95 protein-coding genes and 1 other RNA gene (1 of these 96 cut by a window edge) are annotated in these 110,557 nt (G+C 64.1%); 35 read left to right on the top strand and 61 right to left on the bottom strand.

Translation table 11 applies throughout. The features are described 5' to 3' along the window. Positions 1–319: 319 nt before the first annotated feature. From DOM33_RS10255 to DOM33_RS10240, 4 genes are all read right to left on the bottom strand, one after another. Complete coding sequence (locus DOM33_RS10255) at positions 320–1,807, bottom strand: bifunctional 2-methylcitrate dehydratase/aconitate hydratase (protein ID WP_110668589.1); 1,488 nt, start codon at positions 1,805–1,807, stop codon at positions 320–322. A gap of 69 nt (positions 1,808–1,876) precedes the next feature. Further along, complete coding sequence (gene prpC / locus DOM33_RS10250; protein ID WP_110668587.1) at positions 1,877–2,998, bottom strand: bifunctional 2-methylcitrate synthase/citrate synthase; 1,122 nt, start codon at positions 2,996–2,998, stop codon at positions 1,877–1,879. Between the two features lie 95 nt (positions 2,999–3,093). After that, positions 3,094–3,978 carry a methylisocitrate lyase gene (gene prpB, locus DOM33_RS10245; protein WP_110668585.1) on the bottom strand — a complete coding sequence of 295 codons (885 nt, stop codon included), beginning with the start codon at positions 3,976–3,978 and terminating at the stop codon, positions 3,094–3,096. Further along, a complete protein-coding gene (locus DOM33_RS10240; RefSeq protein ID WP_239495319.1) occupies positions 3,975–4,769 on the bottom strand; it encodes a GntR family transcriptional regulator in 795 nt (264 codons plus the stop codon). The genes prpB and DOM33_RS10240 overlap by 4 nt, the downstream gene beginning before the upstream one ends. Positions 4,770–5,050: 281 nt before the next feature. Here DOM33_RS10240 and pabB point away from each other — a divergent pair, with 281 nt between their 5' ends. Next, positions 5,051–6,445: an aminodeoxychorismate synthase component I gene (gene pabB, locus DOM33_RS10235; RefSeq protein WP_110668583.1), complete on the top strand. Its 1,395-nt coding sequence runs from the start codon at positions 5,051–5,053 to the stop codon at positions 6,443–6,445. A 183-nt stretch (positions 6,446–6,628) separates the two neighbouring features. After that, complete coding sequence (locus tag DOM33_RS10230; RefSeq protein ID WP_110668581.1) at positions 6,629–7,249, top strand: phosphoadenosine phosphosulfate reductase domain-containing protein; 621 nt, start codon at positions 6,629–6,631, stop codon at positions 7,247–7,249. Between the two features lie 87 nt (positions 7,250–7,336). Here the strand turns inward: DOM33_RS10230 and cysB are convergent, their stop codons facing one another. Continuing rightward, positions 7,337–8,305: an HTH-type transcriptional regulator CysB gene (gene cysB / locus DOM33_RS10225; protein WP_110668579.1), complete on the bottom strand. Its 969-nt coding sequence runs from the start codon at positions 8,303–8,305 to the stop codon at positions 7,337–7,339. A 235-nt stretch (positions 8,306–8,540) separates the two neighbouring features. On the opposite strand from cysB, the gene trxA reads away from it, so the two are divergent. Continuing rightward, positions 8,541–8,864: a thioredoxin gene (gene trxA, locus DOM33_RS10220; protein WP_110668577.1), complete on the top strand. Its 324-nt coding sequence runs from the start codon at positions 8,541–8,543 to the stop codon at positions 8,862–8,864. Between the two features lie 116 nt (positions 8,865–8,980). Here the strand turns inward: trxA and DOM33_RS10215 are convergent, their stop codons facing one another. From DOM33_RS10215 to DOM33_RS10130, 18 genes are all read right to left on the bottom strand, one after another. After that, positions 8,981–10,102 carry an AI-2E family transporter gene (locus DOM33_RS10215; RefSeq protein WP_239495318.1) on the bottom strand — a complete coding sequence of 374 codons (1,122 nt, stop codon included), beginning with the start codon at positions 10,100–10,102 and terminating at the stop codon, positions 8,981–8,983. Between the two features lie 203 nt (positions 10,103–10,305). Next, positions 10,306–11,127 carry a phosphate ABC transporter ATP-binding protein PstB gene (gene pstB, locus DOM33_RS10210; protein WP_110668575.1) on the bottom strand — a complete coding sequence of 274 codons (822 nt, stop codon included), beginning with the start codon at positions 11,125–11,127 and terminating at the stop codon, positions 10,306–10,308. 20 nt (positions 11,128–11,147) lie between these two features. After that, positions 11,148–11,999: a phosphate ABC transporter permease PstA gene (gene pstA, locus DOM33_RS10205; protein ID WP_110668573.1), complete on the bottom strand. Its 852-nt coding sequence runs from the start codon at positions 11,997–11,999 to the stop codon at positions 11,148–11,150. Between the two features lie 15 nt (positions 12,000–12,014). Continuing rightward, positions 12,015–12,956, bottom strand: a complete 942-nt coding sequence (gene pstC, locus DOM33_RS10200) for a phosphate ABC transporter permease subunit PstC (RefSeq protein ID WP_110668571.1) — start codon at positions 12,954–12,956, stop codon at positions 12,015–12,017. Between the two features lie 107 nt (positions 12,957–13,063). Beyond that, entirely contained in the window at positions 13,064–14,104 is a 1,041-nt protein-coding gene (gene pstS / locus DOM33_RS10195; RefSeq protein ID WP_110668569.1) for a phosphate ABC transporter substrate-binding protein PstS, read from the bottom strand. Positions 14,105–14,268: 164 nt separating this feature from the next. Beyond that, positions 14,269–15,015, bottom strand: a complete 747-nt coding sequence (pstB, locus tag DOM33_RS10190; protein ID WP_239495331.1) for a phosphate ABC transporter ATP-binding protein PstB — start codon at positions 15,013–15,015, stop codon at positions 14,269–14,271. Positions 15,016–15,277: 262 nt separating this feature from the next. Further along, the gene (gene pstA, locus DOM33_RS10185) at positions 15,278–16,441 is read right to left on the bottom strand and encodes a phosphate ABC transporter permease PstA (RefSeq protein WP_110668565.1); all 1,164 of its coding nucleotides are present in this window, start codon (positions 16,439–16,441) and stop codon (positions 15,278–15,280) included. 19 nt (positions 16,442–16,460) lie between these two features. Next, complete coding sequence (gene pstC, locus DOM33_RS10180) at positions 16,461–17,714, bottom strand: phosphate ABC transporter permease subunit PstC (RefSeq protein WP_110668562.1); 1,254 nt, start codon at positions 17,712–17,714, stop codon at positions 16,461–16,463. Between the two features lie 78 nt (positions 17,715–17,792). Next, positions 17,793–18,812 (bottom strand): substrate-binding domain-containing protein, encoded by a 1,020-nt coding sequence (locus DOM33_RS10175; RefSeq protein WP_110668560.1) that lies wholly within the window; start codon positions 18,810–18,812, stop codon positions 17,793–17,795. A gap of 189 nt (positions 18,813–19,001) precedes the next feature. Next, complete coding sequence (locus tag DOM33_RS10170; RefSeq protein WP_110668558.1) at positions 19,002–20,207, bottom strand: Bcr/CflA family multidrug efflux MFS transporter; 1,206 nt, start codon at positions 20,205–20,207, stop codon at positions 19,002–19,004. A 159-nt stretch (positions 20,208–20,366) separates the two neighbouring features. Then, complete coding sequence (locus DOM33_RS10165; RefSeq protein ID WP_110668556.1) at positions 20,367–20,870, bottom strand: STAS domain-containing protein; 504 nt, start codon at positions 20,868–20,870, stop codon at positions 20,367–20,369. Next, a complete protein-coding gene (locus tag DOM33_RS10160; RefSeq protein WP_239495317.1) occupies positions 20,863–22,011 on the bottom strand; it encodes a PP2C family protein-serine/threonine phosphatase in 1,149 nt (382 codons plus the stop codon). Before DOM33_RS10160 ends, DOM33_RS10165 begins: the two co-directional genes overlap by 8 nt. A gap of 4 nt (positions 22,012–22,015) precedes the next feature. Continuing rightward, positions 22,016–22,750, bottom strand: coding sequence for an MlaA family lipoprotein (locus tag DOM33_RS10155; RefSeq protein ID WP_110668550.1), 735 nt, complete (start codon positions 22,748–22,750; stop codon positions 22,016–22,018). Further along, positions 22,750–23,880: a beta-ketoacyl-ACP synthase III gene (locus tag DOM33_RS10150; RefSeq protein WP_110668548.1), complete on the bottom strand. Its 1,131-nt coding sequence runs from the start codon at positions 23,878–23,880 to the stop codon at positions 22,750–22,752. The genes DOM33_RS10155 and DOM33_RS10150 overlap by 1 nt, the downstream gene beginning before the upstream one ends. Before the next feature lie 90 nt (positions 23,881–23,970). Then, complete coding sequence (hrpA, locus tag DOM33_RS10145; protein ID WP_110668546.1) at positions 23,971–27,978, bottom strand: ATP-dependent RNA helicase HrpA; 4,008 nt, start codon at positions 27,976–27,978, stop codon at positions 23,971–23,973. 82 nt (positions 27,979–28,060) lie between these two features. After that, positions 28,061–29,767 (bottom strand): AMP-binding protein, encoded by a 1,707-nt coding sequence (locus DOM33_RS10140; protein ID WP_110668543.1) that lies wholly within the window; start codon positions 29,765–29,767, stop codon positions 28,061–28,063. Between the two features lie 140 nt (positions 29,768–29,907). Beyond that, the gene (locus DOM33_RS10135) at positions 29,908–31,839 is read right to left on the bottom strand and encodes a VWA domain-containing protein (RefSeq protein WP_110668540.1); all 1,932 of its coding nucleotides are present in this window, start codon (positions 31,837–31,839) and stop codon (positions 29,908–29,910) included. 107 nt (positions 31,840–31,946) lie between these two features. Next, positions 31,947–32,426 carry a hypothetical protein gene (locus tag DOM33_RS10130; RefSeq protein WP_110668538.1) on the bottom strand — a complete coding sequence of 160 codons (480 nt, stop codon included), beginning with the start codon at positions 32,424–32,426 and terminating at the stop codon, positions 31,947–31,949. 248 nt (positions 32,427–32,674) lie between these two features. On the opposite strand from DOM33_RS10130, the gene DOM33_RS10125 reads away from it, so the two are divergent. Then, a complete protein-coding gene (locus tag DOM33_RS10125) occupies positions 32,675–34,801 on the top strand; it encodes a S9 family peptidase (protein WP_110668536.1) in 2,127 nt (708 codons plus the stop codon). Positions 34,802–34,925: 124 nt separating this feature from the next. Here the strand turns inward: DOM33_RS10125 and DOM33_RS10120 are convergent, their stop codons facing one another. The 10 genes from DOM33_RS10120 to DOM33_RS10075 form a co-directional block, all read right to left on the bottom strand. Continuing rightward, positions 34,926–35,378 carry a YcgN family cysteine cluster protein gene (locus tag DOM33_RS10120; RefSeq protein WP_110668534.1) on the bottom strand — a complete coding sequence of 151 codons (453 nt, stop codon included), beginning with the start codon at positions 35,376–35,378 and terminating at the stop codon, positions 34,926–34,928. Positions 35,379–35,422: 44 nt separating this feature from the next. Further along, positions 35,423–35,716, bottom strand: coding sequence for a YcgL domain-containing protein (locus DOM33_RS10115; RefSeq protein ID WP_110668531.1), 294 nt, complete (start codon positions 35,714–35,716; stop codon positions 35,423–35,425). Next, entirely contained in the window at positions 35,713–36,840 is a 1,128-nt protein-coding gene (locus DOM33_RS10110) for a ribonuclease D (protein ID WP_110668529.1), read from the bottom strand. Before DOM33_RS10110 ends, DOM33_RS10115 begins: the two co-directional genes overlap by 4 nt. A gap of 59 nt (positions 36,841–36,899) precedes the next feature. Beyond that, positions 36,900–37,505, bottom strand: a complete 606-nt coding sequence (gene recR, locus DOM33_RS10105; RefSeq protein ID WP_110668527.1) for a recombination mediator RecR — start codon at positions 37,503–37,505, stop codon at positions 36,900–36,902. Then, positions 37,505–37,831 (bottom strand): YbaB/EbfC family nucleoid-associated protein, encoded by a 327-nt coding sequence (locus DOM33_RS10100; protein ID WP_110668525.1) that lies wholly within the window; start codon positions 37,829–37,831, stop codon positions 37,505–37,507. Before DOM33_RS10100 ends, recR begins: the two co-directional genes overlap by 1 nt. A gap of 126 nt (positions 37,832–37,957) precedes the next feature. Next, on the bottom strand, positions 37,958–40,327 hold the full coding sequence (gene dnaX / locus DOM33_RS10095; protein WP_110668522.1) for a DNA polymerase III subunit gamma/tau: 2,370 nt from the start codon (positions 40,325–40,327) through the stop codon (positions 37,958–37,960). Positions 40,328–40,699: 372 nt separating this feature from the next. Next, an RNA gene (ffs, locus tag DOM33_RS10090) (signal recognition particle sRNA small type) lies at positions 40,700–40,796 on the bottom strand. A gap of 291 nt (positions 40,797–41,087) precedes the next feature. Next, the gene (locus tag DOM33_RS10085) at positions 41,088–42,608 is read right to left on the bottom strand and encodes a tripartite tricarboxylate transporter permease (RefSeq protein ID WP_110668520.1); all 1,521 of its coding nucleotides are present in this window, start codon (positions 42,606–42,608) and stop codon (positions 41,088–41,090) included. Continuing rightward, complete coding sequence (locus DOM33_RS10080) at positions 42,608–43,054, bottom strand: tripartite tricarboxylate transporter TctB family protein (protein ID WP_110668517.1); 447 nt, start codon at positions 43,052–43,054, stop codon at positions 42,608–42,610. Before DOM33_RS10080 ends, DOM33_RS10085 begins: the two co-directional genes overlap by 1 nt. Beyond that, entirely contained in the window at positions 43,051–44,037 is a 987-nt protein-coding gene (locus DOM33_RS10075) for a Bug family tripartite tricarboxylate transporter substrate binding protein (RefSeq protein ID WP_110668515.1), read from the bottom strand. The genes DOM33_RS10080 and DOM33_RS10075 overlap by 4 nt, the downstream gene beginning before the upstream one ends. Before the next feature lie 293 nt (positions 44,038–44,330). Here DOM33_RS10075 and DOM33_RS10070 point away from each other — a divergent pair, with 293 nt between their 5' ends. Genes DOM33_RS10070 through DOM33_RS10055 form a run of 4 tightly spaced genes read left to right on the top strand, consistent with a single transcriptional unit; the run spans position 44,331 to position 48,446 of the window. Further along, positions 44,331–45,002 carry a response regulator gene (locus DOM33_RS10070; protein WP_338053850.1) on the top strand — a complete coding sequence of 224 codons (672 nt, stop codon included), beginning with the start codon at positions 44,331–44,333 and terminating at the stop codon, positions 45,000–45,002. After that, positions 44,999–46,393 (top strand): sensor histidine kinase, encoded by a 1,395-nt coding sequence (locus DOM33_RS10065; RefSeq protein ID WP_239495316.1) that lies wholly within the window; start codon positions 44,999–45,001, stop codon positions 46,391–46,393. Before DOM33_RS10070 ends, DOM33_RS10065 begins: the two co-directional genes overlap by 4 nt. Further along, positions 46,363–47,694, top strand: coding sequence for an ABC transporter substrate-binding protein (locus tag DOM33_RS10060; RefSeq protein ID WP_110668513.1), 1,332 nt, complete (start codon positions 46,363–46,365; stop codon positions 47,692–47,694). The genes DOM33_RS10065 and DOM33_RS10060 overlap by 31 nt, the downstream gene beginning before the upstream one ends. Further along, on the top strand, positions 47,691–48,446 hold the full coding sequence (locus DOM33_RS10055; protein ID WP_110668511.1) for a TlyA family RNA methyltransferase: 756 nt from the start codon (positions 47,691–47,693) through the stop codon (positions 48,444–48,446). Before DOM33_RS10060 ends, DOM33_RS10055 begins: the two co-directional genes overlap by 4 nt. A 117-nt stretch (positions 48,447–48,563) precedes the next feature. Here the strand turns inward: DOM33_RS10055 and DOM33_RS10050 are convergent, their stop codons facing one another. Both DOM33_RS10050 and mscK read right to left on the bottom strand, forming a co-directional pair. Beyond that, positions 48,564–48,842, bottom strand: coding sequence for a DUF3072 domain-containing protein (locus DOM33_RS10050; protein ID WP_110668508.1), 279 nt, complete (start codon positions 48,840–48,842; stop codon positions 48,564–48,566). A 168-nt stretch (positions 48,843–49,010) separates the two neighbouring features. After that, positions 49,011–52,517: a mechanosensitive channel MscK gene (mscK, locus tag DOM33_RS10045; RefSeq protein WP_110668505.1), complete on the bottom strand. Its 3,507-nt coding sequence runs from the start codon at positions 52,515–52,517 to the stop codon at positions 49,011–49,013. Between the two features lie 347 nt (positions 52,518–52,864). Between mscK and DOM33_RS10035 the strand changes: the two genes are divergently transcribed. From DOM33_RS10035 to DOM33_RS10020, 4 genes are all read left to right on the top strand, one after another. Beyond that, positions 52,865–53,791, top strand: coding sequence for a phospholipase A (locus DOM33_RS10035; RefSeq protein WP_110668499.1), 927 nt, complete (start codon positions 52,865–52,867; stop codon positions 53,789–53,791). A gap of 154 nt (positions 53,792–53,945) precedes the next feature. Further along, a complete protein-coding gene (locus DOM33_RS10030) occupies positions 53,946–54,305 on the top strand; it encodes an ElaB/YgaM/YqjD family protein (RefSeq protein WP_420820187.1) in 360 nt (119 codons plus the stop codon). Further along, positions 54,305–54,685, top strand: coding sequence for a phage holin family protein (locus DOM33_RS10025; RefSeq protein ID WP_110668497.1), 381 nt, complete (start codon positions 54,305–54,307; stop codon positions 54,683–54,685). The genes DOM33_RS10030 and DOM33_RS10025 overlap by 1 nt, the downstream gene beginning before the upstream one ends. Next, positions 54,678–54,977 (top strand): YqjK-like family protein, encoded by a 300-nt coding sequence (locus DOM33_RS10020; RefSeq protein WP_110668495.1) that lies wholly within the window; start codon positions 54,678–54,680, stop codon positions 54,975–54,977. The genes DOM33_RS10025 and DOM33_RS10020 overlap by 8 nt, the downstream gene beginning before the upstream one ends. A gap of 192 nt (positions 54,978–55,169) precedes the next feature. Here the strand turns inward: DOM33_RS10020 and DOM33_RS10015 are convergent, their stop codons facing one another. Continuing rightward, a complete protein-coding gene (locus tag DOM33_RS10015; RefSeq protein WP_110668493.1) occupies positions 55,170–56,351 on the bottom strand; it encodes a BaiN/RdsA family NAD(P)/FAD-dependent oxidoreductase in 1,182 nt (393 codons plus the stop codon). A 316-nt stretch (positions 56,352–56,667) separates the two neighbouring features. Here DOM33_RS10015 and DOM33_RS10010 point away from each other — a divergent pair, with 316 nt between their 5' ends. From DOM33_RS10010 to DOM33_RS09995, 4 genes are all read left to right on the top strand, one after another. Further along, the gene (locus DOM33_RS10010) at positions 56,668–57,852 is read left to right on the top strand and encodes an efflux RND transporter periplasmic adaptor subunit (protein ID WP_110668491.1); all 1,185 of its coding nucleotides are present in this window, start codon (positions 56,668–56,670) and stop codon (positions 57,850–57,852) included. Further along, positions 57,852–60,977 (top strand): efflux RND transporter permease subunit, encoded by a 3,126-nt coding sequence (locus tag DOM33_RS10005; protein ID WP_110668489.1) that lies wholly within the window; start codon positions 57,852–57,854, stop codon positions 60,975–60,977. The genes DOM33_RS10010 and DOM33_RS10005 overlap by 1 nt, the downstream gene beginning before the upstream one ends. 134 nt (positions 60,978–61,111) lie before the next feature. Continuing rightward, on the top strand, positions 61,112–61,417 hold the full coding sequence (locus DOM33_RS10000) for a glycine zipper domain-containing protein (RefSeq protein ID WP_162617949.1): 306 nt from the start codon (positions 61,112–61,114) through the stop codon (positions 61,415–61,417). Positions 61,418–61,469: 52 nt separating this feature from the next. Beyond that, complete coding sequence (locus DOM33_RS09995) at positions 61,470–61,706, top strand: ElaB/YgaM/YqjD family protein (RefSeq protein ID WP_110668485.1); 237 nt, start codon at positions 61,470–61,472, stop codon at positions 61,704–61,706. A 496-nt stretch (positions 61,707–62,202) separates the two neighbouring features. Here the strand turns inward: DOM33_RS09995 and DOM33_RS09985 are convergent, their stop codons facing one another. Continuing rightward, on the bottom strand, positions 62,203–62,487 hold the full coding sequence (locus tag DOM33_RS09985; protein ID WP_110668481.1) for an FAD assembly factor SdhE: 285 nt from the start codon (positions 62,485–62,487) through the stop codon (positions 62,203–62,205). A 418-nt stretch (positions 62,488–62,905) separates the two neighbouring features. Between DOM33_RS09985 and DOM33_RS09980 the strand changes: the two genes are divergently transcribed. From DOM33_RS09980 to lapB, 3 genes are all read left to right on the top strand, one after another. Beyond that, positions 62,906–63,202, top strand: coding sequence for an integration host factor subunit beta (locus DOM33_RS09980; protein ID WP_110668478.1), 297 nt, complete (start codon positions 62,906–62,908; stop codon positions 63,200–63,202). 85 nt (positions 63,203–63,287) lie between these two features. Further along, the gene (locus DOM33_RS09975; protein ID WP_110668476.1) at positions 63,288–63,593 is read left to right on the top strand and encodes a lipopolysaccharide assembly protein LapA domain-containing protein; all 306 of its coding nucleotides are present in this window, start codon (positions 63,288–63,290) and stop codon (positions 63,591–63,593) included. A 1-nt stretch (position 63,594) separates the two neighbouring features. Beyond that, positions 63,595–64,779, top strand: a complete 1,185-nt coding sequence (gene lapB / locus DOM33_RS09970; RefSeq protein ID WP_110668473.1) for a lipopolysaccharide assembly protein LapB — start codon at positions 63,595–63,597, stop codon at positions 64,777–64,779. A gap of 3 nt (positions 64,780–64,782) precedes the next feature. On the opposite strand, the gene pyrF is transcribed toward lapB, so the two are convergent. Beyond that, positions 64,783–65,481: an orotidine-5'-phosphate decarboxylase gene (gene pyrF, locus DOM33_RS09965; protein WP_110668471.1), complete on the bottom strand. Its 699-nt coding sequence runs from the start codon at positions 65,479–65,481 to the stop codon at positions 64,783–64,785. Between the two features lie 176 nt (positions 65,482–65,657). On the opposite strand from pyrF, the gene DOM33_RS09960 reads away from it, so the two are divergent. The 6 genes from DOM33_RS09960 to DOM33_RS09935 all read left to right on the top strand — a co-directional run bounded on the left by DOM33_RS09960 (position 65,658) and on the right by DOM33_RS09935 (position 70,110). Beyond that, on the top strand, positions 65,658–65,918 hold the full coding sequence (locus DOM33_RS09960; RefSeq protein ID WP_110668469.1) for a ComEA family DNA-binding protein: 261 nt from the start codon (positions 65,658–65,660) through the stop codon (positions 65,916–65,918). Between the two features lie 111 nt (positions 65,919–66,029). Further along, entirely contained in the window at positions 66,030–66,530 is a 501-nt protein-coding gene (locus DOM33_RS09955; RefSeq protein WP_110668467.1) for an FxsA family protein, read from the top strand. Positions 66,531–66,737: 207 nt separating this feature from the next. After that, positions 66,738–67,031 carry a co-chaperone GroES gene (locus DOM33_RS09950; protein ID WP_110668465.1) on the top strand — a complete coding sequence of 98 codons (294 nt, stop codon included), beginning with the start codon at positions 66,738–66,740 and terminating at the stop codon, positions 67,029–67,031. Between the two features lie 62 nt (positions 67,032–67,093). Beyond that, positions 67,094–68,737, top strand: a complete 1,644-nt coding sequence (gene groL, locus DOM33_RS09945) for a chaperonin GroEL (protein ID WP_110668464.1) — start codon at positions 67,094–67,096, stop codon at positions 68,735–68,737. Between the two features lie 124 nt (positions 68,738–68,861). Next, the gene (locus DOM33_RS09940; protein WP_110668462.1) at positions 68,862–69,590 is read left to right on the top strand and encodes an RNA methyltransferase; all 729 of its coding nucleotides are present in this window, start codon (positions 68,862–68,864) and stop codon (positions 69,588–69,590) included. Positions 69,591–69,717: 127 nt separating this feature from the next. Continuing rightward, a complete protein-coding gene (locus DOM33_RS09935) occupies positions 69,718–70,110 on the top strand; it encodes a hypothetical protein (RefSeq protein ID WP_110668459.1) in 393 nt (130 codons plus the stop codon). 253 nt (positions 70,111–70,363) lie between these two features. Here the strand turns inward: DOM33_RS09935 and rpsA are convergent, their stop codons facing one another. The 7 genes from rpsA to DOM33_RS09900 form a co-directional block, all read right to left on the bottom strand. Further along, positions 70,364–72,043, bottom strand: coding sequence for a 30S ribosomal protein S1 (gene rpsA, locus DOM33_RS09930; protein WP_110668457.1), 1,680 nt, complete (start codon positions 72,041–72,043; stop codon positions 70,364–70,366). A 210-nt stretch (positions 72,044–72,253) separates the two neighbouring features. Continuing rightward, positions 72,254–72,934 carry a (d)CMP kinase gene (gene cmk / locus DOM33_RS09925; protein WP_110668454.1) on the bottom strand — a complete coding sequence of 227 codons (681 nt, stop codon included), beginning with the start codon at positions 72,932–72,934 and terminating at the stop codon, positions 72,254–72,256. After that, complete coding sequence (locus tag DOM33_RS09920; RefSeq protein ID WP_110668451.1) at positions 72,931–75,159, bottom strand: bifunctional prephenate dehydrogenase/3-phosphoshikimate 1-carboxyvinyltransferase; 2,229 nt, start codon at positions 75,157–75,159, stop codon at positions 72,931–72,933. The genes cmk and DOM33_RS09920 overlap by 4 nt, the downstream gene beginning before the upstream one ends. A 34-nt stretch (positions 75,160–75,193) precedes the next feature. Next, positions 75,194–76,291: a prephenate dehydratase gene (gene pheA / locus DOM33_RS09915; RefSeq protein ID WP_110668449.1), complete on the bottom strand. Its 1,098-nt coding sequence runs from the start codon at positions 76,289–76,291 to the stop codon at positions 75,194–75,196. 40 nt (positions 76,292–76,331) lie between these two features. Then, positions 76,332–77,423 (bottom strand): 3-phosphoserine/phosphohydroxythreonine transaminase, encoded by a 1,092-nt coding sequence (gene serC / locus DOM33_RS09910; protein WP_110668447.1) that lies wholly within the window; start codon positions 77,421–77,423, stop codon positions 76,332–76,334. A 57-nt stretch (positions 77,424–77,480) separates the two neighbouring features. After that, positions 77,481–80,240, bottom strand: a complete 2,760-nt coding sequence (gene gyrA, locus DOM33_RS09905; RefSeq protein WP_110668445.1) for a DNA gyrase subunit A — start codon at positions 80,238–80,240, stop codon at positions 77,481–77,483. 172 nt (positions 80,241–80,412) lie between these two features. After that, the gene (locus DOM33_RS09900; protein ID WP_110668443.1) at positions 80,413–80,853 is read right to left on the bottom strand and encodes an acyl-CoA thioesterase; all 441 of its coding nucleotides are present in this window, start codon (positions 80,851–80,853) and stop codon (positions 80,413–80,415) included. 166 nt (positions 80,854–81,019) lie between these two features. Between DOM33_RS09900 and DOM33_RS09895 the strand changes: the two genes are divergently transcribed. The 3 genes from DOM33_RS09895 to DOM33_RS09885 all read left to right on the top strand — a co-directional run bounded on the left by DOM33_RS09895 (position 81,020) and on the right by DOM33_RS09885 (position 84,229). After that, the gene (locus DOM33_RS09895; protein ID WP_110668441.1) at positions 81,020–81,946 is read left to right on the top strand and encodes a recombination-associated protein RdgC; all 927 of its coding nucleotides are present in this window, start codon (positions 81,020–81,022) and stop codon (positions 81,944–81,946) included. Further along, on the top strand, positions 81,943–83,139 hold the full coding sequence (locus DOM33_RS09890; protein ID WP_110668438.1) for a 1-acyl-sn-glycerol-3-phosphate acyltransferase: 1,197 nt from the start codon (positions 81,943–81,945) through the stop codon (positions 83,137–83,139). Before DOM33_RS09895 ends, DOM33_RS09890 begins: the two co-directional genes overlap by 4 nt. A gap of 232 nt (positions 83,140–83,371) precedes the next feature. After that, the gene (locus tag DOM33_RS09885; protein ID WP_110668436.1) at positions 83,372–84,229 is read left to right on the top strand and encodes an RIO1 family regulatory kinase/ATPase domain-containing protein; all 858 of its coding nucleotides are present in this window, start codon (positions 83,372–83,374) and stop codon (positions 84,227–84,229) included. A gap of 53 nt (positions 84,230–84,282) precedes the next feature. On the opposite strand, the gene DOM33_RS09880 is transcribed toward DOM33_RS09885, so the two are convergent. After that, positions 84,283–85,734, bottom strand: a complete 1,452-nt coding sequence (locus DOM33_RS09880; protein ID WP_239495314.1) for a TrkH family potassium uptake protein — start codon at positions 85,732–85,734, stop codon at positions 84,283–84,285. A 270-nt stretch (positions 85,735–86,004) separates the two neighbouring features. Here DOM33_RS09880 and DOM33_RS09875 point away from each other — a divergent pair, with 270 nt between their 5' ends. Next, positions 86,005–86,289 (top strand): hypothetical protein, encoded by a 285-nt coding sequence (locus DOM33_RS09875; protein ID WP_110668432.1) that lies wholly within the window; start codon positions 86,005–86,007, stop codon positions 86,287–86,289. Positions 86,290–86,371: 82 nt separating this feature from the next. Here DOM33_RS09875 and DOM33_RS09870 read toward each other — a convergent pair whose 3' ends face one another. Then, entirely contained in the window at positions 86,372–86,872 is a 501-nt protein-coding gene (locus tag DOM33_RS09870) for a pilin (protein ID WP_110668429.1), read from the bottom strand. A gap of 287 nt (positions 86,873–87,159) precedes the next feature. On the opposite strand from DOM33_RS09870, the gene pilB reads away from it, so the two are divergent. The 5 genes from pilB (at position 87,160) to yacG (ending at position 92,113) form a co-directional block, all read left to right on the top strand. Beyond that, entirely contained in the window at positions 87,160–88,884 is a 1,725-nt protein-coding gene (gene pilB, locus DOM33_RS09865) for a type IV-A pilus assembly ATPase PilB (protein WP_110668427.1), read from the top strand. A 77-nt stretch (positions 88,885–88,961) separates the two neighbouring features. Further along, positions 88,962–90,188 carry a type II secretion system F family protein gene (locus DOM33_RS09860; RefSeq protein WP_110668424.1) on the top strand — a complete coding sequence of 409 codons (1,227 nt, stop codon included), beginning with the start codon at positions 88,962–88,964 and terminating at the stop codon, positions 90,186–90,188. 118 nt (positions 90,189–90,306) lie between these two features. Next, the gene (locus DOM33_RS09855; protein ID WP_110668677.1) at positions 90,307–91,158 is read left to right on the top strand and encodes a prepilin peptidase; all 852 of its coding nucleotides are present in this window, start codon (positions 90,307–90,309) and stop codon (positions 91,156–91,158) included. A gap of 26 nt (positions 91,159–91,184) precedes the next feature. Continuing rightward, the gene (gene coaE / locus DOM33_RS09850) at positions 91,185–91,874 is read left to right on the top strand and encodes a dephospho-CoA kinase (RefSeq protein WP_239495327.1); all 690 of its coding nucleotides are present in this window, start codon (positions 91,185–91,187) and stop codon (positions 91,872–91,874) included. Continuing rightward, the gene (gene yacG, locus DOM33_RS09845) at positions 91,871–92,113 is read left to right on the top strand and encodes a DNA gyrase inhibitor YacG (RefSeq protein WP_110668422.1); all 243 of its coding nucleotides are present in this window, start codon (positions 91,871–91,873) and stop codon (positions 92,111–92,113) included. The genes coaE and yacG overlap by 4 nt, the downstream gene beginning before the upstream one ends. Before the next feature lie 129 nt (positions 92,114–92,242). On the opposite strand, the gene DOM33_RS09840 is transcribed toward yacG, so the two are convergent. The 3 genes from DOM33_RS09840 to secA form a co-directional block, all read right to left on the bottom strand. Further along, complete coding sequence (locus tag DOM33_RS09840; protein ID WP_110668420.1) at positions 92,243–93,196, bottom strand: Nudix family hydrolase; 954 nt, start codon at positions 93,194–93,196, stop codon at positions 92,243–92,245. A gap of 85 nt (positions 93,197–93,281) precedes the next feature. Next, a complete protein-coding gene (gene argJ / locus DOM33_RS09835; protein WP_110668418.1) occupies positions 93,282–94,490 on the bottom strand; it encodes a bifunctional glutamate N-acetyltransferase/amino-acid acetyltransferase ArgJ in 1,209 nt (402 codons plus the stop codon). Positions 94,491–94,514: 24 nt separating this feature from the next. Next, positions 94,515–97,262 carry a preprotein translocase subunit SecA gene (gene secA / locus DOM33_RS09830; protein WP_110668416.1) on the bottom strand — a complete coding sequence of 916 codons (2,748 nt, stop codon included), beginning with the start codon at positions 97,260–97,262 and terminating at the stop codon, positions 94,515–94,517. Positions 97,263–97,729: 467 nt separating this feature from the next. Here secA and DOM33_RS09820 point away from each other — a divergent pair, with 467 nt between their 5' ends. Beyond that, the gene (locus DOM33_RS09820; protein ID WP_110668414.1) at positions 97,730–98,197 is read left to right on the top strand and encodes a DUF721 domain-containing protein; all 468 of its coding nucleotides are present in this window, start codon (positions 97,730–97,732) and stop codon (positions 98,195–98,197) included. Between the two features lie 109 nt (positions 98,198–98,306). On the opposite strand, the gene lpxC is transcribed toward DOM33_RS09820, so the two are convergent. The 11 genes from lpxC to DOM33_RS09765 all read right to left on the bottom strand — a co-directional run. Beyond that, positions 98,307–99,218 (bottom strand): UDP-3-O-acyl-N-acetylglucosamine deacetylase, encoded by a 912-nt coding sequence (gene lpxC, locus DOM33_RS09815; RefSeq protein ID WP_110668412.1) that lies wholly within the window; start codon positions 99,216–99,218, stop codon positions 98,307–98,309. A gap of 116 nt (positions 99,219–99,334) precedes the next feature. After that, complete coding sequence (gene ftsZ / locus DOM33_RS09810) at positions 99,335–100,504, bottom strand: cell division protein FtsZ (protein WP_110668410.1); 1,170 nt, start codon at positions 100,502–100,504, stop codon at positions 99,335–99,337. A 31-nt stretch (positions 100,505–100,535) separates the two neighbouring features. Further along, positions 100,536–101,807, bottom strand: a complete 1,272-nt coding sequence (gene ftsA / locus DOM33_RS09805) for a cell division protein FtsA (RefSeq protein ID WP_110668408.1) — start codon at positions 101,805–101,807, stop codon at positions 100,536–100,538. 326 nt (positions 101,808–102,133) lie between these two features. Continuing rightward, the gene (locus DOM33_RS09800) at positions 102,134–102,865 is read right to left on the bottom strand and encodes a cell division protein FtsQ/DivIB (RefSeq protein ID WP_110668406.1); all 732 of its coding nucleotides are present in this window, start codon (positions 102,863–102,865) and stop codon (positions 102,134–102,136) included. A gap of 34 nt (positions 102,866–102,899) precedes the next feature. Continuing rightward, entirely contained in the window at positions 102,900–104,309 is a 1,410-nt protein-coding gene (gene murC / locus DOM33_RS09795) for a UDP-N-acetylmuramate--L-alanine ligase (RefSeq protein ID WP_239495326.1), read from the bottom strand. Positions 104,310–104,343: 34 nt separating this feature from the next. Continuing rightward, on the bottom strand, positions 104,344–105,429 hold the full coding sequence (gene murG / locus DOM33_RS09790) for an undecaprenyldiphospho-muramoylpentapeptide beta-N-acetylglucosaminyltransferase (RefSeq protein WP_110668402.1): 1,086 nt from the start codon (positions 105,427–105,429) through the stop codon (positions 104,344–104,346). After that, the gene (gene ftsW / locus DOM33_RS09785) at positions 105,426–106,625 is read right to left on the bottom strand and encodes a putative lipid II flippase FtsW (RefSeq protein WP_110668400.1); all 1,200 of its coding nucleotides are present in this window, start codon (positions 106,623–106,625) and stop codon (positions 105,426–105,428) included. The genes murG and ftsW overlap by 4 nt, the downstream gene beginning before the upstream one ends. Continuing rightward, positions 106,619–108,016: a UDP-N-acetylmuramoyl-L-alanine--D-glutamate ligase gene (murD, locus tag DOM33_RS09780; RefSeq protein ID WP_110668398.1), complete on the bottom strand. Its 1,398-nt coding sequence runs from the start codon at positions 108,014–108,016 to the stop codon at positions 106,619–106,621. Before murD ends, ftsW begins: the two co-directional genes overlap by 7 nt. Positions 108,017–108,020: 4 nt before the next feature. Further along, the gene (mraY, locus tag DOM33_RS09775) at positions 108,021–109,103 is read right to left on the bottom strand and encodes a phospho-N-acetylmuramoyl-pentapeptide-transferase (RefSeq protein ID WP_110668396.1); all 1,083 of its coding nucleotides are present in this window, start codon (positions 109,101–109,103) and stop codon (positions 108,021–108,023) included. A gap of 9 nt (positions 109,104–109,112) precedes the next feature. Further along, entirely contained in the window at positions 109,113–110,468 is a 1,356-nt protein-coding gene (locus tag DOM33_RS09770; protein WP_110668394.1) for a UDP-N-acetylmuramoyl-tripeptide--D-alanyl-D-alanine ligase, read from the bottom strand. Continuing rightward, a protein-coding gene (locus DOM33_RS09765; RefSeq protein ID WP_110668392.1) for a UDP-N-acetylmuramoyl-L-alanyl-D-glutamate--2,6-diaminopimelate ligase crosses the window boundary here: on the bottom strand, positions 110,465–110,557 show its 3' portion. Its footprint extends 1,449 nt past the window's final position; only the last 93 of its 1,542 coding nucleotides appear in the window; its start codon lies beyond the right edge, outside the window — the gene reads right to left on this strand; the stop codon is at positions 110,465–110,467. The genes DOM33_RS09770 and DOM33_RS09765 overlap by 4 nt, the downstream gene beginning before the upstream one ends.

The following is a 110,557-nucleotide window of genomic DNA, read 5'->3' as shown; positions in this document are numbered from 1 at the left end:
TTTTAAGGATCCTGGTGAAGATGTCAACGTCTTTCTTGTCGAATCTTGCCGGAGCGACTGAAGCAATAAACCCGAATGCGTCAGTGCCGATCCCTGTGAAGCTGGCGAGCATTTTGCGCTTCTCACCGCCAAACGTCAACCGATTTCTTCAATCTAATCAACCGCTTGGCTTACTTCACGCCAACCCCGAAAACCTGTCTCGGCGTCAGCGGATGCGTACTTTACGCTCCTACTCCCTATCTGACAACCCCTTAAATCAAAAAAACGTCGATCCTTCTCGCTCTATTCGGACCCATGGGCCGTGCGGCCCGCCATGGGCTTACTGAGTTACCCAGAGGTCCATGAAATCCGATACCGGCATCGCTTCGAGTGCCGCGCGATCTTCACAGAGCGAGAAGATATGGCGGCAGCGACCGGCCGGGAAGCGCGTCGCCAAGTTGTGACGAAACTTCTCTTTGAGCAACGGTATCCCCTCTTCCCGGCGACGCCGATGCCCGATGGGGTACTCCACCTCTACACGGTCCGTCTGAGTACCGTCTCGGAAGAAGATCTGAATGGCATTGGCGATTGAGCGCTTGTCCGCTTCCAGGTAATCCCGGGTATAGCGAGGCTCCTCGACTACTTCCATCTTGGTTCGGAGTGCATCGATGATCGGGTGCGCCTCATGAAAGGCGTCTTCGTAGTGCTCGGCCGTCAGTTTCCCGAACGCCAGCGGCACTGCAATCATGTATTGAAGGCAGTGATCCCGATCCGCCGGATTGGTGAGTTCACCTTGCTTGGAGATGATGCGAATTGCCGATTCGTGCGTGGTCACTTCAATCCGCTCGATCTCATCGAGGCGGTTCTTGACCTCAGGATAAAGCGTCACGGCGGCTTCGGCGGCAGTCTGCGCATGAAATTCGGCGGGGAAGCTGATCTTGAATAGCACGTTCTCCATGACGTGAGTGCCATAGGAGCGCGGTAGCCGAAAACGACGCTCTTCCGGGGGCTTGATCCGTTGATCTCGATTCGTCTTGCTGAACGAGACGTCGTAGAACCCCCACTGCGAGGCCGTGAGCGCGCTCGGCACGCCCATTTCTCCGCGCATCGCCATGTCGGCCAAGCGCACCGCACGTGACGAGGCATCCCCCGCGGCCCAGCTCTTGCGCGAGCCGGCATTTGGCGCATGCCGGTAGGTTCGCAGACTTTGACCATCGACAAAGGCATGCGACAGCGCGGACAGCACCTGCTCGCGGTCGGCGCCCATGAGCTTGGCGACCACGGCGGTCGACGCCACCTTGACCAGGAGGACGTGATCCAGCCCGACTCGGTTGAACGAGTTCTCCAGTGCCAGGACCCCCTGAATTTCGTGCGCCATCACCATCGCTTCGAGCACGTCCCGCATCGTCAGCAGCACCTGTCCCCGAGAAAGACGCCGCCGGGAACGATGATCGGCGACCGCGAGGATGCCGCCGAGGTTGTCCGACGGATGCCCCCACTCCGCCGCCAGCCAGGTGTCGTTGTAATCCAGCCAACGAACGATACAGCCGATATCCCAGGCTGCCTTGACGGGGTCGAGCGTAAGCCCGGTCCCCGGCACCCGAGCGCCGTTGGGCACCACGGTACCCTCGACGAGCGGTCCGAGCAGCTTGGTGCACTCCGGAAAGCGTAAGGCCAATAGCCCGCAGCCCAGCGTGTCCATCAAGCAGTGCCTGGCAGTCTCCAGTGCCTCTTCGCTGTCTATCCGATACTCCAGCACGTAATCGGCGATCGCCTGGAGTTCGGGGTCGTAGTCGGGGCGATGATTGAGATCGACATTGGCACTCATGGCACGTCCTTGGCAGTGATGAGTTGAGATAGCGGGCGTTCGGTGAAGCGTCGTTCTGCCGACGGCCACTCAGCGCCGTTCGAGAGGGACCCAGTCACGGTGCTCGGGTCCGACGTAATCGGCGCTCGGTCGGATGATGCGGTTATTGGCTCGCTGCTCGAAGACGTGTGCGCACCACCCCGTCAGGCGCGAGCAGACGAAAATCGGCGTGAAGAGCTTGGTCGGAATGCCCATGAAGTGATAGGCACCGGCGTGATAGAAATCGGCGTTGGGGAACAGCCCTTTCTCGCGACGCATGACTTCGTCGACGCGCCGGGACACGGCGAAGAGATGACGGTCGCCGACGTCCTGCGACAAGGTTTCCGCCCAGCGCTGAATGATCGCGCTGCGCGGATCGGACTCGCGATAGATGGCGTGTCCGAACCCCATGACCTTCTCTTTGCGCTCGAGCATCGCGAGTAGCTGGCGCTCCGCTTCGTCAGGGGTCGACCAGCGACTGATCATCTCCATCGCCGCTTCGTTGGCACCGCCGTGCAGTGGTCCGCGCAGCGAGCCGATCGCGCCGGTCACGCAGCTGTGCAGGTCGGAGAGCGTCGAGGCACACACTCGGGCGGTGAACGTCGAGGCGTTGAACTCGTGTTCCGCATACAGGATCAGCGAGACGTTCATGACATTGGCATGCAGCTCGGACGCCGGCTTGCCGTGCAGTAAATGGAGAAAGTGCCCACCGACCGATCGATCATCCGTCTGCGTCTCGATTCGCTCGCCGAAATGGGAGTAGCGGTACCAGTAGTTGAGGATCGACGGCATCACCGCCAGCAGTCTGTCGGCATGGCGCTGCTGCTCTTCCTGGCGCTGCTCGGTCTCGAGCGTACCCAGCATCGCCGTCCCGGTTCGCAACACGTCCATCGGATGCGCATCACTCGGTATTCGCTCCAGCACCTTCTTCAAGGCATCCGGCAGTTCACGCAGACCGATCAGCTGCGACACGTAGGCATCCAGCGTTTGACGATCGGGAAGTTCGCCGCGCAGCAGTAGATAGGCGACCTCCTCGAAGCGCGCCTCGTCCGCCAGGGTCTGAATGTCGTAGCCGCGATAGGTTAGACCCGAGCCACTCTTGCCAACGGTACACAGCGCGGTCGAACCGGCGCTCTGGCCACGCAGCCCCGTACTCTTCGGGATATCGGTCATGAAGCCTCCTGTCTGTGAGTGCCATCGACGACGAAAGCCGAGTGCATCGAGCGATCCGGGGAACGCGCACTCCCTTCACCCGCGGCGACGCGAACTCATGTCTTGTCCGCGGCAAAAAGCGCGTCGAGCTTGCGCTCGTAGTCGTGGTAGCCGAGAAACGCGTAAAGCTCGTCGCGAGTCTGCATCGTCTCCACCACGTCGCGCTGGTGTCCTTTGGTCTGAATGTCGCGATAGACGTTGAGCGCCGCCGCATTCATCGCGCGAAAGGCCGACAGCGGATAGAGCACCATTCGGCAACCGACTGCCGCAAGCTCTGCCTGGGTGAACAGCGGCGTCGCCCCGTACTCGGTGATGTTGGCGAGAATCGGCGCATCGATGCCTTCGCAGAAGGCTCGATAGTCGTCGAGCGTGTGCACCGCCTCGGCAAAGACGGCATCGGCGCCCGCCTCGATACAGGCATTCGCCCGCGCCACGGCCGCATCGAGCCCCTCTTTTTGAAACGCGTCGGTACGCGCGATTAGAAAGAAGTCTTCGTCGTGCCGTGCATCGACCGCCGCCTTGATGCGATCGACCATCTCCGCCTGCGACACGATTGCCTTGTTGGGCCGATGCCCGCAGCGCTTCTGCGCCACCTGGTCTTCCAGATGAACCGCCGCCACGCCGGCCCGCTCCATCTCTTGGATGGTGCGCGCGATATTGAGCGCCCCGCCCCACCCGGTATCGATGTCGACCAGCAGCGGCACCGAAGAGGCCCCGGTAATACGTCGAGCGTCTTCGACCACATCGTTGAGCGTGGTCAAGCCGAGGTCGGGCAGGCCGAAAGAGGCATTGGCGACGCCACCGCCGGAAAGATAGATCGCCCGGTGGCCGACCTGCTCGGCCATCAACGCCGTATAGGCATTGATGGTGCCGACGATGGGCAGCGGCTGGCACGCCTCGAGGGCAGCGCGAAAACGCGCGCCGGGGGTCGTCGAAATCATTGGGGACTCCTCGAATCTCGATCGTTGATCTCGCCGGACTCACCCGAAACCGGCGCTCTTGCGTCAGCCGTCGGCGCTGCGTCCTGCACACCAGGCAGCTCGCCGTCGAGTGCCAACGCATAGCTCGCGGCCACGTTCTCCCGGGAGGCGCTGACGTGCCGACGCATGAGCAGCTCCGCGAGCTCCGCATCACCGGCCTCGATGGCATCCACGATGCGATGGTGTTCGACGAATGCGCGATGAGGACGGGCGCCGCTGGCGCTGAATTGCGTGCGATAGAGGCGCACCAGGTAATAGAGGTCGTCGCACAGGATCGTCATGAGCATCCGGTTATGGCTGCCCTGCACGATGCGGTAGTGGAAATCGAGATCGCCCTCTCGCTGATAATAGGCTTCGCCGCTGTCGAGATCGTTCTGCCGCTCGTGAACCGCCAGGACCTCGCGCAGTCCGGCGATCTCTTCGACGGTCATGGCACTCGCTGCCAGGCGTGCCGCCATGCTCTCGAGCGCCTCGCGAACGTCGAAGAGTTCGAGCAGTTCATCCATCGACAGTTTTACGACCCGCGCGCCGACATGCGGCACCCGCTCGATCAGTCGATACGTTTCGAGACGGCGCATGGCTTCCCGCAACGGGCCGCGGGAGATGCCGTAGCGCGTCGAGAGTTCGGGCTCGGTGATCCGCGTCCCCGGCGGCAGCTCCCCGCGCACGATGGCGCGCTGCAGCTGATGGAAAACGCGCTCGGCGAGCGTCCTCACTGCCGGCAAATCGGTATCGTTGTCTAGAGGTGTCACGGCAGGATCGATCATAGATTGTTAACAATAGTAGGCATGTCACCATACTAAGGGTGTTTGACGGCGTACGCCAAGCGCGACGAACGCTGACCGATCCAACTTTGGTCGACGCGCTGAAAATCGATGACCAACCGGCATCTCATTGATTGTCGACAATAAAAGCGGCATCGCCCGTTCTTCCGCGATGGCACAACGTGCATCTTCCCGCGTTCACGCCTCGATGTCGGGTCGACAGTCGGGGACAATGGCTGTTGCTGATTTTTGCGACGAGAACGAGTGACATGGCCGACTCCCAACCCTGCCTGGACGTGGTGACGATCCCCTACTTTCCGGACCCCGCTCACTACTTCTCGGCACTGCGTCAACGACCGGGCGCCATTCTGCTCGATAGCGGCCGGCCGCGGGCGCCGGGGGGGCGCTTCGACATTCTCTCGAGCGACCCGATCTCCACATTGACCCGATTCGACAACACCCTGCACTGCGCGCCGGCCCAGTCGGAGCTGCCGGATTGCCCCTTTGCGGCACAGCGCCAGCTGCTGGCGCGCGCGATCGCTGAAGACCTGCCGCGACTCGACAGCGCCCTCGCCGAGCGCTATCGGGAACTGCCCTTTCTCGGCGGCCTGCTGGGCCAGTGGAGTTACACCCTGTCGCAAAGCCATCGCCGCGGCGAATCGGAGCCGCGGCCCGGCCCGGCACTCCCCTCGCTTCGTGTCGGCGTCTACGACTGGGCACTCATCCAGGATCACGACGCCGAATGCAGCTACCTCATCGCGAGCGCCGAGCGACGTATCAACGTGCTCTCCTGGCTCGACTCCCCCACCCCGACCGAGCGGGAAAACGCGTTTTCTCTCACCTCACCGTTTACCCCCGACATGGATCGCGAGGCTTATGGCGCGAAATTTCAGCGCGTGCAGGCCTACATCCACGCCGGCGACTGCTATCAGATCAATCTCTCCCAGCGCTTCACGGCTGGCTACCGGGGCGATCTGTGGCAAGCGTACCGACGACTCAGGGAAGCGACGCCAACCCCCTACGCCGGCTACTTCGCCGATGAAACGGGTGCCATCCTCTCTCTTTCTCCGGAGCGTTTCGTACGCGTTGCCGACGGTCGGGTGGAGACGCGGCCCATCAAGGGAACCCGGCCACGCGGCAAGACGACGACTGAGGACGATCGGCTTGCCGACGAGCTGCTCACGAGCCTCAAGGATCGGGCCGAGAACGTGATGATCGTCGACCTGCTGCGTAACGACCTCGGCCGCGTCTGCCGACCGGGGAGCGTCGCGGTACCCGCACTCTGCGGCCTGGAGAGCTACGCCAACGTGCATCACCTCGTCAGCGTGGTCCATGGCACGCTAGAGGCGGGAGTGGATGCACTCGATCTGCTCGCGGCAGCGTTTCCCGGCGGCTCCATTACCGGTGCCCCCAAACGCCGCGCCATGCAGATCATCGACGAGCTCGAGCCCAGTCAACGCAGCGTCTACTGCGGCAGTCTCGGCTACGTCGATCGTCGCGGGCACATGGACACGTCGATCGCCATCCGTACCGTCGTCGCGGAGGCCGACTCGCTGCACGTCTGGGGCGGCGGCGGACTGGTCGCCGACTCCCAGGAGCAGGCGGAGTACGATGAGACCTTGGCGAAAATAGCGCGGCTGATGGGCGCTCTCGATCCCAGCTGATGGCAAAGTGGCATGACAGGATCGATAACGATAAGTATGCATTATCGGAATCGTTAGACCGTTCAGCTATATAACTTTCTAACCAAACGGTATTGGCCGGCGAGAAAGCAGGATTGCTAGAGTTCGCTCATTCGCCTCGCGACCCACCTGGGATCGAAGGCTGTCTACCGTTCGGAGAGACTCATGACGCTCGATATCGATTCGCTCAACCGCGACATCGGCAACGATCCACTGGCACTGACCGAGTTCGCCTTGGGTCTGGATCGCAAAGCGATCTGCACGACCAACTTTCGCCCCTTCGAAGCTGTCATCCTGCACCTGGTCACGCGCGTACGTCCGGATATTTCGGTCGTCTGGATGGACAGCGGCTACAACACGCCGGCGACCTATCGTTTCGCCGATGAATTGCACAAGCGTCTCGACCTGAATCTCACGATCTATCATCCGGTACGCTCCCGTGCTCACCGCGAGGCCGTCGAAGGTGCCACACCGACCATCGACGATCCGCGGCATGCGGCTTTTACCGAAGAGGTGAAGCTCGAGCCGTTCCGGCGCGCACTCGCCGAGCAGAACCCCGGGGTCTGGTTCACCGCCCTGCGTGCGGAGGACACGGCAGAGCGCGCGCGCATGCAGCCGCTGGGCCTCAACGCCGACGGCCTGCTCAAGGTGGCGCCGGTCCTGCACTGGAGCGCCAAACAGATGTATCAGTACCTACAGACGCACGATCTGCCCAACAACTTCGACTACTTCGATCCCACCAAGGTGGAAGAGAAGCGCGAATGCGGCCTGCATCTGCAGCACTGAACCTCTCACGCATCACCCAGAACGCCCCGTGCCGTCTCTCGACGTCACGGGGCGTTGTCGTTGTCAGGGACGGCGAACGGTCGTCGCTTAAAGGACCGGCAGCTCGACGTCCTTGAAAAGATCCGCCTCGTGGCGCGGCCCGGCTGCCAGCGCCGCTTCGACGGTATCGCGGTCGAGATGCCCGGCCAGACGCCGAACGAAGTCGAACATGTAGGTGCGCATGAAGGTGCCGCGACGAATGCCGATCTTGGTCGTGGAACTGGCAAACAGATGTGATGCATCGATCGCCACCAGGTCGCTATCGGCCACCGGATCGATCGCCATGTGCGCGACGATGCCGATTCCCAGACCCAGCCGGACATACGTCTTGATCACATCGGAATCCGCCGCGGTCAGCACGACGTTGGGTGTCAGCTCTCGGGATTTGAAAGCGTCGTCGAGCTGCGAGCGCCCGGTGAAACCGAAGACGTAAGTGACCAGCGGGTGCTCCGCCACGCGCTCCAGCGTGAGCTCGCCCGTGGCCAGCGGATGCCCCTTGGGCACCAGCACGCAACGGTTCCAGCGGTAGCAGGGTAACAGCACGAGATCGTTGAAGAGCTCGAGAGATTCGGTGCAGATCGCGAAGTCCGCCGTGCCTTCACTGACCATCTGCGCGATCTGCTTCGGCGTGCCCTGCTGCATGTGCAGCGCCACGTCAGGATATTTCTGGCGAAACTCGCCGATCACGCCGGGCAGTACGTAGCGGGCCTGGGTATGCGTCGTCGCGATGGCCAGGCTGCCACGACGCTCGTCGCTGTGCTCCTGCGCCACGTGCTTGATGTCATCCACCGTGCGTAGCACTTTTCCCGCCAGTTCGACGATCGCCTCGCCTGCCGGCGTGACTCGCGTGAGGTGCTTGCCGCTGCGCGCGAATATCTCGACGCCCAGCTCGTCCTCGAGCAGTCGTATCTGCTTGGAGATACCCGGCTGTGAGGTGAAAAGACTCTGCGCGGTTGCCGAGACATTGAGTTGATGACGAGTGACTTCCCACACGTAGCGCAGCTGTTGCAGCTTCATTGACACCCCCTGACCGCGACCCATGAAATGGGTATAAAGAATCAATTTGCCATTACTTTACGCAATAAGCCGAGCCTCGGGAAGCCGCGCGATCGTCTACATGAGGAATTAGAATCGTGTCTTTAATAACCGGGCGCTATCGTTACGATTGTTTCCTCGGTTTGCTACTGCCGTTGGCAAGGGCTAACATCGCCGCATAGGCTCACAGAGCGCAACGTATCAAGGAGTCAATTTCATGTCTCACAATGTCGATGTCACCAACGCCAATTTCGAGCAGGAAGTGCTCAAGTCCGACAAGCCGGTTCTGCTCAAGTTCTGGGCCCCCTGGTGCGGTCCGTGCAAGATGATGGCACCGGTGGTCGACGAAGTGGCAAGCGAGAAAGGCGATGATATCAAGGTCGTCAGCGTCAACGTCGACGATGCCCCCGAGATCGCCTCCGAGCACGGCGTGCGGGGTGTTCCCACCGTCATGCTGTTCAAGTCCGGCGCGAAAGTCGCCTCGCTGGTGGGCGCCCAGTCCAAATCCCAGCTGACCCAGTTCATCGAACAAAACGGCTGATCTTCACTTTCGCCTAGCCACAAAAAAGCCGTGCCCAGTGCACGGCTTTTTCGTGAAGAGAATCCGTCATCATCGACGGCGTCCCACGTCTCATTATCGATACCGAGACGCCGGTTTCAATCCAGTTCCTCTTCGAGCTCATCGAGCGCCTCACGCGCCCGGCGCTGTCGCATACGACGCCGCTCGGAAGGCCCCAGCATCTTGGCAATCCAGCGCGTCTCGGGGTGACTGTCGAGTGCGATCTTCAAGGTCATGGTCAAGGGTACTGACAGCAGCATTCCCACCGGACCGAGCATCCACCCCCATACCACCAGCGATAGAAACGCGACCAGCGTCGACAGGCCCATCGCCTTGCCCATGATTCGCGGTTCGACCAGGTTCCCCAGTACGAAATTGATCGCTAGATAGCAGCCGGCAAGACTCAATGCCTGCACCATGCCGCCGTCCGGCATCGCAAGCGTCAGCAGCACGGGCGGAATCGCGGCGAGAAACGAACCGATGTTGGGTATGTAGTTCATGATAAAGGCGAGTGCGCCCCACATGAGCGCAAACTCCACCCCGACCAGCCAGGCCGACAGCGTCACGAGCACTCCGGTAATCAGGCTGATTACCGTTTTTACCGCCATGTAGCGCTTGAGGTTGTAGCTGAACTCGGTGAAACGCTCGAGACTCGGGCCGGGGTTGCTGAGCGCCCTTGCCACCTTCTGGCGAAAATCGAGCGTCTCGAACAGCATGAAATTGACCAGCAGCAGAATCACCAGGCTCTGCGACAGCACCACGCCAAGTCCGCTGATGAACGTCGCCGCCCAGCCCGGCTCGTCCGACGAGCCATCCATCATGTCGGAGAGCTCCTGTGGCGAGACGGAAAGTCCCTGATTGGCGAACCACTGAAGCAGCGACAGGTAATGTCCTTCCAGCTGCCGCTGCATCTCCGGCCAGTTCTCCATGAACATGGCGAAGCTGTTGCCCAGGAGTGTGCCGAACAGTGCCAACAAACTGCCTAGAACCAGCAGTGTGATGAGAACCGCTGCGTAAGAGTTCATTCCCCGGCGATAGAGCCAGTGCACCGGGGATGCGCAGATCACCGCCACGAATACCGACAGCAGCAACGGAATGATGATGCCTTCGGCGGCACGAATGCCTGCGATGATGACCGTCAGCGATGCCAACGTCAGCATCAGGTTGAACGGAACGTTACGAAAAGCGTTTTCCTGCCCGGGGGCCATGAGATCGTCCATCCTTGTGACGCGTCATCGAGCGGCCGACTTTAACACGATCCTCTGTCGGCGACGTCGAATCACACGGGCATGCCCCCATCGTCGTCAGCGCGACTGCAAGGCGTCGTGAACGTCGACGCCTACTGGCCGATCCTGCAGAGCGCGGGTCGGACAGTTCCGCACGCGGCCTGCAAGCGACGGTGGTCGGTTGGCAGGCTTATCGGTCAGCCGTAGCGCCCGGTGATGTAGTCCTCCGTGCGAGGCTCTTTGGGCTGCGTAAAGATCTTGGTGGTGTTGTCACACTCGATCAGGCTTCCCAGATACATGAAGGCCGTGATATCCGAAATTCGCGCGGCCTGCTGCATGTTGTGGGTCACGATCACGATGGTGTAGTTCTTCTTCAACTCATTGATCAGATCCTCGATGTAGCCCGTCGAGATCGGATCGAGCGCCGAGGTCGGCTCGTCGAGCAGAATCACTTCCGGCTTCACCGCGATCGTACGCGCGATGCACAAGCGCTGCTGCTGACCGCCAGAAAGCGCCTGACCGCTGTGCTTGAGCTTGTCCTTGACCTCTTCCCACAGCGCAGCCTGGCGTAGCGCCCACTCGACCCGCTCCTCGAGCTCGCGGGACGAGAGCTTCTCGTAGAGTCGAATGCCGAATGCCACGTTGTCGAAGACCGTCATCGGAAACGGCGTCGGCTTCTGGAAGACCATGCCCACCCGCGAGCGCAGCAGGTTGAGATCGACCTTGGCATCGTAGATATCCCGCTGGTCGAGCAGAATCTTGCCCCGCGTGCTGATGCCTTCGTAGAGATCGTGGATGCGGTTGAAACAGCGAATCAGTGTCGACTTGCCACAGCCGGACGGCCCGATGAAGGCCGTGACCTGATGCTCCGGTATCTCCATCGAGATATCGTTCAGCGCCTGGAACTTGCCGTAGTTGAGACTTAGGTTTTCGACCTTGAGCTTGGTCGCGGCGGTTTCCGAAGCGGCCGAGGTCGACGGCGCGGCCTGCTCGGTTTTGAGTTTGAGATCGGCGTTCATGGCGGCCTCGTAACGAAAGATCAGGAGCGCTGGCGCGAGAAATAGCGCGCCGCGATATTGAGAATCAGGATAGCGGCGGTGAGGATCAGCGCCCCGGCCCAGGCCAGCGATACGAGATCGGGGATGAACGAATTGATCGTCATGTTCTGATAGATCGTCATCGGCAGGTTTGCCATCTCGTTGTTGAGCTGAAAGAAATTCCACTGGTTGGAGTTCAGTGACGTGAACAGCAGCGGCGCCGTCTCACCGCTGATGCGGGCGAACCCCAGCAGAATCCCGGTCATGATACCCGCCCTCGCTCCGCTGTAGCAGACGCGCACGATGATCCACCAGCGGTGGGCGCCCAGCGCCGCCGCGGCTTCCCGTAGCGAGTTGGGGATCAGCTGCATCATGTCTTCGGTGGAGCGGATGACCACCGGGACGATGATGACCGTCAGCGACAGCACTCCGGCCCACGCCGAGAAGTTACCCATGGGCACCACGACCACGGCATAGATGAACAGACCGACGATGATCGATGGCGCCGAAAGGAGGACGTCGTTGATGAAACGGATGACCTTCGCCATCTTGCGCTTGCCACCGTACTCGGCAAGCCAGGTTCCGGCGGCAACGCCGACGATCGTCCCGATCACCGTGGCGACGCAGGTCATCACCAGAGTGCCCCAGATCGCGTTGCCGAGGCCGCCCCCGGTCATGCGGGTCCGCTCGGTGAAGATCGACAGCGAGATGGAGCCCACGCCTTTACTCACCAGCGTGAACAGAATGGCGAAAAGAAACAGAAAGCCGATACCGGTCGCCACGAGACAGGCCGCCATGACCAGCTGATTGAGCCGTTTACGCCGGCGGTAGAGCGAGGTCGTTGTGGTATTCATCCTGGGCGCTCCCAATCAGGCGTGACGGCCGGTGCTGTTGCGCAGCAGATAGCGCGCGAACGCCAGCACGGCGAAGGTGATCAGAAACAGAATCAGGCCCAGCGCCAGCAGCGCCGAGCGCTGAGTGCCGTCCGACTCCGAGAACTGGTTGGCGATCAGTGCCGCGATCGACGTGCCCTGCCCGGTCAGCGTCGGGTTCAGGAACAGGTTGTTGCCGATGACGAAGGTGACCGCCATCGTCTCGCCGAGCGCGCGGCCGAGGCCCAGCACGACGCCACCCACCAGGCCGCCCTTGACCGACGGCAGAATCACCTGCCTCGCCACTTCCCAAGTCGTGCAGCCGAGTCCGTAGGCGGATTCGCGCATGACCGATGGCACGGTATTGATGACGTCGCGACTGACTGCCGTGATGAAGGGGATGATCATCACCGCGAGAATGATGCCGGCGGTCGCAAGACCCGTGCCGGCGGGGAAGACATCGGGGAACCAGGTTCGCAGCAGCGGCGCGAGCACTTCCATGCCCCACATGCCGTAAATGATCGACGGAATACCGGCCAGCAGCTCGATGAGCGTACTCAAGGGCTGACGCAGAAATCCGGGGCATCGCTCGGTCAGAAAGATGGCGATGCCGAAAGAGATAGGCACGGCGATGACGATCGCGATGATCGACGTCAGAAGCGTGCCGTAGATTGCCGGTAACGCGCCGAACACCTCGACGTTGGCGGCCCAGCGATTTTCGGTGAAGAAGTCCACGCCATAGCGCTGCAGCGCCGGCCAGCTCGATACGATCAGCGATGCGATGATCGCGCCGAGCAGTAGCAGTACGGCAAAAGCGAAGCCGAAGAGTACTCGCTCGAACCCAACATCGATTTGCGCCTTGCGGCGCAGGCGCTTTTGCATCGCCTCGCTGAGATGCCCCAGTCCACTGCCCTTTTCAGCCGTGTTGGTGGTGGCCATGGTGTTTCCTCGTGGGCTTGCGACACGGCCGCCATGGCGGCGGCACTTGATACGACACCGCGGCGGAAGTGGTCGCCCACTCGCCGCCGCGGCCTTGCTTCGGGGTATTACTGCTGCCAGACGGCGTCGCCGTTCGAGCCCTGGATTTCGCTCCAGCTCTCGCGGACCATGTCGGCGACGTTGTCCGGCATCGGCACGTAGTCGAGCGACTGCGCCATCTCGTTGCCGTTGGCGTACGCCCAGTCGAAGAACTCGAGCGCCCGACGAGACGCTTCTGCATCCTGGGCTTCTTTGTGCATCAGGATGAAAGAGGCGCCGGTGATCGGCCAGCTATCCGCACCCGGCTGATCGGTCAGCACCAGGTACATGCCCGGCGCGTCGTCCCACTCGGCGTTGGATGCCGCCGCCATGAAGGACTCCATGCTCGGCTCGACGACGTTGCCGTCGCTGTTCTCCAGATGGATCAGGCTCAGTTCGTTCTGCGCCGCGTAGGCGTACTCGACGTAGCCGATAGCGCCGTTGGTGCTGCCGATCTGGCTGGCGACACCCGCGTTCGCCTTGGCGCCCACACCTGCCGGCCAGGCAACGGATTTGCCCTCACCCACGGTATCGGCGAAATCCTGGCTCACTTTGGAGAGATAGTTGGTGAACAGGAAGTTGGTACCCGACCCCTCGGCGCGGTAGACCGGCGTGATCCGCGCATCCGGCAGCTCGACGTCCGGATTCAGTTCGGCGATTGCCTCGTCGTTCCAGTTGCTGATGTTGCCAAGGTAGATATCGGCCAGCGTCTCACCGTCGAGGTTCAGCGACTCACCGTCGAAGCCATCGATGTGGAACGCCGCCACGACGCCGCCCATCACCATCGGCCACTGCATCAGGCCGTTTTCGTCGAGCTCTTCTTTGGTCATCGGCGCGTCGCTGGCACCGAAGGTGACGGTCTTGGCCGTGATCTGCTGGATACCGCCGCCAGAGCCGATGGCCTGATAGTTGAGGCCGGTACCGGTTTCGTCCTGATAGGCGTCGGCCCACTGGGAGTAGACCGGATAGGGGAAGGTCGCACCGGCACCGGTGATGGTGTCCTGAGCTTGCGCGCCGACAGCGACGACGAGCGAGCCGGAAATGAGCGTTGCGAGAACCTGCTTGAGCATAGAGTTACCTGCGTTCGTCGAGTATTGAGTAGCGGTGACTGCTTACTGACACAGAGGTAACTTACAACTGTAATATGACGCTTTCGTGACACCAACGGTCAATCGAGAAGACAAAGCGCCGAGCGGCTTTCGCACCGGCGCTTGGGCAACACCTGCCTCGCCCGTCAGCCATACCGCCCGGTGATGTAATCCTCCGCCTTGGTCGTCGCTGGCGTCTCGAAGAGAGTTGCAGTGTCGTTGTATTCGATGATCTCCCCCAGATGAAAAAAGGCCGTATAGTCCGCGACGCGGGCGGCCTGCTGCATGTTGTGAGTGACAACGACGATGGTGAAGTCCTTGCGCAACCGAACCATCAAGTCCTCGATGATCGCCGTCGAGATCGGGTCGAGGGCGGATGTCGGCTCGTCCATCAGAATGACGTCGGGGCGAAGCGCGATGGCCCGCGCAATGCAGAGCCGCTGTTGCTGACCGCCGGAAAGCGAGGTTCCGGGTTGATCCAGCTTGTCCTTGACCTCATCCCAGAGACCCGCATCGCGAAGCGCCTGTTCGACCAGCTCCTCCTGATCGCGACGGCTACTGACGATGTCGTGCATGCGCGGCGCGTAGGCGACGTTCTCGAAGATCGTCTTGGGAAACGGGTTGGGATTCTGGAACACCATCCCCACGCGGCGGCGTAGCGCCACCACATCCATTTCTCTGGCGTTGACGTTTCGCCCATCCATCTCGATACGACCCTCGATCCGCGCGCTGGGAATCAGATCGTTCATTCGGTTGAGGCAGCGCAAGAAGGTCGACTTGCCGCAGCCCGACGGCCCGATCAGGGCGGTTACCGTGTTCGAATAGATCTCGATATCGAGCGATTTCAGCGCCTGGTAGTCGCCGTACCAGAGATCCAGGTCGGTGACGGTCATGCTCAGTCGTTCGTGGTCGACTTCGTTATTGAACGACACCGGCTTGCCGCCGGACTGACCCTGCCGCTCGGGCCGACCGCCGGCGCTTTGCGGCTCGCTTGCGCCATGATCGACCGCCGGCTGGACTTCGCCGTTCGCCGGGCGCGACTCGCGGCTTCTCGAGCGCTGCTCTGTCTGGCCGTCGGCGGCGGCTGTATCCCGAGCAGCTGAATCCGGATGCGTCATACTTACCTCCCCATGAATTGACAGTGACGCTGATGCACTACCAGCGGCGCTCGAAACGGTTACGCATCAGTACGGCAATAGCGTTGAGCAGAATCAGTATCGTCAGCAGCACCAGAATGCCACCCGCCGTTTTCTCCTGGAATGCCTGGTCGGGCAGGCTCGCCCAGGTGTAAATCTGCGCTGGCAGCACGGTCGCCGAGTTGAGCAGCGAGAAATCGGCGTTGGGAATGAAGGCGATCATGCCCACCAGAATCAGAGGCGCCGTCTCCCCGATCGCCTGCGCCATACCGATGATCGAACCGGTCAGGATGCCCGGGAGGGATACCGGCAGCACATGGTCGCTGACCACCTGCCATCGAGTGCAGCCCACGCCGAAAGCGGCATGACGGATGCCGTCGGGGACCGAGCGTAGCGACGCCCGGGTCGAGATGATGATCAGCGGCAGCGTCATCAGCGCAATGGTCAACCCGCCGACCAGTGGCGAGGAGCGAGGCACGCCGAAGAAGCCGATGAATATCGCCAGGCCGAGAAGACCGAATAGAATCGACGGAACGGCGGCGAGGTTGTTGATATTGACCTCGATCATGCGCGTGAAGCGGTTGTCCGGCGCGAACTCCTCCAAGTATATCGCCGTCATGACACCGATCGGCAGGCTGATCGCCATGGTCACGGCGATGGTCAGCAGCGTTCCCAACGCCGCGGCGCCGATACCCGCCATTGCAGGACTGCGCGAGCCGCCGCCGGTGAAGAAGGTCTTGTTGAATCTCAGCTCCGCCTGGCCCTGCTCTACCAGTCGGTCGACGACCTGCTGCTCCTGCGAAGAGAGCCTGCCACGACCTTTCAAGTACTGGTCGACATCCGAGCTGGCCGGCACCCATTCGTCGCGCACGGTACCGGTCAATTCGGGATCCTGCTCGAACTTGCCAGGGAAGCTCCAGAAAAACCCTTGAGTGACCAGCTGCCGGTAATCCTCATCGATCGCGTTCAGCGGCATGGTGCGGGTCTCTTCGGTGTAGGTCACCTCGAGCTGTATCTGACCCTGCAGGAACGCCGACCAGCCACGCTGCACCATATCGCCCAGGAAAACCGCCAAGAACAACCCCGAGAGAATCAGAGCCGACATGGAGATCAGCTTGAGGCGCCGCGTCTTGCCGTGGCGCTTGCGCAGCTGCTTTGTAATCTCATCGAAGGAATCCGCCATTCCTCTACCCTCATCAGTGTTAGAGCGCGCTCAGGCTATATTTACGGCGAAAGTGACCGATCATCAGTACCGACACCAGGTTGAGAAGCAGGGTCACTGCGAAAAGCACCAGGCCGAGCGCAAACGCCGACAGCGTTTGCGCGCTGCCGAAGGAGATGTCGCCGGTCAGCGAAGAGACGATGCTGACGGTGACCGTCGTCATGTTTTCAAGCGGGTTGCCGGTGAGATTGGGACTCATCCCCGCCGCCATGACCACGATCATGGTCTCCCCCAGCGCGCGAGAAACGCCCAGCAGCGACGCCGATATGATCCCCGGCGCGGCCGTCGGTAGCACGACGTTGCGGATCATCTCACCCTTGGTCACGCCTAGCGCCAGCGCTCCCTGGCGCAGGGAGTCGGGCACCGAGTTGATCACGTCGTCCGACAGCGAGGAGATGAACGGAATGATCATGATGCCCATGACCAGTCCGGGCGAGAGCGCGTTGGTGTAGGAGGCTTCGAGCCCGAACAGTCCGGCCATATCGACGACGAGCGGAGAAACGGTGATCGCGGCGAAAAAGCCGTACACCACGGTGGGGATACCCGCCAGGATCTCCAGCATCGGCTTGGCCAGCCTGCGGACCCGCGACGGCGCGAATTCCACCATATAGACAGCCGCACCCAACCCGACGGGGATGGCGACCAGCATGGCGATCAGGGCGATCATGAACGTGCCGGCGAAGAGCGGCAGCGACCCGAACTCCGCTCGGCTCGAGGCCGAGGAGGAACGCCCCGCCGCCTCGAGAAAGCTGGCGCCGGGATTCCATCGGGTACCGGTGATGAAATCCCAAAAACTGTACATGTTGAAAAAGCGAATCGCTTCGCTGACTACGGAGACGACGATACCCAGCGTGGTGAGAACCGAGATCAGCGCAGCCCCCGCCAGCGCGAAACGAATCACCCACTCGATGGCGTTGCGCGCGTGGAAATCGGGGTTCACGTAACGCAGGCCGTAACCCATGCCGAGCAGTGCCACGGCCAGACCCACGAAATAGAGCGAATAGAGCGGCACCGGTGAACCGACGATCACCAGCACGAACCAGCAAAGGGAAATGACGGCAATGGCGGCGCCGACACTGGCCAGACTCATGAACCAGCCGTACTGACTGGGCTGGGAACGCATGGTCTTGCCCTCGGCACGGACACCCACTGCACGCTGGCGACCCGTGAAGAAAGCGGCGACGCCCAGCCCGACCATCAACACGATGAAAGCGGGAAACAGGTAGTCAGACATGGTGTTTCTCGGATGGTTGTGAACACAGAAAGGAGGCCGCAAGAGCGGCCTCCCAAAGCACCTCGAAAGAGGTCTGGCTCAACCTTCCTGAAGGTCCGACATCTCGATCGGCGTGAAGCTCGTGACCTGCTCGCGCTCGCTCTCACGCATGTCGTCGGGCAGTGCGATCAGACCGATGTTGCTGAGGTAGCCACCCGGACCGATCATCTGCTCGCTCATGAACAGATCGACGTAGGGATCGAGGGAGTCGACGCTGTCACGATGGGCATTCTTGACGTAGAAGAACAGCGAGCGAGAGACCGGGTAGTCGCCGGAGCTGATGGCGTCCGGCGTCGGCTCTTCGCCTTCGATGGTCGCGGCGGTCAGCATGTCCGGGTTCTCCTCGAGGAAGGAGTAGCCGAAGATGCCGAAGGCTGCCGTATTCTCCTGCAGACGCTGCACGATCAGGTTGTCGTTTTCACCGGCATCGATGTAGGCGCCGTCGGAGCGGATGTCGCTGTAGCTACCGTCGTAGGCATCCATCTCTTCGGAAGCCGCTTCCATCACCAGCTCGGCGAAGGCGTCGCGGGTACCGGAAGTGGTCGGCGGGCCGTAGACTTCGATCTTGCGATCCGGCAGCGACTCGTCGATGTCGCTCCAGTTCTGGTAGGGGTTGTCGACCAGCTCACCGTCCTGCGGCACCTGGGCTGCCAGCGCGAGGAACAGCTGCTCACGGTTCAGGTTGAGCGATTCGTTGCCGCCGCTCTCGGCGAAAACGATGCCGTCGTAGCCGATGGTCGCCTCGGTGATCTCCTCGACCCCGTTGGACTGGCACCGCTCGAACTCCTCGGCCTTCATGCGACGCGAAGCATTGGTGATGCTGGGCGTCTCGGCGCCGACACCTTCGCAGAAAAGCTTGATACCACCGCCGGAGCCGGTCGACTCGAGTACCGGCGTCGGGTGCTGGGTCGTCGCCCCGAACTGCTCGACGACATAGGTTGCAAACGGATAGACCGTGCTAGAGCCAACGATACGCATTTGCTGCTGCTGAGCCTGCGCCTGAGCCACCGATGCGCCCAGAATGCCAACGACTGCCGCGGTCTTCATGATCCGATTCATACGTCCCCCTTCGCGCTTGCTTACGAGTGTTGTCTATCGCTCGACACACTTTGCACGGGGAAGATGACTGAATTGCTACAGACAACGCTTTCGTCGTTACCGTATCGGTAGACCGTTTCGCGGTGGCGCCCGCGATCGACGGATCGATCCAACCTGCGTTGACTCACCGGGCCGCTCGCTGCTGGGCGCTCACTCGCTCGCGAGTATCGCCCGTTTCATCGCTCGCCCGGACAGCACGCGCACTGCCAGATTACCCAGCAGCGTCGCGGCGAGCATGACCAGAACCGTCGGCCAAGCGCTCGCCAGCTCGAAAGCGCCGACCAAAACGCCCGCTATCGCCCCGCAGGTGAACTGCAGACAGCCCTGCAGCGCGGTCGCCGTCGCGCTCATTCGTGGGAAATGATCGAGCATCGAAGACATGGCGTTGGGGCTGATCAGTCCCTGCATGCCGACGAACACCACCATCATCGGCGCTACGGTGTAAATGGTGTCGAGCCCTGTTGCCACCAGCGCGACGAGCAACAGCCCCGCCGTGAGCTGAACACCCAGCCCCAGCAGCAGATTCTGCTGAGGCGTTCGCGTTCTCAGCAGACGAATGTTGAGCCGGCTCGATGACGCCATGATCAGAATATTGGCGCCGAAGACGAACGGATAGAGCGCCGAGGAGAGACCGTAGTGCTCCATGTAGAGGTACGGCGAGCCGGTAATGAACGCGAACATGCCGGCAAACGACATCGAGACGGCACCGATGTACCCCATCGCTTCGCGATGCCTGAGCACGCTTGCGTAGTTGCGGAGTATCTGCCGCGTCGACGGCGCCTCGGGATCGCGGCCGTGGGTTTCAGGTAGATAGCGTCCGAGTAGCGCAATCACGAACACGGCATAGAGCGCGAGAAACAAAAAGATCAGCCGCCAGCCCGCAAGATGCAGCAGCGCGCTTCCCAGCGCCGGCGCCACCAGGGGCGCCATCATCAGGATCATCACCATGGTGGACATGACGCTGGCCGCCTCGCGGCCGCTGAACCGATCACGCACGATAGCCGCCGAGTTCACCACGCAGGCCCCGCCGCCCAGCGCCTGAATGAAACGCCAGCTCCACAGCGAGGCGAGCGAGCCGACCTGGGTCAGCGCCAGGCTCGCGATGAGAAAGACGACCAGCCCGGTCATCAGCACCGGCTTGCGCCCCAGGCGATCGGAAAGCGGGCCGCATACCAGCTGCCCGAACGCGAATCCGAGCAGAAAAATGCTCAGCGAGAGTTCGGTATGGTGCACGCTTGCCTGGATGGACGTCGCCAGCGCAGGGATGGCCGGCAGGTAGGCGTCGATGGCCAGCGGTGCGAGCGCCGTGTTGACGGCGACGAGCAATGCCAGGCGCCGTGCGGTCAGAGAAGCCACACATCCTCCTTAGGATGAAATCGAAAAAAACGGAAAACGCAGAGCGGATCGTCATCAAGATAGACAACGATCGTTAGAGACAGGCGACGACCACCGGAAAGTCGATCGAAGACGCCGATTCATGCGGCAAGGGACGACAGGACCATGAAGCGGCGCGAGTCAGTGGGAAGGCGGGTCCGTCGGCTGGGACTCGAGCAACTCGACCAGCGGCTGGAATTCGTGACGGTTGTGATCGCTCATGCGCATCAGAATCCGATGCGCCTCGAGGATTCGCTGCTGAATCCCGGACTCGTCCGTCTCGACGTGGGGCAGCTCCGAGAGGGCTTCGGGTTCGGTCAGCGGTGCCTCGACCAGGGTGAAGTACCGCCCGAAACCCATGACGTCGAGCATGTGTCGAACGTCAGGATGCTCGGCGACGATCGTCGGTGGCTGCTCCAGACGCCCCTGCACGGCGAGCGCGACTTTGGCGAGAAAACCCAGCGCCGTGGAGTCGACGTTGGTCGCCTCGCGTAGATCGACCATGACGGCACGCAGCCCCGGTAGCTCGGCCAGGCGCAGCGCCTGGGCATCGAGCGTTGCACAGAGCGTGAGACGAACGTCGCCGCACAGCTTGAGTACGAACACCCCCGAGTCGAAAGCCGCCTTGATGCGCCCTTCAACCACGATCGAAACCGCTCAAAGTCATCATGCTGAGATCGTCCGGCAGTTGATCACCCAGCGCAAGCCCGTCTTTCAGCTCGTCGACGCGGGTGCAACGTGATACGCGATGCTCGAGTTCCCTGAGACGCGCGTCCAGTGAAGTCGACGGCAGACACTCCAGTACGCCGTCAGAACAGAGCCAGAGCCGGAAACGCTCCGGTAGCGCGCAGCCGAAGATGGGGTATTCGACATCCGGAAACAACCCCACCGGAGGCCCCTTGCCACCGAGGTAGACCGTCTCGGTGTCACTTTGAAGCAGCGGCATGGGCAGCTGAGCGCCGAGCGAATAATGCAGAAACCGCTGCTCGTGGTCCACCACGCCTGCAAAGACGGTGGCGTGCTTGCCGATGCCGGTTGCGATCAACTCGCGATTGAGCTCTCCCAGCCAGCGCGACGGAAAGGCTTCCGGTAGTAGCGTCTGCCACTGCGATAGCCATCGACTGCAAAGATAGCGAAGCAGTACCGTCACGAATGCCGATGACGCGCCGTGGCCGGCGACGTCCGCGAAGTAGAAAAACGAATAGCGCGAATCGCAGCGCTGGAAGTCCAGGAAGTCGCCCGAGAGATAGAGCGACGGCGCCAGCCAGTAATCGCAGCGTACGCCGTGATGCTCCACCCCCTGGCGAGGCAGCAGCTTGCGCTGCACGTGGCCACCGGCACGCTGGTCGTCACGCAGGATTTCCAGATGGTGCTCCAAGCGCGCGTTGAGCGCCTGAAGCTCCGCCCGGCTCTGCTCGTGCGCTTTGGCCAGCCGGTCGAGGTCGAGCGCCCGTCGTATCAATCGACGCAGGATGTCCGCGTGCTTGAGCGGCTCGACCAGATAGTCGAGGAGGCCGGCGTCCATCGCCTTGCGAAGATCGTCGTGGCGAAGACTTTCGCTGACGACGATCGTGGGCGCTCCGGCCGTCAGCATCGCCCACCCCTCGTGCGTCACCGCACGGACGTGGGCGACGACCAGATCGCAATCCGGCGCCAGTGCCGCGAGCGACTCACCCACACGTACGCTCACGTCGAGACGCGCGATTTCACCGACGAGCGCCTCGCGCTCGCTACCCGCCAGATCGATCACACCGATCACGGGCGCTTCCGGCAGGGTATCGGGCACGAGGCTACTCGGCGAAATCGTCTTCGCTGTACTCGAAGTCATCGTTGGCGAACGGGTCCTCGCCCACTTCGCCATTGGTGACTTCGAACTGCCGGCGCTGGAGATAGGCGTCGCGAATGAAGCTGTAGCGATCGCCCTGAATCAGGTTCTCTTGGTCGAGCAAGTCGGCGCGAAGATCCACGAAACGCAGGAAGGTGAGCCCGAAGCGCCAAGCATCGTCCTCGACGTAGGTCACCGGGTAAGTGTACGCATCCACTGGCAGGCCGCTGGCATCACGCACCGTGCTCGGGCCGAGGATCGGGAGTACGAGATAGGGCCCGGAATCGATGCCCCAGACCCCCAGCGTCTGACCGAAGTCCTCGTGGTTCTCCTCCAGCCCCATGCGCGAAGCGGGATCGAGCAGTCCGGCGACCCCCAGCGTCGAGTTGATGAGGAAACGGCCCGACGAGACGCCGGCGTTGGCCCACTCCCACTGCAGGACACTGTTGAACGCGGTGCGGATCTCGCCCAGGTTCGAGAAGAAATTGCCCACGCCATCCTGAACCGGCTCGGGCGTGACGGCGTCATACCCCTGCGCCACCGGCTTCAGGGCATAGCGATCGAGCGTGTCGTTGAACTGATAGACACCCCGGTTGAACCCTTCCCACGGGTCCTGCGGGTTGGCGTCCTGCCCCGTCGAGGCGCAGCCGCTCAGCGCTGCCGCGACGCAGGCGCCGCCCAGCCAATGGATCGATTTCATTAACACGCATTCCCTTTACGCAGAATCACACTGCCCGCACTGTAGCCCGCGCCGAACGAACACACCACCCCGATATCGCCTTCGGCGAGATCGTGCCGGTGGAGGTGAAGCGCAATGATCGAGCCCGCCGAGCTGGTATTGGCGAAGCGGTCGAGGATCACCGGCGCCTCCTCTTGCGAAGGCTCTCGGCCGAGTACGCGTTTGGCGATGAGATCGTTCATGTGTCGATTGGCCTGATGCAGCCAAAGCCGAGTGACCGACTCGCCGGTCAACGACTGGCTCTCCAGATGATCGAGGATCAGCTCGGCGACCATCGGACAGACCTCCTTGAATACTTTACGCCCTTCCTGCACGAAGAGCTTGTCGACGGCTCCCGGGTCAGTATCCGCCAGGCGATCGAGAAAACCGAAATTGTTGCGGATCGCGTTCGAGAACCGCGTCGTCAGTCGCGCCCCCAACACCGTGAAGTGTTCACGCTCCCGCGCCAGATGATCGGCCTCGAGCACCACCGCCGTGCAGGCATCACCGAAGATGAAGTGGCTGTCACGATCGCGGAAGTTGAGGTGCGCCGAGCAGATCTCGGGACTGACCACCAGCACGCGCTCCAGGCTGCCGGCGCGGATGGCGTTGGTCGCCATGTCGATGGCGAAGGTGGCGCTGGAGCAGGCAACGTTCATGTCGAAGGCGTAACCGCCTGCCCCGAGCAGCGCCTGCAGCTCTACCGCCACGGCGGGATAGGGCCGCTGCAGGTTCGAACACGCCACGATGATCAGATCGATACCGCTTGCCTCGATGCCCGCCGCCGTCAGCGCCTCTTCGGCCGCCGCCTGCCCCATCTCGGCCTGGATCGAGGGCGCGTCGTTATCGCGCTCGGCGAGATAGGGCCGCATGCGCTCGGGGTCGAGAATACCCGCCGCATTCATCACGTAGCGACTCTCGATGCCGGAAGCCTTGACGATGAACGCCTCACTCGAGTGCGCCAGCGCCTCGCGCTCGCCGGCCTCTATGGCCTCGGTATGCCGCGCATTCTCGGCGTCGACCCAAGTATTGAAACTCGCGACCAGCGCCGCGTTGTCGATGGCGTCCGGCGGCGTGTAGAGACCGGTGCCGGTGATGACGGCCTGCGTCATGAACAACTCCTTGAAGCGGCCACCGCCGCCCTTACGTTCTTTACGAACCGCGAATCCGGGCGGATGCGCGATGAATCCCGAGCCACTCGCTCAAACCTTCTGCCCCGTGATCTCCAGCCAGCGTTTGGCGAGGCGCTTCTCCGACACCGTTTCCAGCGTGCCGAGCTGCTGGGCGAACAGCGATACGCGCCACTCCTGCAGCCACCAGCCGAACTCGATCAGCGCCCGCTCCGGAATGCCATCGCGCTCCGTCGCCTGTCGCCGCGCATCGAGCCTCGCCTCCCACGCCTGGACCTGCTGCATCGCGAGCTGATCACGACGCAGCTCCCGTGGTGCTTTCTCGAGGCGAATCTCGGCGGCCTGCATGTAGCGTGGATACTGCGCGAGCCATTCGCCCGCCTCGCGCACGAAACCGGGATGGACCAGTCGCTGCATCTGCGCCTTGAGATCGCCGTAGGTCAGCGCCAGCGCAAAGCCGACGTTGCCCTTCAACGCCTTGGTGACAGCGAGATGACCTTCCAGTGCCGGTTTCAGCGTCTCCAGCAGCGTCTCGGCGTAAGGCACCAGATCCCCGCGCCATGCCGACACGCGCGCCTCGAACGCCTCGCGTGAGCGCGGCATCGGATCGGCGGCAACGGTCTGCGCGAGACAGGTATCGATGACGTCGCGGGCAAGCTGATCCCGCGACCCCACCTTGGCGAACAGCAGCGTGCATGCCTTGAGCTGCGGCAGCTCTCGCTCGATGGTCGTCACCACGGTGGCCAGACGCCGTCGCGCCAGTCGCACGAGGCCGTCGCGATGCGCCATCGCGGCACGCTCGGCGTGATCGAACCAGGCCACGCGCAGATCGTCGTCGTCGAACACCAGCGCCGGGAAGACCTCGACCTGAATGCCCGCCTGCGTGGTCGTGCTGGAATCGGGCAGCGCCGTCTCCGGCAGATCGTCGAGCGTCTGGGCACTCGTCGTCTGCTCCTCGGCCATGGCGCGAGCGCCGGCGGCCGCGGCGTCGACGAAGCGCTCCCGCAGCGCATCGAGATCGCGCCCCTCGCCAAGGCGCTTGCCCTCGTGATCGACGACGCGCAGGTTCATGTGCAGATGCGGTTCCAGCTGCTCGAGGCGCCAGTCGGTCGCCTCGAGTCGAATGCCGGTCTTGCGCCGGAGAAACTCGCCCAGCGCCTCTTCGACCGAGCGCTCGTCCGGCGTCAGTGTCGCCAGCGCCGCATCCACCCAGTCGGGAATCGGCACCACCTGGCGGCGGACCTGTTTGGGCAGCGCCTTGAGCAGCGCGATGCATTTTTCTCTGAGCAGGCCCGGCACCAGCCAGGAGAGTCGCCCCGGCGAGAGCTGTGCGAGCATGACCGCCGGCACCGTCAGCGTCACGCCGTCGTCGCTCGCCCCCGGCGCGAAGTGGTAGCTCAGCGGATAGCGCACGCCGTTGAAGACGAGTTCGTCCGGATACTGCTCGACACTCACGTCGTCCGCCTGACGCGCCATCAGCGTCTCGCGGTCGAGCTTGAGCCGATTCGGTTCCTCGAGCTCGATCTGGTGGCGCCACCTCTCGAAGCTCTTGCCACCAGTGATCTCCGCCGGCAGTCGCTCGTCGTAGAAGGCGAAGAGTGTGTCGTCGTCGACCAGGATGTCGCGCTTGCGTGCCCGATCCTCAAGATCTTCGACCGACGCCAGCATCGCCTGATTGTGAGTGAAGAAGTCGGCCTTCGTCTGATAGTCGCCCTCGACCAGCGCCCGACGAATGAAGAGCTCCCGGGACTCGATCGGCGCGACCTTCGAATAGTCCACCCGACGGCCGGTGACGATCGGCAGCCCGAACAGCGTCACCTGCTCGAGCGCGACCACCTGCGCCCGCTTGCGCTCCCAGTGCGGGTCGCTGTAGCTCTTCTTGATCAGATGCTCGGCCTGCGGCTCGATCCACTCGGGCTTGATGCGAGCGCAGTCGCGACCGTACAGGCGGCTGGTCTCGACCAGCTCGCCGGCCATTACCCACTTCGGCGGCTTCTTCGAGAGCCCCGATGACGGGTGAATCAGAAAGCGCCGATTGCGTGCGCCGAGAAACTCGCGGCTCTCCGGCTGCAGCTGCCCGAGGTTGGAAAGCAGCCCGGAAAGCAGCGCCTGATGCAGACGCTCGGCGTCCACCCGAGGCTGGCTCTCCTCGTCCTCGGGGGCGCGCATGGCGCTGGTGAACTCGAGCTGCATCTCCTGACACAGCTTGCGTAGCTGGCGGTAGGTGTCGTGCCATTCGCGCAGCCGCAGGTAATTCAGATAGCGATCGCGGCACCAGCGTCTGAGCTGGCTGCTCGAGTGGGCCTCGCGGGCGTTTTCGAATCCCTGCCAGAGGTTGAGCCAGGCGACGAAGTCGGAGTTGGGGTCGTCCCACTCGCGATGCTTCTGATCGGCGGCCTGGCGCTTCTCCGCCGGGCGCTCCCGCGGGTCCTGGATCGACAGCGCGCTGACCACGATCAGCGCTTCGCGCACGCAGCCGAACTGCTCGCCGGCCAGTACCATGCGGGCGAGCCTCGGGTCGATCGGCAGCCGTGCCAGACGACGCCCCGTCTCGCTGATGTGCTCACCGGCGTCCACGGCACCGAGTTCGAACAGCAGCCGGTAGCCGTCCTTCACGAAGCGGGGGTCCGGCGCATCGACGAAGGGAAAGTCGAGCACGTCGCCGAGCTTGAGCGAGAGCATCGAGAGAATGACCGAAGCCAGATTGGTTCGCTGAATCTCGGGTTCAGTGAATTCGGGACGCGAGAGAAAATCGTCCTCGCTGTAGAGGCGAATGCAGAGTCCTTCGGCGACACGTCCGCAGCGCCCCTTGCGCTGCTCGGCACTCGCCTGGCTCACCGGTTCGATCGGCAGCCGCTGAACCTTGGCGCGAAAGCTGTAGCGGCTCATGCGCACCAGCCCCGGGTCGATCACGTAGCGAATGCCCGGCACCGTCAGCGAGGTCTCGGCGACGTTGGTCGACAGCACGATCCGCCGGCCAGCGTGGGACTGGAACACCCGGTTCTGCTCGGCGTTGGAGAGCCGCGCATAGAGCGGCAGGATTTCGGTACTCTTGAGATCGGCCCGGCGCAGTATGTCCGCGGTTTCGCGAATCTCCCGCTCGCCGGGCAGGAACACCAGAATGTCGCGGGGGCCACTGTACCAGCGGTTCTCGCGCTCGATCTGCTCGATCTCCTCCACCGCCGCGACGATGCCTTCCTGCAGCGAGAGATCTTCCTCCTCGCGAGATTCGCGCACCAAGGGCCGGTAGCGCACTTCTACTGGATAGGCACGGCCGGAGACCTCGACCACCGGTGCCGGCCGACGCTCGCCATCCTTCTCGATGGCGAAGTGTTGGGAGAAGCGCTCTACATCGATGGTCGCCGAAGTGATGATGACCTTGAGATCGGGGCGGCGTGACGTCAGCCGTTTGAGATAGCCGAGGAGAAAGTCGATGTTGAGACTGCGCTCGTGGGCCTCGTCGATGATGATCGCCTCGTAGCGCATGAGGTCCGGGTCGTGCTGGGTTTCCGCCAGCAGGATGCCGTCGGTCATCAGTTTGACCAGCGTGTTATCGCCTGTCTGGTCGGTGAAGCGAACCTGATAGCCGACCTGCTCGCCGAGATTCACCTCGAGTTCCTCGGCCACCCGCGCCGCCACCGAGCGTGCCGCCAGCCGACGCGGCTGGGTATGACCGATCATGCCACGCCGGCCCAACCCCAGCTCAAGGCAGAGCTTGGGCAGCTGGGTCGTCTTCCCGGAGCCCGTCTCCCCGGCCACGACCACGACCTGATGCTCACCGAGCGCTTCGAGCAGCGTCTCGCGCTTGGCCGCGACGGGTAGCGATTCGGGGTAGTTGAGCGTCAGCGGCTGCTGGGCACGGCGCTCTACCGTCTGGCGCGACGCACTCAGACGCTTGCCGATCTCCGCCAGCGAGCGGTCGATCGGCTTGCCCTCTTTCGCCCGCCGCGCGAGTCGCGACAGGCGACGACGCTGCTCGGCGGCGTCGCGAAGAAGACACGTCTCGAGCTGTCGCTCGAGATCGTTCAAGGCTTTCAGAGACTGGGCTTGCTGAGAAGCGTGGGAGGCAGTAGCGCTCAAAAGTCCCTCGGCGTCGGCGGGTAAGTCGGCTAGGCCGCTGCCGTGATGGCAACGAACCCACCATTGTAGCCGTCAGCCGCGTTCAACTCACGTTCGTCGACGTCGCGTCGGTGGCGGGTCTTTGATCCCGTAGCTCCCGGCGTAGCACCTTGCCCACGTTGCTCTTGGGCAATTCGTCACGCAGTTCGACGAACTTCGGCACCTTGTAGCCCGTCAACTCCTGCTTGCACCACTGGCGCAGCGCCTGAGGATCGAGCCCCTCGTTGCGCGGTACCACGAAAAGCTTGATCGCCTCGCCGGCGTCCTCGTCGGGCACGCCGACGGCCGCCGCCTCGAGTACGTCAGGGTGCCCCGCCACGACCTCTTCGATCTCGTTGGGATAGACGTTGAACCCCGAGACCAGAATCATGTCCTTCTTGCGATCGACGATCTTGACGTAGCCGTCGGGTTCGATCCGGGCCATGTCACCGGTGCGCAACCAACCGTCGGCGTCGAGCATGGCCGCGGTGTCCGCCGGACGCTGCCAGTAGCCCTTCATCACCTGCGGCCCGCGTATGCAGAGTTCGCCGCTGTCGCCGGCCGCCACCGACACGCCGGCATCGTCCACCACGCGAATCTCGGTGCCCGCCACTGGGCGACCGATGGTGCCGATTCGAGGCGCCGCTGGCGGATTCACCAGGGCGATCGGCGATGTCTCCGTGAGCCCATAGCCTTCGACGATGCCGCAGCCGGTGGTCTCCTGCCAGCGCTTGGCCGCAGTCGGCGTCAGCGCCATGCCGCCGGAGATGGTCAGCTTGAGCCCGGAGAAGTCCAGCGCCTTGAAGTCGTCCCGCTGACACAGCGCGTTGAACAGCGTGTTGAGGCCGACGAAGACCGAAAACGGCGTGCGTGAGAGCGTCTTGACGAAATCCGCGATATCCCGCGGGTTGGGTATCAGCACGTTGTGCTGGCCGGTGGTCATGGCGAACAGACAGTTCACCGTGAAGGTATAGATGTGATAGCACGGCAGCGGCGCGATGATCGTTTCCGTCCCCTCGCGCAACGTCTTCCCGAGCAGCTGCTGGGTCTGGAGCATGTTGGCGATCAGGTTACGGTGCGTGAGCATCGCACCCTTGGCCACACCCGTGGTCCCCCCGGTGTACTGCAGCGCCGCCACGTCGTCGCCACGTCCGGCGGCGACATTGACACGCTTGCCGGCGCCCCTTGCCAGTGCCTGGCGCAGCGGCGTGGCCTGGGGAAGCGAATAGGCGGGCACGAGCTTCTTGACCCGGCGCACCACGGTGTTGATCAGCGTACGCTTGGGCCAAGGATGCAGATCGCCCATGTCGGTGACGTAGACGTGGCGAATGTCGGTCTGGTCGAGCACCTTTTCCAGCTTGTGCGCCATGTTGGCCAGCACCACGACGGCAGTGACGCCGGCGTCCTTGAACTGGTGGCGCATTTCGCGCTCGGTGTAGAGCGGGTTGGTATTGACGATGACCAGACCCGCACGCAGCGCGCCGAACACCGCTACCGGAAACTGCAGCACGTTGGGCAGCTGAATGGCGATCCGGTCGCCGGGTTGGAGGTCGGTTTCGTGCTGAATCCAGGCGGCGAAACGATCGGCGAGGCGATCGACATCCCGATAGCGAAGGGTGTGCCCAAGGCAGCTGAAGGCCGGCTTGTCGGCGAAACGTCGGCAGGCGTCGGCGATGATATCGTCGATCGATTCGAAGGCGTCGAGCCCCGTCAGCGCCGGCCCCGACTCGATGCCGTCAGCGCGTCGCACGTCCTGCTCGGCGCCACCCATAGGGTCTGTCTTCTTTCCCGCCTCGCTGAATCGCTGCCCCATGGGATCTCCTGGATTCGATGAAATTCAGTCCGTTATAACAGGATCATGGCGCCCCAGCGCTGCCACCAAGGTTGTAGATGCGTGTTGCCTCATCCACTTCACTCGACCTGCGAACCCTCTCCGAGCGACGGCTCCGCCCGGCGTACTCGCCGGCGGCGACGCTTGGCCGCGGCGCTCGCACGCCACAGCAGTACCAGCAGCAGGACGAGCGCGATCACAAGCCAGGTAACGGGTCGCTGCGCGTAAGGAATGACGTAGTCGTCGACATAGGGCTTGGCCAGCGCCCACCCCTGCCTGGCCCGAACCTTGGCGTACTCGAGCATCTGCGCCGGGGTCATGCCGTCGCTGAAATCGAACACCACCCCCTCCTTTGCCCTCTGCGTGTCGTCTTCGACGCGGGCATCGCTCTGCACACCGCGAGCGGCATCGGCGCCGCTAAGACCGACCGCCGCATCGGGATTAAGACGCACAACCGGCAGCTCGAAGCGCAGCTGACGGCCCTCGAGCCGAGCCTCGGCGGTGATCGTGACCGGCAGCGACGCACTCGGGTCGGTTTCGGGCACCGCGATGGTCCACTCGCGCTCACCGGACTGGCGCACGTCGAGCGTCTGACCGGTGAGTACCGCGCTCAGCTCGGTGTTGCGGGTATCGAGATCGGGATGATTGGCACGAACCACGATGCGTCGGCCGTCATCGCTGAGGTGCGCCTCGAGCGCCGCAACGACGTTGACCGCCTGCACCCGCTCACGCGTGAGCCGCTCGCTCTCGGCGATCACGGCCAGCCGCGCATTGCCGAGCGCCTCGATGCCGGTGAGTTCACCTTGAAAGCGACCCGGCGCGCGCGTCGATGAGGCGTCAGGCGAATCCGATGCCGGCGCCAGCGTGACCTGCGATAGCACGTTACCGTCGAGATCGCGTAGCTCGGCGCGTACGCGAAGGCCCGGCGGTAGTGCCTCGCCGTGCAGCGCTTCGCCCTCCTCCTCCAGCCAGACCGTGAGCGGTGTCGCGAGATTCTGATAGAGAGTCGCGGGCAGATCGTTGCTGCGCAGCGCGATGCCGGCCTGGATGCCGATCCGACTGTCTTCGCCGATCTCGCCGTCGACGCGCCATTCGCCGGCGGCGGGCTCGGGGACACGAATCAGGTCATAGCGATCGTTGCTCAACCACTCGACCTGACCCGGGTGGCTCTCGCGGGAGTAGCGCTCGCCGTTCGGGCCGATCAGCACCGGCGGCGCCTGCTCGGGCGCGTGGAACAGCAGCGCATTGAACTGATCGATGTCGTCGTCGATGGCGAAGCGCTGATCCGCGTCGAGGGGAACGCGATCGCCGGGCAGTATTCGGTCGAGCACGTCGAGAAAGGCCCGCAGCAGTGCTTCGGGCGTTCGCGCCACCGCTGCCAGCCCGTCGGTCCGCTGCGCCGTCTGTTCGAGCAGGGCGCGGTCGACGTTGTCGGAGAGGCCAATGGTATGCACCACGATACCGTCACGCGCGAGCCGCGGAGCGAGCTCCTGGAGGATTCGCTGCCGCGAGGCGGTGTCCTGGCGCGTCTTGTCGCTGCCGGTCGCCGGCAGGTCGACCATGCCGTCGGTCAGCAGAATGAGATGCCGGTTACGCTCGATCGCCGCGCGACTCGAAGAGGCGACATCCCCGTCGGCGACACGTCGCAGCGCCCGCTCGATATCGGTGAACTGTTGATAGTCGGTGAGCTGCGGGGCGAGTCGATTGGCGAGTTCGCGCCAGCTGGCGTCGACCGCCCCGGTGCGAAGCGGGTTGTCGACGGTCGTGCCGAAGGTCCAGACGGAACTGGTGGCACTCGACGGCAGCAGCGCGGCGGCGAAACCCAGCGCATTGGCACGCAGGTTCTGCGGGTCGTTCTGTTTCATGCTGCCGGAGACGTCCACCACCATGCGGACGTCCGGCGCGTACGGCGTCATTGCCGAGTCCGCTCGCTGCCCCATGGCCACGCCACTAATCGTCGCGCTCACCATGGCCAGCAGTGCCAGCACTCCCCAAAACTTCAGCGCGCGCATACGTTCGCCATCTCCCGCTCGTCGTTGCCACTGTTCAGCCGCTGCTCACGCCCCGCCGTGCCGATCCGATCGTGCCGGCGCGGGATCGCCCTCGATGCCGCTCGTCGTCAACCGACCGTGGGCTCGCGACGCCCACCCGCACGACGGTGAGTCTGGGTTCGTCGCGACGCAGCGCCATCCTGCGCCCCGCGTGCCGATGCCCGTTTGTCACCGCTCCGGCCACCGGACTCGTCGTCATCGCCCCGGCGACGCAGCTGACGCCAGGCGAGCAGTCCCAGACCGGCCCCCACGGCCGCCCCGAGCAGCAGCAGGGGCAGCGCCCCCGCGACCTGTCCGCCGTCGTGCTGAAGGACACCTATCGCGAGTACCACGATCGCCGGCGCCAGCCCGGAGTAGGTCTGATCCGGCTCGAGCAGCGGCAGCGTAAAGGGCGCCACCATCCACAGGCATCCCGCGACGAGACCGAGGAGCATCAGCCGCGGTAGCGGTGGCAGCGCGCGAATGCCTAGATAACCCGTGACCAGAACGATCAATGACAGGCCAGCATAGGTCAGCCAGAGCTGGGGAAGGGAATCGGAAAACAGCATGACGATGACTCTCGAATCGGACGATTTTCGACATGGTACACTCCACGTTCGTAAAGCACAGCCGCCGGACGGTGCGCCATGCGCGGGCTCGACGCCGCGACACGGGGCGCTACCCGAGTCGCGCCCGGCGCCGTCGCGCAGGGCTGACCGTCGCGATATGCCGGTCGTTTCCACGGCGCGGTAGACGACGCGCTTTCGAACATCGCACGCTTTGGACACCACGCTCGACTCTGGATACGACGTTTCTCATGTCTCGCACCTCCTCGTCTTCCGACGCCGCTGACAACGCCAGCGAAGGTCTCCCCGTCGTGCGCTTTCGCCGCCACGACGATCCGGACTGGCACTGGCTGGAATCCCGCGACGACCCGCAGGTCAGAGCCTTTCTCGAGGCCGCCAACGGCGAGAGCGATCGCTTCTTCTCGCCGCTGCTCGCCCTCGAGGAGTCGCTCTACCAAGGCCATCTGGCGCGACGCGAGCTTGCCGTCGTCGGCCTGCCCGTGGCGCTCAAGCACTATCGCTACTGGAGCGAAACCGAAAGCGACGCCGACTATCCGCTGTGGTGGCGCCAGGCGCTCACGCCCGGTGCCGAGCCGGAACTGCTGCTCGATCTGGAGGCGCGCGCGAACGCCCACGACTTTCTCGAGCTCGGCGACATGGCGATCTCGCCCGACGAAGCGTGGCTCGCCTGGACCGAGGACGTCAGCGGCAACGAGTTCTTCGACCTCTACCTGAAACGCCTGCCGGACGGCGAGCCGAAGCGGCTGCGCCGCCGCCTGGGGCCGGAGCTTCTGTGGGCCGAAGACAACCGCACCCTGTTGTTCACGCGCTACGACGCGACGCAGCGCCCGTCGACGATCTGGCGGCTGAGCCCGGACGACGATCGCTGCGAGAAGATCTTCGAGGAGAGTGACGTCGAGTTCTGGGTCAGCTTCGACAAGACCCGCTCGAAAGCGTGGATCGTGCTGGAGACGGCCTCCAAGGAGACGTCGGAGTGCTATCTGCTGCCGGCGGATCGACCGGAGACGAAGCCGAGATGCGTTCGCGCCCGCGAGAACGGCGTCGAGTATGCGCTCGATCATCGCGGCGACACCTTCTACGTACTGCATAACCGCGACGGTGCGCACTTTCGCCTGGATACCGCCCCGGTTGCCGACCCGGGGCAGTGGTCAGCGTTCGTGGCGCATCGCGAGAACGTGACGCTCGAAGGCGTCGATGCCTTCAGCTGGGGGCTGGTGCTCACCGAACGCGACCACTTAGAAGCCCAGGTCCATCTGCGGGCGATCGAACTGTCGGCGACGCCGGACGCCGAGGTCGATACCGCCGCGTCCGGGAATCAGGAGCCGGGCCTGCCGGGCTATCGACTGCCCCTGCCCGAAGCGCCGTGCAGTCTGGAACTCGGCGACACGCCGAACTTCGACGAACGCCGACTGCACCTGCGCGAGGAGTCGTTCACCCTGCCTGTCCGCTGGATGGAGCACGATCTCGACACCGGCAAGCAGCGCCTGCTCAAGGAGCAGCCGCTCCACGGCGACCTCACCCCGGCGGATTTGGTCTGCCGGCGGCTCTGGGCCACCGGCCACGACGGCGAGCGCATTCCCGTTTCCGTGGTCGCCCGCGCCGATCTTCTCGGCAGCGCCCCGATGCCGACGCTGCTCTACGGCTACGGCGCCTATGGCGAGGTGCTCGAGCCGTGGTTTTCCGTGGCACGGCTGGAGCTGCTGGCGCGTGGTATCGCGTTCGCCGTGGCCCACGTGCGTGGCGGCGGCGATCGCGGCGAACCCTGGTATCTCGCCGGCAAGCTCGAGCACAAGGCGAACAGCTTTCGCGACTTTCTCGCCGCTCGCCATGCGCTGGTCGACGAGGGGCTGACCGATCCCGAACGAGTCGCCGCCTATGGCGCCAGCGCCGGCGGCCTGCTGGTGGGGGCGAGTCTCAACCTCGAGCCGGAGGCGTTCTGCGCCGCGGTGCTCGACGTCCCCTTCGTCGATGTACTGCGGACCATGGAGAATCCGGACCTGCCGCTCACCACCGCCGAGTACACCGAGTGGGGCAACCCGATCGACCCGGCCGTACGCGGCCGGATTCGCGACTACTCGCCGCTGGACAACCTCACCGTACAGCCCTATCCCAGCGTGCTGCTGCAGGGAAGCTGGCACGACTCGCGCGTGCCCTACTGGGAACCGGCGAAGCTCTACGCGCGGCTGACCGAGCTCGCCAGCGCCCGCGGCCCGGTGCTTCTGCGCACCGATATGGCGGCAGGACATGGCGGCGCTTCCGGGCGATTCAAGGCGTGGCGAGACAACGCACGCCAGGATGCGTTCATCCTATGGGCGCTGGGCGTCGAGGGGGCGTCAGACGAGTCAGGTGTCGGATGACGCCCCGGTCAGAGAGTGACGATCGGGGCGGATGGAGAGGCAGGCTTGCTGCCAGTGCGGGTCGTAGGCGGCGCTGGCGCTGATGGGCGTCGTGCCTCGCATACACGCTGCCGGGCTCGCCCGGCTAGCGATCGTCGAGAGGAATGATGTCGATGATGTGCGACTCCCAGTCCGCCTCGTCGACGTCGGTCTCGCTCACCGCGAAATGGCGTACGCTCATGCCGCGCTCGTGCATTCGCACCGCATCGCCTCGCCGAAGCGGATGCCAGCTCGCAAGCTTGCGCCCCTCCGAAAGGCGGCGATAGGCGCAGCTGTGCGGCAGCCAGCGGAAACTCTCCAGGTTGTGCAGCCCGAGCTGAGTACACTCCGGCACCTTGGCGAAGCGATTGGCGTAGTCGCTGCAGCGGCACGTATCGGTATCCAGCAGGCGGCAGGCGACGTTGAGCGTCGCCACGTCACCGCTGTCGGGATCTTCCATCTTGACCAGACAGCATTTGCCACAGCCGTCGCAGAGTGCTTCCCACTCCGGCTGAGTCAGCTCCTCGAGAGCGAAGCGCTCCCAGAATCGCTCACGCATGACGGACATCTTCCTCGGCGGCAAGAAGGTGAGAGGACATTCGATCAGGCATCATCACGCGGTGTGAAAAGATCCAGTAGATACGGTTCCTTGGCCGGCGGCATCTGCAGATAGAAGCCCTGCCGGCGGATCGACTCGATCACCTTGGCGACGTCCACCCGCGCCAGCGGCCGCTCGGCTCTGAGCAGTAGCGTCATGACCGGCTGAGGCCTGCCGAAGCGCTCGCGTAACGCCTCCGGCACCGGCTCCATGCCCCGCGTCTTGTCGAGATAGAGATACATCTCGTCGACGCGCGAGCTCTTCATCACTTCGCAGATCAAATGCGGTGTCGCGCTCATGCGTCGGCCTCCACTTCCGCCAGCGCCGCGCGCCAGCGCTCGGCGAGACGCATCCCTCGCCAGCCGCCGGGTAGCGGCAGCGCCTCGCCGGTGAGATGAGCGCTGGTGAGCGCTTCCATCTCCGCGCGATTGGCCAAGCGCTCCGGTGCCAGGCCGAGCGACTGCGCCTCGTCGTTGACCACCTGCTTGAGCGCTTTCATGCGTCGCTTGAACGCTGGCGTCGTCGGTACCGGTACCGCGGGCGGCAGTTCGCTCTCGTCGCACTGATGGGCAGCCTTGACCCGCTCGAGCAAAACATCGCCCTCGCGCTTCACCAGCGATGGCGTCATCCCTTCCACCTCGGCGAGCTCGTAACGATTCTTGGGCATCGCCTCGGCCACGGCGAAAAGCACGCCGTCCTTGGCGAGCCAGCCCCGCGGCGTGTCGCGCCGACGCACCTCGCGCTCGCGCCAGGCAGCGAGCCGGCGATACGCCTCGATCTGCCGCGGGGAGAGCCGCCAGAGCTGACGGTGGCGCAGGTACCAGCGCTCGGGCACTGCCGCCTCGCGCGCACCGCTGATGGTGGCGCACTCCTCGGCGAGCCAGTCCAGCCGATCGAGTTCGGCCAGCGACTCGCGCTGCTGATTCCAGATCGCGCGCAGAAAGACCACGTCCAGCGCCGCGTAGTCGAGCTGTGCACCCGACAGCGGACGATCCAGCCAGTTGGAGCGGGTCTCTTCCTTGGGGATATCGACACCACAGCGCGCCTGCACCAGGCGACGATAGCCGATGGCCGTATCGGTCCCGAGCAGCGATTCGGCGATCTGGGTATCCACCATCGGCGAAAGTTCGACGCCGGACCACAGGGTGAGCACCTCGAGGTCTTCGCTGCAGGCGTGGATCAGCTTGAGCGGACCGCTGGAGAGCAGCCGGCGCATGCCGTCATCGGCCTCGACCGCTTGCGGATCGACGAGATAGACGGTCTCCCCTGCGGTGAGCTGAATCAGTGCCGGCACCGGGTAGAAACTGGTCTCGCGGAAGAATTCGGTATCCACTGCGACGATATCGGCATCCACGAGCGCGGCGGCCGCCGCGGCCAGCGTCTCGGCATCATCGACCCACTGAAGGGCGTAATCGACTGTCATTCGGTTCCTGGGCCAACGGGGTTGGCAATGGCGGAAAGGGATTCGGCGCCAAAGTGGCGTCACTCACGGACGAAGGGCTGGCGCCCCTGAAACGCGCGGGTCAGCGTGCCGCCATCGACGTACTCGAGCTCGCCGCCCATCGGCACGCCATAGGCCAGGCGCGAGACATTGGCGTTACGATCGGCGAGATGTTCGGCGATGTAGTGCGCCGTCGCCTCCCCTTCGACCGTGGGGTTGGTCGCGAGAATGACCTCCGTCACCGGTTCGTCGGCCAGCCGCGTCTCGAGCTGATCGAGCCCGATGTCGTCGGGGCCGATGCCGTCGAGCGGCGAGAGGTGGCCATGGAGCACGAAGTAGAGCCCGCGAAAGCCACCGGCCTGTTCGATCGCCAGCATGTCCGCGGGCGACTCGACGATGCACAGCGAGCCCGCGTCGCGACGCGCGTCCCGACAGACGCCGCACACCGTTTCTTCGGTCAGGGTGCGGCAGCGCTCGCAGTAGCCGACCTGCTCGATGGCAGTGACCAGCGTCTCGGCCAGCCGTCGACCGCCGTTGCGATCGCGCTCCAGCAGATGCAGCGCCATACGCTGTGCGGTCTTGGGCCCGACGCCCGGAAGGACGCGCAGCGTCTCGAGAAGCTGGTCGACGAGCGGGGAAAAACTCATCAGAACGGCATCTTCATGCCCGGCGGCAGGTTCATGCCGGAGGACGCCTCTTCCATGCGCGACTTCGACTGCGCCTCGATCTTGCGCGAGGCGTCGTTGACCGCCGCGGCCAGCAGATCCTCGAGCAGCTCCTTGTCTTCCTGCATTACGGAAGGATCGATGTCGACACGGGTCAGGTCGTGACGGCCGTTCATGGTCACCTTGATCATGCCGGCACCGGCTTCGCCGTCCACTTCCATCTCGGCGATCTCTTCTTGAACCTTCTGCATCTTCTCCTGCATTTCCTGAGCCTGCTTCATCAGGTTGCCCATGCCACCTTTGAACATTGCGATCTCCTCGAATCGGTACGGATGAGGGCGACGCCATCGCGCCGCCGAAATAGAGCATCAAAAACCAGCGTGAACGAGCGTCGAAAGCCGGCGTGGTAGTGCATCAAAAGCCTGTGGAATCGATCAGCCGGCGCGGTCCGTGCGGCTGTCGTTGGCGCTGACGCTCTCCTCCAGCAGCCGGGCACCGAAGCGCGCCTCCAGCTCCTGTACATGAGGGTCGTCGCGCAGCGCTTCAACGGCTCGCGCGTGGCGCTCTCTCGCCCGACGCTCGCGCTGAAGTCTGGCCGTCTCCCGAGTGCCGTCCAGCGGCGTGACGTCGATCTGCAGATCGCGGGGATAGCCGAGCGTCGCCACCGCCTGCTTGATACGCGCTTCGTGCGTCTCCGAGAGCATCGCCGACTGGCCCGGGTCGAGCATCAGCCGGAGCGTTCGACCGTCGTCTTCGGCGACCACACAGTTGGCCGCGAGATTACGCGTCAGACCGCCGATCTCGAGCGTATCGAACTGAGCGAGCCAGACCTCGTGAGTCAGTCGCGCATCGACGCCGACGGACGCTGACGGCGCTCGCGTCTCGGCCGTGCCTGCAGGCGTATCGCGCGGCGCGTCGACATCCTGGCCATCACCGCCGCCGGGGGGCTCATCGAGGCTCCCGCCTTCCCAGGCAAAGGCATCGCCTGCGGCCGCGCCGGTGTCACTGGCGGCCTGGGCCGACCAGGATTCGAATGCCGCGGCGGCTTCCAGGCTGGCGCTGTCGTCGTCGCTCTCGTCGCCGCCGGCATCACGATTTTCGCTCTCGTCACTGACGGCTTCACCGACGTGGCCGTCGTGGGCGGCATCCGCGCCGGCTTCGATAGCGGAATCGAAGGTCTCGGCGGGGGCGACTGCCGAGACCTCATCGGCTGCTCCCCCAGCCGAGCTCGATGACGCCGGGTCACGGGCTGCGGCAGCTGGCGCGGCGCCCGCGGTATCGTCGAGCGTCTCGCGCGGTACGGTGGCAGGACCGGCAGCGGGCGATGTCGGCTGACCGGACGCGGACGATTCGGCATCGACCTGCCAGGGCGGCGCGTCGTCGGGAGAGTGACCGCCGTCGACCGTGGCCGCCGGCGAATCGGGCCTGGGCGTACTGTTCGACGGCGACGTACCGCTCGATGGCGACGTACTATTTGACTGCGACGTTGAGGGAGCGCTGGTCGGCTCGAGCGTAGCCTCGGGGTCGGGTTCCGGCACCGCCTCCGGGGTCGCCCAGGGCGGCGCCTCATCCGCCGTCTCGCTCTGGGTGCCGACGCCTGCGGCCACCGGCGCCGGGCTTTCGACCTCGGCGGCGGCCGATGCAGAAGGCGTGGCAGTCGGCTCGGCCCGGTCGGACCGGCCGCGAAGCGGCAGCTCGGTCTGCGGCGGTGTGGGCACACCCTGCGGGCGGAACGCGAGCATTCGCAGCAGCGACATCTCGAGCGCGGTGCGCGTATCCGGCGCGCTATCCATATCCGCCCGGCCCTGCAGCGCGATCTGATAGTACAGCTGGACGTCTTCGGCGGTGAATCGCCCGGCGAGCGCCAGAAGCTGGTCGCGATCGCCGTGGCCGTTGTCGAGCGCCCCCGGCACCATCTGCGCGATCGCGAGACGGTGCATGAGCCCGGCGATCTCATCCAGAATGCCGGCGAAGTCCGGCCCCTGCTCGGCCAGTGATGCCACCTCGGCGAGCAGCCGTTCGGCGTCGACCTCGGCCAGCGCCTCGGCCAGCGCGATGAGATGGGCGTGATCCAGCGTACCCAGCATCGCGGCGACGTCCTCGCGCCGGATCTCCCCCTGCCCGAAGGCGATCGCCTGGTCGGTCAGGCTCATCGCATCGCGCATCGAGCCGTCTGCCGCCTTGCCCAGCAGCCAAAGCGCCTGGGGATCGAAGGCGACCTGCTCGGCCTCGAGAACCCGCGTCAGATGCTCGACCACCCGCTCCGGCGCCATGTTCTTGAGCGTGAACTGCAGACAGCGCGACAGCACCGTGACCGGCAGCTTCTGCGGGTCGGTGGTCGCGAGCAGGAATTTGACGTGGGGCGGCGGCTCCTCGAGCGTCTTCAACAAGGCGTTGAAACTGTGGGTCGAGAGCATGTGCACCTCATCGATGAGGTACACCTTGTAGCGCCCCTGGGTCGGCGCGTACTGCACATTGTCGAGCAGCTCTCGCGTGTCTTCGACCTTGGTGCGCGAGGCGGCATCCACTTCGATCAGATCGACGAAGCGGCCATTGTCGATGTCCACGCAGGTCTGGCAGGTGCCGCAGGGGCGCGAGGTAACGCCCTGCTCGCAGTTGAGGCATTTGGAGAGAATGCGCGCCAGGGTCGTCTTGCCCACCCCGCGAGTGCCGGTAAAGAGGTAGGCATGATGGAGCCGCTCCTGATCGAGCGCGTTAACCAGCGCCCGGCTGACATGCTCCTGGCCGACCAGTTCATGGAAGGTGCGTGGTCGCCATTTGCGGGCCAGAACCTGATAACTCATGCGCTTGGGCGCTCCTCGCGTGGGGACTCGCGGCTTGGCGTACGATAACGCTCGCCGGGGAACTGGCGTCTGGGGCCAACCGCCGGGTGAGACGTCGATGAAGAAGGCGCCATTCTAGCAGGCTCGTCGATCGAGTGACGAGACGGCGTCGGGGCGTGACGCTCGCAACCGCAGAAGAGATATTCGCCAGCGTCGTGATCGTCGACGCGACACCACCACTATCGGCGAAGGTTTACGTCATTGGCGAAGATCCACGTCGAAGGTGCGCCGTTCACGGACGAGAATTCGCCACGAACGAGCGTGTCGGGACCGAGGGCGATCCGGCAAAAACATGAGGGGGCGAACGATCAGGCGGGTACAAATGGAGGCGGCCCCGACCAGCCACATCCCGGCACACGCGTCCACCACTACCGTTGCTCCCTTCCGGGCCTGGCGGGGTTTGCGGTCTAGCGTTGCGGGAGGACCGGTAAGGGCCACCATAGTACGCGATGCCGATGACATCACCGTTGCGGCAAAACCAGTGTCATCAACACCTTGCCGAACGAGGCGCGCACTATATCAGCGCGATCGGCGCGGGGCAATAGCGAGACACGACACGGTTCGAGGACGGGAACCTCGACGGACGCCAAGGCACGCTTGGCGCTGCCAGGTCGCTCGCACCACGACTCGCCCGCAGGCGACGAAAAAGCCCCATCGCGAGATGGGGCTTCAGGGCGGCTCACACGCCGGCGCGTTAGAACGGGTTGGCGCAACGCCGAGATCAGTCCTCCGTTTTCGCCTTCGCCGCCTGCATGCGGCGACGCAGTATCGGCCCGACGATGACCGGTAGCAGCAGGCCGATGATCGCCACCAGCCACAGACCGATGGAGAGACCGCTGCCCCACAGGATCGACCAGTCGCCGTCGGAGATCTGCATGGCGTGACGCAGATTCTTCTCCATCTCCGGGCCGAGCAGCAGACCGAGGATGACCGGCACCAGCGGGATCTCCAGCTTGCGCAAAATGTAGCCGCCCACGCCGAAGGCGATCATGAAGTAGAGATCGAAGGTCGAGTGGCTGATCGAGTAGATCCCCACGAACGCCACCATGGTGACGATCGGCAGCAGATACATCGGCGGCACCGACAGGATCTTCACGAACACGCCGACCAGCGGGATGTTCAACAGCAGCAGCATGAAGTTACCCACCAGCAGTGCGGCGATCACACCCCAGACCAGATCCGCGTTCTGGGTGAACATCAGCGGTCCCGGCGTGATGTTGAGCGACACCAGCATGGCCAGCAGCACCGCCGTGGTTCCGCTACCCGGCACGCCGAGGGTCAGCATGGGCACCAGTGCCCCGCTGGAGGCGCCGTTGTTACCCGCTTCGGGGGCTGCCACGCCGCGCGGGTCCCCTTCGCCGAAGTAACCCTTCTTGCCGACGATCTTCTTCTCAAGCGTATAGGTGATGAAGCTACCCAGCGACGCCCCGGCCCCCGGCAGCACGCCCGCGATGAAGCCGAGTACACCGCTTCGCAGCGTGGTGGGAAAGATCGAGCCGATCTCGCGCCAGTTGAGCTTGAGCGGATTGACCTTGATCATCTCGCGCCCGGGGCCCGCTTTCTCTTCGATGAAGAACAGCAGCTCGGAGATCGCGAACAGACCCACGATGGCGATGATGAAATCCACCCCTTCGTAGAGCTCCAGCACGTTGAAGGTGTAGCGCTGGGTGCCGGTAGAGAGATCGATCCCCACGGTGGCGATGATCAACCCGATCGCGGCGGCCATCAGCGTCTTCATCGGGTTCTTGCCGGTGATGCCGCCGAGCGTGGCAAAAGCCAGCACGAACAGTGCGAAGTACTCCGCCGGCCCGAAAGTGAGCGCGAAGCGTGCCAGAATCGGTGCCAGCAGGATCAGCCCGATCGTAGCGATCAGACTGCCCATGAACGAGGCGATCGCCGAGATCGCCAGCGCCTCGGCCGCCTTGCCCTTGCGCGCCATCGGATAGCCGTCGAGGCAGGTCATCATCGCCGGCTCGTCGCCCGGAATGTTGAGCAGAATCGACGAAATACGCCCGCCGTACATGGCGCCGGCGTAGACCGCCGTGAGCATGATCAGCGCGGTCTCCGGCGGCAGCCCCAGCGTGAAGGCGAGCGGTATCAGGATCGCCACGCCGTTGGCGGGACCGAGCCCGGGTAGCGCGCCGATCAGCGTACCGATGAAGCAGCCGATCAGCGCGAACATCAGATTCTCGGGCTGAAGCGCGACGCCGAAGCCGAGCGAGAGATAGTGCAGCGTTTCCATCAGCTCATCTCCAGCGGGCCGAGCGGCAGCGGCAGCTCGAGTCCATAGGTGAACAGAACGTAGACCACCACTCCGCTGATCAAGCCGGTGAGATAGCTACGCAGCGGCTTCGCGCCCATGCGCCAGCAGAGCGTACCCACGGCGAACGTCGTTGCGAGAATGAAGCCGATCGGTTCGAGCAGCAGCGCGTAGACGATCAGCGTGGCGACAGCGATGCCCAGTTCCAGGAAGGTTCGTGACACCGGCCACGGATTGTCGGCATCGGGCTTGACGATCATGTAGAGGCTGCAGATCGCCAGGATCACGGCGAGCAGCTTGGGGAACGTCTCCGGCCCCACGGCTTCCGTTCCCCCGAAGGGGACCGGAAACTGGGTGGCGCCGTAATAGTACGCGACGGCGACCACCAGCATGACCAGGCCAAAGACGCGGTCGTTTAACTTGCTCATTGAATCAGCCCGATTTCCTGGGAGAGCGACTGGATGTCACTGATCTGCTGCTTGACGAAGGATTCGAACTCTTCGGATCCCGGATGGAACGGCATCAGGCCGTTGTTCTGCATGACCTGCTTCCACTCGTCGCTGGCGTAGAGCTCGTCGACGGCATCGACCCAGTACTGCCGGGCCTCGTCGTCGATGTCCGCCGGCACGTAGAAGCCGCGCCAGTTCGGGCCGACCGCGTCGATTCCCTGTTCCTTGGCGGTAGGGATTTCGGAGAGATCGCCCGGCAGACGCTCGTCGGAGAGCACCGCCAGCACGCGCAAGTCACCGGACTTCAGAAAGCCCTGGGTTTCGGTCACGTCCCCCGTGAACGCATCGACGTGCCCCCCGATGACCTGGGTCATCGCTTCGCCCCCGTTGTTATAGGAGAGATAAGGAATGCGGGGCAGATTCTCGATGCCGGCCGCCTTGGCGGCGATCAGCACTTTGAGATGGTCCCAGCCGCCGTTGGCGCTACCGCCGGCGAACTTCACCGCCCGCGGGTCTTCCTTCATGGCATCCATCAGTTCGGTGAGGTTCTGATAGGGCGAGTCGTCGGACACGGCGATGACGCCGTAGTCCGCACCCACCGCACCGATCCAGTTGACCATGTCGGCGTTCATGCCCGGGAACTGGTTCTGTGCCAGGCGCGTGGTCGTCGCGGTCGACGCCGCCACCAGCAGCTGGTCGTCACCCTTACGCTTGCTCACGGTATGCGCAAAAGCCACGCCGCCGCCGGCGCCGGCCATGTTGATGGTCTGCACGCTCGCCGGTACCAGATCGAGCGTTTCGAGCACGTTGCCGACGCTGCGGCAGGTGAAGTCCCAGCCGCCGCCCGGGTCCGACGGCGCGATGCACTCGACCTTACCCTTCGGCTCGAACGCCAGAACGCTGGTGGCGGTCAGCGCGACAGCGGCCGTCGCGATCCACCGGATGGATTTGGCTGTAAACATGATCGTCTCCTCGCCGGTGCGCGGCGTTGTTGTTGACGTCGATACCCGCTCGCGCCGGCATCGCCTGACAACCTTACAGTTTTGTAAGGTAGAACTTTGTTTCCCTGTGCGGAAACTAGGGTCATGCCGAGACTCGGTCAACGGACATCACGCAAATATCGACTAAAGTTCAACGCGCTTTTCCCCACGTCGTTTACAATCCTGCCACCGCCCAGCGTCCGGCCCGTCGGCGGCCTGAAGACCCTCGCAAACCGCCGCGCCCGGACGCCGAATTCGTTGACTGGAGCCTGCCGATGTCAGTGACACTGCTACTGGTCGAGGACGACCCGCTGCTGGCCGACACGCTCGCCGAGGCGCTGACGACGCCTGCTCAGCACGTCACCCGGCTCGAGGACGGGGCGGCCGCCGTCGAGCGGCTGTGTGCCGATCACGGTTTCGATCTCGTCCTGCTCGATCTCAATCTTCCGACCCGCAGCGGCCTCGAGGTACTGGCAGCACTCCGCCGCCACGACCGGACGACGCCGGTACTGATCCTCACCGCCCGCGGCGCGATCGAGGATCGGGTCGCGGGGCTCGATCTCGGCGCCGACGACTATCTTGCCAAGCCCTTCGCGCTGGACGAACTCGAAGCGCGGGTGCGCGCCCTGCTGCGCCGCCGCGAAGTGGGTGAGGAGACCGTGCTGGCGCTGGGGTCGCTCCGGCTCGACCGCAAGCGGCAGCGGTTCCAGCTCGCCGATGCGCCGCTCGCCCTGCCGCCCCGAGAGCACCGCCTACTGGCCTGCCTGCTTCGGCATGCGGGCGAACCGGTAGAGAAGACACGACTGCTCGAGCAGGCCTTCGCCGACGAGGTCGTCGGCGACAACGCCCTCGAGGTCTACGTGCACCGTCTACGCCGCCGGCTCGCCGACAGCGATGTCGGCCTGCGAACCGTGCGCGGCCTCGGGTACGTACTGGAGCTTTCGTGAGTCTCGCCTGGCCGATCCGGCTGTCGCATCTGAGCCTCTACCGCCGGCTGACCGTCTGGCTGCTGCTGCCACTGGCGCTACTGGTCGCCATCATGCTGATCGACGCCCGGATCGGCGCGCGCGACGCCGCCGATCGCGCCTTCGACCGGCTGCTCGACGCCGCTTCGCTCGCCATTGCCGAACAGGTGCGATGGCAGCAGAACGGGCTCTGGCTGGATCTGCCCGCCTCGGCACTGGAGATGCTCGCCACCGACGCCGAGGAGCGCGTCTTCTATGCGCTCTACGACGCCGAGGGCCACTACGTCACCGGCAACCGACCGCTGCCTGCGCTCCCCCCCGCGGCCGACGGCGCCCGCATGCGCTACGCGGACAGGGAGAGCGACGCCATGCCGCTGCGTCTCGGCGTGCGGCGGGCGCGGCTCGCGGGCTGGGACCGCAGTGACCGCTTCGAAGTGCGCGTCGCGCAGACCCCGGAGGGACGGGAGGCGCTGGCGGCTCAGCTCTTCCGCGCCAGCCTGCTCAATGTGCTGGTCATCGCGGCGCTGGCGCTGATCGGGGTCATGCTGGCGGCGCGCTTTGCACTCGAGCCGCTGACGCAGCTACGCCGAGCGATTCGCGAACGCGACCCTCGCACGCTCGCACCGCTGACGCTCACGCTGCCTCGCGAGCTCGTCGAGCTTCGTGAAGCGCTGAACGAACTGCTGGCGCGCATGCGGCGGGTGAAAGCGAACCAGGAGCGCTTCATCGGCGACGCCTCTCACCAGCTTCGCACGCCCCTGGCCGGCCTCTCAGCCCGGGCGGAGCTGGCGCTGCGCCAGTCCGACCCCGAACGGTGGCGAGAGGCCCTGGTCACCATGAACGATACCGCCAGCCGCGCTTCCCGGCTCGCGGGCCAGCTACTCTCGCTGACCCGACTCAACGATCCCGAGGCCGCGCTGGAGCGCGAGCGCGTCGACCTGGTCGCGATCGCCCGCGCCTGCGTGCGCGACACCTTTTCGCGCCTGCACCGGGGCGGCGTCGATCTCGGCATCGAGGCACCAGACCAGGAAGTCGTTATCTCGGCGACCGCCTGGCAGCTCGAGGAGGCGCTCGCCAACCTGGTCGACAACGCCGCGTCGTACGGCGCAACGCAAGTGACCCTGCGCGTCGAGACGACCCCGGCTCGCCTGATCGTCGAAGACGACGGCCCCGGCATTCCCGAATCGGAACGGCTGCTGGCGCTACGCCCCTTTCACCGCGGGCAGGAGACGGGCAGCGGTACCGGGCTCGGGCTGGCCATCGTCGACAGCATCAGTCGAGCCCACGGTGCGCGCTTGACGCTTCATGCCACCTGTCCCAATCGAAGGGAGCGCCCCGGCCTATGCGTCGTTCTCGCCTTTGCCGACGATTGAGACGTCGGCCACTGTCATCTTACGGAGCACGGTCAACGTATCGGCCGCGCCTCTGGCGACACGCCGGACTCCTGGCCGCGTCGCTGCTCTGGCTGGGTACCGCCCGGGCCGAAACCCTGCGCCTGGAGAGCGCCGTCGCCGATGCTCGGCCGCTGGTGATCTACGGCGTGCTGGATCTGCCTCAGATGCACCCCCTGCTGGTGGATTTTCACCGCCGTAATCCGGACATCGATATCGTCTACCGCAACCTGCAGACCATCGACCTCCACGCTCGCGTACTACAGCAGCGAGCCGTCCCCCAGGCCGACGTGCTGATGTCGCCGGCGATGCCGTGGCAGTTCCAGCTCGCCAACGCCGGCCTCTCGACGCCGCTGGAGACGACCTCGGCCAACGCGTGGCCGACGTGGGCGCGCTGGCGTCAGGAGCTCTTCGGCGTGACCTTCGAACCCATCGTGATGGTCTATCGCCGCGATCTCGCTGCGCGGATGGCGCCACCGCGAAGCCATGTCGAGCTGCTTCAGCGTCTGCAAGCGGCCCCCGACCAGCTTCGCGGTCGCGTGGTGACCTACGATCCACGACTCAGCGGAGCCGGCTACACCTACGCGATCGAGGACGCCCGCATCTCGGCACGCTACTGGGATCTCGTTCAGGCACTCGGGCGCAGCGAGGCCGCACTCGAGGCGACCACCTCCGCCATGCTCGAGGGGCTGAGCGAGGGACGGTACTGGATCGGCTACAACCTGATCGGTTCCTACGCCCAGACTTACGTAGCGAATCACCCGGAGCTCGAGATGGTGGTGCCGCAAGACTACGCCCTGGCGCTACAGCGACTGGTGATGATGTTGCGTGACGCACCGCATCCGGATACTGCAGAGCGTTTCGTCGACTACCTGCTCGGCGAGCCCGCCCAGCGGCTGCTGGCGACGCAGACCTCGCTGGGGGCGGTCCATCCCGGCGTCACCGGCACGGGGACCGCGAGCGCCCTGCGCGATGCCGTGGGCGAGGCGATTCGGCCGGTCCGCATCGGCCCGGGGCTGCTGGCGACGCTGGATACACTCAAGCGTCAGGCGCTGCTGGCGCAGTGGCAGCAAGCGTTCGAGGGTCGCGCCGGTGGATCGCGCCTCTCGCCGGACACGGCCTCGAACGCCGGCCCGGCGAACAACCTGCCCGCCCTCGAACCCGCTTCGATCGAAAGCCCTTTGATCGCAAGCCCTTCGATCGAGAGCCTTCCGCGCGAAGGCCACCCCAGTGAAGGCCCACTTTCGTTATTCGACCCGACTCAGGAGCCCGCTTCCCCGTGAAACGCCTCGATCAACTGGTGACCGCTCACGTGCGCTCCCGTACGCGGGCCCAGCGTCTGATTCGCGACGGCTTCGTGAGCCTGCGCACCCATGAAGACGACGCCTGGCGCGTAGCCACCAAACCGGGGGAGAAACTGCCGGAGAGTATCGAACTCTCGATCGCCGAGGCGCCGGAAGAGCGCTACGTCTCTCGCGCCGGACTCAAGCTCGAGGCGCTACTCAACGCCACTCGGCGACGCCTCGACGGGCTCATCGTGCTGGATATCGGCCAGTCCACCGGCGGTTTCACCGACTGTGCGCTGCGCTGGGGCGCCGATCGCGTGATCGGTATCGAGGTGGGGCACGGCCAGTTGGACACCACGCTTCGCGACGATCCACGGGTGCACTGCCTAGAGGGCACCAATGCCCGTAATCTGCCGCTCACACGGATTGCCGAACTGACACCGAAGGGCGTCGATGCGGTGGTGATGGATGTCTCGTTCATCTCCCAGACGCTGATCCTGCCGGCCATCGGTGAGCTACTCGGGAGCGGCGGCGAGCTGTTTTCGCTGGTGAAGCCGCAGTTCGAGGTCGGCCCGGGACGAGTGGACGATCGCGGCATCGTTCGCGACGCCGCACTCTATACCCAGGTACGCCAGACGCTCGAGAGCGCCTGCGAATCCCTCGGGCTCGCGATCGATGACTGGCGCGAGAGTCCGATTCAGGGCGGCGACGGCAATCGCGAGTTTTTGCTGCACGCCGTCAAGCGCTGAAAACTTCTCCGCCCCGATGGACCCACCATTCGGCGAAATCTCCCCATAAAAAAACCCACCGGGAGCGGTGGGTCATTGGCACCGGCCGGTGCCTGGATTCGGTCGATCGATTGCGGATCAGTGATCTTCGCCGCGCCCGGTCTTGTGCTGGAGCTCGTCGATCTGCTGCGAGGCCTGGGCCTTGGTGAGGTTCTCGTCGAACGCCACGCCCGCCTCTTCGCAGAGTGTCTTGAGGTAGGAGTGCTGCGCGCCGGTCATGCTCTGCTCACCGGTGACCCACTCCTGCGGATCTTTCTCGACGTTGCTGGGCTGCTGATCGTCAGCCGACTGCTGATCGTCAATCGGCTGCTGATCGTCAACCGGCTGCTGGGCGTTATCGTCTCTGCTGTCGCTCATGTCATCTCCTTGGATCATCGCGCGGGGCGGCTAAGGGGTACCTCGCCGACAGGCACTGTATGAAAATATAGTGCCGATTCCGGAAAACGCCATGCTCGTTGGCATCATCCAGCCAGACGATTCGAGCGGGACGATACGGCCTCGTTCGACCGAGGGTGGGTCGCCGCTTCAGCGCCCCCCGTCTCCACCGCCATCGCCTTCGCCGCCCGTCGGGGCATCCAGGTTGCCGTCGTCGCCACTGCGCGCGGTTCTCGGCCCCGGTGAGCGCGACGGCGGGTTATCGGTCGCCCCCAGCTCTCGGCCGCCGGTCTGACGCTGCACCCAGGCCGACTGCCCTTCATCGTTGTGCAGCCAGACATCCATCTGGTTGAACGCCACGCGAATCCCGTGCTCCTTGAAGAGCTGATCCAGTCGGCGGTTGATCTCGTCACTGGCGTAGAGCCGATCGAGCAGATCGTTGACGAAGATGCGCAGTTCGAAGTTGAACGCCGTCGGCCCGTAGCTGATACAGAACACCTGCGGTTCGGGGTCGCGCAGCACCCGGCGGTTGTCGTCGGCGACCTGACGCAACAGCCGATGGACCTCGTCGAGATTCGAACCGTGAGCGACACCGTAGGTGAGCACCACCCGGGTGACGTTGTCCGAGAGCGACCAGTTGATGAGCTGGTCGGTAACGAACGTCTTGTTGGGGATGATGATCTCCTTGCGATCGAAGTCCGTCACGGTGGTCGCGCGGATACGAATCCGGCTCACCGAGCCGTGGAGCTGGCCGAGCGTGATGGTGTCGCCGATTCGCATGGGTCGCTCGAACAGTATGATCAGACCCGAGATGAAGTTGGCGAATATCTCCTGGAGGCCAAAGCCCAGTCCGACACCGAGCGCGGCGACGAGCCACTGCAGCTTGTCCCAGGAGACGCCGAGCGTCCCCAGTGATGCCACCACCCCGGTACCGACGATGGTGTAGGAGAGCAGCGAGGAGATGGCATAGGCGCTGCCCTGCTTGAGCGACAGCCGCGACAGCACCATCACCTCGAGCAGCCCGGGCAGATTGCGCGCCATCATCATCGTCAGCGCCACCGTGATCATTGCTACCAGCACGTCGGCAACGGTGACCGGGTCCAGCGTCAGCGCCTCACCCTGACCGTGATGGATGTGCCAGACGGTGACACCGTCGAGATAGGTAAAGACCTCGAGCAAATCCGACCAGATCAAATAGAAAACGACCGTGAAGGCAATGAACAAGATCAGCTTGGAGAGTCGCAGCGACTGCTGGTTGATCTGCTCCATGTCCAGCGGCGGCTCCTCGATCACCTCGAGGCCGCCCTCGGCGCCCTCCTGGATCTGCGCCCGACGCCGCGCAACGGCCCGACGATAGGCGAGCCGCCGCTGGGCGACGGCCAGACCGCGCACCACCGTCGCCTCGACGAGAATCCATAGCCCGAAGACATAGACCGAGGTGACGAAACGCCCGATCAGCTTGAGCGTCGCGTACTCGTAGCCGAGCGCGACGAGCCCGGCGAGAATCAGCGGCACCAGCGCCAGGCCCAGCCCCAGCAGCAGGCGAAAGAGCTTCAACCCGAAATACGGCACGTGGGCGAGGATCAGCCTGACCAGAACCCAGCTCATCGACAGCAGGCCGCACAGCAGGACCAGCAGCGACAGCGGTCGGCTGGAGAGTTCCGCCTGACTGCCCGGCGAAGTCCCACTGACCAGAATGATCGGAATCAGGGTCATCCCGAGCCAGAAGAGCAGCCGTCGCAGCTGCCCAACATAGCCGCTCGACCAGTGAAAATGGCGCGTGGCGACACCGTCGGACACCAGCAGTCGTCGTGCCCAGCCGAGCACGCCCCAGGCGAGCGCGAGCTGCAGTATCGCCCCGCCGAGCCGCATGGCGAAGGCATCGCTGCCGAAGCGCAGCAGCCCGCCCAGCGCCGCCAGCAGCAGCGGACCGTGCGCCGCCAGCAGCAAGTTGAGGAGAATCGCACGCGGCGTGTGCATCTGCGTGTCGCGCTTGAGCCGCCCGATCTGCTCGTGGAGCGTGAGCAGGCGCGCCTTGATGCGTCGACGCAGAAGCAGTAGCACCGCCGCCAGCAGTACCAGCGGGGTCACCGCCAGCGCGCGCAGGCCCGGCAGTTCCCACAGGCTCGCGACGGCGCCCTGCCACTCGCCCTGGCTCACCTGAAGCGCGAGATTGCCCGGCACGTCGCGCCACCAGCCGAGCGTCAGCGGCCGCCCGCTGGCGACCCAGAAGAGCTGCTCTTCGATCGCTGCCCGCAGGGTGCCGGTGATGTCGGCGAGCTGCTCCTGATTGAGCTGGAGATCGATCGCCACCGTCAGCAGGTTGCCGTACTCGCGATCGAGCTGCTCGAGAATGTCGCCTCTCGCTCGAAACAGCTCGGTGAGGGCGCGCTCCATCGACGGTGTCACGTCGATGTCGGCCTCCTCGAGGCTCTTCTCGGCGAGTACCTGCGGCTCACGCAGGGATTCGCGCTGCTCCACGAGATCGAACTGACTCAGACGGGTCTCGGCGATCTCCTCCTGGAGCCCGCCGAGCGTCTCGATCTGCGGCAGCGCCCGTCGCTGTTCGTTGAGAATGCGTGACAGCAGGGGGCTGCCGCGCACGGCATCGATCTGCTGACTCAGCGTGCGTTTCACTTGGCGCACGCGATCCAGACGCGAGCGCGCATTGATCGCTTCGCGAATCAGCGCATTGGTGCGATCGGTCACTGACAGCAGCCGCTCGCTGAGTTCGCGGTTGGTACGCTGAATGTCGCTCAGCACCGGGTGGTTGGCGATCGCCTCGGCGTCCTCCGCACTGACGTCGGCCACCGCCTGCTCGGACTGTCTTCGCCGGGCGCGGTCGAGTGCAGCCTGAAGCGCTTCCAGGCGCGCCTGTTCGAGCGTGACACGCCGCTCGAGCAGATCGCGCCTTGCTGCATCGAGCTCGCGCATCTGGGTATTGTTGCCAAGCTCGCGCCGGTGATACTCGGCCTGGAGCTCGGCCAGCGCCAGCGCCAGCCGATAGCGGGCCTGCTCGGGCTCGAAGGCGCCGGTTTCCTCGTCGTCGCTGGGTGTCTGCAGCTCGGAACGCGCCGCTTCTGCCTGATTCATGGCTTGCGCCATCTGCGCCTGAGCGCGCTCGGGCAGCGTTTCGGCACTGATCAACCGGGCCTTGACCGACGCCAGCTGGTTCTGCAGGGACTCGAGCCGATCGAGGGCCTCGCGAGTGCGGTTACCCAGCGTCTCCGCGGACAGCTCGTCGAGCGCATCGGCGGTCGGCGCCGAGCTGTCGTCGAGCTCGGCGAGCTGGCGCTTCAAATCGCGCACCTGTTCGGGTGCCTGTCGCGCGTTCTTCTCCAGCGTCTCCAACTCATCGCGCGCCGCCTCGAGCTGATCGAGCGTCTCGAGGGCGGCGTCGACCGCCCGCTTGTCGGCCTGCTGCGGCTCGCTGGGTGACTCGATATCGGCGAGTCGACTCTGTTCGCTCTCGAGAGCCTGCCGCGACGGCAGCTCGCTCGGAGACTGGGCGTACGCCCCCACGCATGCAAAGAGTATGCACAATGCCGCCAGAGCGAACGTGATACGCTTCGCCGTCAGCCACTGGCTCCGGCTTCGCCTGGTCCGGCTCCGGCAAGACTCGGTACGCGGGCATGCGCGAGACCTAATGGCACTCATCCCCGCGGGTCTCGCTACCCAATGATCCGCCATGTCGACTCCCTCGCCGTTGAATACGTCGTTGCCGGCTGCCATCGGCACCGCGTTCTGGTGGCGGAGTGTAGCGCCGGGATCGCGAGATGCCGAGACGTATCGGCAGCCATCCTCGCGGTCTCGAGGATCGACTTGCGCACGGGCGCGTATCCGCACATGCGGTATGCGTGTCTGTCCCTGCCTCGAGAGTTGCTTTCGCCCGTCGACGTGTTAGAAATCGTGATCGAACCCGGCTTTACCGGTCGCCTCGTCGTCAGCGCGCGTCGAGCCGGCGACCGAAGACACCACTACTCGATGATCAGATAGGATCGCCCATGACCCCCCGTCGTTCTCTGCAAGTTCCCGGCATCGTTCTTCTCGGGGTGCTCATGGCGCCGACGGCCGACGCCCAGACATCGACCCCGCCGAGCGCCGATCCGGTCGAGCAGGCCAACGAGCAGGCCGAGAACCGGCGCACGCTCGAGGCGGAGACGGCGGAAAACCCGCTGGCGATCACGGCCTATCGGCGCAACTACCTCATGCCGTGGACCTACAACACCAATCCGGACTACTCCGATTTCGAGGAAATATCGTCGGACGGCGACGTCGACAAAACGGAGATGAAGTTTCAGCTGAGTTTCAAGGTCAAGCTGCTCGACGACATCTTCGAGGACAACGGCGATCTTTTCTTCGCCTATACCCAGCGCAGCTGGTGGCAAGCCTACAACTCCGCGGCCTCGTCGCCGTTTCGCGAAACCAACTACGAGCCCGAAGGGTTTCTCAGCTTCGATAACAGCACCACGCTCTTCGGCTGGACCAACACGATCAACCGTGTCGGGTTCGCGCATCAATCCAACGGTCGCTCCGATCCTTTATCGCGAAGCTGGAACCGGCTCTACGCGGAATCCATCTTCCAGCGTGGCGAGTGGGCCGTGAGCGTGATGCCGCACTGGCGCATCCCCGAAAACGACGAGGACGACGACAACCCGGACCTGGAAAATTACATCGGCTACGGCGACGTGACCGTGGTGCGGGCGCTCGGCGAACACGAGGTATCAGTGATGATGCGAGGCAACCCGGGCAAGGGCCGCTACGGCAGCCAGATCGATTACTCCTTTCCACTGTTCGGCAAGGTACGCGGTTATGTACAGTACTACCGCGGCTACGGCGAAAGCCTGATCGACTACAATAACGACGTTCAGCGTGTCGGCGTGGGCTTCAGTATCAACACCTTTCTGGCCGGTATCCCCGGGACGCGTTGATGCACTCTCACCGCCTGACTATGCTGAAACGCGCTAGCGACGAACCGCATTCGTGCCGAACCCAATTTCGTGCCGAACCCAATAAAGTGCCACCATGCCAATCGGCATCACGCCCATTGGTATCAAGCCAATCGACTGTCAGAGGACGACAACCATGACCATGCAACCCGTCGGCGATAACACTTCCGAATACGGCCAGAGTGGCGAGCGCGAGCGCGAAGCCTCCACCGCGCAGCTGAAGGAAGATCTGCGCAATCTCTCTCACACGGTGGAAGAGCTGATTCATGCCACTGCCGACGATTCCCGCGGCAATATCACCGAACTTCGCGACCGTGCCCAGCAGCGCCTCCAGGACACGCGTGCGCGTCTCGAAGCGCGTGGCGAGGCGATCTACTCGGGCGCTCGTGACCAGATGGACGCTACCGATCGCTACGTGCACGACAACCCGTGGACCAGCATCGGCATCGGTGCTGCGGCTGGCGTGGTTCTGGGACTGCTGCTGGGGCGTAGCTGATGGCAGGGCCGGCGGAGAGCGTCGTTGCCGCCGCCCGGCGGCTAATCTCCAACCTGATCGCGACCGGCGAGACGCGCCTGCGTCTCGCCGTCGTCGAGTGGGAAGCCGAACGCGACCGCATGTTGACCATGCTGCTACTCGCCGGTGCCGGTCTCATCATGCTCTCGTTCGCCGTCGGGATGCTGATCCTTCTGATCGTCGTGATGTACTGGGAGGACAATCGGCTGCTCGCGATCGCGATCTGCTCCGCCATCCTCTTTGTGATCTCGGCCGGGTTCATCATTTCGGCCAAGCGAGTCGCCAAACGGCGCAAGCTCATGGCTGCGACGCTGAACAATCTGGATCGCGACCGCCAGGCACTGGAGCCATCGCATGACTGACCGCACTCGCGAGCAGCAGATCGAGGCGCTGGAGCAGCAGATCCTTCAGGATCGGTTGGAGATGACCGCCGCCATGCGCGACTGGCGCGACGCTACCGCGCCGATCGACCGCGGCTGGGAAAAGATGATGCAGCTCAAGGTGCCGCTGATGGCGGCGGGCAGCCTCTTCGCCATGCGTACGGCACGAAAGCCGCGGGCAACCGGCCGGATACTTCGTCGAGCGCTGACCGGTTTTCTCATGTACAACCGTGGCAAGGCGCTTTACAAGGCCAGCCGCGGGCGCGGCCACTAGTCGACACTCGGTCGACCCCTGTGAAGATCAGGGCGACGCTCGCGTCGCCCTGCGTAGCAGACTCATCAGTCTAGCTTCGGCCTATCGTCGCGTAACGGTCTTGCGAAATCGCCCTACACACGATTCGAATCCCGTCAGCGGTATGTCCTGGGGCGCCTTCATGGCGCCCCTGTCATGTCGATGTGTCCAGAACTATACCGCCTGCCCACAGGCGACGCCGGACGCCCACGCCCACTGAAAGTTGAAGCCGCCCAACTGGCCGGTGACATCCAGCACCTCGCCGATGAAATAGAGCTGCGGTAGATCGCGCACGGCAAATGTCTTCGACGAAACGGCTCCGGTCTCGATGCCACCCAGCGTTACCTCGGCGGTGCGCCAGCCCTCGGTTCCCGCCGGTTTGAACTGCCACTGCTCGAGACCGGTAGCGAGCGCTTCGATCTCGCGGTTGGAGAGTGTCGCCAACGCCCGATCGTCCCACTCTAGCCAGCGCATCAGCGCTTGCACGAGTCGCTTCGGCAGCGTGTCGTTCAACCATCCGGAGAGCATTCGACGAGGCGCGTTCTGGCGCTGATCCGCCAGATTCGCCGCCACGTCGATGTCGGGAAACCAATCGACCTGAACGGGCGCGCCCGGCATCCAGTGGCTCGACGCCTGCAGCATTCCCGGTCCGGAGAGGCCACGATGCGTGAAGAGCAGCGGCTCGCGGTAGTGGCCATCGCCGCAACGGATCGCCACGTCGCTCGACAGACCGGCGAGCGCGCCCAGCTCGGCTTTCCACTGTGAGGTCACGGTGAACGGCACCAGTGCCGCCTGGGTCGACGTCACCGCCAAGCCGAAACGGCGAGCGAGCTCGTAGCCGAACCCCGTCGCCCCGAGCGTCGGGATGGAAAGTCCGCCGGTGGCGACCACCACCGCACCCGCCTCGATGCGCTCGCTCCCCGCCACTAGACGCATGCCTTCGCCATGCCGCTCGACCTCGTCCACCGCTGTCGAGAGCGTCACCTCGACGCCGGCCCACTCGCATTCGGTGAGCAGCATCGCGACGATCTCCTTGGCCGACTCGGCGCAGAAGAGCTGCCCCGGCGCCTTTTCCACGTAGTCGATACCGTGGCGCTCGACGAGCTCGACGAAATCCTGCGGGGTATAACGCTTCAGCGCCGAAATGGCGAAATGCGGATTGCGCGAGAAGAAATGCTTGGGTGCCGTGGCAAGGTTGGTGAAGTTACAGCGCCCGCCACCGGACATCAGAATCTTCTTGCCTGCCTTGTTGGCATGGTCGATGACCCGCACTCGCCGGCCGCGATAGCCGGCGGTCAGCGCGCACATCAGGCCGGCCGCGCCAGCGCCGATCACCACGACGTCGTAGGTTTTCATACATCGCCTCGACGGGTCGCGCTCAGCCCGCGGCCAGGGACCGACGGTTGGCGCCGCTGGAAGATCGTCATGGTCAGCCATCGCGTTACGTTGCCTTCGAAGCCGCGGATGATAACAAAATCGATCATGCTACGATCGATGCACCGCCACGGGCATCGCGCTGACCCCAACGGCATCCGGGGGTATCGGCTGCGCGCAGACGAGGTAGGGTCTTAACAAGCCACATTCATCGGTCGTTCACACTCGACCCGATAGCGTACGACACAGATTGCCGCCGCCTACTCGACGGATGCTCATGATAAAGACAACAAACCTTATGACTTCGCTTTTGCCGCCCTTCTTCGCCCGCTCCTACACGGGAACCCGCCGGCTGCCGGCTTGGGCCACCCGGCTCGTGACCGCGACATCCACCGTGGCCACGGCACTCATCGTGACCGTGACATTCAGCGTGACCGGTATCGGTGCAGCCAGAGCCGAGGCGGCACCCACTGCCGTGATGACGGCCACCGTACAGACCCAGACCTGGCGCGAGTCGCTGGAAGCACTGGGCACGCTTCGCGCCGACGAGAGCGTCACGCTCTCGGCGACGGTGACAGGACGCGTGGAAGCACTCAATTTCGACGACGGTGAAAGCGTCGATGCCGGCCAGTGGCTGGTGCAGCTCGAAGACGACCAGGCACGAGCCTCGCTGCGAGCCGCCGAGGCGCTCCGTGAGCAGCGTCAAAACGCCGTGAATCGCGCTCAGCAGCTCCAGGACCGGAACCTCGGTGTCCGGGCGACGCTCGAGGACAGCACGGCACTGGTGGGCCAGAGCGAGGCCGAGATCGACGAGATCAGCGCGCGGATCGACGACCATCGCATCCGTGCGCCCTTCGCCGGTACCGTTGGGCTACGCGAGCTGAGCCAAGGGGCGCTCGTGACGCCGGGCACCGAACTCGTCACTCTCGACAAGCTCGATGTGATGAAGCTCGATTTCACCGTGCCGGCCACGCTGCTCTCGGCGATCCGCCCCGGGCTCGCCCTCGATGCCACCACGCCGAGCTATCCCGGCCGGATCTTCGAGGCCGACGTGGCGACGATCGGCACGCGCATCGATGCCGTTTCGCGAAGCTTGACCGTGCGTGCTCGCCTGGACAACGCCGAGAGGCTGCTGCGACCGGGCATGCTGATGATCGTCACGCTCAGCCAGCCGCCCCGACAGGTTCTGAGCGTGCCCGAAGGCGCCCTGGTCCCGGATGGCGAGCGTCAGACCGTTTGGCTGCTGGACGCACAGGATCCGCCGCGCGTCTCGCGCCGGGAGATCACGATCGGTGAGCGCCGTGACGGCAAGGTCGAAGTCCTCGAGGGGCTCGCCGAAGGCGACCGCATCGTCACTCACGGCACACTCAAAGTGCGCGCCGACGATGCGGTCGAGTCGATCGCCGAGAACGTCGCCGAAAGCGATATGCAGGGTGTACTGGAGCGTCAGCGACGGGCCAGCGCCTCGGAAACCGATAACTGATGCGCCTTTCCGATCTTTCGATTCGTCGGCCTGTCCTCGCCACCGTCGGTTCGCTGCTGCTGGTCGCCTTCGGTCTGCTAGCGCTGGAGCGTCTTCCGCTACAGGAATATCCGGCGATCGACCCGCCCGTCGTGAGTATCGAGACGCGCTATCCCGGCGGCTCGGCAAGCGTGGTCGAAACCCAGATCACCCAGCTGCTCGAAGACCGTATCGCGGGTATCGAAGGCATCGTTTCGATCGAATCGCAAAGCGCGGACGGCGAGTCGGAAATCGATATCGAGTTTTCGCTGGATCGCGACATCGACGGTGCCGCCAACGACATTCGCGATCGAATCTCGGCGGTGGCGGACAACCTCCCCGATCAGGCGGAATCTCCCGAGATCGAGAAGAGCGACAGCAGCGACGACGTGATCATCTGGCTGTCGCTCTCCGGCGAGGGATACACCATCCCCGAGCTGACCGACTACGCCAACCGCTACCTGGTCGATCGTTTCTCGACGCAGGACGGCGTCGCCCGGGTGCGCCTGAGCGGCGGCAAGGAGTATGCGATGCGAGTCTGGCTCGATCGTAACGCCCTCGCCTCTCGACAACTGACGGTGGATGACGTCGCCGACGCCCTGCGGGCGGAGAACGTCGAGCTGCCCGCGGGCTTTCTGGAATCCCGGGACCGGCAGTTCACCCTGCGTATCCCGCGGAACTTCGTCAGCGCCGAGGATTTTCGCGACCTCGCCGTCGCGCGGGCGAGCGATGGCTATCTGGTGCGGCTGTCGGACGTGGCACGAGTGGAAGTGGGCTCCGTCGAGGAGCGGTCGATCTATCGCGGCAATACCGTCCCCATGGTCGGTCTGGGAATGATCAAGCAGTCGACGGCGAGCGTGCTCGAGGTCGCCGAGGGCGCCAAGGCGGAAATGGCGCGGCTGCAGGAGAGCTTGCCCGAAGGCATGTCGCTGTCGCTCAACTTCGACTCCTCGATCTTCGTTTCGGGAGCGCTCAAGGAAGTGGTCATCACACTGTTCATCGCCATGGCACTGGTCGTGGTGGTGATCTTCGCTTTTCTGGGCAATCTGCGGACCACGCTAGTGCCCGCGATCACCGTGCCCATCTCGCTGATCGGGACCTTCGTCTTCCTGGGGGCCTTCGGTTTCACTCTCAATCTGCTGACGCTGTTGGCGCTGGTACTGGCGATCGGGCTGGTGGTCGACGACGCGATCGTGGTCATCGAGAACGTCCACCGACGCATGGTGGTTCACGGCGAGTCCCCGCTGGTGGCGGCCTTTCGCGGCACCCGCCAGATCGGCTTTGCGGTGATTGCGACCACGCTGGTACTGGTCGCGGTCTTCGTACCGCTCAGCCTGCTCGAGGGAGATATCGGGCGCCTCTTTTCCGAGTTCGCGCTGACGCTGGCGGCTGCGGTGCTGATCTCGTGCCTGGTGGCGCTGTCGCTGGCGCCGATGCTCTGTTCGAAGCTGCTGCATCCGGGGCTTCACGACAATCGAATCAGCCGCGTCGTTCATGCAGTGCTCGACCGCGTCCAGACCGCCTACCGTCGCGCGCTTCGAGTCACGCTCGGGCGACGCTGGACGGTGATCGCCACGTTCTCGCTGCTGCTGGTGGGTACCGGCTGGCTGTTCCAGCAGCTGCCGAGCGAATACACGCCGCGCGAGGATCGCGGCAGCTTCTTCGTTCTCATCGAAGGGCCGCCGGGCGCGACGTTTCGCTACATGCAGGACTATTTCGACGAAATCGAAGCCCGTCTGATGACGCTGGTAGAGCGCGGAGACATCCATCAGCTGTCGATGCGTGGCCCCCGAGGCTTCGGCAGCCTGGAGAACTTCAACGACGGCCTGGCGATCGTCTCGCTCAACGACTGGGGCGAACGGCGCTCGGCGTGGGCGATCATGAGTGACGTCCGTCAGCAGCTCGGCGATCTGCCGGGGGTGACCGCCACACCGGTCATGCGACAGGGTTTCGGCGGTCGGGTCGAAAAGCCGGTCCAGTTCGTCCTCGGCGGCGGCACTTACGAGGCGCTCGCCGAATGGCGTGACCGCATGCTCGAGCGTCTGCGCGCCGAGGGCGGCCACGGCATGGAGGCGATCGACAGCGACTACCAGGAAACGCAGCCGCAGTTTCGTATCGATATCGATTACGACCGGGCGGCGTCGCTGGGCGTCACGGTCTCGACCATCGGTAGCACGCTCGAAACCCTGTTCGGGGGACGCAACGTGACCACCTACGTCGACGATGGTGAGGAGTACGACGTCATTCTCGAGGGCGAGCGCGATCGGCAGCGCGACCCCGGCGTGCTCGACAACGTCCAGGTGCGCGCCTCGACCGGGGACACGCTGATCCCGCTGGCGAGTCTCGTCGAGGTCTCGTCGTTCGCCGGTGCCAGCGAGCTCAACCGTTTCAATCGGATGCGCGCGATCACCCTGGAGGCCAACCTGGTGGAGGGGACCACACTGGGCGAGGCTCTCGATGCGCTTCGCGCCATCGCCGCCGAGGAGCTTCCCGCCGAAGCCGTCATCGACTACAAGGGGCCGTCCCGGGACTTTCAGCAGGCCAATGGCGCCACGACCTTCCTGCTCGTGATCGGCATACTGGTCGTCTTTCTCGTACTGGCAGCCCAGTTCGAGAGTTTCATCCACCCGCTGATCATCATGCTCACCGTACCCATGGCGATCGGCGGCGCACTGCTAGGCCTCTGGGCCAGCGGACAGTCGCTCAACATCTATAGCCAGGTCGGGTTGGTGATGCTGGTGGGGCTGGCCGCCAAGAACGGGATTCTCATCGTCGAGTTCGCCAACCAGCTCCGCGACGAGGGCCATCCCTTCGAGACCGCCCTGATCGACGCCTCGGTCACGCGACTGAGGCCGATCCTGATGACGACCATTACCACCATGGCAGGCGCCGTACCGTTACTGCTGGCTTTCGGGCCGGGAGCGGAATCGCGCGTCGTCATCGGTACCGTGATCTTCTGTGGGGTCGCGGTCGCCACGCTGCTGACGCTCTTCATCGTGCCCATCGCCTACGCGCTACTGGCACGCCATAGTGGCTCCCCGGGCCGCGTGAGTCGGCGACTCGATGCAGAACTCGCCGTCGAAACCAGCGACGGCAGTCGACAGTGACGAGAGAAGAATGGCGGCGTACCGAGCAAAGCTGTCTACACTGTTAACGATCTTTCAACGCTATCGAGGGACATGACGTGAGCCTTTTCCATCGTGACGACAAAGAATCCCAGGTTCAACGCGGCGATGACGACATGGCGATCGCGGCAGACGTCGGTAGTCGTTTGAGTGAAGAGCCAAGCATCGGCGAGCCGTTGCATGCTGGTGGCGATTTTGCGACCGAGCCCCTCGAAGAGAGTATCGACGAGCCGCCTCGATACGCGTCTGCCTACCTCGGCGATCACGACGGTTGGGCAGAACGTTCGCGACGACGCATCAACGCACAGGTCGCGGACACGTGCGAAAGCTGCGATGCTTTCGTACAGGCCAAGCCCTGGCAGAGCGTGGGCATCGCCGCCTTTGCCGGTGCTTTCATCGCACTGCTCATTCGCAAGCGTTGAGTTGCGCCTATATCACCGATTCAAGAATCCACCCATCGATTAAGGATGATCCATGAGCCGTCAATACCGTGAAGATGCACGCTACTATTACGAAGACGCCAAGCGCCGCGGTCGCAAGGGCGTCAGTCAGGCCCGCCATCGCGCCGACGATATCGGGCACGACCTCGTCGAGCACGCCGAAGACGCCTGGCGTGAAACCGACAACTATGTCCATCGCAATGCCTGGAGCAGCATGGGTGTCGCCGCCCTCGCTGGCTTCGCGATCGGCTTTCTCGTCGGCCATCGTTGAGACGCGATAGCGCCTCGCTACTGCCGAATGCAAACGGCCCCGCTCAATAGCGGGGCCGTTTGCGTCATGACTCGTCGTTTCCGCAACGACGAAAAAGAAGCCGCTTGTCGACGGCTATCCCACCCCTCAAATCGTCGACGCTCGTTGCCGGGTCAGCAGGGCCTCACGAAGCTTGCGGCCGTCATTCACGGAAAGGCTGTCGGGATAGAGCCAACGGATTCTGCCATCGAGATCCAGGCTGGAAAGCCAGGGGCCGAGCCTTTGCGACTCGCAGCGAATTTCGTGCCATTCCCGTTCGTTCGAGCTGCACTCCCAAATGGCGCGACTCTCTTCCCACCGACAGCGTAGCCAGAACCGTCGCGGCGTGCGACGCCAGGCGCTGACGATATAACCCGTCCCGAGAAAGAGCCAGACGACCGCTAGCAGAAGCGACGAGAAAAACGCGGCGTAGAGGGCAACGCCCACAAGTGATAGCCCTTGCGCCACCAGCGCCGCGCTAGAGCGTTTGATGGCGACGGCGATCGATGGCTTCGGCATGTTCGACGATCATCTTGACGATGCGGCGCAGGTCTGCGTCTTCCGGCCATTCGCGGCGCATCAGCCAGACGAATAGATCCTGGTCTTCGGCTGCAATGAGCTCGCGGTAGCGGACCTGGTCCTCGGGGGAGAGCGAGTCGTAGCGATCCTCGAGAAAGGGAACGAGCAGCAGATCGAGCTCCCACATACCGCGACGAGAATGCCAGTAAAGGCGCTTTCGCACTGTGTCTTCGTTATCGGCCACGGTCTCTCCTGGGTACTGAAACGGTGACCCATTGTAGACCAACGCCAGACGTCTCCACTATTCGTCTCGCAAAAGACCGACACCCCTGACGCCACAGTGATCCGCGATGCGATCGACGGCGCTCGTGAGGGTACCCAGCGGCATTGCCTGACGACGCCCCCCACTCCCCGCCTTCGTATACCGAGTGCTCGCACGCCGCCGCCAGGCGGTAGCAAGGGTCATGAGATCCGCACTCCACCTTGCAAACCTTCCTGACTCGCCAATTTCCACGTTGTCTATTCTTCGCTAGTCGAGTTTTCGGACAGCGCCTAGTGCGTTGTTTTCGCAAAACTTGCGAAGTATGCTGAATCGACAACAATAGAAGTCGGCGTTGCTACTACGCCCTTAACCGCCGGGCCGATGCCCACGGAGAGTGTCGATGACCAAATCGGAATTGATCGAGCAGATTGCCACCCGTCGCCCCGAGCTCTCGGCGAAAGATGTCGAGTCCGCGGTTCGCGTCATTCTCGACGACATTACCAGCGCTCTTGCCGATGGTGGCCGGGTCGAGATTCGCGGCTTTGGCAGCTTCTCGCTGCATTTTCGCGAGCCTCGCACGGGCCGCAACCCGAAGACCGGCGACCCGGTCGACCTCACGGGAAAGTACGTTCCTCATTTCAAACCGGGCAAGGAACTGCGCGAACAGGTCAATGCCAGCCGTGCGCTAGGCTATTGATCACTCAGTCACCGGGCTCTCGCCAGCCCATCGCCGGTCGACGGGTTCACTGACCCCGCCGTCGGGCTCTTTATCAGGAACCGCTATGCGCTGGCTAAAAGGCGTCATCTTCGCTGTCGTTCTCATCGTCGTGCTGCTGCTCGGCATCCTCTTTGCCGTCAATAACCAGCAACCCATGCCGCTGGACCTGATCTGGGTCGAACTGCCGCCAGCCTCGCTGTCTCTCTGGCTACTGGTGGCGCTTGCCTGTGGCGTGATTCTGGGCATGGTCGCGATGACCGGCATGTATCTTCGCCTGCGGACGCTGCTGACCCGGGCACAGCGTCACAATCAGCAACAGCGCAAGGAACTCGATCGTCTCCGGACGCAGGAGTTCAAGGAAAGCACCTGATATGAGCGACGCTCTGCTACTGGCCATGCTGGTGGCAGCCATCGCCATTGGCTGGTGGTTGGGTCGTCGGGAGAGCGGTCGCCATCCCCGGCCGCTGCAACGCCGGCAGTCCTCCCTCCCCCGCGACTACTTCGTGGGACTCAATTATCTGCTCAATGAACAGCCCGATCGCGCGATCGAGACCTTCACGCAGGCACTGGAGGTCAATAGCGACACGATCGAGACGCACATTGCCTTGGGCAATCTCTACCGGTCCCGTGGGGAGGCGGACCGCGCCGTACGCATTCATCAGAATCTGCTCGCGCGCCCCACACTAACCGCCGTGCAGAGCGGCCAGGTCCAGCTCGAGCTTTCTCGCGATTTTCTCAATCTCGGCCTGCTCGACCGTGCCGAACGCCTGTTACTGATGCTGCAGAAGGCCAACGTCGACGATGAGCAGAAGGTGGCTGCCAAGCGCCTGCTGGTGGACCTTTTCCAGCAGGAGAAAGAGTGGGAGCAAGCGCTCGACATCGCCCAGTCCCTGATCCGGTCCGATGCCGACATTCAGCGCTCCGCCGCTCACTGGCAGTGCGAGCTGGCGCTCGAACACCGTCGCGCGGCCAGCCCCTCGCTAGCGCGTAAGGCCCTTCGGCAGGCACTGGCCATCGACGATCGCTGTGTTCGGGCCAACTGGATACTCGGCCAGATCGAATGGGACATCGGCCACTATCGCAATGCGATCCGCTACTGGCAGCGCATTCTCGATCAGGACGCGGGGTTTGCGCCTCTCGTCCTCGCGCCTCTACGAGACGCCTATCGACTACTCGACGATGACGCCGGCTGGTGGCGATTCCTGGAAGCGCAGCTACAGCACGACCCGCAGACCACCGTCGTGATCATGGCCGCGGATGCGCTCAGACAGCGCCAGGGTACCGAAATGGCATGCGCCTTCGTCAGCGAGCAGTTGCGTGGCCAACCGAGTCTGCGCGGCGTCGATTTCCTGATGGATCTCTATCTCGAGGACAGTGATCCCGGGGAGAGGGACCGACTGGAGCTGCTCAAGCAGCACACGCACCAGCTGCTGGGCGCACGCCCCCGATATCGCTGCCAGCGCTGCGGCTTCGGCGCCGAGCAGCTGCACTGGCAGTGTCCTCGCTGTCACAGCTGGGGAACGAGCAAACCCGTCACAGGGCTCGAGGGCGAATGAGCCTCAGATGATCGACCGCTCGATGGCCGTCAAAGCTTCCATCGGCATCGCCGCCTGCGTGACGGCACGCCCCACGACCAGATGCGTACTCCCGGCCGCCAGTGCTGCCTCCGGCGTCATGATACGGCGCTGATCGCCGACTTCACCGTCGGCCGGTCGGATACCGGGGGTGACCTTCAGGAACCCGTCGCCGCAGCGATCACGCAGTCGCGCGCTCTCTTGCGCCGAGCAGACCACGCCGTGCATTCCGCTTTGTTGGGCCAGCATCGCCAGGCGCTCCACCTGCGCCGCCGCGCTCCCCTCCACACCGATTTCGTCGAGCTCTTCGTCCGACAGGCTCGTCAGCACGGTGACCGCGATCAAATGCGTTCGATACCGCGCTTCCGACATTCGTTTCGCGCAGGCTTCCATCATTCGGCGGCCGCCACCAGCGTGCACGTTGGTCATCCAGACGCCGCGGTCGGCAGCGGCTTCTACCGCCCCGGCCGCCGTATTGGGGATGTCGTGGAACTTGAGGTCGAGAAAGACCTCGAACCCGCGGTCGTGCAGCGCATCGATGGCCGCCGGGCCCACCCTAGTAAAAAGCTCTTTGCCCACTTTCACTCGACAGCGGCGCGGGTCGAGCGCGTCCGCCATCGTGAGTGCCGATGGCAGGTCGGCGTAATCGAGCGCGATGATCAAAGGAGTCGAGATGGCGGGCATGAAGCTCTCCTGCAGACGAATTCGCGAGCGAGTATACCCAATCCATAGCGGGGTCGGGGGCGATGGACAATTCGAAGTGATTGCCGCTCAAGTCGGGCGAATACGTGTCGATAGGGCTTATGGGGGCACTGCCCCGCGCCATACTATTTCCATTGACGGACTCGAAGGAGAAGGTAATGAGAAAGATGCTAAGCGCCGCCCTTTTCGCCCTGGCTCTGAGCTTCAGCGCCGGTGCACTTGCCCAGGAAGCCGTGAACATCAACCAGGCTTCCGCTGAAACGCTCGCCACGCTCCCAGGCATCGGTGACGTCAAGGCGCAGGCGATCGTCGACGACCGTGAAGCCAATGGTGATTTTGGCAGCCTCGACGACCTCACTCGTGTCAGCGGCATCGGTCAGAAGACCGTCGACAACCTCGGCGACGACGCCACGCTTTGACTCCTACCTGATCTACCCCGCTCTTCGCGCGGCCCTTGAAGGCCGCGCGACTTGTATTCCTGGTGATCGTCTCCATTTCTTGGGTCAGGCAGACCCAATCAGGGAGACGTCATGCCCCTTCTTCTCTTGCTGGTGCTTCTGACCATCGCAGACTTCGCGGTGCTGTTCACGCTCGGCGCCGAACTCGGCCTGCTGGTCACACTGCTATGGATCGTCGTAAGCGCCGCCTTCGGCATTCACCTGATTCGCCGAGAGAGCGTGCTGACCTTCCAGCGCGCTCGTGAACGTTTCTCGCGCGGCGAGCTTCCCTCCGATGAACTACTTCATGGCGCGGGCTTCCTGCTCGCTGGCGCCTTGTTCATCGCCCCTGGCTTTCTCTCCGACCTGTTCGGCCTGCTGTGCTTGCTGCCCGGTAGCGGCCGACTGTTGCGTCGCTGGTCGAACAAGGCGCCGCGCTCGGCGTGGCCCAATGATCCCAGGGTCGATACGGACACCGCGTGGTCGCGAGCCGACGATGAGCGACGAACGCCCGGCGAGCGGGCGCGTGCAGCGGATAAACCGCTGGAGGGCGAATACGTCGAGAAGCCGAGCAACGATCCGACGCGACATTAAGTTCTGGCATCTCACGACAAGCGACCGATTTCGCGAATTTTTTTCCGCGTCGACCTTGAAAGCGTATTGGCAGACCCCATCAAGGCAGCAGCGATAGCTTTAGGCCATCAGGCCCATTAACCGGAAGGCTTGAGCCTTCTTCCCCTCGAGCATCGCTCTTGTGGGAACGTGCATTTGCAACATGCAACCATTAGGAGAACGTGAGCAATGAATATCCGTCCCTTGCACGATCGCGTCATCGTACGCCGCAAAGAAGAAGAGCAAAAAACGGCCGGCGGCATCGTGCTTCCGGGCAGCGCCCAGGAAAAGCCGACGCGCGGTGAAATTCTCGCGGTAGGCAATGGCCGTATTCTCGATAGCGGTGAAGTCCGCTCGCTCGACGTCAAAGTCGGCGACACGGTCATCTTCAAGGAAGGCTTCGGCGTCGAGAAGCAGAAAATCGATGGCGAAGAAGTTCTGATCATGAGCGAAGGCGACATCCTGGCCGTCGTTGAAAGCTGAGACAGCGTCTCGCATTCGACGGTTCGTCACCATTTCACGTTTCAGAGTAGGAATACCGAACAATGGCAGCTAAACAAGTCAAGTTCTCCAGCGATGCACGTACCCGTATGGCCAAGGGTGTCGACACCCTCGCCAACGCCGTCAAAGCCACGCTGGGTCCGAAAGGCCGCAACGTCGTTCTGGAAAAATCCTTCGGCGCCCCGACCGTCACCAAAGACGGCGTCTCGGTAGCCAAGGAAATCGAACTGAAAGACAAGTTCGAAAACATGGGCGCCCAGATGGTCAAGGAAGTCGCTTCCAAGACGTCTGACGTCGCCGGTGACGGCACCACCACGGCGACCGTGCTGGCACAGTCCATCGTCAATGAAGGCCTCAAAGGCGTCATTGCGGGCATGAACCCGATGGATCTCAAGCGCGGCATTGACAAAGCCGTCGCCGCCGCCGTCAAAGAGATCGAGTCGCTCTCCGTGCCGTGCACCGACTCCAACGCTATCGCGCAAGTCGGCACGATCTCTGCCAACGGCGATACCAACATCGGCCGCATCATCGCCGATGCCATGGAGAAGGTCGGTAAAGAAGGCGTCATTACCGTCGATGAAGGCCGTGGCTTCGAAGACGAGCTGGAAGTCGTCGAAGGCATGCAGTTCGATCGCGGCTACCTCTCGCCGTACTTCGTCACCAACCAGGAAACCATGGCGGTCGAACTCGAAGACCCCTACATCCTGCTGGTCGACAAGAAGATCTCCAATATCCGCGAACTGCTGCCGACGCTGGAAGCCGTGGCGAAGGCCGGTAAGCCGCTGATACTGATCGCTGAAGACATCGAGGGCGAAGCACTGGCGACACTGGTCGTCAACAACATGCGCGGCATCGTCAAAGTGGCGGCTGCCAAGGCGCCCGGCTTCGGCGATCGTCGTAAGGCCATGCTGCAGGACATCGCGATCCTCACGGGCGGCACCGTGATTTCCGAAGAAGTCGGCCTGGATCTCGAGCAGGTCACGCTCGACCATCTCGGTACCGCCAAGCGCGTGACCATGTCCAAAGAGAACACCACCATCATCGATGGTGCTGGTCAGGACGCCGATATCGAAGCACGCGTCAGCCAGATCCGTGCACAGATCGAAGAGACCTCTTCGGACTACGACCGTGAGAAGCTTCAGGAGCGTGTCGCCAAGCTGGCCGGCGGCGTTGCCGTCATCCGCGTCGGCGCCGCAACCGAAGTCGAGATGAAAGAGAAGAAGGCTCGCGTCGAAGACGCGCTGCACTCGACTCGTGCGGCCGTTGAAGAAGGCGTCGTGCCTGGCGGCGGTACCGCACTGGTGCGCATCCTGACCAGGATCAAGGGCCTGACCGGCGACAACGAAGACCAGACGCACGGCATCGCCATCGCGGTTCGTGCCATGGAATCGCCGCTTCGCCAGATCGTCACCAACGCCGGCCAGGAGGCTTCCGTCATCCTGAACCGCGTCAAGGACGGCGAAGGCAACTTCGGCTACAACGCGCAAACCGGCGAGTTCGGCGACATGTTCGAAATGGGCGTGCTCGACCCGGCCAAGGTGACGCGTTCGGCGCTGCAGTCTGCAGGCTCGGTCGCTGGCCTGATGATCACCACCGAGTGCATGATCGCCGACGATCCGGAAGAGGCGTCCGCTGGCGGCGGCGCTCCGGACATGGGCGGCATGGGTGGAATGGGCGGCATGATGTAAGACGCCCCGCTGCCTGATTGATTCAGGCAGCATGATATTCCGGTATCATGCAAAGCCCCGCCAGATGGCGGGGCTTTTTTATGTCCATCGCCTTCGTTCTCTTCACCCTCGGAGCCTTCAGCGCATGCTCGATCGCATTCGCATCGTTCTCGTCCAGACCTTTCATCCCGGCAACATTGGCGCCAGCGCCCGCGCCATGAAAACCATGGGCCTCAGCGATCTGGTACTCGTCAATCCACGCCAATTCCCCGACGAAGAGGCATCTAGGCTAGCTGCCGGTGCAAGCGATATCGTCGATGGCTGTCGCGTGGTCGACTCGCTGCCCGACGCCGTTGGCGACTGCGTTCAGGTGGTAGGGGCCAGCGCCCGGCTACGCAGTCTGCCACTGCCCTGTTACGACGGCCCCGATCTCATGATGGAAGACGCCGCCAAGCGGCTGGAGGAAGGCCGTATTGCCATCGTCTTCGGGCGGGAGCGCTTTGGGCTGACCAACGAGGAAATTGGTCACTGCACGCATCAGCTGACGATTCCCGCCAATCCGGACTACGGCATTCTGAATCTGTCTCAGGCAGTGCAGATCGTCGCCTACGAAGCGTTTCGACTCGCGAATCGCGACAGTGACACCCCGCGCGGCCCGGTCGCTGGTGGCCCCTACCCCACGGTAGAACAGCTGGAGCACTTTCACGCGCATCTGCATCGGGCACTGAGCGCGGCAGGCTTTCTCAATCAGCCGCACGCCAGGACCGAAGCCCACCTGCGAGCGCTATTCGCCCGTGCCGAGCCCAGCCGCAAGGAGATCTCCATTCTTCGCGGCGTGCTCGCCGCTCTCGAAGCCTCGGGTAATAACGACTGATCCGCATACGTTGGTGGCATGCCAGCCGCGTTCAGGGCAGTGCCGCCGCCCCTTTGGCGAGCCACTTTGACAACGTCAGTCGCTGAATAGAGAATGGGAATCGATCTCATCAATATCGGTGCCGACCATGACCGCCGAACGCGCTCAGCTTCACTACACCTGCGTTTTTCTCCAAGTCTCCTTTCAGGCAGTCAAGAAATCGCTACCGGAAGGCGATGCTAAGAATGCCACGCCCTGCTGGCTGGACGCCGAGATGTTGAAGATGCTTCTGCGCGAACTCAAACATAGCCGGGAAGCCGCGGCGCCTTTTCCCGACGTACGTACTGCACTCGACCGGGCGACCTATCACTGTGGCCTACTCATGGCGCAGTGCCCCGGCGCCCTGGACCAGGCTCTTTGCCGCCACCATCTGGATGCCATCATTGCGCCGCTGCATCAGAGCGTGAGCTGGCTTTGCGGTAACGATGCGCAGATCCACTCGACACCGCGTCGCCGGCTGCGCGATTGGCTTCGCCACTGAACCCACCGCAAGCTGCCTTGGCAGTGCCATTGTCTGTGGCGGCGCCTCGATAGACTGCTCGTCAATAACGTGTGCCAACCAACCGCCCCATTTGCGCGCAGCAAGCTTGAGCGGTGACGGTACGTATCGTCCATGACTTCGCTGTCCGAGATTTGGAGGCTGGCTGGACGATGAGCGATACAACCGACAGACATAAAAAAACAGCGCCCGAAGGCGCTGTTTTTGGTAGCCGATCAGATCTCGAATCGCGAGATCAGTCCTGGCTCATCTGCTGCTTGATCAGATCACCGATGGTGGTCGGACCGTTGACGTCGTCTTCCTGCTGATCGCGAAGCTTCGTCATGTTGCGGCGCGTATCGACCTGATCCTTCGCTTTGATGGACAGGTTAATGACGCGACTCTTGCGGTCGACGTTGATGATCTTCGCTTCGACGTTGTCGCCTTCGTTCAGCACGTTGCGCGCATCTTCCACGCGGTCGGCGCTGATTTCCGAAGCCTTCAGCACGGCAACGACATCGGTCGCCAGCTCGACGTGAGCTTCCTTGGCATCGACTTCGACGATGCGGCCAGTGACGACGGCACCCTTGTCGTTGACGGCCAGGAACTCGGAGACCGGATCGGACTCGAGCTGCTTGATGCCCAGCGAGATGCGCTCACGCTCCGGATCGATCGAGAGAATGACGGCTTCCGCTTCGTCACCCTTCTTGAACTGACGAACCGCTTCTTCGCCCGCTTCGCTCCAGGAGATATCGGAAAGGTGCACCAGACCGTCGATGCCGCCTTCTAGCCCGATGAAGATACCGAAGTCGGTGATCGACTTGATGGTACCCGCAACGCGGTCGCCCTTGTTGTAACGGCCGCTGAAGTCTTCCCACGGGTTGGTGGTGCACTGCTTGATACCCAGGGAGATACGACGACGCTCTTCGTCGATATCCAGCACCATGACTTCGACGTCATCACCGACCTGAACGACCTTGGACGGATGGATGTTCTTGTTGGTCCAATCCATTTCGGAGACATGGACCAGACCTTCGACACCCTCTTCCAGCTCGGCGAAGCAGCCGTAGTCGGTCAGGTTGGTCACCGTGGCGTTGACCTTGGTGCCTTCCGGATAGCGGTTGACGATGTTGACCCAGGGATCTTCGCCCAGCTGCTTGAGGCCCAGCGAAACGCGGTTGCGCTCACGGTCGAACTTCAGCACCTTGACGTTGATCTCGTCGCCAACGGCCACGATTTCGCTCGGATGCTTGATGCGCTTCCAAGCCATGTCGGTGATGTGCAGCAGGCCGTCGACGCCACCGAGGTCGACGAAGGCGCCGTAGTCGGTGAGGTTCTTGACGATACCGTTGATCTGCTGGCCTTCCTGAAGCGTGGCGAGCAGCGCTTCACGCTCGGCGCTGTTCTCGGCTTCGAGAACGGCACGACGGGAAACGACGACGTTGTTGCGCTTCGGATCGAGCTTGATGACCTTGAAGTCCAGCTCTTTGTGCTCGAGGTGCGCGGTATCGCGAACCGGACGCACGTCGACCAGCGAACCCGGCAGGAACGCACGGATGGAGGAGACGTCGACGGTGAAGCCGCCCTTGACCTTGCCGTTGATCACGCCCTTGACGATCTCGTCCTTCTCGAAAGCCGCTTCCAGCTCTTTCCACGCTTCGGCGCGCTTGGCCTTCTCGCGGGACAGGCGGGTTTCACCGAAACCGTCTTCGACGGCTTCCAGCGCGACCTTGACTTCGTCACCGACCGCAATGGTCATCTCACCGTTGTCGTCGCGGAACTGCGCGACGGGGATCTGACCTTCGGACTTCAGACCGGCGTTGACGGTGATCCAGTCACCTTCGATGTCGACCACGGTTGCCATGACGATGGCACCGGGCTCCATGTTGATGTCCTGGAGAGATTGTTCAAACAGTTCAGCAAAGCTTTCGCTCATGTGATTCCTACGTAATCAACGTTGATGACGGTCAAGACCGCCTTCCTCCGTACCACCAGCGAGCACGGGCCTTATCGACATATCCCTGGGGACGTTGGCGCTGGTTGGACATACCGCGACTTGGCATGCGTGGTCGCGGCACATCTTGACATCTTGCCAGGGGCCCCGGAACGGAAGTGTGTCATTGGCTATCGCCATACGCCGCCGACCTCAGGTCAGCTGGCGCTCGACGATCAGCGTTTCGATACGCTTCACGACTTCCGGTATATCCAGCTGCGTGGTGTCGAGCTCGACGGCATCGATTGCCGGCATGAGCGGCGCCACCTCTCGCTGCATATCACGCGCATCGCGCGCTTGGATTTCTTCCAAAAGGGTCGAAAGTCTAGCATCCTCCCCTGCCTCGCGCAATTGGCGGTGACGCCGCTTGGCACGCTCCTCGGCCGAGGCGGTGAGGTAGATCTTGAGCGGCGCGTCGGGAAAGACCACCGTCCCCATGTCGCGCCCATCGGCGACCAGCCCGGGGCGCTTGCGAAAGTCCCGCTGACGCTGGAGCAGCGCTTCGCGAACCACCGGGAGGGCCGCGACCCGCGATGCCGCGCCCCCGACCTCTTCCCGACGAATCTCGCGGGTGACGTCGTCACCCTCGAGCATGATGCTCGCCCGGCCGTCCTCGACGGCGAAGACCACGTCGAGATCGCGGGCCTGCTCGGCCAGGCCGGCAGGGTCGTCGGTGGCAACGCCTTTGCGCAGCGCGGCGAGCGCCGTCAGCCGATAGAGCGCGCCGGAGTCCAGCAGATGCCAGCCGAAACGCTCGGCGATCATGCGGCTAATCGTGCCCTTGCCGGCACCGCCGGGGCCGTCGATGGTCACGATCGGCGTCGAGTCGCTCATGCCGTCACCTCCTCGAGCTGCAGCCCCACCCGGTTCGCCAGCGTGACGAAACCGGGAAACGAGGTCGCGACGTTGGCGCAGTCATCGATCAGGATGGGGGAACTTGCCCGCAACGCGGCCACGGTGAATGCCATGGCGATGCGGTGGTCGCCGAGGCTATCGACGTGACCGCCGGCGTAGTTGGCGTTCTCGCCGCCCTTGCCGACGATATCGATGCCGTCCTCGAAAACCGTTGCCTCCACGCCGAGCACGGCGAGGCCGTCGGCCATCGCCTGGATGCGATCCGACTCTTTCACGCGAAGCTCCTCGGCGCCGCGTAGACGGGTCGTGCCCTCGGCGTTGGCCGCGGCGACGAACAGCGCCGGGAACTCGTCGATCGCCAGCGGCACCTGATCGACCGGAATATCGATGCCCTGCAGCGGTGCGTAGCGAATGTAGAGGTCGGCGACCGGCTCGCCGCCGACTTCCCGCGGGTTTTCCAACCGCAGGTCCGCGCCCATCAACTTGAGGATATTGATCACCCCGACGCGCGTGGGATTGACACCGACGTGCTCCAGCACGAGATCCGAGCCCGGCGTGATCGCCGCGGCGACGAGAAAGAAAGTGGCCGAGGAGATGTCCGACGGCACGTCGATCGGCGCGCTGGTCAGCGACCCGCCGCCCTCGAGACGCGCAACGTCACCCTCTCGGGTCACCGCATAGCCAAAGCCATTGAGCATGCGCTCGGTATGGTCACGCGTCGGGGCGGGCTCGCGAACACGAGTCTCGCCAGCGGCGTAGAGCCCCGCCAGCAGCAGACACGACTTGACCTGCGCGCTCGCCATCGGCATATCGTAATCGATGCCCTTGAGCGGCTGGCTACCATGGATCTTGAGCGGCGGACGTCCTCCCTCGGCGGTGTCGATCGTCGCACCCATCAGCCGCAGCGGGTCAGCCACACGTGCCATGGGTCGCTTGGTCAGCGACGCGTCTCCGGTGAGTTCGCTATCGAACGCCTGTCCGGCGAGCAGCCCCGCGAAGAGGCGCATCGCGGTACCGGAGTTGCCCACGTAGATCGGCCCGGCGGGCTTTTCGAGCCCGTGAAGGCCCACGCCATGGATGGTGACGCGCCCCTGATGCGGCCCTTCGATCGCCACCCCCATATCGCGAAATGCCTGCAGCGTGGCCAGACTGTCCTCGCCTTCGAGAAAGCCCTCGACCTCGGTCACGCCATTGGCGAGGGCGCCCAGCATGATCGAACGGTGGGAGATGGACTTGTCGCCGGGCACGCGAATTCGCCCCGAGACCGCCACACCGGGCGCTGCCCGGTACTGAACCTGTCGTGCTTCCATGGTCTGATAACTCGTCTGATTCAACAGCGTTTCGAAATAGTGCCGCGCATGGCTGGCGCGATCGAAGGTGCCCAGCATGGCATCGCTATCACCCTGCTCGACCGCCGTCCGCAGGCGCTTGAGCCCCGCTTCGAAGTCGTCGAGCGCACCCAGTACCGCATCACGGTTGGCGGTGAAGATATCTCGCCACATCACCGGATCGCTGCCGGCGATCCGCGTGAAATCACGAAAGCCGCCTGCCGCGTAGCGAAAGATCTCGAGACGGGCATCCTGGCGTGCCAGCGTATCCACCAGCGAGAACGCCAGCAGATGGGGCAGATGGCTGGTGCGCGCCAGCACCTGATCGTGCTCCGCCATCGACATCTCGAGGACCTGTGCGCCGCAGCGCTGCCAGAGCGCGCGCACGGCGAAGACCGCTTCCGGGTCGGTCGCCGGTGTCGGCGTCAGGATCACCTTGTGCTGACGATAGAGCACCGGGTTGGCGGCAGCGACACCGCTCTTTTCCGAGCCGGCGATCGGATGACCCAGCACGAAACGCGGCGGGAAGCCGCCCATCGCCTGCACGACGGCGTCGTGTACCGCCCGTTTGGTGCTGCCGACATCGGTGACGATGCGCTCGCCCAACAGCGGCGCCAATTCCCGCAGTACCGAGGCCATGGCCAGCACCGGCACGGCCAGACAGACGATGTCGCTTCTCGCGACGAGCGGTGCCAGCTGAGCGCCGCCGCCGTCGATGACCTGCATCGCCAGCCCGGTCTCGATCTCGTCGGGGTTGCGGTCGAAAGCCAGAATCTCGCCGCCGAAGCCGTTGGCCTTGAGCGCCGCGGCGAGAGAGCCACCGATCATGCCCAGGCCAACGATCAACAGCGTCGGCTCGGTCTCCGACTCACGCATCCTGAGCGTCTCACGAGGGGATTCGCCCCGCATCCTAGAGAACACCGATCGGATAGGAGCCCAGGATCTTCATGTTCGAGGCGTGCCCGCGCACCTCTTCGAGGACCTCGAGCACGCCGGCATCGTCGACATGCCCCTTGAAGTCGATGAAGAAGACGTAGTTCCAGGCGCCGTGGCGCGAGGGGCGGGTCTCCAGGCGGGTCAGATCGATGCGATGGCGATGGAACGGCTCGAGCAGGTCGTGGAGCACGCCGGGCTGGTTGCGCATGTCGACCACGATCGACGTCTTGTCGGTCCCGGAGGGCGGCACCGACTCGTTACCGATGATCAGAAAGCGCGTGGAGTTGTCCGGGCTGTCCTCGATCTTCTCGGCGACGTGATCGAGCTCGTAGAGCTGGGCGGCCATGTCGCCGGCGATCGCCGCGCTGTGCCACTCGCTCTTGACCAGTCGCGCCGCCTCCGCGTTGGAGGAGACCGCCACTCGCTCGGCGTGCGGGTAGTGCGCATCGAGCCACTTGCGACACTGGGCAAAGGACTGCGGGTGCGAGTAGATGCGCGAGATCTTGTCCCGGCGGGTGATGCTCGAGATCAGCAGGTGATGATGAATTCGCAGCACCACCTCGCCGCTGATATGCAGGCCCGAGTCCATGAAGGAGTCGAGCGTATGGTTGACCACCCCTTCGGTGGAGTTCTCCACCGGCACCACGCCGTAGTTGACTGCACCGGCCTCGACCTCGCGAAACACCTCGTCGATCGCCGCCATCGGCAGGCTGATGGCGCTATGCCCAAAGTGCTTGAGTGCCGCCTGCTGAGTGAACGTTCCTTCCGGCCCGAGATAGGCGACCTTGATCGGTTTCTCCAGTGCCAGGCAGGCGGACATGATCTCGCGAAACAGCCGCGCCATCTCTTCAGCATGCAGCGGTCCCGGGTTGTTCTCCATCACGCGGCGCAGCACCTGCGCTTCGCGCTCCGGTCGATAGAAGACCGCATCAGGGTCGTCCGTCGTCTTGACGTGAGCGACCCTGGCGGCGCACTCGGCGCGCTCGCTGATCAAGCGCAGCAGCTCGGCGTCGAGCGTATCGATGCGCTGGCGCAGTGCCGAGAGGTCCTGCGGTTCGGAGTGTTCGCTCATGAACGTGTCCTGACTGGCTCCCGTAGTGAAACCGCCCGCTCTAACCGCGGCGGCGCTCGAAATCCTGCATGAAGGTGGTCAGTGCTGCCACGTCCGCCTCGGTGACGGCGTTGTAGAGGCTCGCACGCATGCCGCCCACGCTGCGGTGCCCCTTGAGATTGAGCAGTCCTTCGGCCTCCGCTTCTTCCAGGAAGCGGCCATTGAGCGAATCGTCCGCCAGCGTGAACGGGACGTTCATCAGCGAACGGCTGGCCGGCGCGATCGGATTGGCGTAGAACTCGCTGGCATCGATGGCGTCATAGAGCGCCTGGCTCTTGCGTCGGTTGATCGCCTCCATCGCGTGCAGCCCGCCGATGTCGTCTTTCAGCCACTCGAAGACCAGCCCGGCCAGATACCAGGCGTAGGTAGGCGGCGTGTTGATCATCGAGTCGTTGTCGGCGTAGACCTTCCAGCCGAGCAGCGACGGCGTCCGTGCGACGGCGCGGTCGAGCAGATCTTCGCGCACGATCACCACCGTGATGCCGGCAGGACCGATATTCTTCTGCGCGCCGGCGTAAATGACGCCGTACTGGCTGACGTCCAGCGGGGTGGAGAGAATCGACGACGACATGTCGCAGACCAGCGGCAACCCGGCCGAATCGACCTCGGGGACATAGTCGAAGGCGAGGCCTCCGATGGTCTCGTTGTGACAGTAATGCAGATAGGCGGCGTCGGACGACAGCGCGATCTCGTCGGCCCGCGGCACCCGAGCATAACCCGACGCCTTCGTCGAGGCGGCGACGTGCCCCGCCCCCAGATGATCGGCCTCCTTGATCGCCTTGGTCGACCAGATGCCGGTATCCAGATAGTTCGGCGTACCCCCGCCGCCCAGCAGGTTGAGCGGTACGCAGGCGAACTGCATCGTCGCCCCGCCCTGCATGAACAGCACGCGGTAGTTGTCGGGAATCGCGAGCAGCTCGCGGAAGTCGCGCTCGGCCTTGGCGGCAATCGCCTCGAAGGTCGGGCTGCGATGACTCATCTCCATGACCGACAGGCCCTGGCCGCGGTAGTCGAGCATCTCTTCGCGAGCGCGTTCCAGTACCGCCGAGGGCATCGCAGCCGGGCCGGCGCAGAAGTTGTGCAGACGTGTCATTGTCGAAGTTCCTAAAGCCACACCAAGTCGGCGCCGAGCGACCGGCGCCGACGCTCTTCAGTCGTCGCTGTCGCGCGGGGTGTCGTCACCGCTGGCCGGTGCCGCATCGTCGGCCTCGTCGGCGGCTTCCGAGTCCACTGGGGTCTCTGCCGCCGCCTCGCCGTCGATCGCCTCACCTTCGACCGCCTCGTCTTCCAGCACCGGCACCTCCTGCGGCTCGTCGACGCGCACCGTCTTGACCAGGCACTCGCCTTCGCTGGTCCGAATCAGCGTGACGCCCTGGGTGTTACGCGCGCTGATCGAGACTTCGGAGACGCGCGTTCTCACCAGTGTCCCGCGATCGGTGATCAGCATCATCTCGTCGCTGGAGCGGACCTGCATCGCGGCGACCAGGGCGCCGTTACGCTCGGTGGTCTGCATCGCTATGACGCCCTGGCCGCCTCGGCCGCGAATCGGGAATTCTTCGAGCCGGGTACGCTTGCCGTAACCGTTCTCGGAGCCGGTAAGGATATAGATCTGCTCGTCGCTGCCGCTCTCTGCGCTGGCCTCGTCGGCTTCGACTTCGGCATCGGCGTCGACGTCGATGGTCTGACTCTGCGGAATGATCAGGCTAATCACCTCGGCACCGTCGGCCAGGCGCATGCCGCGAACGCCGCGAGCGGTGCGGCCCATCGCCCGCACGTTGCCCTCTTCGAAGCGGATCGCCTTACCGTTGGAGGAGAGCAGCATGACGTGGTCGGAACCGGACGTGATCGCCGCGCCCACCAGTCGGTCGCCCTCGTCGAGATCTAGCGCGATCAGACCGACGCTACGCGGCCGCGAGAACTGATCCAGCGAGGTGCGCTTGACGGTGCCGTGCGCGGTCGCGAAGAAGATGTAGCTATCGGGGTTGTAGTCGCGCACCGGCAGAATGGCGTTGATCGCCTCGCCCTCGTCCAGCGGCAGCAGATTGACCAGCGGTTTGCCGCGGGAGCCGCGGCTGGCGTTGGGCATCTCGTAGGTCTTCAACCAGTAGACCTTGCCGCGGTTGGAGAACAGCAGCATGGTGTCGTGGGTCGAGGCGACGATCAGATGCTCGATCACGTCCTCGTCCTTCATGCTGGTCGCCGACTTGCCGCGACCACCGCGTTTCTGCGCCTGATAGTCGGTGATCGGCTGCGTCTTGGCGTAGCCGCCGCGAGAGAGCGTGACCACCATGTCCTCTTCGGCGATCAGGTCTTCCATGCGCAGATCGAGACGGCTGGTATGGATCTCGGTGCGGCGCGCGTTGCCGTACTGCTCGCGAATCGACTCCAGCTCTTCGCGGATCACCTCGAGCAGGCGATCGGGCGAGGCCAGAATGTGATTCAACTCGGCGATGCGCTTGAGAATGCCCAGGTACTCGTCGAGCAGCTTCTCGGTCTCGAGGCCAGTGAGGCGATGCAGACGCAGCTCGAGGATCGCCTGGGCCTGCGCCGGCGAGAGTCGGTAGAGACTGCGATCGTCGGAGAGGCCGAAACCCTCCTCGAGATCCTCGGGCTTGCAGGACGTCGCGCCGGCGCGATCGAGCATGCCCGTGACCTGCCCTGGCTGCCATTCGCGGTCGAGCAGCTTCTCTTTCGCCTCTGCCGCATTCGGCGAGGCCTTGATCAGCTCGATCACCTCGTCGATGTTGGAGATGGCGACCGTCAAGCCTTCGAGAATGTGACCGCGTTCGCGTGCCTTCTTGAGCTCGAACAGCGTGCGCCGGGTCACCACCTCGCGGCGGTGGCGAATGAACGCCTCCAGCAGCTGCTTCAAGTTGAGCGTCTTCGGCTGGCCGTCGTCGAGAGCCACCATGTTGATGCCGAAAACGGTCTCGAGCTGGGTATGGGCGAACAGGTTGTTCACCACCACGTCGCCGGATTCGCCGCGCTTGACCTCGATCACCACGCGCAGCCCTTCCTTGTCGGACTCGTCGCGAAGCTCGGCGATGCCTTCGATGCGTTTCTCTTTGACCAGCTCGGCGATCTTCTCGATCAGCCGCGCCTTGTTCACCTGATAGGGAAGCTCGGTGACGACGATATGATCGCGCCCGCTCTTCTTGTCGAACTCCACCGTGTGCTTGGCGCGCACGTAGATGCGGCCCCGCCCGGTGCGGTACGCCTCGACGATACCGGCGCGACCGTTGATGATGCCGGAAGTCGGGAAATCGGGACCTGGGATGTACTCCATCAGGTCATCGATCGTGAGGGTGTAATCGTTGATCAGCGCCAGGCAGCCGTCGATCACCTCGACCATGTTGTGCGGCGGAATGTTGGTCGCCATGCCGACGGCGATACCCGAGGCGCCGTTGATCAGCAGGTTCGGTACTTTCGTCGGCAGCACTTCCGGAATGCGTTCGGTACCGTCGTAGTTGTCGACCCAGTCGACCGTGTCTTTCTCGAGATCGGCGAGCAGCTCGTGGGAGAGCCGCGCCATGCGCACTTCGGTATAACGCATCGCCGCGGCGTTATCGCCGTCGATGGAACCGAAGTTGCCCTGACCGTCGACGAGCACGTGACGCATCGAGAACTCTTGCGCCATGCGCACGATGGTGTCGTAGACCGCGCTATCGCCGTGAGGGTGATACTTACCGATCACGTCGCCGACCACACGCGCCGACTTCTTGTAGGGTTTGTTCCAGTCATTGTTGAGCTCGTGCATCGCGTAGAGCACGCGACGATGCACCGGCTTCAGACCATCGCGGACGTCCGGCAGCGCACGTCCGATGATGACGCTCATCGCATAGTCCAGATAGGACTGCTTGAGCTCATCCTCGATGTTGACCGGCAAAATTTCTCTGGCGATATCACCCATGGGTCGTCAAATCCTTTGCGCCACTGCCGCGAACGAGGTCCGTCCGCGGCAGCGTTAATGAAGCCCCGACAAGGCAACTGAACGAGTCAGCCGTACAATCCCGGGATCATACCATTTCAGGGGCTTCAAAGGCAGGCATGTACCCGTGTACGCCCGCTTTTCTCCCTCCGCGTCAGTGAGGCTCCCGCGTCGAATCCAGTGCCGTCACCAGTGGCGCCAGACGCTCGCGCCACTCGCCGTCGAGCGCGATCACCTCGTGGCTGCGCTGGTCCAGCAGCACGAAAGTGAGCGAGGCCGTCACCACCGCCTCACCGCTGTCGCGATGCACGATCTCGTGGCCCACGGTCCCGCTGCGCCCGCCAAGGCGTGAGAGACAGGTCCGAACCTCGAGATCGTCGTGCATTACCGCCGCCCGGCGATAGTCGATGTTGAGATTGACCGCCACCAGCGCGACCCCGGCGGCCAACGACTTGGCGAATTCCGGATGCGCGTCGACGAAAGCCCAGCGCCCCTCCTCCAGGAACTCGAGATAGCGGGCGTGATTGACATGGCCGTAGCCATCCAGATGAAAGCCGCGCACGCGAACGTGCGTCACGGTGATGCGTGAATCCATGGGTCTCTCCTCGATCGTTGGCGTGGCTGCTCGCGCAAAGCTCGTGGCTCGTGGCTAAAAAACATACGCTCGTTTGAAACGCACCGCCAAACGACGATGGTCTGCCTCGGTGGCAAGCCCGGGGTCGTTTCGCCATAATGTGCCCCCTTTCAAACGGAACGGGCGCATGTGGTTCAAGCATTGTCATCTGTATCGCTGCCATGATCTGGAGGTCCTCTCACTCGAGGATCTGGAAGAGGCACTGGCAGCATCGGCGTTTCGCCCCGTCTCGGATCGCGAGGCACGTCGCGTCGGCTGGACCGCGCCGGCCGGTCGTGCCAGCGAGCAGCGCGTACACGAAATCCAAGGTCACCGGCTGATGGCGATGCTCCGTCAGGAGCGTCTGCTGCCGGCCGCGGTGGTCAACGAAGAGGTCAACGAGCGCCGCGAGGCTCGCGAGCAGGCCGAGGGGCAGCCGCTGTCGCGCCGCGAACGTCAGCTGCTCAAGGAGCAGGTGATGGAAGAGCTGCTGCCGCAGGCCTTCACGCGGACGCAGCGGGTCGAGCTGTGGTGGGATACTCAGCGACGCCTGATCGGCATCAACGCGGCCAGTCGCAAGCGCGCCGAAGAGGTGCTCGACCTGCTGCGCCAGACCCTCGGGTCACTGAAAGTGACGCCGCTGGCGACCAAGACGCCGCCGGCTCGCGGGATGACGCAGTGGCTGAGCGACGCCGGCAGTCGCCCGGAGAGTCTCGTGCTGGGCGATCAGGTCGAACTGCGCGCCGCCGAGGACGACGGCGTACTGCGGGCTCGCCAGGTCGATCTGGACAGCGAGGAGATCCAGTCGCTGCTGGAAAACGGCCGACAGGCGAGCCAGCTGAGCCTGGGTAGCGAGGGCGTGCTGCGTACAGTGCTGCACGACGATCTGGCGCTCAAGTCGCTGGCATTCGACGACGCCGTGCTCGACGAAGCGAGCCAGAGCGAGGATGGCGACGACCCTGCCGTGCGCCTGGAAACCGACTTCGCGCTGATGTCGCAGGCGCTTTCGACCTTCATCGAACAACTGATCGACTGGCTCGGCGGCGAAGCCGACCCGTCGACGCCGAGCCCATGATGCCAAACGACGGCTCCAACAGCGCCGAAGCCGCAATCGATCTCGATCGTTTCGCCGACATTCGTCCCTATCACGACGACGAAGTCGCCGACGTGCTCGCGCACCTGGCCCACGACAGCGAACTGCTCGACGCCATCACCCGCTATCGCCTGCCAAGGCTTGCGAAGGTGGCGCCGCCGCTGGCGCGCGCCATTGCCAGTTTCCGGCTGCAGCGCGAGATGCGCGGCGTCAGCACGATTCGCGAATTCCAGCAGCGCATCGCTCACTACATGGCGCACATGATCAGTCGCACCACGCGCGGCTTCAGCGTCGAAGGGCTCGACAAGCTCTCCCCGGACGAGGCGTACCTGTTCATCGGCAATCACCGGGACATCGCCCTCGACCCCGCCTTCGTCAACTACGCCCTATACGACGGTGGCCACGACACCGTGCGCATTGCCATCGGCGACAATCTGCTGCAGAAGCCCTTCGTCACCGACCTGATGCGGCTCAACAAGAGCTTCATCGTGCCGCGTTCGGCGAAGGGCAAGCGCGCGATGCTGGCCGCCTATCAGTCGCTCTCCGGCTACATTCGCCACTCGATCACCGACGACAACCACTCCGTATGGCTCGCCCAGCGTGAGGGGCGCGCCAAGGACGGTATCGACTGCACCGACACCGCCATCGTCAAGATGCTCTGCATGGCACGCCGGGCCGAGGAGAAGGACGCCGCGGTCGGCAACGCGATTCGCGAGCTCAAGATCGTGCCCGTCTCGATCAGCTACGAGTTCGACCCCTGCGACATCAACAAGGCCCGCGAGCTCGAGGCCAAGCACTCTTCCGGGCACTACGACAAGGTGGAGTTCGAGGACATTCGCTCCATCGTGACCGGCATTACCGGTGACAAGGGGCGGGTCAAACTGGTCTTCGGCGAGCCGCTGTCGGCGGACTTCGACACGCCCGATGCCGTGGCCGAAGAGATCGACCGCCAGGTCCTCGAGCACTATCCGCTCTTTCCCAGTCATCAGCTGGCGCTCGCCGAGACCGGCCTGGCGCCGGATCTGGTGGATCTCTCGACAGTCACGCCGGAAGATCGCGAACGCTTTCGCGCCCGCCTCGCCTCGGTGCCGCCGGCCCTGCGCCCCTGGTGGCTGCGACAGTACGCCAACCCGATCCTCAATCGGGCGGGGCGCATCGCGCTCGACGACGCCTGACCTCACCCCTGTCACCGACACGTCGCGCACCCCCTTCAGCAACGCGATGCCCTGAGAACGACGCCACCGCCTTTAGGTGGCGTCGTCGTTTCCGCGGGCACCTTCCCCGCCGCCGGGAGCGCTGCCGGTGTCACCTCTGTGTAACTGTCGGTGAACATTCGCCCTGGCGCCGTTGCCGTCGATTTCTTAAAATGAGATTAAGTTTAGCGATCTAATTAGTTTCAATCTCATTATGTCATCCTCATCGCCTTCCTCCGCCGACGCCCCTCTCGTCGCCGGCAACGCCACGACCGACGCGAATGCCGAGCAGTGCGCAGCGTCCCAGCCGTTCATCGAGCAAGAGCCGTTCGACCAGAGCGCCCCAGTCGCAGACCGGTCTTCTACGTCCCACTGCGGCGACGCGCCCGCTTCGGACGACACGAGCGAGGGCGCCGCTCGAACGCTGCAGCGTGGCAAGGGGCTGCTCAAGGCCGACGTCGTTCTGACGTGTCACGACGGCCAGCCCGTCATCCGCAAGGACTATACCCGCTACGCCGATAGCTGGCTGGCGCTCCCGGCGCGCCTGCTGGTGCGCCGCGAACGTCGCCTGCTCGAACGCCTCCACGACTGGCCGCACGCGCCCCGCGTGGTGGCCCAGCTCGGCAAGCTCTCACTGCTGATCGAGTACGTTCCCGGCGAGCTGCTGAGCGAAGTCGATCCCGGCACCCCGGCCTCCTTCGTTCAGCTGATGACGGCGCTCACCTCGCTGCATCGCGCCTCCGTGGTTCACAACGACGTGCGCGGTTCCAACGTGATCCTGAGCCGCGGGCGGGTCGTGCTGATCGATTTCGCCTCCGCCCTCTATCTCCCCGGCGGGCGGGCGTTGCGCTTTCTGCTCAAACCGCTACGACGCAGCGACCTGGCGAGCGGCCTCAAACTCAAGGCGCGACTCTCCGGCGAGCCACTGACTGCCGAAGAGAACGCCCTGCGCCAGAAACCGCGCTGGCAGCGAGCGATCCAACGGGGCTGGAAGCAGCAGTGGCTGCCGCGGTTGAAGCGCCGCTTCGGCGAGCGTCGAACGACTATGGCGGGCGATGACGCCGCCGACTGAAGCGACCACCCGGCGCGGCAGGAAAGAGAGTGTGGGAAGCGGCTTCGAACCGGCTACTTGCGCCAGAAAAACGGCATCAACAGCACCAGCACGGTGAGAATCTCCAGACGCCCCATCAGCATGCCGAGGCAGAGGATCCACTTCGCCGCATCCGGCAAGGGCGCGAAATTGCCTGCCGGCCCGATGGTGTCGCCGAGACCCGGGCCGACGTTGGCCAGCGCCGTGGCCGCCCCGGTCACCGCCGTGACCATGTCGAGCCCCAGCGCCGAGAGCGCCAGCGCGAAGACGGCGAAGGTGAGAAAGAAGAAGAACGAGAAGGCGATGACCGCGCGCACCACTTCGTCGCTGAGCGGCCGGCCGTTGTAGCGCTGGGCGAACACGCCGCTGGGATGCACCAGGTAGCGCAGCTGATTGAGCAGCGTCAGCCCGCCCACCTGGAAACGAAAGATCTTCATGCCGCCGCTGGTCGAGCCCGAGCAGCCGCCGACGAAGGTGATGAAGAAGAACGTCGTCACTGCCAGCGGCCCCCACAGACTGTAATCGGCGCTGGCGTAGCCCGTCGTCGATACCACCGAAATCACGTTGAAGGTGACGGCCGTCAACGCCGCGAACGGCGCTTCGTCGAAGGCCGCAACGCGATAGAGCGTAAGCGCGGCGACCACCACCGCCAGCAGCGTCACCAGACCGCGTACCTGCTGATCGCGCCACAGCGCACCGTGGCTGTCGCGGATCAAGCGAATGTAGAGCACGAACGGCAGCGCCCCGGCCAGCATGAACAGCGACCCCAGCCAGAGAATCAGCGGGCGGTCCTGATAGATGCCGAAAGAGGCGTCGTAGTTGGCGAAACCGCCGGTGGAGACCGAGCTCATGGCGTGCACCACGGCATCCAGCGTCTCCATCCCCGCCAGGCGATAGCTGAGAATCGCCGCCAGCGTGAAGACCAGATAGATTAGACCGGAAGCCTTGGCGATGCCCCCGGCCCGCGGCAGCACCTTGTCCGACCAGTCGGAGGATTCGGTCTGGAACAGCCGCATGCCGCCGACCTTCAGAAACGGCAGGATCGCGATCGCCATGACGATGATGCCGATGCCGCCCATCCACTGCATCAGCCCGCGCCAGAGCTTGAGACCGTCCGACAGGTTCTCGATCCCGCTCAGAATGGTCGAGCCGGTGGTGGTGATCGCCGAGACGGACTCGAACACCGCGTTGGTAAAGGAGAGCTGCGGCGCCCCCAGCACCAGCGGCAGGCTGGCAAAGGCGCTGATCGCCACCCAGCTCGAGGTGGTGAGAATGAACATGTGGCGCGTCTTCAGCTCCACCGGCGTGCGCCAGGTCCACGCCAGCAGCACGACCACCGTGGCCACGATCACGCCGATCGACTTCAGAAACGCCCACAGATCCGGGTCGTTCTCGAGTCCCAGCAGCACGATCGGCGGCAGCATGAACGCCGCCAGCACCGCCAGCAGCAGCGCCAGCACTTTGAAAATCGGTTTGGCGTCTTGCACGGGGACTCCTTCGTCCGCATCAGGCCTTGAACGACTGGCGATCATAGGCGAAAGCCGGTCGGCGCGACAGCCGAGTACGCCGGCTCGCACCGCGCCGACGGCCTTCGCCGCCCTGGTCGCCGTAGTTGCAACAGACGCCATAGATGCCATAGCCGCCTGTGCTATCGTGGCGCCATCCACGCGCTCGCCGCCGCCCATCGCTCGACCTCAGCGCCGCGGTGGCGCGCCGAGACGAATCGATCGAACGACAGAACCCGCAAGGAGAGACCCATGAGCTCGGCATCGGAAATGCAGAAGGTCCGCGTCATTCACGAGCTGCGCGCCTTCATCAAGAAACTGCTGCAGGACCCGGCCATTCTCGAAAGCTCGCTGGCCATCGCCAAGCGGCACTCCGACGGCGGCCGCGACGCACAGGCGTGGGCGCAGATCGCCAACGAGATCTCGGACACCACCAGTATTCATATCCCCGAGGATCCGGCGGAACACTCCGAGGCGGACAAGCTGTTTCTGGAGGTGCTGCGGGAAGTCGTGGGAGAGGAGAAAGGGCTTTATTGAAGGGGGAAGCTGTAAGCCGGAAGTTTCAAGAAGTAAGAAAAGCAGAAAGGCCGGCGAGTGCCGGCCTAGCACTTAAACGCAATTACGTGTCGTCACCCCCGTCTGCGTCGCAATTGGAGACGTATTGCTCAGGAACAGTAGTGGTACAGCTCCAGCCCCACTCATCAGCGGTCTCTTGATAAGTATAGGTAACTTGATTCTCTCCCTCGCCTGTTAGCGCAGGACTAGCCTCTGTGCCATCGGTACCGAACTGATATGTAAGAGTTGCGCTTACATCTTGCCCAGTTCCATTTATAACGTCATCGCCATCTGCGCCGGTTATCGACCCATATTGGCCCTGGCGATTGATTCCTAAGGTTTGTACCGTTGCATTTGTAGCACCTTGGTCTACTCGCTCCTGTACAGCAACACGTGCCCCACCCAGCATCGTGTGAGCTTCGGAGAACTGCGACCTTGCTACGTAGTTCTGATACTGCGGAATCGCGATGGCCGCGAGGATGCCAATAATCGCAACGACGATCATGAGTTCGATCAGGGTAAAACCGCCCTGCCGGTGTGCCTGCTGACCTTTGTTCTGCTGCATCGAAGTTCCCTTCCCCTGCCGTGCCGAATCGATGGTTGAAGACGCCGAGCACGACACCCGTCGCGCGGCGTGGGCGTGTGGCCGCGTCGTATCGCGTCCGCATGGCGCCGGCGCGCCCGGACACGATACCGACTGACTACGTCACGTTACGCAAACTCACACATCGATCCCTATCGGCAGTCGTCAAGTAAACTTAAAGAAATCGATAAGAGCGCCGATAGCGTGGGGCATTATCGCCGGTTTCCCGCGCCCACGCGTACCGGCTCTCGATTCAAAGAGGCGTCGTTATGCCGGAAACCGTGCCCCAGCGGGCGCAGAGCCATCTCGCCCAGCGCTTCGTCGAACAGGGGCTGATCAGCGCCGCGGCGCTGGAGACGGCGAGCCGTGCGGCGAGCGAGGCTCAGCAGACGCTGCTCGAGTATCTGGTGCGCAACGGCCAGGTCGATCCTCGCGCCGCGGGAGAGCTGGCCGCCCGTGAATACGGCCTGCCGTTTCTCGATCTCACCCACGTCGACTGGGATCAGCTGCCCATCGTCGAGCCGATCGCCGACAAGGTCGTGCGGCGCTTCCAGGTACTGCCGCTCGCCCGCGACGATCGCCGGCTGACGGTGGCGATCGCCTTTCCGGCCACGCTCGCCAGGCTCGACGAGCTGCAGTTCACCACCGGGCTTGCCATCGAGGGCGTGCTGGTGCCGTTCGATCAGCTGGAGCGGGCGCTGGCCAAGCGCTACCGCAGTCAGGAGACCTCCGGCATGCTGGAGGCGCTGGATCAGGCCAGCGAGTCGCTCACCCTCGACAGCAGCGAGCTCGATCTCGAGAACGAGGCCAAGGCGTTCGACGGCGGCGAGGACGACGAACCGATCGTGCGCTTCGTCAACAAGATCCTGCGCGATGCCATCAATCGCGGCGCCTCCGACGTTCACTTCGAGCCTTACGAGGCGAGCTATCGGGTGCGCTTTCGGATCGACGGCATGCTGCTCGAGATCGCGCGCCCGCCGCTCACCCTACGTACGCGCCTGGCCGCCCGTTTGAAGGTCATGGCACGCCTCGACATCTCCGAGCGCCGGCTACCCCAGGACGGGGCGATGAAGATTCGCCTCGACGCCACGCGCGCCATCGACTTTCGCGTCAACACGCTGCCCACCGTCTTCGGCGAGAAGATCGTGCTGCGTCTGCTGGACGCCCAGACGGCGAGCTGGGGAATCGACGCGCTGGGCTTCGCGCCGCACCAGCGAGCGCTCTTCGAAGCGGCGCTCGCCGAGCCGCAGGGAATGATTCTGGTCACCGGGCCCACCGGCAGCGGCAAGACGGTGACGCTCTATACCGGCATCAACCGGCTCAATACCGAAGAGCGCAACATCTCCACGGCGGAGGACCCGGTCGAACTCAAGGTGCCGGGGGTCAACCAACTCAACGTGCAGCCGCGTATCGGGCTCGATTTCGCCAGCGCCCTGCGCGCCTTTCTGCGCCAGGACCCCGACGTGGTGATGGTCGGGGAGATCCGCGATCTGGAAACCGCCGAGATTGCGGTGAAAGCGGCGCAGACCGGCCACCTGGTGCTCTCGACGCTGCACACCAACTCCGCCGCCGAAACGCTGACGCGCCTGCGCAACATGGGGGTGGCGAGTTTCAACATCGCAAGCTCGGTGTCGTTGATCATCGCCCAGCGGCTGGCGCGCAAGCTCTGCCCGCGCTGCAAGACACCCGCCGAGCTCCCCGACGAGGTGCTCCGCGCCGAAGGGATCGAATCCGAGCGTCTGGCCAGCGCCACGCTCTATCGCGCCGTGGGCTGCGATCACTGCACGCTGGGCTACAAGGGTCGCATCGGCATCTACGAAGTGGTGCCGGTGAGCGAGACGATGAGCCAGATGATCATGAATGACAGCCACGCTCTCGATCTCGCTCGACTGGCGCGTCGCGAGGGTTATCCGGGGCTTCGCCAGAGCGGCCTGGCAAAAGTGCTCGAGGGCGTCACCAGCCTCGAAGAGATCAATCGGGTGACCACGGACTGACGAAGAGGTGGCCCCAGCCGGGCGGCCTGCCGCTCGCACCGTCGTCACCGATACCGATACCCGCTCAGGAGCCATCGATGGCCAACTCATTCAAACCGCCCAAGCGTCTGGTGCTCCACCGCTGGCAGTGGCGCGGCAAGAACCTGCGCGGCGAAACGATCGACGGCGAGCTCATCGCCAGTGAGATCGATGAGGTGCGCCGCGAGCTCGCGCGCCAGAAAGTGATCGTCAAACGCATCACGCGCAAGACGAGCTTTTTCGGTCTGGGCCGTATCAAGTCCCGCGATATCACGCTCTTCTCGCGCCAGCTGGCAACGATGATTCGCGCCGGCGTGCCGCTGTTGCAGGGCTGCAAGGTGGTGGCGGAGACGCTCAAGAACCCGGCGATGCGCAATCTGGTCGAGACGCTGGCCAACGACGTCAGCGCAGGGTCGAGTCTGTCCGAGGCCCTGGCCAAGCATCCCGCCCGCTTCGACCGCATGTTCGTCAACATGGTCGCCGCCGGCGAGCAGGCCGGTGCGCTGGATCAGATGCTCGAACGCGTCGCCAACTACCGCGAGAAGATCGAAACCCTCAAGGGCCGCGTCAAGAAAGCGCTCTACTACCCCATCGCGGTGATCGGCGTCGGGCTCGGCGTCACCGCGCTGCTGCTGATCAAGGTCGTACCGCAGTTCGAAAGCCTGTTCGCCGGCTTCGGGGCGGAACTGCCGATGTTCACGCGCTTGACCATCCACCTCTCCGAACTCGCCCAGGCGCACTGGTGGCAGGCGATTCTCGGCGGCATCGCGGTGTTCTTCGGGCTGCGCCAACTGATGAAACGCTCGCCGCGCTTCGCCTATCGACTGCACCAGCTGGTGCTCAAGCTGCCCGTACTCGGCAATATCGTCGACAAGAGCTCGATCGCGCGCTTTTCCCGCACGCTGGCGACCACCTTCAATGCCGGCATTCCGCTGGTCGAGGCGCTGGGAACCGCCGCCGGCGCCACCGGCAACCAGGTCCATCAGCGCGCCATCGACAGTATTCGCGAGGACGTGGGCAGCGGTCAGCAGCTCAATTTCGCCATGCGTCGGACCCGCGTCTTCCCGGTCATGGCCGTGCAGATGGTCAGTATCGGCGAGGAGTCCGGCGAGCTCGATGCCATGCTCGACAAGGTGGCGGACTTCTACGAAGAGGAGGTCGACAATCAGGTCGATGCCCTCACGTCGCTGCTCGAGCCACTGATCATCGTCGTGCTCGGCGTTCTGGTGGGCGGCCTGGTGGCCTCGATGTATCTGCCGATCTTCCAGATGGGTTCAGCCATCTAGGCGCCAGCCAACGAGAATTCGCGTTCGCCAAGTCGAACGCAACGCCTCAAAGCCCGGGTCCGAATGCGTTACCCTACGCGCTCGTTTTTCCCTTCCCGCTCGACCGGAGTCTCTCTTGCTGGAACCATCCCCTCTACTGCTCTGGCCGTTCGTCTTCCTGCTCGGGGCGGTCCTCGGCAGCTTTCTCAACGTGGTGATCGTGCGCCTGCCGGTGATGCTGATGCGCCGCTGGCGCGCCGAGGCGCAGATGGCGCTGTCGCTGGAGACGGACGTCGAGTCGCCCTACAACCTGGCGACGCCGCGTTCGCACTGCCCGAGCTGCGGCAACTTCATCGCCTGGCACGATAACCTGCCGCTGATCGGCTGGCTCAAGCGCCGCGGGCGCTGCGCGAGCTGCCACACACCGATCAGCGTCCAGTATCCTCTGGTCGAGCTGCTCGGCGGCCTGGTGGCGGTCAGCCTGGTCGCCGTACACGGTCTGGCGTGGCCGACGCTGTGGCTATTGGGAGCCTGCCTGACGCTGCTGGCGCTGGCCGTGATCGACTGGCGTACCCAGCTGCTGCCGGATGCGCTGACGCTGCCGCTACTCTGGGCCGGACTACTCTATCAGCTACTGCTGAACCCGCTGATGCTGACGAGTGGCGTCCTCGGGGCGGTGGCGGGCTACTTGAGCCTCTGGAGCGTTTACTGGTCGTTCAAACTGACCACGGGCAAGGAGGGAATGGGCTACGGTGACTTCAAGCTGATGGCCGCACTCGGCGCCTGGCTGGGCTGGCAGAGCCTGCCGCTGCTGCTGCTGCTCTCTGCCGGACTCGGCGCCCTCGTGGGTATCGCGCTGATCGCCGCTCGTCGACATCAGAGAGACCAGCCGCTGCCGTTCGGCCCCTTCATCGCGCTGGCGGGCTGGGTGGTTCTGCTACTCGGCGAGCCGCTGATCGGCGCCTACCAGGCGCTGCTGCTGGGCGTTTGAGATCGGTTGAGGAGAGATCCATGACGATGGCGAAAGCGGCCGAAGCGACAGATGCAACCCCGATGACGCCGCCCGAGCCGGGGCCGATCATCGGCGTGACCGGCGGTATCGGTTCGGGCAAGAGCGCCGTGGCGCGCACCTTCGGCGAGCTGGGCATCGGCTGGGTCGACGCCGACGATGTCGCCCGCCAAGTGGTGCGGCCGGGCGAGCCTGCGCTGGCAGCGATCGTCTCCCGCTACGGTCGCGGCATCCTGCTCGACGACGACACGCTCGACCGCCGCGCCCTTCGACAGCGCATTTTCGACGACCCGGCCGAACGCGCGTGGCTCGAGGGGGAGACCCACCCACGCATCCGCCAGCGGCTCCGGGAACACCTCGCCCGGCTGCGGCGGGAAGGTCCCTACTGCCTGCTGGTATCGCCGCTGCTGCTGGAGTCCGGCCAACGCGAGATGATCGATCGCCTGCTGGTCGTGGACGTGCCCACCGACATGCAAATCGAGCGTACGCTGGCGCGCGACGGCGTGGAACGACGGCAGGTCGAAGCGATCATCGCCGCCCAGGCGCCCCGAGACGAGCGACTTGCAGCGGCGGATGACGTCATCGACAATAGCGCCCCGCTCGCCCAGCTGCGCGAGGCGGTCGTCGCGCTCGATGCGCGCTATCGCCAGCTGCATCGACAGCCAACGCCAACCTCGACTTCCAAGGGTGCCTCATGACTTCCGGCCAAGACTCTCGCGACGCCTCCGGCAAGCGCCCGCTCACCGTGCCCTGCCCGCAGTGCCGGACCGCCGTCGAGTGGACACCCGACAACGCCTACCGCCCTTTCTGCTCCAAGCGCTGCAAGCTGCTCGATCTCGGCGCCTGGGCGGATGGCTCGCACCGCATTGCCGGCGAGCCGCACATGGACGAGACCCAGCTCGACGAGCTGATCGACAAGCTCGAACGCGGCGAGTGATCTGCCTGACCCGCCGACATTCGCCAGACTTTCTCTAGCAGTCAATGACAGACGCCGCTCTAAAGGAGCGGCGTCTGTCGTTTCGGCTCGTGGCTCGTGGCTCGTGGCTCGTGGCTCGTGGCTCGTGGCTCAGCGATCGTCGCGCCAGAAATCGCGAATCGAAGCAATCCCCTGGGCGCCCACCGCTCGCGCTTGATCGGCGTGGTGACGGGTCATACCGCCAAGAGCGAACACCGGCATCGCCGCCGTTTCGGTCATCTGCTGGAAGTCGTGCCAGCCAAGCGTCACCGCATCCGGATGCGACGGCGTCGGCGCCAGCGGCGAGAGGGTGACGAAGTCGCAGTCGACCTCCGCGGCCTGGGCGAGCTGAGCGTCGTTGTGGGTCGAGGCGGACAGCCACTTGTGATTGGCGATCGGCCGGCGCGAAAGCGACATCAGTCGTTCGCTGGTCAGATGGATACCGTCGGCGTCGATCCGCTCGAGCCACTCGGGGTCGGCGTTGAGCAGCAGCCTGGCCGAGTAGCGCCGACAGAGCGCCAGGGTCTTCTGGGCGCGCGCCTGGTAGGCGTCATCGTCCAGCGACTTGGCGCGCAGCTGCACCAGCTTGATGTGATCTTCCTTGAGTGCGCGCTCCAGGCGCTGGAGGAAAACCTCATCGTCCGACGTCTCGGCGGTGACCAGGTACTCCTGCGGCAGCGCCACGGCGCGCAGAATCGGTAGATTGGCGGCCGGAAAGGCGTAGTTCGGCAGATCGTCGACGTCGACCCAGCGCACCGGCTGGTTTTCGCGACCGTAAGGCTCGCCTTCGTACTCGCGCACCTGCCAGACATCGAGCAGGATGTGCTTGTCGGGATATTCGTGATGTACCCGGATCAGCGGCTGGGCGCGCTGGATCTGGACGCCGAGCTCTTCCCCGAGCTCGCGCTTGAGCGCTTCGAAGCCGGTTTCGTAGGGGGCGAGCTTGCCACCGGGGAACTCCCACAGACCGCCCTGGTCGGCAGTGGCCGGACGGCGGGCGATCAGCACGCGGCCGTCGTCGCGAATGATGGCCGCAGCCGCTACATGGACCCGTCTCTTGATCATCTTGCTAAATCTCGCACCTTGAGGCTCGCTTGGTGGGTGATGCTCGTCGTCGATCGACTAAGGGCGCGGTCGAGTAATCGCGCCGTCAGCTGCGGTAGTCCGCATTGATCGAGACATAGTCGTGGGACAGATCCGATGTCCAGACCGTGGCGACGGCGTCGCCCCGGCCGAGCTGAATGCGGATGGCGATCTCTTCCTGTGCCATCACGCGGCTGCCGGCCTCTTCCGTGTAGCTGTCGGCGCGGCCGCCGTTTTCGACCAGACGCACGTCGCCGAGATCGATGCCGATGCGCTCGACATCGAGAGATTCGACCGGTGCTCGGCCGACGGCGGCGAGAATGCGCCCCCAGTTGGCATCGCTCGCGTAGAGCGCCGTTTTCACCAGCGGCGAGTGCGCAACGGTAAACGCCACCGCCCGCGCTTCCTCGACGCTCGTCGCCTGTTCGACATCGATGGTGACGAACTTGGTCGCTCCCTCGGCGTCGCGAATGATCGCTTGGGCGAGATCCGTCAACAGCGCCGTCAGCGCGGCGCGAAAGCGCTGCTCGTCTTCGGCGGTCTCGACCGACGGGCCGCGGCCCGTGGCGATCACTGTACAGGCGTCGTTGGTGGAGGTATCGGAATCCACCGTGATGGCGTTGAAGGAGACCTTCACCGCCTCCTGCAGCCAACCGGTGAGCGCACTGGCATCGATCGCGGCATCGCAGGCGACGAAGCCGAGCATCGTCGCCATATTGGGACAGATCATGCCCGAACCCTTGCTGATGCCGTTGAGCGTGACCGTGCCACCGCTCAACTCGACCTGGCGCGTCGCCCCTTTGCTGCGGGTATCGGTGGTCAGAATGCCTTCGGCGGCGGCGGCCCACTGATCTTCGCCGAGCGCGGCGAGGGCCGACTCGAGACCGGCGGCGATTCGCTCCACCGGTAACGTCTCGCCAATGACGCCGGTCGAGAACGGCAGTACCGCCTGGGGGGCGACGCCGGTCAGCTCGGCGAGCGCGGCACAGCAGCGCTCGGCGTCCTGCAGGCCTTGCGCGCCCGTACCGGCGTTGGCATTGCCGGTATTGATCAGCAGATAGCGCGTCGACGTCGCGGCCAGATGCGCCTTGGCCAGGTGCACGGGCGCCGCGCAGAAGGCGTTACGCGTGAACGTCGCCGCGACGCTTGCGGATGTCGGGATCTCGATCACCACGAGATCCCGCCGCCCCGGTTTCTTGATACCGGCGGCGGTGGTACCGAGGCGCACGCCCTCGATCGGCGGCATGGTGGGAAACGTCCCTTCGCCTACTGCCATTGTTCGACTCCTCGAGGACCGCGATCAGCTCAGCTTGCCGTGGCACTGTTTGAATTTCTTGCCCGACCCGCACGGGCAGAGATCGTTGCGCCCGACCTTGGGCGACTCGCGACGCACCGGCTGTGCACTCTCGTCTTCGTCGGAGGCTTCACTGGCGGTCTCGCTGGCCTGAGCGGTCTGCTCCGCCGCGGCGATCGCGTCTTCGTGGACCGGCTGACTGGCAGCCTTTTCTCGTTCGAGCGTTTCACGACGCTGACGTTCGAGATCCTCGACCTCCTCCTGGCGGCGAACCTGGACGTGGCTCAGCACTCGCGTCACATCGTGCTTGATGTTGTAGAGCAGCGACTGGAACAGCTCGAACGCTTCGCGCTTGTACTCCTGCTTGGGATTCTTCTGGGCGTAGCCGCGCAGGTGAATACCGCGGCGCAGATGATCCATCGACTGTAGATGCTCTTTCCAGCGCGTATCGAGCACCTGGAGCATCACCTGCTTCTCGAAGCGGCGCATCATCTGCGGACCGATCGCCTCCACCTTGGCGGTATAGAGGCCGCGATGCTGATCCTGCAGGCGCTGGCGCAGGGTCTCTTCGTTGAAGCTCTTGTCCTCTTCGGCCCACTGCACCAGCGGCAGATCGAGGTTGAACTCCTGCTTGAGCTGGTCCTGCAGGCCGGGAAGATCCCACTGCTCGGGCAGGCTTTGCGGCGGCACGTAGTCGGTCAGCGTCTGCTCGAGGACCTCGTCGCGGATCTCCAGGACATTGTCGGAGATCTCGTCGGCGGAGAGGATCTCGTCGCGCTGGTCGTAGATGACGCGGCGCTGATCGTTGGCCACGTCGTCGTATTCGAGCAGCTGCTTACGGATATCGAAGTTGCGCCCCTCGACTTTCTTCTGCGCTCGCTCGACGGCGTTGGACACCATCTTGTGCTCGATCGCCTCGCCGCGCTCGAGCCCCAGCGCGCCCATGAGCCGCTGGACGCGGTCCGAGCCGAACAGGCGCATCAGGTTGTCTTCGAGCGAGAGGAAGAAGCGTGTCGACCCCGGGTCCCCCTGGCGACCGGCGCGGCCCCGCAGCTGGTTGTCGATACGCCGCGATTCGTGGCGCTCCGAGCCGACCACGTGCAGACCGCCGGCGGCGAGCACCACGTCATGACGTTCCTGCCATGCGGCCTTGATCTCAGCGATCTGCGCATCGGTGGGGTCGTCGAGCTTGGCGACATCGCTCTCCCAGCTACCGCCGAGCATGATGTCGGTACCGCGGCCGGCCATGTTGGTGGCGATGGTGATCGCCCCGGGGCGACCCGCCTGGGCGATGATCTCGGCCTCGCTCTGGTGCTGCTTGGCGTTGAGCACGCTGTGCTGGATGCCCTGCTCGCGCATCAGTTTGGCGAGGTATTCCGACGTCTCGATCGAGGCGGTACCCACAAGCACGGGGCGGCCGGCGTCGCGTTGCGTCTTGACGTCCTCGATAATCGCCTCGAATTTCTCCTCGGCGCTCAGATAGACGAGATCGTTGAGATCCTGACGCGCGAGCGGCCGGTTGGTGGGAATCACCAGGACGTCGAGACCGTAGATATGGTTGAACTCGAACGCTTCCGTATCGGCGGTACCGGTCATGCCGGAAAGCTTGTCGTAAAGCCGGAAGTAGTTCTGGAAGGTGGTCGACGCCAGCGTCTGGCTCTCGCGCTGGATCGGCACGCCCTCTTTCGCCTCGACGGCCTGGTGCAGCCCTTCCGACCAGCGTCGACCCGCCATGGTGCGGCCGGTGTGCTCATCGACGATCACCACGTTGCCGTCGGAGACGATGTAGTCCACGTCGCGGTGATAGAGGCTACGCGCGCGCAGCGCAGAGTGGATGTGCTGCAGCAGTCCCAGATTCTGAACCGCGTAGAGCGAGTCGTCCTGTTTCAGCAGGTCGGCGTCGCGCAGCAGCTCCTCGAGCCTCTGGTGTCCCTCTTCGGTCAGCTCGACCTGCTTTTGCTTCTCGTCGACGATGTAGTCACCGCTCGCGGGGTCTTCTTCGTCGGTGCACTGCACGAGCTGTTTCGAGAGTGTCTGCATCGTGCGATAGAGCTCGACGTTCTCCTCGACCGGACCGGAGATGATCAAGGGTGTCCGCGCTTCGTCGATCAGGATGGAGTCGACCTCATCGATGATGGCGAAGAACAGCGGGCGCTGAACCTTGTCCTGCAGCGAGAACGCCATGTTGTCACGCAGGTAGTCGAAGCCGTACTCGTTGTTGGTACCGTAGGTGATGTCGCAGGCGTAGGCCTTGCGCTTCTCTTCCGTCGGCTGACCGGAGGCGATGACGCCAACGCTCAGGCCCAGAAATTCGTAGAGCGGCCGCATCCAGTTGGCGTCACGGCTGGCGAGATAGTCATTGACCGTCACCACGTGCACGCCTTTGGCGAGCAGCGCGTTGAAGTAGACCGCCAGTGTGCCGACCAGCGTCTTGCCCTCGCCGGTCTTCATCTCGGCGATGCGCCCTTCGTGGAGCGCCATGCCGCCGATGAGCTGCACGTCAAAGTGGCGCATGCCAAGGACGCGCTTACTCGCTTCGCGAACGACGGCGAACGCTTCGGGGAGCAGCGCGTCGTGCTTCTCGCCCTTCTCGAGACGCTCTCGAAATTCCGTGGTCTTCGCTGCGAGCGCGGTATCGCTCAGTTCGGCGATCGCGGTCTCGAAGGCGTTGACCGATGCGATCTGCTTGTGCATGCGTTTGACGTCGCGGTCGTTCTTGGATCCGACCAGTTTGCGTACCAGTACGTTGAACATTGTTTCTTCCTGCGCGATTTCGATATGCGTCACCGTCGTGAGCGCCAGTTAAAGCCACGAGAATCAGGCAGGCACTGGTGGCCCCCGACGTAGAAATGCCAGCAGGGCGAGGGTCGGCACGCTAAGAGGTGCAGTGTAGAGGCTCGCGGTCGATGCCGGACGGCGCGGCTGAGGCCATGGATGCGCTGCGGGCTTTCGCAATACGCGCCGGGATTCGGCGCGAATGGCCTCCGGCGCCATGAGGTAGATCTGCGTCAGGCGCTCGGCGAAGCGCAGTGCATCCGCCTGCGACAGGCTCGCGGGCAGGAGACAGCCCACCAGGACACTGGCCAGCCACCAATGAGCTCGCTGCCGGGGGCGCCATATCTTGGCGCCAAAACCGGTCTGCGATCGGGCCGATGTCATACTGTCGACGAACCCCGCGTCGTGATAGGTTGAGTGGGTCTTTCCCCACTGCGTGCAAGCCGATGAGTATAAAGGCTAAGCGTTTTCGCGCCCAGCCCGTTTCCCGCCTCCTGGGTCAGCCCGGCGAACTGGGTGACGTCATGCGCATGGCGACCCTGATCGATCGCGCCCAGTCCCATCTGCGCCAGCATCTCCCCGCCGACGTCGCCGAGCATGTCCACGTCGGGGGCTATCGTGATGGCGTACTCACGTTGATTACCGATCGTGCTGCCTGGTTGACCTGGCTTCGATACGAACAGCCGCGCCTGCTGAAGCTACTGCATCAGCTGCCGGGATTCGAAGCGGTGATGAAATTCTCTCTCAAGGTACGTCCCGTGCGCCCTATCAAGGCGATACCGAGGCAGACACGTCGGATGACTCCGGCCGGCGCCGATGCGCTGACGCATTGCGCCGAGGGTCTCGAGGATTCTCCCCTCAAACAGGCCCTCTCCCGACTGGCCTCGCACGCCACCGACCCCGAAGAGCATTAGCGACACGGCGGCAAGAGCGCCTGCCGACACCGTGCAAAACTCACGCCTCAACGTAAAACGCCGACCCAGCTAGGGTCGGCGTCATCGACTGCGACTTGGCTAAGCGCAATCAGGCCATCGCAGGCGCCGCGTATGAGATCGGCGCAGCCTGTGTCGTCTCTTCGAACGTCACGATCTCGTACGCCTCGGGATGCGCCAGCAGCTCGCGGCAGAGCTGGTTGTTCAAACCATGCCCTGATTTATAGCCTTGGAACTCGCCAATCAAGCTATAGCCGAGCTGATAAAGATCCCCGATAGCGTCGAGCATTTTGTGCTTGACGAACTCGTCTTCGTAGCGCAATCCATCCTGGTTCATGATGCGGTAGTCATCGACCACGATGGCATTGTCGAGACTGCCGCCAAGGGCCAGGTTCTGAGAGCGAAGAAACTCGAGATCCCGCATGAAGCCGAAGGTCCGGGCGCGAGAGACCTCCTTGACGAAGGAGGTCGTGGAGAAATCCACGGTTGCCGTCTGCTTCTGCTGTTCGAAGACAGGATGATCGAAATCGATCGCGAAGCTGACCTTGAAACCATCGTGCGGCAAAAAAGTGGCCTGCTTGCCGTTGTCGCTAACGGTGATCTTCTGCTTGATACGGATGAACTGCTTGGGAGCTGACTGCTCGGCAATACCCGCGGACTGGATCAGAAAGACGAACGGGCCGGCACTGCCGTCCATGATCGGCACTTCCGGTGCGCTCAGTTCGACGTAGGCATTATCGATTCCCAACCCTGCGAATGCCGACATCAGATGCTCGACGGTCGCGACTTTGACACCGCCTTCGGATAGCGCGGTGCACAGGTTGGTATCGGTCACGCGCTCGGCGTGAGCGGGGATGTGAACGACCGGATCCAGATCGGTGCGCACGAAAACGATGCCCGTATTGGGCGCTGCCGGACGCAGCGTCAGATACACTTTTTCCCCGGAGTGGAGACCAACGCCCGTGGCGCGGATCGTGTTCTGCAACGTTCGTTGTTTGATCATGAGCATCGACCTGGCAGTCAAATGGTTTGGAAACGGTGTTCACTATAACATCGAACACCTGTTTCAACAAACTGTTCGACGTGACAGAGTGATGTTACCCCTGTGACAAATCGTTATTAATCTGCTTGGCGGCGCAGAAACGCGGGAATGTCGAGGTAATCGTCCATATCGGCATTCTTGCGCTTTTCGGCCTGCGGCTTCTTGGCCGACTCCTGCTGTTCGGCACGCGCGGCCTGCTGACGCATCACGGCCGGCTGCTGCAGCTTGCGGTAGTCGGTCGGCTCCGGGCGTGACGCGGCGGTTTCCCGCGGGATCGCCTTTTCCTTTTGCGCGTCCAGGCCGGCGGCAACGACGGTCACACGCAGCTCGTCGGACATTTCCATGTCGATGGAGGTGCCCACCACGATGGTTGCATCCTGCGAGGCGAACTCTTGAACCGTCGCACCCACATCGTTGAACTCACCGATGGAGAGGTCCGGGCCGGCGGTGATGTTGACGAGGATACCGCGCGCGCCGTGCAGATCGATGTCCTCGAGCAGCGGGCTGCGAATCGCCTTCTCCGCGGCTTCACGAGCACGATTCTCGCCGGTGGCCGAACCCGTCCCCATCATTGCCATGCCCATCTCGGACATCACCGTACGCACGTCGGCAAAGTCGACGTTGATGATACCGGGGCTAGTGATGAGTTCTGCGATCCCCTGGACCGCACCCAGCAGCACGTCGTTGGCGGCGCTGAAAGCGGTGAGCAGGCTGGCATTCTTGCCGAGCACCGACAGCAGCTTCTCATTGGGAATCGTGATCAGCGAGTCGACATACTCCGAAAGCGCCTTCATGCCCTCTTCCGCCGCACGCATCCGCTTGGGACCTTCGAACGGGAACGGGCGCGTCACCACGGCGACGGTCAGGATACCGAGCTCTTTGGCGACCTGTGCAACGACTGGCGCACCGCCAGTGCCCGTGCCACCGCCCATGCCGGCGGTGATGAATACCATGTCGGCACCGTGGAGCATCTCCGCGATACGCTCGCGATCCTCCATCGCCGCCTGACGGCCGACTTCGGGGTTGGCGCCGGCTCCCAGGCCTTTGGTGATCTCACCGCCAAGCTGGAGAACGGTTTTCGCCGCCACGCGCTTGAGCGCCTGAGCATCGGTGTTGGCGCAGATGAACTCGACGCCCTCGATGTTACTCTCGACCATGTGATTGACGGCATTGCCGCCACCACCGCCGACACCGATGACTTTGATGACTGCACTACTAGAAGGTGCGTTATCTACTAGTTCGAACATTGCCCCGTCTCCAAGACCGCTTGGCGGCCTGTCAGAAATTTCCTTTAAACCAGCCTTTGATTCGCTCTAACGTCGGAACCTCATCCTTGGTTCCGCGCCGGGGAAGATGCTCTTCCCGCTGAGGCTGGGCTGATACTGCGCGAGAGTGCTTGGCGTCTTGCATGCCGTAGAGTAACAAACCTACGCCAGTCGAATAAATTGGGTTGCGTACCACGTCCGCCAGGCCCTTGACGTTGTAGGGGCAGGCAATGCGCACCGGCATGTGGAATATCTCCTCGGCCAGTTCCACCACCCCTTCCATACGCGAGGTTCCTCCGGTAAGGACGATACCGGCTGCGATCAAATCCTCGTAGCCGCTACGCCGCAACTCTTCTCGAACCAGCGTGAAGAGCTCTTCGTAGCGAGGCTCGACCACTTCGGCCAGCGCCTGTCGCGAGAGATCGCGAGCGGGTCGCTCGCCGACGCTCGGCACCTTGATCATCTCGTCGCTGCTGGCAAGCTGGGTCAGCGCACAGGCGTACTTGACCTTGATGTCCTCGGCGTACTGTGTCGGCGTCCGCAGCGCCATGGCGATGTCATTGGTGACCTGATCACCCGCGATCGGAATGACTGCCGTGTGCCGGATAGCGCCTTCGGTGAACACCGCGATATCCGTGGTACCGCCACCGATATCCACCATGCAGACGCCGAGCTCACGCTCGTCTTCGGTCAGCACGGCATGGCTCGAGGCGAGCTGCTCGAGAATGATGTCGTCGACCTCGAGCCCGCAGCGGCGGACGCACTTCTCGATGTTCTGGACCGCGTTGAGCGCCGCCGTCACCAGATGCACCCGCGCCTCGAGTCTCACGCCGGACATGCCGAGCGGCTCTCGAATGCCTTCTTGGGTGTCGATGGCGAACTCCTGGGGAATCACGTGCAGAACACGTTGCCCCTCGGAGATGGCGCGCGCCCGCGCGGAGTCGATGACACGCTCGATATCGGTCTTCGCGACTTCCCGCTCCTTGATCGCCACCACGCCGTCGGAGTTCATCGAACTGATGTGACTACCGGCAATGCCGACGTAGACCGAGTGAATATCGCAGCCGGCCATCAGCTCGGCTTCTTCCACCGCGCGTTGAATCGACTGCACGGTCGACTCGATGTTGATGACCACACCCTTTTTCATCCCGCGGGAGGGGTGAGAGCCAATCCCGGCGATTTCGAGACCACCATCGTCGGTGGGTTGCCCCACGATGGCGACCACCTTGGATGTTCCGATATCCAGCCCGACCACCATGTTGGAAGCGTTGGATTGTCCTGCCATAGGTCGGGATCGCTCCTCAAACTCTACCGATAAATCCGATAAAAATGGGTCAATAAAAAATCGCGCTTATTATAAGAACAAGACGACCTTTCCCACCAGCCCGTGCTGGGAATAGGGGCTACGTTAAGCCCTTTTTCAGTAAAAGTGAAATGCATAAAGCGTGAACCGAATTCTGCAATGGATGTGTTGCCGAACGGCTACGCAAAAAAGACCCGTATGCGACTCGAGAGTGCGTCCCGCTTGCACCTCGCCTGTAGGAAGACCGATGCCGCTGACCCCGTCCGCCATGCTAACGGTGGCGCCGTTCGCGGTTCAGGGATCGACACTCACTGTTGCGAGTTCAGCTGATCCTCGGTCAACGTTTCACCGTGCCAGGCGACAGCGACGCCGTTGGGATAGCGCAAATCGATGTAGCGCATTTGCGACGCCTGCTCACCGAGCTGACGCTTCCAGGCGGCGATGAATCGCGCCAGACGCGCATCGAGATCGTTACGCCCCAGAATCACCCAGGCACCGTCATCGACCTGAAACCGCCAGGCACCGCGCGGCTCCAATCGCAGCTGGGTGATCTCCAGACCGAGATCCGACAGCGTCCGACGCAGCGAATCGTAGTAGGAAAGCACTTCCCGACCGCTATCACGCGGCCCCCCCAGATCGGGCAGACGCTGCCCGAACTCGGTGATCGGCCCCGGCCGGAATGGCTGCCCCCGGCTGTTGAGCAGCGCATCGTCGTTCCAGCGCGCCACCGGATCCTGTTCGAAGAGGTCGAATCGAAGCGCGTTGGGCCACTCCCGAGACACCTTGACCTCGCGCAGCCATTCGATATCCCGCGCTTGCTCACGCAGCGTGGCCAGATCCAGCGACAGCCAAGTCCGCCCTCGCACCAACGGCGCCAACTGCTGTTGCAGGTAGCTCGCCGTCACATGGTCGAGATCGCCGCTGATGGAGACGCGAGCGATGGGTCGGTCCAGCCAGAGCCAGAGCGCCTTGCCGCCGGCACCCAGCAGCACAACGATCAGCAGAACGCCCATTAGCGTCGCGCGTGCGCCGGCGTTCATGACGCCATCCTCTGATGCGGCTCGCTCGAAACGATCAAAGCTCGACCTCGTCCAGGCGTAGCTGGCTCGCCGCCAGTCGCTGCGCGATGCCGCCGACATCCCCTGCGCCCTGGGTAATCAGGATGTCGCCTGGGCGCAACACGCGCGCCAGCAGATCGGGCAGCGCCCCTTTCTCTTCGACGAATAGGGGATCGACCTGCCCCCGTTGTCGGATCGACCCGGCGAGCGTCTTGCCCTCCGCGCCCACGATGGGTGCCTCGCCAGCGCCGTAGACGTCGAGCAGCAGCAGCGTGTCCACGCCAGAAAGTACGCGCACGAAATCCTCGTAGAGATCCCGCGTACGCGTATAGCGATGCGGCTGATAGACCATCACCAGTCGCCGTGCCGGCCAGCCGCCGCGGATGGCACGGATGACCATCTCGACTTCGCGGGGATGATGGCCGTAGTCGTCGACCAGCATCACCTCCCCGCCTTCGGGCAGCGCATAGTTGCCGTGAACCTGGAAACGACGACCAACCCCACCGAAACTCGCAAGCCCCTTGATCACATCGGCGTCGCTCACGCCCGCGTCGGTCGCCACGGCGATCGCCGCAAGTGCGTTGAGCGCGTTGTGCTCGCCCGGCATGGCAAGTTCGATCGACAGCGGCGCCCGACCGTCAGGGCGCTCAGCGGTGAACCGGATCACCCCCGCCTGCTGGGTGAAATCGCAGACGCGATAGTCCGCATCCTCGCTGAAGCCATAGGTAACGAAGTGCCGCTGGACCCTCGGCAACAGCTCGCGCACGTTATCGTCGTCGAGACAGAGCACCGCACGACCATAGAACGGCAAGTTGTGAAGAAACTCGACGAAGGTCGTTTTCAGGCGGGTGAAATCGCCGTCGTAGGTCGCCATGTGGTCAGCATCGATGTTGGTCACGATCGATGTCATGGGCTGGAGATGCAGAAAGGAAGCGTCGGATTCATCGGCCTCGGCGACGAGATAGTCGCCCTCACCCAGCCGCGCGTTGGTCCCGGCGCTGGTCAGCTTGCCGCCGATGACGAAAGTCGGGTCGAGCCCGGCTTCGGCCAGCAGCGTCGAGAGCAGACTGGTCGTCGTCGTCTTGCCGTGGGTTCCCGCCACCGCGATGCCGTGACGAAAGCGCATCAGCTCGGCGAGCATCTCCGCCCGACGCACCACCGGCACCCGATGCGTACGTGCCCACTGGATTTCCGGGTTGGTGGTATCGACCGCCGTCGAGACCACCACGACGTCGGCGCCGGCCGCGTTGACCTCGGCATGCCCGATGGCCACACGAATGCCGCAGTCGCGAAGATGGTGCGTCACCGCCGACTCCCGAAGATCGCTGCCGCTGACGGTGTAGCCCTCGTTGGCGAGCACCTCGGCGATGCCGCACATGCCGACGCCCCCGATCCCCACGAAATGAATACCGCGGATGCGTCGCATGCCCAGGTGCGATCGCGCCGGGCGGGATTGAATGCTATCGCTCAAAGCCGATCTCCATGCAGCCCTCGACCATCCGATCGACGGCATCGAGGTGTGCGACTCGACGTGAGGCCAGCGCCATGCGGGCGAGCACCTCGGGATCGAGTAGCGCCTCGAGCGCCGCCGTCAGCCGTTCGACGCCGAGCGCCTCTTGTTGAATCAATTCCGCGCCGCCCGCCTCGACGAGATAGCGCGCGTTGTGCGTCTGGTGATCATCCACTGCGTGCGGAAACGGCACCAGCAGTGAGGGTTTGGCCGCCGCCGCGAGCTCCGCGATGGTCAGGGCGCCGGCGCGACAGACGATCAGATCCGCCCAGGCGTAAGCCGCTGCCATGTCATCGATGAAATCACTCACCTCGGCCTCCACCCCCGCGTCGCGATATCGCGCGTCGGTGGCCGACTCCTTGTCGCGTCCAGCCTGGTGACGCACCTCGGGCCGCGCCGTCTCGTCGAGCGCTGCCAGTGCCGGTGGCAGCTTGTCGTTGAGTGCCTGAGCACCGAGCGAGCCACCGAGCACGAGCAGGCGCAGCCGCCGCCCGTGCATCGCTTCGACCGTTCGTGGCTGCTTGCCGAGATCGATGATCTCCTGGCGCACCGGATTGCCCACCACGACCGCTCGCTTGCCGGAGAACGCCTCCGGAAACGCCGCGTAGACGCGAGTTGCCAGATGCGAGAGGGTACGATTGGTCAGCCCGGCCACGGCGTTCTGCTCGTGAACGACCAGCGGCCGGCCGTCGAGCCTCGCCGCCAGCCCGCCCGGGCCACTGGCGAAGCCCCCCAGCCCGACCACGAGCTGCGGATCGAAACGCCGGATGATGCCCCGCGCTTGCCATACCGCCCGGCTCAGCCGCCAGGGAATCGAGAGCCAGCCGGCGAGACCGTTGCCGCGTAGCCCCGCGACATCGATTCGATTGAGCGCGATACCCGCCGCCGGCACCAGCCGGTTTTCGATGCCGCGGGGGCTGCCCAGCCACTCCACCTCGATGCCGCGGGCGACGAGCGCGCGTGCCAGCGACAGTGCCGGCACCACGTGTCCACCGGTGCCCCCGGCCATGATCAAAACGCGGCGCAGCGCACTCATGGCGTATCCTCCTCGGTAGGCTTCGGCGCCTGGGCGGCGGGAGCCGGTCGCCGACGACGGACCTCCGCATCGGCACGAAACAGCATCGCCACCATGACGCCGCTGACGATGAGACTCGAGCCGCCGTAGCTGAGCAGCGGCAACGTCAGCCCTTTCGTCGGCAGCATGCCCGAGCTTACAGAAATATTGATGAAGGCCTGCGCCCCGATGACCAGCGCAATGCCGTAACAGAGGTAGGCCGCGAAAGGCAGGCCGGCCAGCTCCGCCTTGCGACCGATGCGGAACGCACGAAATACCAGCAGCGCGAAGAGCAGGATCACGCCGACGGCCCCCAGAAGCCCCAGCTCCTCTGCCAGCACCGCGAACACGAAGTCGGTATGCGCTTCCGGCAGATAAAAGAGCTTCTGTACGCTGTTCCCCAGCCCCAGCCCCGTCCAGTGTCCGCGACCGAAGGCGATGAGCGCCTGCGTCAGCTGATAGCCGGTGTTGTACTGATCCGCCCAGGGGTTGGCAAAGCTGGTGATCCGCTGCAGGCGGTACGGCTCGGCCACCGCGAGCATCACGGCACCGCTGCCCACGACGGCCATGATCAGCAGAAACCGCCACAGCGGCGCACCGGCGAGCAGGAGCATACCCATCACGCAGCCCGTGAGCACCACCACTGCGCCGTAGTCGGGTTCGAGAATCAGCAGAAAGCCCACGAGCGCCATCACCGCGAGCGGCCGCAGAAACGCCCCCCACGTGCGACGAACTTCCGGCAGGAAACGCTCCAGGTAGCCCGCGATGTAAACGATCATGCAGAGCTTGGCGACCTCGGAGGCCTGAACGTTGATCAGCCCCAGCGGAATCCAGCGACGACTGCCGTTGATCTCACGCCCCACGAAAAGCACCGCGAGCAGCAGCAGCAGGCCGACGATCAGTAGCGCCGGCCCCTTGTCCCGCCACCACTCGAGCGGAAAACGCACCGCCACCAGACCGACGGCCATCGCGCCCAGCACGAAGATGCCGTGACGCATGCTGAAATACCACGGGTTACCGGTCAGGCTGGTGGCGATTTCGGACGAGGCGGACGTCACCATGACCCAGCCGATCAGCATCAGCGACAGAGCGGACAGCAGCAGCCAGCCGTCGAACGCCTGGCCTCGCGTCGTGAAGCGGGCCTCCAGCCCTTTCAGGCTCTCCACGTTCTTCAGCATTCGACCTCCTCACCGCGTGCGAGAACGCCACGAAACGCCTCACCTCGCGCCATGTAGTTGGGGAACTGATCGAGACTCGCGCAGGCCGGTGACAGCAGCACGCAGTCGCCCGGCTCGGCGATGGCGGCGGCACGGCGCATCGCCTCCGCAAGCGTTGTCGTTCGGCGCGTCGTCACTCGTGCCTGCAGCGCCGTCTGCAGTCGCTCGGCGTCCTCGCCGAAGAGAATCGCCTCCCTGGCGTAGCGGCCCAGCGGCTCCGCCAGCGGCGTGAAATCCGCACCCTTGCCGACGCCGCCGCCGAGCCAGATCAATCTGCCGACAAGTGACCCTCCGAGCCCCTCGATGGCGGCGAGCGTGGCGCCGACGTTGGTCCCCTTGGAGTCGTTGATCCAGCGCACCCCGTTGCGCTCGACCACCAGCTCGCCCCGATGCGGCAGACCTTGGAAGCGCGAGAGGACGCGGCGCATCGCCGACCAGGGCACGCCGAAGGTGTCGGCGATCGCCGCTGCCGCCAGCGCATTGGCGAAATGATGACGACCGATCAGCGCCAGTTCGCTCACCGGCATCAGATGCGCCTCGCCGCGGGCAAGCCAGGCCGGCGCCTCGGGGGTCGCCGAGACGACGCCCCACTGGCCGGCGGCCGGCGGCTCGGCAGTGAAGGTGACGACGTCCGGCAGGTGCCGCTCCGGGCGGGTCGCCGCATCCTCGGCGTTGACCACCGCATGACGCGCGCCGTCGAAAATACGCGCCTTGGCCGCACGATAACCTTCCAGGTCGCCATGGCGATCCAGATGATCCGGCGAGAGGTTGAGAAACGCCGCGCAGTAGGCGCCCAGACGCCGCGTGGTCTCGAGTTGAAAACTGGAGAGTTCGAGCACGAAACACTCGGCATTGGAATGGTCGATCAGCAGATCGAGTGCGGCATCGCCCAGGTTGCCGCCCACCGCCGCGTGAATCCCGGCCTCGGCGAGCATCTCGCCGACCAGCGTGGTGACGGTGGACTTGGCATTGGAGCCGGTGATCGCGATGATTGGCACCCGGCACTCGCGCACGAACAGTTCGATCTCGCCGACGATCCGCGAGCGGACCCCATCGAGACCGGCGCGGGCGATATCGATGCCGGGGCTGACGACGATCTCGTCGAAGGCGTCGAAATCGAGCGCGTCGAGGTGACCCAGTTGCAGATCGACCTCGGGGTGGGCGGCGCGAATGGCCTCGAGCCCCGGCGGCGCTTCGCGGGTATCCGCCAGCGCGAACGACGCCCCTTTTGCCTGCAGGAAACGGGCAATGGCCCGACCCGACACGCCGAGACCGACGACCAGCCGATGGCGTGGTTCCGCTGACGACTCGGGATCGGCCTCGCTGAGGGGGCTTTCGCGTCGATCGCTCATGGCATCAGCGCAGTTTCAGCGTCGCCAGTCCCAGGAGGACCAGCATCACGGTGACGATCCAGAAACGCACGATGACGCGCGGCTCGGGCCACCCCTTGAGCTCGAAGTGGTGGTGCAGCGGTGCCATGCGGAAGATACGCCGCCCGGTGAGCTTGTAGGAGCCCACCTGCAGGATGACCGAGACGGTCTCCATCACGAACACGCCACCCATGATGAACAGCACGATCTCCTGGCGCACGATCACCGCGACCACGCCCAGCGCCGCCCCCAGTGCCAGTGCCCCCACGTCACCCATGAAGACCTGAGCGGGGTAGGTGTTGAACCACAGAAAGCCGAGTCCGGCACCGGCAATGGTGCCGCAGAAGACCGCGAGCTCCCCGGCCCCCGGCACTTCGGGGATGTGCAGATAGTTGGCGAATACCGCGTTGCCGCTGGCGTAGGCGAACACCGCCAGTCCCATCGAGACCAGCACCGTCGGCATGATCGCCAGTCCGTCCAGGCCGTCGGTCAGGTTGACCGCGTTGGAGCTGCCGACGATCACCAGATAGCTCAGCAGGATGTAGAAGACGCCCAGCGGCATCACCACGTCCTTGAACAGCGGCACGATCAAGCTGGTCTCTACCGGGCTCGCGGCCGTGAGATAGAGGACCGTGGAGACCCCGAGGCCGATCACCGACTGCCAGAAGTACTTCCAGCGCGCCGGCAGCCCGCGGGGGTTCTTCTCCACCACCTTGCGGAAATCGTCGACCCAGCCGATCGCACCGAAACCGAGCGTCACCACCAGCACCAGCCACACGTAGTGATTGGTCAGGTCGCCCCAGAGCAGCGTGCTCACGGCGATCGAGATCAGGATCAGCGCCCCGCCCATGGTCGGTGTTCCCGCCTTGGAGAGATGCGACTGCGGACCGTCGTCGCGCACCGCCTGCCCGATCTGGCGTTCGACCAGACGCTTGATCATCTGCGGTCCCATCCAGAGGCTCAGGAACAGCGCGGTGAGCGTCCCCAGAATGATGCGCAGCGTGAGATACCCGAAAACGTTGAAAGCGCTTTGGACATGGGTCAGCAGTTCAGCCAGAAAAAGCAGCATGAGTCAGATTCACCTTGAAGCGTCGATGCGCAGCGCGGTAACGAGTCGTTCCATGCCCGCGCTGCGCGACCCCTTGACCAGCACGCTGGCACGCGGGGGAAGCCTGTCGTGGGCGAAGCCGGAGAGCGCCGCCCAGTCGTCGAAATGGTGACCCTCGTCGCCGAAGGCCGCGGCAGCGGCGCGCGCGGCGTCGCCGTAAGTCCCTAGAACGTCGATACCCAGCTCGCGCGCCAGACGACCGATCTCGTGATGATAGCGCTCGCTCGCCTCGCCGAGCTCCCCCATGGCACCGAGAAAACACCAGCGCGGCGCCGGCAGGGTCGCCAGTGTTTCGAGAGCGACGCGCATCGCTCCGGGGTTGGCGTTGTAGCTGTCGTCGATGAGACGGCTCTCGCGAATGCCCTCGATCACCTGCATGCGCCCGGGCATCGCCGCGGTCGCCTCGAGGCCGGCGGCGATCTCCGTGGCCGAAAGCCCCGCTGCATGACACGCCCCCGCCGCCGCCAGGGCGTTGCGCACGTTGTGCCGCCCCAAGAGCCCGAGCGACACCCGCCTCGGCGCCTCGCCCGTGATCGAAAGCGTGAAAGCATAGCGCCCGGCAGCGTCACAGACTAGATCGTGAGCGGCCACGCTCGCCTCGGCCTCGATGGCGAAGTCGACCACGCGCGCGCGGCCGGCAAGCGAGCGCCACAGAGGGAAGAACGGCTGCTGGCGGTCGAGCACCGCCGCCCCGGTCTCGCGTAGCCCGGCGAGGATTTCGCCCTTGGCCTGCGCGATCTGCCCGGTGCCGCCGAATTCACCGACGTGCGCATCCGTCACGTTGGTGATGACGGCGATCGCCGGCCGGGCAAGCGCCGTGGTCCAGGCGATCTCGCCGAGGTGATTGGCGCCGAGCTCGACCACCGCATATCGGTGCGCCGGCTCGAGGCGTAGCAGCGTCAGTGGCGCACCGATGTCGTTGTTGAGATTGCCGTGGGTCGCGAGCGTTGGCGCCCGGCGCGAGACGATCGCCGCCGTCAGCTCCTTGACCGTGGTCTTGCCGCTGTTGCCGGTGACCGCGATCAGCTCGCCCTCCCACGCGAGACGATGCGAGTGAGCGAGCTGGCCCAGCGCCAGACGCGTATCGGGCACCACGATCTGTGGCAGCGGGTCGTCGATGGGCCGCGAGACGATGGCCCCGGCCGCCCCGCTCGCCCGCGCCTGGGCGAGAAACGCGTGGGCATCGAAGCGCTCGCCGACCAGTGCCACCAGCAGATCCCCCGGCAGGAGCTTGCGCGTATCGGTGACGACATCACCTACCGGCGAATCCTCTCCCGACAGCCGGACCCCGAGGCGCAGCGCCACATCGCTCAGCCGCTCGCTCATGCCGTCGCCCCGCGGTGGGCGAGTGCCGCCGCGGCCACCTCGAGGTCGCTGAACGGCTGTCGCACGCCGGCGATCTCCTGATAGTCCTC

It is taken from the genome of Salinicola halophilus, from assembly GCF_003206155.1.
In the GTDB taxonomy this organism is placed as follows: Bacteria; Pseudomonadota; Gammaproteobacteria; order Pseudomonadales; family Halomonadaceae; genus Salinicola; species Salinicola halophilus.
Note: the sequence above shows the minus strand (reverse complement) of the source record. Positions and strands in the feature narration are given on the sequence as shown.

Excerpts from the sequence above, each read along its gene's own strand:
- DOM33_RS10135 (WP_110668540.1), bottom strand. The coding sequence starts at position 31,839 with ATGCGCGCGCTGAAGTTTTGGGGAGTGCTGGCACTGCTGGCCATGGTG.
- gyrA (WP_110668445.1), bottom strand. The coding sequence starts at position 80,240 with ATGGGTGATATCGCCAGAGAAATTTTGCCGGTCAACATCGAGGATGAG.
- DOM33_RS09995 (WP_110668485.1), top strand. The coding sequence starts at position 61,470 with ATGAGCCGTCAATACCGTGAAGATGCACGCTACTATTACGAAGACGCC.
- DOM33_RS10175 (WP_110668560.1), bottom strand. The coding sequence starts at position 18,812 with ATGAATCGGATCATGAAGACCGCGGCAGTCGTTGGCATTCTGGGCGCA.
- pstS (WP_110668569.1), bottom strand. The coding sequence starts at position 14,104 with ATGCTCAAGCAGGTTCTCGCAACGCTCATTTCCGGCTCGCTCGTCGTC.
- DOM33_RS09840 (WP_110668420.1), bottom strand. The coding sequence starts at position 93,196 with ATGATCAAGAGACGGGTCCATGTAGCGGCTGCGGCCATCATTCGCGAC.
- DOM33_RS09820 (WP_110668414.1), top strand. The coding sequence starts at position 97,730 with ATGAGTATAAAGGCTAAGCGTTTTCGCGCCCAGCCCGTTTCCCGCCTC.
- pabB (WP_110668583.1), top strand. The coding sequence starts at position 5,051 with ATGGCCGACTCCCAACCCTGCCTGGACGTGGTGACGATCCCCTACTTT.
- DOM33_RS09960 (WP_110668469.1), top strand. The coding sequence starts at position 65,658 with ATGAGAAAGATGCTAAGCGCCGCCCTTTTCGCCCTGGCTCTGAGCTTC.
- DOM33_RS09870 (WP_110668429.1), bottom strand. The coding sequence starts at position 86,872 with ATGCAGCAGAACAAAGGTCAGCAGGCACACCGGCAGGGCGGTTTTACC.
- cmk (WP_110668454.1), bottom strand. The coding sequence starts at position 72,934 with ATGAGCGACTCGACGCCGATCGTGACCATCGACGGCCCCGGCGGTGCC.
- DOM33_RS09955 (WP_110668467.1), top strand. The coding sequence starts at position 66,030 with ATGCCCCTTCTTCTCTTGCTGGTGCTTCTGACCATCGCAGACTTCGCG.
- DOM33_RS09875 (WP_110668432.1), top strand. The coding sequence starts at position 86,005 with ATGAGCTCGGCATCGGAAATGCAGAAGGTCCGCGTCATTCACGAGCTG.
- DOM33_RS10075 (WP_110668515.1), bottom strand. The coding sequence starts at position 44,037 with ATGTTTACAGCCAAATCCATCCGGTGGATCGCGACGGCCGCTGTCGCG.
- DOM33_RS09975 (WP_110668476.1), top strand. The coding sequence starts at position 63,288 with ATGCGCTGGCTAAAAGGCGTCATCTTCGCTGTCGTTCTCATCGTCGTG.
- DOM33_RS09770 (WP_110668394.1), bottom strand. The coding sequence starts at position 110,468 with ATGAGCGAGCGGCTGAGCGATGTGGCGCTGCGCCTCGGGGTCCGGCTG.
- rpsA (WP_110668457.1), bottom strand. The coding sequence starts at position 72,043 with ATGAGCGAAAGCTTTGCTGAACTGTTTGAACAATCTCTCCAGGACATC.
- trxA (WP_110668577.1), top strand. The coding sequence starts at position 8,541 with ATGTCTCACAATGTCGATGTCACCAACGCCAATTTCGAGCAGGAAGTG.
- DOM33_RS10005 (WP_110668489.1), top strand. The coding sequence starts at position 57,852 with ATGCGCCTTTCCGATCTTTCGATTCGTCGGCCTGTCCTCGCCACCGTC.
- mscK (WP_110668505.1), bottom strand. The coding sequence starts at position 52,517 with ATGAGTGCCATTAGGTCTCGCGCATGCCCGCGTACCGAGTCTTGCCGG.
- recR (WP_110668527.1), bottom strand. The coding sequence starts at position 37,505 with ATGAGTTTTTCCCCGCTCGTCGACCAGCTTCTCGAGACGCTGCGCGTC.
- DOM33_RS09900 (WP_110668443.1), bottom strand. The coding sequence starts at position 80,853 with ATGGATTCACGCATCACCGTGACGCACGTTCGCGTGCGCGGCTTTCAT.
- DOM33_RS10070 (WP_338053850.1), top strand. The coding sequence starts at position 44,331 with ATGTCAGTGACACTGCTACTGGTCGAGGACGACCCGCTGCTGGCCGAC.
- DOM33_RS10030 (WP_420820187.1), top strand. The coding sequence starts at position 53,946 with ATGACCATGCAACCCGTCGGCGATAACACTTCCGAATACGGCCAGAGT.
- DOM33_RS10120 (WP_110668534.1), bottom strand. The coding sequence starts at position 35,378 with ATGCGTGAGCGATTCTGGGAGCGCTTCGCTCTCGAGGAGCTGACTCAG.
- ftsZ (WP_110668410.1), bottom strand. The coding sequence starts at position 100,504 with ATGTTCGAACTAGTAGATAACGCACCTTCTAGTAGTGCAGTCATCAAA.
- secA (WP_110668416.1), bottom strand. The coding sequence starts at position 97,262 with ATGTTCAACGTACTGGTACGCAAACTGGTCGGATCCAAGAACGACCGC.
- DOM33_RS10115 (WP_110668531.1), bottom strand. The coding sequence starts at position 35,716 with ATGAGCGCGACACCGCATTTGATCTGCGAAGTGATGAAGAGCTCGCGC.
- argJ (WP_110668418.1), bottom strand. The coding sequence starts at position 94,490 with ATGGCAGTAGGCGAAGGGACGTTTCCCACCATGCCGCCGATCGAGGGC.
- murC (WP_239495326.1), bottom strand. The coding sequence starts at position 104,309 with ATGCGACGCATCCGCGGTATTCATTTCGTGGGGATCGGGGGCGTCGGC.
- DOM33_RS09860 (WP_110668424.1), top strand. The coding sequence starts at position 88,962 with ATGGCCAACTCATTCAAACCGCCCAAGCGTCTGGTGCTCCACCGCTGG.
- DOM33_RS10130 (WP_110668538.1), bottom strand. The coding sequence starts at position 32,426 with ATGCTGTTTTCCGATTCCCTTCCCCAGCTCTGGCTGACCTATGCTGGC.
- murD (WP_110668398.1), bottom strand. The coding sequence starts at position 108,016 with ATGAGCGATCGACGCGAAAGCCCCCTCAGCGAGGCCGATCCCGAGTCG.
- DOM33_RS10015 (WP_110668493.1), bottom strand. The coding sequence starts at position 56,351 with ATGAAAACCTACGACGTCGTGGTGATCGGCGCTGGCGCGGCCGGCCTG.
- DOM33_RS10230 (WP_110668581.1), top strand. The coding sequence starts at position 6,629 with ATGACGCTCGATATCGATTCGCTCAACCGCGACATCGGCAACGATCCA.
- groL (WP_110668464.1), top strand. The coding sequence starts at position 67,094 with ATGGCAGCTAAACAAGTCAAGTTCTCCAGCGATGCACGTACCCGTATG.
- DOM33_RS10255 (WP_110668589.1), bottom strand. The coding sequence starts at position 1,807 with ATGAGTGCCAATGTCGATCTCAATCATCGCCCCGACTACGACCCCGAA.
- coaE (WP_239495327.1), top strand. The coding sequence starts at position 91,185 with ATGGCGAAAGCGGCCGAAGCGACAGATGCAACCCCGATGACGCCGCCC.
- pstB (WP_110668575.1), bottom strand. The coding sequence starts at position 11,127 with ATGAACGCCGATCTCAAACTCAAAACCGAGCAGGCCGCGCCGTCGACC.
- DOM33_RS09890 (WP_110668438.1), top strand. The coding sequence starts at position 81,943 with ATGATGCCAAACGACGGCTCCAACAGCGCCGAAGCCGCAATCGATCTC.
- pstB (WP_239495331.1), bottom strand. The coding sequence starts at position 15,015 with ATGACCGTCACCGACCTGGATCTCTGGTACGGCGACTACCAGGCGCTG.
- DOM33_RS10140 (WP_110668543.1), bottom strand. The coding sequence starts at position 29,767 with ATGGGTGGCGCCGAGCAGGACGTGCGACGCGCTGACGGCATCGAGTCG.
- DOM33_RS09800 (WP_110668406.1), bottom strand. The coding sequence starts at position 102,865 with ATGAACGCCGGCGCACGCGCGACGCTAATGGGCGTTCTGCTGATCGTT.
- pstC (WP_110668562.1), bottom strand. The coding sequence starts at position 17,714 with ATGTCTGACTACCTGTTTCCCGCTTTCATCGTGTTGATGGTCGGGCTG.
- DOM33_RS10080 (WP_110668517.1), bottom strand. The coding sequence starts at position 43,054 with ATGAGCAAGTTAAACGACCGCGTCTTTGGCCTGGTCATGCTGGTGGTC.
- DOM33_RS10010 (WP_110668491.1), top strand. The coding sequence starts at position 56,668 with ATGACTTCGCTTTTGCCGCCCTTCTTCGCCCGCTCCTACACGGGAACC.
- lpxC (WP_110668412.1), bottom strand. The coding sequence starts at position 99,218 with ATGATCAAACAACGAACGTTGCAGAACACGATCCGCGCCACGGGCGTT.
- DOM33_RS10155 (WP_110668550.1), bottom strand. The coding sequence starts at position 22,750 with ATGAAATCGATCCATTGGCTGGGCGGCGCCTGCGTCGCGGCAGCGCTG.
- DOM33_RS10110 (WP_110668529.1), bottom strand. The coding sequence starts at position 36,840 with ATGACAGTCGATTACGCCCTTCAGTGGGTCGATGATGCCGAGACGCTG.
- pyrF (WP_110668471.1), bottom strand. The coding sequence starts at position 65,481 with ATGCCCGCCATCTCGACTCCTTTGATCATCGCGCTCGATTACGCCGAC.
- ftsA (WP_110668408.1), bottom strand. The coding sequence starts at position 101,807 with ATGGCAGGACAATCCAACGCTTCCAACATGGTGGTCGGGCTGGATATC.
- DOM33_RS10100 (WP_110668525.1), bottom strand. The coding sequence starts at position 37,831 with ATGTTCAAAGGTGGCATGGGCAACCTGATGAAGCAGGCTCAGGAAATG.
- prpB (WP_110668585.1), bottom strand. The coding sequence starts at position 3,978 with ATGATTTCGACGACCCCCGGCGCGCGTTTTCGCGCTGCCCTCGAGGCG.
- DOM33_RS09980 (WP_110668478.1), top strand. The coding sequence starts at position 62,906 with ATGACCAAATCGGAATTGATCGAGCAGATTGCCACCCGTCGCCCCGAG.
- pilB (WP_110668427.1), top strand. The coding sequence starts at position 87,160 with ATGCCGGAAACCGTGCCCCAGCGGGCGCAGAGCCATCTCGCCCAGCGC.
- DOM33_RS10060 (WP_110668513.1), top strand. The coding sequence starts at position 46,363 with ATGCGTCGTTCTCGCCTTTGCCGACGATTGAGACGTCGGCCACTGTCA.
- DOM33_RS10050 (WP_110668508.1), bottom strand. The coding sequence starts at position 48,842 with ATGAGCGACAGCAGAGACGATAACGCCCAGCAGCCGGTTGACGATCAG.
- dnaX (WP_110668522.1), bottom strand. The coding sequence starts at position 40,327 with ATGAGTTATCAGGTTCTGGCCCGCAAATGGCGACCACGCACCTTCCAT.
- DOM33_RS10000 (WP_162617949.1), top strand. The coding sequence starts at position 61,112 with ATGGCGATCGCGGCAGACGTCGGTAGTCGTTTGAGTGAAGAGCCAAGC.
- pstA (WP_110668573.1), bottom strand. The coding sequence starts at position 11,999 with ATGAATACCACAACGACCTCGCTCTACCGCCGGCGTAAACGGCTCAAT.
- pstA (WP_110668565.1), bottom strand. The coding sequence starts at position 16,441 with ATGGCGGATTCCTTCGATGAGATTACAAAGCAGCTGCGCAAGCGCCAC.
- cysB (WP_110668579.1), bottom strand. The coding sequence starts at position 8,305 with ATGAAGCTGCAACAGCTGCGCTACGTGTGGGAAGTCACTCGTCATCAA.
- DOM33_RS10150 (WP_110668548.1), bottom strand. The coding sequence starts at position 23,880 with ATGACGCAGGCCGTCATCACCGGCACCGGTCTCTACACGCCGCCGGAC.
- DOM33_RS10215 (WP_239495318.1), bottom strand. The coding sequence starts at position 10,102 with ATGGACGATCTCATGGCCCCCGGGCAGGAAAACGCTTTTCGTAACGTT.
- DOM33_RS09950 (WP_110668465.1), top strand. The coding sequence starts at position 66,738 with ATGAATATCCGTCCCTTGCACGATCGCGTCATCGTACGCCGCAAAGAA.
- DOM33_RS10035 (WP_110668499.1), top strand. The coding sequence starts at position 52,865 with ATGACCCCCCGTCGTTCTCTGCAAGTTCCCGGCATCGTTCTTCTCGGG.
- DOM33_RS10020 (WP_110668495.1), top strand. The coding sequence starts at position 54,678 with ATGACTGACCGCACTCGCGAGCAGCAGATCGAGGCGCTGGAGCAGCAG.
- ftsW (WP_110668400.1), bottom strand. The coding sequence starts at position 106,625 with ATGCTGAAGAACGTGGAGAGCCTGAAAGGGCTGGAGGCCCGCTTCACG.
- prpC (WP_110668587.1), bottom strand. The coding sequence starts at position 2,998 with ATGACCGATATCCCGAAGAGTACGGGGCTGCGTGGCCAGAGCGCCGGT.
- pstC (WP_110668571.1), bottom strand. The coding sequence starts at position 12,956 with ATGGCCACCACCAACACGGCTGAAAAGGGCAGTGGACTGGGGCATCTC.
- DOM33_RS10025 (WP_110668497.1), top strand. The coding sequence starts at position 54,305 with ATGGCAGGGCCGGCGGAGAGCGTCGTTGCCGCCGCCCGGCGGCTAATC.
- DOM33_RS09895 (WP_110668441.1), top strand. The coding sequence starts at position 81,020 with ATGTGGTTCAAGCATTGTCATCTGTATCGCTGCCATGATCTGGAGGTC.
- mraY (WP_110668396.1), bottom strand. The coding sequence starts at position 109,103 with ATGCTGCTTTTTCTGGCTGAACTGCTGACCCATGTCCAAAGCGCTTTC.
- DOM33_RS09920 (WP_110668451.1), bottom strand. The coding sequence starts at position 75,159 with ATGCGTGAGTCGGAGACCGAGCCGACGCTGTTGATCGTTGGCCTGGGC.
- DOM33_RS10125 (WP_110668536.1), top strand. The coding sequence starts at position 32,675 with ATGTCTCGCACCTCCTCGTCTTCCGACGCCGCTGACAACGCCAGCGAA.
- DOM33_RS09885 (WP_110668436.1), top strand. The coding sequence starts at position 83,372 with ATGTCATCCTCATCGCCTTCCTCCGCCGACGCCCCTCTCGTCGCCGGC.
- pheA (WP_110668449.1), bottom strand. The coding sequence starts at position 76,291 with ATGAGCGAACACTCCGAACCGCAGGACCTCTCGGCACTGCGCCAGCGC.
- lapB (WP_110668473.1), top strand. The coding sequence starts at position 63,595 with ATGAGCGACGCTCTGCTACTGGCCATGCTGGTGGCAGCCATCGCCATT.
- DOM33_RS10085 (WP_110668520.1), bottom strand. The coding sequence starts at position 42,608 with ATGGAAACGCTGCACTATCTCTCGCTCGGCTTCGGCGTCGCGCTTCAG.
- DOM33_RS09935 (WP_110668459.1), top strand. The coding sequence starts at position 69,718 with ATGACCGCCGAACGCGCTCAGCTTCACTACACCTGCGTTTTTCTCCAA.
- serC (WP_110668447.1), bottom strand. The coding sequence starts at position 77,423 with ATGACACGTCTGCACAACTTCTGCGCCGGCCCGGCTGCGATGCCCTCG.
- yacG (WP_110668422.1), top strand. The coding sequence starts at position 91,871 with ATGACTTCCGGCCAAGACTCTCGCGACGCCTCCGGCAAGCGCCCGCTC.
- DOM33_RS09940 (WP_110668462.1), top strand. The coding sequence starts at position 68,862 with ATGCTCGATCGCATTCGCATCGTTCTCGTCCAGACCTTTCATCCCGGC.
- murG (WP_110668402.1), bottom strand. The coding sequence starts at position 105,429 with ATGAGTGCGCTGCGCCGCGTTTTGATCATGGCCGGGGGCACCGGTGGA.